The following is a 104,542-nucleotide window of genomic DNA, read 5'->3' as shown; positions in this document are numbered from 1 at the left end:
TAGGGCAAACGGGTCTAAATTAGACACTCAGTTTGCCCACGGTTAAAACCTTCATCAAATAATCTTCATCCCAGCCAGCTTTTAACCGTTTGCTTTTTATTCCAACTTTTGCTGTTTTCTCATTTTTCAGCATATTGAGTGCCGTTTTATTCATTGTTGCCATGTTTTCTGCCGCATTGCCACTTCTTAAGCGACACGAGTCTTCATCAAAGCTAATGTCTAACTGCCAGTGAAGCTTGTTCTCAACGAACCAATGAGAACGTATAGCACCTGCTATGTACTCGGCTTTAGGTGTTAGGTGGCTACTGATGTAGTAACGCCTTTCCATGCTTTTCTCTATTCCTTTTTGCTCTCTGATTGATTCCACAACAGCGATACTGTTTAAGCTTGACCATTTGCTATGACGTTCTCTCAGCCACTCCACATCTGAAGTCACCCAAACTTTTCTTTGTTCAATGCGACCATGGTCTTTGTCGATTTCCTCAAATACATCATGAGTAACACGATTGAATCCTGACTCCAATTCCGTGTCTAAAAACAGCTTAATGTCATCGAAAAATTCACCTTGGCTTCCTTTCAGCGCAAAAATGTAATTAGCTTGTTTTTCAACAATTTTATCTGCAATTTTAAATTGGCATCCCATTGCATCTGTCGTAATCGTTGCTCCCTCAATATCAAGCAGCTCTAACAGCTTAGGGATGGCCGTTATCTCATTACTCTTATCATCAACTCGCATTTGCCCTAAGCAGAGATTGTTCTTAACTGACCAAGCATTAACAATATGAATAGCCGCAACGCCGTTAACCTTATCAATTGTTCTTCGTAATGTTTTTCCATCCAAAGGAATGATATCTTCATTGAGTTCACAAAGATGCTTTACCCACTCAGTAAAGGCTGCATGGAAAGCTTTCGGAGATAAGCGGTTGAGAACATCATTAAAGGTATCATGACTGGGAATACCATGAGGCATATCTAAAAATGTTTCAAACCATTGCTTTTTCGATTTGCCATATTCTTCAATCGCATTAAAGTTATCGCAACCGCAAATGACAGCGCATAAAGTAATGGTAAGGATATTTACTAAAGGATGGTGTTGAGTGCGTTTTATGCGTGGGTCTGGAAGATTGGCAAAGTGCTGGCTAATAGTGGTAGTTTTCATGGTGTTTAACAGGCAAAGAATTATAAACCACGATCGATTCTGGTTGGCAAACGATCAAACTTAATTGCTTATTTTTGACCCGTTTGCCCTAGTACTACACTAATGGTTGGTCGTTTTGCTAAAAACAGCCTGAAAGAAATCGAGGTTGCGCAAAACCGTTTTTCTCAAGCAGGCGTTGAAGTCAAAGGATTTATTCTCAACGCAGTACAAAAACGTGCGACTAATGCATATGGCTATGGTTATTATGCTTACAGTTATGAAAGTGATAAATAATCGCTAGCTATCTGTAACTCAAATCAAACAGGTACAAGCTAACAACATCGAGTAACCGCTGTTAACTCATAGCTTGTACCTGCCATCTTATTGAATGCCCGAAACTTATTTCTCATTATCTGGTCTAAAATATACATTGTTAAAAATGTAACTAGGAGACCGTTATGAGAAACCTACTCATTGCTTCACTCACAGCAATATTGTTAGTTGGCTGTGCAACTGCAAACCGTGTTCCTGATTCTGAAAAGAATGTAGCCTATTCTGACTATGTTAAGCAGCAAAATATCAGTGAAATAAATAAAATACGCAGCTTTCGATATTCTGGCTGGAAAGAGCTTACTGAGCGATATCTCATCTTAACCGTCTCTCTAAACAAAGATTACCTAATCAAATTTAGAAGTAACTGCCAAGGTTTAGATTTTGCAAATAGCATCAAAATACAGCAGTTTACTGATCTTGTTTTCGATAAAATGGGTGACACTATTCAGCCTGTTGATGAAATGAGTTTGAAATGCTATGTCGATAGCATCTACCCTCTAAGCAAAGAGCAGTCTGATCACCTTGTTAATATTGGAAAATCTAAGCAAGATTAGCAAATAAGGAAACAGAATCATGGAACGATTATTTCTTGGCATTGGTAATTACGCTGTTTGCGTTCAAAAAGTGATGGTGAAATACTTTGGAAAACCAAACTAAAGTCTTCCAGTATTACTAGGCGCTGATGCAATTATTGGTATAAAATTTACCACTAGCTCTGTAATGGATGGCTCTATCGAACTTATGGTATTTGGTACTGCGGTAAAACTCAGAGCAGCATAAACTTTCTATACGGGCTGTTTTTAAAAGCGGGCTTATTTCACTCAAATAAGTAAGACAAAACTCACACACCATGCTCAAAAAATTGATTTAAACCTAAAAAACCACTATTAATCAACAATTAACATAATTTAATCCAGCTTGCGCAATCCTTACCCTGAGTTACATTTAATTTATCATTCAATTAACTATTACTCAACATGGCTATTTCTAAACCTCAATTTACAAGTATTAAAATTGATGAGCTTTATCGTGATACCGTCGACACTCTATCTCCTCACTGGAAGGAAGTCGCAACAGACTTAAAAGTACCTTCAGAGCTAATTCAGCATCTAGTATCGTCATCTGGTGAATCTGATAGAGACAAACTCCTTTGGGTTATCGACAATTGGGCTCAACCTGAATCACAACCTAACATAGAATTATTTCATACAGCAGTAAGAAATCAATCTGCATCCCTTGCTGAAAAAATGACTCCAAAAATCTTACTAGAAAAATATACTGTTAGAGATAGAGTAAAAGCGACTGATGAATTGGTGCAAATAGGTCATGATAAAAAGCAAGATTCAATAGATGACGATCCTTTCATTATGGCTAGTAAACGTAGTGATTTGATTCAATCATTTATAAATGCAGGGGTACCTGAAAGCCAAACCGAGGCACTATTAAATGCTGTAATATCTGCAGCAGATAACAAATTTAACGCAGAAGTGAATAATGCAATTAAATTAAAAGAGCCAGATGCAAAACACAGTTCAAGTGATACGCAACTGACTGTAGTTGGTAAAAGTTTTGATGAGTTATATCAGGATTTAATAACTTTAGGACTCACTGAGAATCAATCAAAACAAATCGTGCAAGAAATAATGGATGCCGGAAATAAAATAATTGAAGCAGCACTACCTAAAGAAGAGCAAAGCGAACAACCTTCTGACACTACACCGATCTCACATCCTGTTTCAGGCTATATGCCGAAAATAGTTAATAGGGTTGAATCATTTCGCCTGCCACAGGCAGTAGCTGAAGATGAGACAACTAAAGCATTCCCTTCCTTTGTTGGCAAAGCATCTTTCGTAGATTTGGTTCATATGCCAAAAGAAGAAATGAGGAAAATTGGATGTCTCATTTCCGAAAAATGGTTACATGTGGGGTTTAAATTCAATTTATCGAAAGACAAACTTATAGAAATTTCACTTAACACAGCCTTCGAGTTTGTTCCTAATCAAGCATGTGTAGAAAATATATTGTTAGAAATAAAAGATAATAACCCTTCAATGAGCCTTGCCCGCTTCACAAAATCGTTAGATGAATGTCTTCGAAGCGCTGATGTACCTTCCGATGTAAGAACTCAAGTTTATATGCACTATCGCAACATAGCTCAAAAACTATTTTGGTAATATACAAAATAATAAAAAAAAGCTGCAACTTATGCAGCTTTTTTATTTCCCCAAATTAGAGCATTTATTTTTTAGGCACTTTAGCTTTAGCTTCTACCTGCCAACTTCCGTCAATAAACTTAGCAATAAAGCCGCTGGCTTTACCATCGTCACGCTCACCAACCACATATTGCTCTTTGGTCTTACGACTGAACTTAACAACCGTCTTATTGCCTAAGTCGTCTTGCGTTGGAGCATCTGCAAGATAACGGTACTTAGGCCAAATTTGCTCTTTGATTTCAGCTAACTCAGACACTAATGGCGCACGAGTTTCTCGAGAACGAGGGAAGTTGCTTGCCGCTAAGAAAATCCCAGCTGCGCCATCACGCAGTACAAAATGAGCATCGGACTTAGTGCAAGGCAAATGCGGCATTTGGATTGGATCTTCTTTTGGCGGCGCCACTTCACCATTTTTAAGCAGTTTACGGGTATTTTTACAGGAATCTGAAGTACAACCAAAGTACTTACCAAAACGACCGTTTTTCAGCTCCATATCCTGACCACAGCGGTCACACTCGATGATTGGACCATCATAGCCTTTAAGCTTAAATTCACCCTTTTCTACGGCGTAGCCTTCACAACTTGGATTTTGACCACAGACGTGTAATTTACGCCCTTCATCAATTAAGTAGCTATCCATTGCAGTGCCGCAAAGCTTACAACGGTGCATCGCTCGTAACGCTTCAACTTCTGCGGTTTCATCGTTACTACTAATGGCTTCTTCACCCGGAGTCAGGTTCATCGTAGTCTTACAGCGTTCTTTAGGTGGTAGTGCATAACCTGAACAGCCCAAGAACACGCCTGTCGTTCCTGTACGAATTCCCATTGGGCGTTGGCAAGTTGGACACTCAATATCGGTAAGAACCATATGATTAGGCTTCATGCCGCCCTCTTCAGGTTCTTTTTCAGCATCTTCAATCTTGCCAGTGAAATCTTTATAAAAACCGTCTAACACAGATTTCCACTCTAATTCACCATGAGCCACATCATCGAGCGTTTGCTCCATGCCTGCGGTAAAGTCATAGCTCATTAAATCAGGGAAACTGCCTAACAAACGCTCACTGACGATCTCACCCATTTTTTCAGCGTAAAAGCGACGGTTTTCAACCTTCACATAGCCACGATCTTGAATGGTTGAAATAATTGTCGCGTAGGTTGATGGACGACCAATACCGCGCTTTTCAAGCTCTTTAACCAATGACGCTTCACTGAAACGCGCAGGTGGCTTGGTGAAGTGCTGATTAGGCTCAATAGCTTTAAGAGAAAGCGCATCGCCAACGGTTAGCATTGGCAGATCATTTTCTTCCTCGTTTTTCTTCTTAAGCGCTGGTTGAACACGAGTCCAACCGTCAAATTTTAGTGTGCGACCAGTAGCTTTTAATTCGTAATCGCCCGCTTGGACTTTAATTTTGGTTGCATCGTATTGCGCATTGGTCATCTGACACGCCACAAACTGACGCCAAATCAATTCATAAAGACGCTGGGCATCACGCTCCATATCATTTAAGAATGCCGCTTCAACCGATACATTTGAAGGTCGAATCGCTTCGTGAGCTTCTTGTGCGCCTTGTTTGCTACCATAACGAATGGGGTGCGAAGGCAAATATGCATCACCATATTCTTTGGCAATCATTTCACGAACACTATCCACCGCCTCTTTACTCAAGTTGGTAGAGTCAGTACGCATATAAGTAATGTGACCGGCTTCGTACAGACGCTGAGCCATCATCATGGTTTTCTTAACCCCAAAACCTAAACGCGTACTTGCGGCTTGCTGTAGGGTTGAAGTGATATAGGGTGCAGAAGGTTTGCTTTGAGTGCCTTTAACATCACGAGCACTTACAGAGATATTAGAAGCGGCTTGTACCGCATCAACGGCAACTTGTGCTTGAGCCTCGTTCTTAGGTTTAAAGGCTTCACCAAGGTGCTTAGCAACTTCAAGCTTAAAGGTTTCACCACCTGCGGTACTTAGTTTTGCAAAGACGTCCCAGTACTCTTCAGGGATAAAGGCTTTGATTTCAGCTTCTCTGTCGACCACAAGACGAACAGCAACAGATTGAACACGACCTGCTGATAAACCTCTCGCCACTTTTTTCCAAAGCAGAGGAGACACCATAAAACCAACCACGCGGTCTAGGAAACGACGCGCTTGCTGAGCATTAACCATGTTGGTATCAAGCTCTGAAGGCTTACTAAAAGCCTCTTGAATAGCAGATTTGGTGATTTCGTTAAACACGACACGTTGATAGCGAGATTCATCTCCACCAATGATTTGTTGTAAGTGCCAAGCAATGGCTTCTCCCTCTCTATCCAAATCCGTTGCGAGATAAACGCGATCGGCTTTGGCCGCTAGGGTTTGTAACTCATTGACAACTTTTTCTTTACCTTGGAGGATTTGATAATTTGCTTTCCAGCCATTTTCAGGGTCTACGCCCATTCTAGCCACTAAGGCTTTTTTATCTTTTTGTTTTTTGTATTTGGCTTTTTCTTCTGGCGACATCTTTCGTACTTCAGCGGCCGTTTTGCTTGCACCACTCGTTTTAGCCGATGAGGAAGTCGGTAGATCACGAATATGACCCACACTGGATTTGACCACAAAGTCTTTACCAAGATATTTATTAATCGTCTTGGCTTTAGCCGGTGATTCGACAATAACTAGCGATTTTCCCATAGTATGATTTACGCCAAAAATGCTGGTGAAGATAAAATTGGCTTCATATATAGAGGGTTATGCCATCAGTTTCAAGCAGATTCCACATATATATATGTTACCAACTCAATTTTTACTCGATTGTTGTTTATTTGTGAAAACAATCGAGCAGAGTTTGAACGGCAGCTTAAATCCGTTTCTTTTTTCATTAATATCCTAATTTTTGTCGAATGACAATATAATCAAATGGACCATAATCGAGAATTTATAAAAAAATATGAGTTACAGCAATGTGAATAACCCAGCATTTTATAACAAAACAGCATAAAAAACGGATGGCTAACTATCACATCTTACCTAAGACTTAACGACTAAGACGTTTATCATAAAAAAATCCACATCAGTCACTCTTGCCTTATCCATAAATACATTAATAGATATGCTTTTCAGTCAAATATTCAAGCAAACTGCCAGCCCAATATAAGTATTCCTCCTTTTTAGTCTTCAGTGTTTCGTTTGACATTTAGCCGTTCCAACCTATGATACCTCCCATTAAAAAGTAGCGATAATAAGAAGGATGCTCATGGCAATTGAAATGAATTTTGATGGTCTAGTAGGACCGACACATAACTATGCTGGGTTATCATTTGGTAACGTAGCTTCATTATCCAATGCAAACCAAGCATCAAATCCTAAAGCAGCAGCAAAGCAAGGATTACAAAAAGCCAAAGCCTTAACAGAGCTTGGGTTAACCCAAGGGATCTTAGCTCCTCAAGAACGCCCTTTTATCAGTCAATTAAAACAGCTTGGTTTCACTGGCAGTGAGGCCGATATTTTAAAACAAGCTTATGACTATTCGCCTACACTTTTGGCCGCTTATTCAAGTGCTTCTTGTATGTGGACAGCTAATGCCGCAACGATTTCACCCAGTGCAGATACCGCAGATAATAAGGTCCATATCACTCCGGCTAATTTAATTGAAAAATTACATAGAAGTATTGAGTTTGAGACGACTTCTCGTATCTTAAAATCGACCTTTGTCGATGAAAACGTATTTGCTCATCATGATGCATTGCCTGCTCACCCATTTTTTGGGGATGAAGGTGCGGCTAACCACACTCGTCTTTGCTCTGAATATGATTCAAAAGGTGTAGAACTATTTGTGTATGGTCGTGAGATGACCAACCCTCACAGAAGTTTCCCTAAGCACTTTCCTGCCAGACAAACTTTAGAAGCCTCTCAATCCATTGCTCGATTACATCAATTAACAACTGATAACACAGTTTTTATGCAGCAAAACCCAGATACCATCGATCAAGGTGTATTCCATAACGATGTGATTTCTGTCGGTAACCGCAATGTACTGTTTTATCACGAGCAAGCTTTTGTCGACACTGAACGTAAGTTTGATGAGATCAGACAAAAAATGGGAACAGAAGTCCACTTTATCAAAGTGCCTACCAGCGAAGCCTCTATTGAGGATGCCGTTTCCAGTTACTTGTTTAACACACAATTAGTATCTTTGTCTGACGGCATGGCCATTATTGCACCAAAAGAGTGTGAGCAAACACCTGCCGTTAAAGCGTACCTAGACAAGCTATTAACTTTGGATACACCAATCAAAGCCGTTCATTACTTTGACGTTAAACAAAGTATGCAAAATGGCGGTGGCCCAGCATGTTTGCGTCTAAGAGTCGCACTTCAACAACAAGAATTAGCTGGTGTTAACCCCAATACCATTTTAACCAATGAGCTCTACCAGAGCTTAGACGCTTGGATTGAGAAACATTACCGTGACAGCTTAACAATAAAAGACTTAGCTGACCCACAATTATTGGTTGAATGTCGCACAGCATTGGATGAATTAACCCAGATCATGAACTTGGGAAGTGTTTACGACTTCCAACGTTAATTGGTCATTTTTGCATATAGAAAAGGCGCTGATTTAGCGCCTTTTTTTCTATGAGCTAGCAATTCTAGCCATTATCTCTAACTTGTAGCCTAGCTACTGTTGGTGAGCCTTTTGGTGTTTTAACCGTAATCGATAATTGACCTACCGTTTTCTGGTTTCCAGAGGACTCTAGTCCAACGGTAAAGGAATAGAGCAATGGTCGATTAGAAATATTATTCCCAACTACAAACTCCCTCGCCCCGCTGATCTCTCCATTATCCGTTACCGCTGTAACAGTTGTTCCCATTGGCAATGTATTGTTGTTTTGATCAGAAACGAATACATACACTGTATGTGGTCTAGGATTTGCCACTAAGTCGATGTTAGTTGCTGGCGTAATATTATCGCCATCAATATTCACCAAGCGTACCATTGACTGGCTGCCAGACATTACAATCACCATATTACGATATACATTTAATTGTGATTGAAGATTGTCTACACCTGTTTGTGAACAAGCATCTTGAGAACCTGTTGCACATAACAACCCTGTATATAGGCCATCACCAGCATCACGGGTTTGATTAGTGTTATAATCGATAAATTCTTCTTTAATCGCACCTGCTGGAAGAGGAGACCCTCGATAAAGCCCATCTTCATTGTGATCGCTAAAGGCTTCACCAATATCAGAGAATGGCTCACCGCTGTCGTATAAGCCATTACCATTAAGATCTACAAAGCTTTCCTCTCCAATTGCCCAAGCGGTAATCGTAGCTCTCCCTGGTCTTGGCTCTGCAATCACTGAATTGGTGCCATTAATGTAACCTAATCTTGTTGAGCCGTGACAAGGTGGAGTCAAGTCACCATTAAATCCATTATTTGGGCAAACAACTGCAGTGGTCTGAAAAGGTCTTGGGTTCGTACTTTCCCACTTTAATTCACAAGTACCATTAGGCGAATCATCTTCATTGGTTTCAGTTGCACAAGAAGATGCAATCGTTCCCCCTTCAGATCTGAAATTAATCTTAGTACCTGCAGGCACTGGGTTATTGAAGTGATCGGCAGAACGAATTGTAACCGTAACCTCTTCACCGTCGATACTCCAAGCTTCTGGATTTAATACATCTCCAGCTAATGAAAAACTATCATTATCGGCAAGACCCGTTGAAACACTTAATTCATCAGAAATGTTTGAAATAACCGTATCAAGTCCTTGCCCACTACTGCCACTCCATTGCGCGTAAACTTTTACAGGCGTTGGAACAGAGCCCGACTTAACGGTCACTGATACTTCACCCTCACCATTTGTAAATGCTGTCGCGTATTTATTAGGTGACGTAAGATCCGCTGGAGCGTCGGGTAAGTTAGAACAGTCATCATAATGAGCTGCTAATGGCTGTGGACTTAAAGTCATCCCACCTACAGCGGTACTCAATTCAAAACAAACTAACTCTTGAGTCGCTGGTTGCCCTGCTTCATCAACTAACTTAAAGGTAACTACAGATGTTTCACTACGGCTACCAGCGCCCTGAATACCACCACTGCTCTTTATGGCCAGTTGTTTAGGAGTAGCTGAAACATATTGAATAGAACCAACTTTTCTTGACTCAGTTGTTAATGATAATGGTTCAGATGAGATACTCGCACCTTGTATAGATGCAGTTATAATATCCTCACCATCACAGCCTGTGCTGGTATAAGTGGTGAACGCACGCCCAGCATTGGTTACTACTGGAGAGTCAATCGTCGCTTTTTCCGCTGCTTTACAAGACGAGTTGAGTTCTACTGAATATGGTTGATCTGTTGCCACTGTTCCATCGGTATTCTCGACGAGTACCGCAAGTACCGTAGATGAACCTGCTGGTAAACTTCCTGTGCCTTGATGACGAGTCAATCTTAGTCTGATATCTGAACGCCCAACTTCAAAAGCTTTGCTTGAAGAAATATCCTTAACCGTAACCGTTAACTCACCTGCTCCAACTTTTTCACCTGAGAGTAAATCTAAAATTGCTTTACCATCATCATTAGTAAGTGCTGTCCCAGTTTCAGGGCTGATGGTTCCTAATGTCGACGTACCAGAAACAAGCACTTGTTTGATTGGCTGATTACTTCCTGAGTGTCGAACTGTAATTCCAACAATTGCAGGCTCTTTATTTGTTACGTTATTGGTTTCAGCACAAACTTCAAAGTTTTTGATGCTTCTATCCCAATTAGAAACACCATTACAATTATACAATTTGAAGCTAACAACTGGCCTTGCAGCGACTGGATCAATATCATCACCTGCGGTGGTAAAGCCAATCAGCACATTGCTGTCACCATAAGTTGCGGTAATTTCACCAGCACCTTCAATGCTACCTGCAGTTATGGTTATAGAAGCTCGACCATTTGCATCGGTTAAGGCCGTAGCTCTGTTTGGAATAAAATTACCTAATGTAGAAGAAAAACTTACCACTTTTCCTATTAATGGCTGAGAGTTTTCATCCGTGAGATTAACGATGACTTTACCGGGCTGCGCTTCAGATATGTGGCTTGTTTGCTGATCTGTATTATTGTTCACAAGCCCTATAGATAGCTTGTTAGTGTTTCCATCATTTTTCGGCGCATCACCAGCAACTTGGTAATTAAATTGTTCTGCTTTTTCCTTTGTGTCTAACTGGTATTTAGCTGTAATTGTCCCTGCACCAGCCTGAGTTCCAGTTAGAAGAGTGATAATAGCTTTGCCATCGCCATTTGTTAATGCAGTGCCTGTTGACGGATTAATATTTCCTTCCCCATCTAACTCAAATTTAATAATTTCATTTGAAATTGGCGCATTATTTTTTTGAAGGGTAGCAACGACTCGCCCTGGTTTGTCGAGAGAGATATTACGTAATTCATCACCTTGATTATCTTGAACTTGAAGATCTAAAGAAAAAAGCGAAATCAGGTGTACCATCGAAAAATTTTTGGTTATAGCTTTTGTTTGTGTTCCATCGACAATGGAAGCAGTTACTTGACCATCCCCTTCAAGAGTTTTCGCAGCAAGTTGAACTATCGCTACACCCTGTTCATTGGTTCTTTTCTTCCCTGTCTCGTTATTAAGGAAAGTTCCAATCTCAGAGGGCTCTATGGAAAACGAAACAAGCTCATCTTTAACAAGATTACCGGATGAGTCTTTAACCGTGACAGTCAATGTTGCAGGAGTGTCTTTGGTTATATCCTGGTTTGAAATATCCAACGAAATTGTCTTGACAGGCTGTGGAGTGCCACCACCGCCACCACCATTTGTCGGCTCATCTTTAAGATCACCTCCACCGCCACAAGCAAAAAGAAGAAATGAACTTAACAACGTAAGTATAAGTTTGTAACCTGACTTCATGTCAGACTCCCTGTCAATTCTATAAGAAGTACTTCCTAAAGATAAGCCAAACGCTACATTAGGACATTATTTATTAACCTTTAGATTACATTTTTTAATAAAAAATACCACCTCAGAATTGTGTATTTTTTGACACAGATTTCAATTTATAGCATTTCTTGGTAGCATCACCTCCATTATTTTTGACGCCTTAACAAATTTTTAAAATAAGGGGCTGAATTTTGACTCAATCAAAAAAACTTGGACTTACGTCTAAAATCTTAATCGGTATGGCGTTCGGTTTTCTTATCGGGTTTGCTTTGCGAACGGCCTTCCCTGAAAGCCAATGGGTAACTGATTATCTTACAAACGGATTATTTCACGTTATTGGCGCCATTTTCGTCAGTGCGCTGAAAATGCTTGTTGTTCCTCTTGTTTTAGTTTCACTCGTTTGTGGTACTTGCTCATTAAGCGATCCTAGTAGCTTAGGGCGCTTAGGTGGAAAAACGATTGCCTTTTATCTGACAACAACTGCAATTGCGATTTCATTAGCCATCTTTGCTGCGGTTATGATTCACCCAGGAAATGCATCTTTAGCCAGTGAAAATATGGAATTTGCAGCTAAAACAGCACCAAGCTTGAGCCAAGTATTAATTGATATGGTTCCAACCAACCCAATTAAAGCGATGACTGAAGGTAAGATGTTGCAGATCATTATCTTTGCCGTGGTCTTTGGTTTTGCGATTTCTCACTTAGGCGAGCGTGGAAAGCGTGTTGCAGCGTTATTCGAAGATCTCAATGAAGTGATCATGAAAGTGGTAACCTTGGTGATGCAGTTAGCACCGTATGGTGTTTTCGCACTGATAGCGAAATTAGCGCTTACGGTTGATGCGAGTGCTTTCAAGTCAGTACTCATGTATTTCCTAGTCGTATTAGGTGCTTTAATCGTTCATGGATTAGTTGTTTACCCTACTTTACTAAAGCTCCTTTCAGGACTAAACCCAATTATCTTCCTGAAAAAGCTTCGTGATGTTCAATTGTTTGCATTTAGCACTGCAAGTTCAAATGCAACCTTGCCAGTAACTGTTGAGACCGCAGAACATCGTATGGGGGTTAGCAACAAAATTGCCTCCTTTACTTTGCCATTAGGTGCCACCATCAATATGGATGGGACTGCGATTATGCAAGGTGTCGCAACTGTATTTATTGCTCAAGTATTTGGTATTGATTTAACACTTACTGACTATCTAACGGTCATATTAACTGCAACGCTTGCCTCAATTGGTACTGCAGGTGTTCCTGGTGTTGGTTTGATCATGTTAGCAATGGTACTTAATCAAGTAGGGCTTCCGGTTGAAGGTATTGCGTTAATCATTGGTGTTGACCGTTTACTTGATATGGTTCGTACTGCGGTTAACGTAACGGGTGATAGTGTTGTGACGTTGATTGTTGCAAAGTCGGAAGGTGAGTTCGACTCAGAAACCTTCCATAACCCTGAAGCAGGCAAGCTGAAAGGTAACCTGACTGACCAAGTTCAGTCTTAATCGTTATTTGCACACTCTGTGAGTAGGAAACTCTCCTACTCACAAAAAGCTTTTATTCATCCTCTTAGCTCTACCATCACCTTCTAGGGCGTGCCCTAATACTTTAAAAAGAAGCTCTCTTACTCGCTATATTTTTTGCCAAGAATCCATTTATATACCAATCTTTAATTTTGACTTTTCCTTAATCAATTTTTATTCACGATGAAATTTAAGTTTTGGGTAATTATTAGCACACCTTTGCTGTCAGTCATTTTTTATTACTTTTTGAGCACGTTAGGGTTACAACATCAAGCAACTATCGTGGCCGCTATTACTCTTCTTACATTGATATTGTGGGTGTCCAATGCACTTCCAATCCCAGTGACCGCCCTACTCCCCTTTATACTTTTTCCTATTTTTGACGTAATGGATCATAAGCAAGCTGCAAGTTTTATGGGTGATGATATTGTTTTGCTATTAATGGGTGCATTTATGCTTTCAAAGTCGCTGGAGAAAAGTGGTGCTCATGAAAAAATGGCTTTTTATATTCTAAAACTCGTTAATGTCCGTAGTTTTAGGGGACTCGTATTTGGAATTATGTCTGCAACGGCTTTTTTGAGCTTATGGATTTCGAATACTGCAGCCACACTGGTTATGCTTCCCATCACGTTAGCGATTTTGAACTCCTTAGATGAAAAAAAGTTCGACTCTGTATTACTCATTGCTGTTGCTTATGCTGCAAGTATTGGTGGCATAGGAACCATTATAGGCTCACCCACTAACATAATTTTTGATGGAATGTTTAAGCTACAAACGGGCGCTGAATTTAATTTTTTTGATTGGTTAAAAATAGGTCTACCAATCGTTCTTATTTCAATTCCAATTGGGGCTTATTGGCTTACAAAAAATATCAATAGGAATATAAAACCAAGTTTGAATTCAAATTCTGAATTGAGTAGAGCTGAAACACGTACTCTAATTGTCTTTAGCCTAACCATTTTTGCTTGGATAACAATTCATACTCCTTTCGGTGGCTGGAGTCAGTGGCTTGAGTTATTAAGCATGGGAGAAAGCTCAGTTGTCCTTTTTGCAGTCATCGCCATGTTTGTCATTTCTGACGGCGATGGTGGAAAGCTTATGGACTGGAAAACAGCAAAAGGTATCCCGTGGGACATTTTATTATTAATCGCTAGTGGCTTATGTATTGCTTACGCTTTTCATACTTCAGGACTTAGTCACTTCCTAGCGTTATGGTTGCATTCTTTAACTCATTTAAGTCCACTGGTAATGATTTTTGTCATTTGCCTTGCCATTACATTCTTTACTGAGATTGCCAGTAATACGGCTACTGCAACGCTTTTAATGCCAATAATGGCTTCAGCAGCCATTGCAACTGAGAGTAATCCAGAGTTACTAATGGCACCTGCCGCGATGGCAACAAGTACTGCATTTATGTTACCTGTTGGTACACCACCCAATGCGATTATCTTGGGCTCAGGAAGAGTCAAGATTAGAGATATGGTAAAAAATGGGATTGTATTTAGCCTTCTCGTATCATTCCTTATCGCTCTATTTTGTTTTTTACTGATATAAAAAAGCGCCCAATAATGAGCGCCAGTTCACTTAAAAAAGCAACTTACCTTTCCCAATAGGACTCTTCTAAGCTGTCTTCCCTTTCTGGTAAGGCTCTTGATAAACGAGGACTATGTTGCGCCAATACTTCAAACGCCACTCTGTTGGCGTATTTACAAATCTGGGAGAATGAGGAATAACATAAACCATTGGTATCATGCTTACTAGAACCCGGTACATTTTCTTTGTGATAAACATTCGCAGAAAGATCGTGCAGTAATGCAGCAAGCGCACCATCACCCGCACCATTAGTATTACGAATTTTCTCAGGCCCTCCCATGTATGGTGAGATGTGTGCAAATACTTTGATTGGTTTTTCACAATCTTGTTTACGCTTAGGGCGAGAGAACTCATAACGGTTAAATTCTGGAATAGCACCAGGCAGCAATGTATGGCGAGTTTCACGTTTTTCTGCATCCTCAGTATAACCACCAGTGTATAATCCTACTGGACCGGCTGTAGTCAACACCATATCACACCACTCAAGCGCCGCGTCACTTGCTAATAATGGATCCGCATGTCCAGTTAATGCTTCACCTTCATCTTCATTCATTGCAAGAATGGTGACATTCTCTTTAATGAAATCCTGCCACCATTTTGGATCTTCAGCGATTAAGAACTTTGTGCCCAACGTCAGTATTACTGGCACATCTGCTGCTTTGGCATATTCAATTGCAGCCATTGCAGATTCTGTCATTCTGTCTTCTTTACTGGCTCTCATAAGGTAAGCCGTCAAAACAAGCGCAGAACTGTTTTGGATCATTTCTTTATTAATGTACTCAGGGCTAAGCTTATCCATCACCCCTTTGCTGATGGCAAAGGTTCGCTCACCGCACTCTGAAATCAAAGTAAAGCATCTGCCCATTGAACCTTCTACAGGTTGCAGAAAATTAAGATCAACTTTTGAAGAGGTATCACATAAGTAACGATAAGAATAACTACCCACTTCGATGTTCTTACTCATCACGCCGAACAACACTGAACGGTCATCAGCTAAGATAGAGTAGTTATGAACCGTATTACCGATGGTTCCCCCAGCAAACTCGTCGCAGATCAAATCATGAGCTTTAAGCTCTTGATACAAGCGCTCCGCTTTTTCATCATCAATAAGAGTTGAGTTTCCTTTAGGCAACCCGTAACGTTTAATGAGTTCATCACCAACTTTAGCTTCAATATCAACCAAGGTTTGATCGATACCACAGATATAAGTTCGTACAGTATTAGCTTGATGATTTAGCTGTTTTAACAGTGGATCTCTTGTTGTAACAGGGAAGTAATGTTTGGATTTACGCTGACCGGGAAACTTCATAACGGGTTCTCTTATTCCTGCATCCCTGCAATGTATGTGATAGTTTGCTATCAATTTCGTGAAATTTGGCGGATTTTATCACATGAAAACTCTGTTTTGCTATTGGAGTAGCACTTTTCTAAATAACTGCTATGTTTGATGCTCGTTCATCTTTTCATTCACTACATCACTTTAAGTGTTTTTCTAATTGCACTGCTCTTAAATCTTCCGCAGTCATTTCTCTGTGATAAAATGGGAGGGTGATTCTTTTCCTTGTGGTGATCATGTTCCTGATAGTTTCTTTCCTGATTAACCCCCAGTTGTCATCATTTTCTCCCATTTTTATTTCAATAATATCCAATGCCTTTTCTTCCACAAAATCATTGTAATTAAGGCTGCACTCAACTCCATCCTCCAGCTGTTCATAAGTCGTACATGAAATATTATCAATATGCTGTAACAAAGCCGGTATTTTTTGCATCTCGACCACTTTTGTGTTTAATTCTTCTTCAATCTCAACTAGCCCCGATTCTTGGTATTCAACTTCAGGAAATTCACTCTTAATTTTCAACAATATTTCGTAAGCTACTTGAGGGTGCTCATCTTTATAGCTAATTAAAAGATGAATAAAGTCTCTCAAACTTCGCTCATCATTATTTATCGGATGGCCCTCAGGTGATGTATAACTGATCGGCACGACACGGCAGAGAGTATGTCCAAAAGGACATTGAGTACGGGAATTATTAAATTGGAGTTGCATAAATAGAGCTAGGGTCATTGTAAGCCCTAGATTTAGATCTTCTAGCTCTTCCCCCCCTTGCTCTTCATCTCTTTGCTCATCAGCTTGATGTAAGGCATGAAGGAAAAGGAAAAGTCTGGGGTCAACTGCGGGACTATTTCTTGCAGCTTCTGGTTGCCTTGTAGGTTGAGGCGGCAAAGACTCTCCAGCTCTATTGGTATCACCAACTGTTTGTTGCTGAGGGAATTGCCTGTAAGCAGACAAGCCAGCTCCACTTCTATCAGATTCTGTAATTGCACTACTAGAATCGACCTCAAAAGCTCGGTTATGTTCTAGTTCTGCTAACCTGATAGCTGTTCCGTTTGTGTCATCATTTAACCAATCTGATAAATATTTCTCCATTGAAGATCCAGCTGACTCCACAGGCAACTGTGAACTAATTAATTGTACCTGACTCCTATTGCCTCGTTGGGTAATTTGAAACTCCATCCCTTTACAGTAAAACGCTTGATTGGTTTTCTCTCTGCCTCTAATTCTTAGCGATTGTTGATACGCAGCAATTAGCTCATCTTTTGTGGGGATAATGGGATCGCTGATACTTGAGGGTAATTGATTAATCATCTCGCATAAAGCAACACATTGTTCTGAAGGGTGTTGTTGATGAAACGCTTCAAACACAGCAGCATTAGCCCTCACATTTGGATTGTTAAGAATACAATCGAATTTTTCAAGTAATGAGACATAAGCAGACTCTTGAAATTTATCATACCGGCTTGACTTTGATGGACGTAGCACTCTATCCAATATGCTGGGCTCGGATTCGAAGCCTTCAACAAAAGCTGCTAACCGAAACGAACCTGAGTCAGGTACTGATTTTATAATTAGGTGAGCATCACCCAGCTTAAAATCACTATGCGTATTATAAAGACCGCCATGGACAATATTGTGATAATACAAATTCTCAAGCTGTGCATTATCAAAAGGATGAGTTGACTCTGCTGGTGTTGCCATAAATAAAATAATTTGCAACTGTTTTCAGCATTATATCGTTTTGTAGAAGCCCTCCTAATTAAAGATTATTCATTGCAAGTTTAAAGCCTACCTCTTTTGTCACCAGAAAATCACCACTTTGAGGCATTACGCTTTAAGCCAACAGACAAGCTTCTTGTACCTATCGAAAAAGCTTCTCGTGTTCACCCTCGGCTTCTTGAATACTAATCGTAGCCTCTTGACTATTTAACCAATCGGATAAGACTATTACTAATTTTCCTACATCTACGTCTTCCTGCAGTGGTGAACTTATTAACTGGACTTGCTTATGTTTAACCTGCGGATAAATCCTAAAGTGGATACCCTTACAATAAAAATTTTGATTGGTTATTGCTTCACCTCTAAGCTTTACTGATTTCAAATACGCATCAACAAAATCATTTTTACTGGGACAAACTGAAAGAAAACAACTACTGGGAACAGTCGGATCTAATACACTACAGGGTAATCGATTAATCCATGAAGTCATAGCATAACATTCTAGTTTTGACTTCCTCTGATAAAGTAACTGAAAATGACTTGCATATGACCTTACATTTTCATGATTAATTATCCATTGAAATTGGTCACGTGTTTGCGCAGCTATAGTATTTAACGTCTTTTAGTCAGGCAGTGGTATGCCTAACCTTGTATCTGTAGCCACACTGCTAGCATCCGGTTTAACTCTTGCAACAAATACAGTAAAACGAGAATGATTAGAACCGCTTTCCTTACAAGGCTTGATACAAAATGTTACACCACCAAAACCTATAGAAGCATGTGTTTTATCAATACCTTTTAAAAAAATATTACAATAATACAAATGTTCAATATATGCGTCATCATGCTCTTTTGTGGAGTGTACTTGTACAGCCATAGAGATGACCCAACAAATTAAAAGAATGTTATTAATATTTTAGTAACTAGTTTTGGAACACCTAATTAAAAATGATTCATATCAAATTCAACTTAGATCAAAAAAGCCTGCGAATCTGCAGGCTTTTTAGTAATGTCACTTGGCAATTTATTTAAGTACTGTTGCCAGTTCAACACTTACATCTGAAACCGATTTAGTACCATCAAATTTGTGATATTCAGTTTTAGTTGTTTCAGCCACTTTGGTGTAGTAATCAACCAATGGCTTGGTTTGATCATGGTAAATGGTCAAACGCTTACGAACTGTCGCTTCTTCGTCATCAGGACGAATAACCAGCTCTTCACCCGTTATGTCATCTTTACCTTCTTGCTTCGGCGGATTGTAAACCACATGGTAAACACGACCTGAACCTGGGTGAACACGTCGTCCGCCCATACGCTTAACGATTTCTTCGTCAGGCACATCGATTTCGATAACGTAATCAACATCAATGCCATTTTCAGTCATAGCATCTGCTTGTGGAATTGTACGAGGGAAACCATCAAGCAAAAAACCCTTTGCACAGTCATCTTGAGCAATACGTTCTTTTACTAAACCAATGATTAAATCATCAGAAACCAGCTGACCAGCATCCATCACTTTTTTAGCTTCTAAGCCAAGTTCCGTTCCTGCTTTTATCGCAGCACGTAGCATGTCTCCAGTCGAAATCTGTGGAATACCATACTTTTCCATGATGAACTGAGCCTGCGTTCCCTTACCGGCACCTGGAGCGCCTAATAAAATAATGCGCATTGCAAGAATCCTCTTTCGCATTTATACCTGAAATGCAGGTATTTATTCAAAAATGAAGCCGCGATCTTCGCACATCTTTCATCATATGAGAAGAGCCTCGATTTATTCGTTATGGTTTAACCGCTCCGTTTTAGTACATAAGAGTATACAAATGCGAACAATAAGGAGTTACATTAATTCAAGGTTAAAAGAGTGAGCGAATATCAACCAGCATCGCTACCTTATCCTCTATTCCAACTAATGTTTTGGAGTAAACTTACCCATAGCTAGATGTGCAGGGTTCCTTTTCATGAAAAAGAATTAACTAATTCCAACCAATTAATTGTGTTAGTTTTTTTGTAATTATCTTTCTAACAAGGCGTAACTTTTATGTCTCTTGGCTCCAGATTTACCACTTCTGATACTTCACCATTTGCAGCCACCCCGCTAACAACTAATCTAATCTCTAGAGTTGCCGAACTCAATGAAACCTCAGAAGCACTAACTATTGGAGATACTGATTTTACTGTAAAGCAAGGTAAGTCAGGAAAATTTAAGGTCTATATGCAAGGGTTGCATCATAACGACATTCAAACAAAATCTGAAACGCCTTCTGCTTCACAACGGTTAAAGTTGAGATGGATTAGACATAGTCCAACTTATGCTTCTAACACCGTCTTAACTCGCCATAATAAAGACCCGCTGATTGCAGCAAGAGTAAAATTAAAAGAACTTGAAAATAAATTAAATTCAAATCATCAGGCCCTGATTAATAGCTGTCGACATGGTCAATTACACAGCGTTCAACGTCTAATAACACAAGGTGTCAACTTAAACATTACCGATCAATATGGTGGTTCTCCTCTATATTATGCATTACAGCAAGGACATATTGAACTCGCTAATACTTTGATGGAACATGGAGCACGCTTAACAGCAGATGAACAAAAGCAGGGAGTAGAACAAGCATTTTTTGACGCTATTGAGGCTAACCGCTTAAGTTCGATACAAGCTTTTGTACGAGCAGGTGCAAATGTTAATGCCAAGAACAATCTAGGGAATACTCCACTTGGATATGCGGTATGTTGTCAACGCCCCCAAATTGTTCGACTATTGCTCGCTAACGGAGCTGAGGTCAATGCACGAAACAATCAAACAACTACGCCGTTAAAATACGCGGTAAATAAAGGAGACCTAAAAATTGTTCGCTTATTACTAAGATCGGGAGCCAATCCGAACATACGAAACCAAAACGGAGTTTCACCACTGGCTAGCGCATCAAGACATGGTCACTTTGAAATAATGCAACTACTATTAAAAGCTAAAGCAGACCCTAACACCCAAGATGCGAGCGGTAAATCCCCTCTATACTACGCGATACAGAGCAACAACATTCCAGCTCTCGAATTATTAACTTCCAATGGTGCTTTCTGCAGTTCACATCGAGAACAACAAGCTATTGCCCCACACTTTATTAAAGCGATAAAGAACTATAAAAGCGACTTAGTTGAAATGTGTATAAAAGTGGGCGTTGATGTAAATGGAGTTAGAAATCAAGAAGAAACACCGCTGATAATTGCTGCAGGCTTGGGTTCTTCAGATGTGGTAAAGCAATTATTAGATGCGGGGGCAGTTGTTGATAAACAAGACAAACGAGGATTCACAGCGTTACAAATTGCGGCTAAAAATGGACAACTCGATATTGTAAAGCAATTACTTCTTGCCAAAGCAAACACTGATATTCAAACAAAAGATGGCTGGTCAGCTTTACACTATGCAGCACAAAACGGGCATTATCCTATCGTCATGAAACTCGTTCACTCCGGTGCTGAAGTTGACATCAGGAGTAAGGATGGCAAAACACTATTATTCATTGCTGCCAGCAATGGCCACATTGATATGGTCTCTCTCTTACTACATAATGCTGCTGCAGCAAATCAGAGTGATTGCCATGGCGTAACTCCATTAATGGCCGCTGCACAAAATGGTTGTTTAGCCACTTTTAATAGGTTATTAGGTGTAATAACCGTTAACCCTAATGATAGGGATAAAAACGGTTGGACTATTTTACATCATGCGGCATGTCATGGGCATTTTGATATTGTTACAGAGGCACTTAAAATAGTCAGCACCAAAAATCTAAAAGATACTCATGGGCTTACTCCTTTAGACCTTGCTAAAGCTAATGGGCATACAGAGATTGTGACATTATTAGCGGAAAAACTAAAAGACTGAAAGCAATGGGAAAAGGCATCAGCCAATTCCCTTTGATTTACAAGAATATTAATATAAAAGCGTATACAGTTGACGACGATATTGATTTGCCAGCGTGTTACCTTGGCCTATCGCAGTTAGGATTTCCATAAACACATGCTTAACATCACCATTTTGAGCCGACATGTCTTTTTTGAGCACAGTAAAGAGTAAATCCAGTGCTTCTTCATTACGATTCACTTGATGTAATGCTTTGGCTAAATTTGTTAGTACAACTAAATCTGTAGGAGTTGCTTCAAACGCTTGCTGAAGCTCTCTGATCTCTGGTGTATCTGCCGCATCTTTGGCTAAATCCAATTTCGCCATTAAGCTTTGATAGTAGCTGTCTTGATTGGCCAATCCGATACTTTCGAGCAAAGTTTCAGCTTGAGCCACTTCTCCCACAAGTAATGAGACATCAGCAAAAGCCAAAGCGACTTCCGCAACCTGTGAGTCTTGATAAGCGGCTTTTAATAATTCTAATGCTTGGCTCAATTCTTCTGCATTTCGCTCTTCTTTAGCCAAGATCTGCTTCGCTTGAGCTAGATTCAGTTGCCATTGAGCGGGTAAATGTTTTTCGAGTACCTCAAGGATTTCCAGACGAGCCTTAACACCCGCAAATCCATCAATCGGCTGACCTTTACTTAACAACAAGGTTGTCGGCAATGATTGAATTTGGAAGTACTGAGCTATCTCGATTTGAGTATCGCAATCTACGGTTGCCAAGATAAAACGGCTACTGTTTTCAACTGCAATATTTTGCATTTCCTGCTGAAATGCCAATGTTTCTTGTTGCTGCTGTGAGGTAAAGACCATCACAACTAAATGCTCTTTTGAGGCATCGACAACTTGTTGAATGTTTTCTTTAGTCAAGGCAATGATATTTGACATAGGACTTCCATATATACTCGTGATACCTGAAGATGCAGGATTTCAGCGAGAATTAATTGCCATTTAGGCAAGGCACTTATCCGTAGGAATAGTTATTCTATTTCAAGGTTAAGTAACGCAGCGTAAATGGCAATTAAACTCGCACTTCGTGGGCTTTTCAGCGTTGATTCTTCGTTGTTGTGAAAGCTTAAATTAGCCCGCTAGTTCTGCACTTTCACGCCTCGAATAATGCAACGCTGAACAAGCCCTGAAAGTTGCATCTTCAAGTATCACGAGTATAAACACTGCGAAAATTTTTAGACTGTAAAAATTAAGGCGGGAAGAACCCGCCTTAATTAATCGCAAACTATTTTAAGCTCGCCACCAACATTTGGTTCATTAATTTAATGAAATTAGACGGATCTGCTAGGCTGCCTTTTTCAGAAAGCTGAGCTTGTTGCAGTAACAAGTTAGCCCAATCAGCAAACGCTTCTTCGTCTTGTTCTTGATCTAAACGCTCCATTAATGGGTGTTGTGGGTTGATTTCAAACAACGGCTTAACTTCTGGTACTGCTTGACCAGCCGCTTCCATTAGTTTGATCATTTGAGATGACATTTCACCTTCACCAGTCACCACACAAGCAGGAGTGTCAGTTAGACGAGTTGTCACTTTCACATCACTTACTTTATCAGCAAGTACGTTTTTTACACGCTTAACTAGAGCTTCAGAGTCAGCCGCAAGCTTTTCAGCTGCTTCTTTTTCTTCTTTATCTTCTAAATCACCAAGCTCTAAGTCGCCTTGAGTTACAGAATGTAGCTTCTTCTCTTTAAATTCGTTTAAGTGATTTACTAGCCATTCATCGATGCGATCGTGCATTAAGATGACTTCAATACCCTTCTTACGAAGTAGTTCAAGGTGCGGACTGTGAGCCGCAGCCTCATAGCTATCAGCAACGATATAGTAAATCTTCTCTTGACCTTCTTTCATGCGCTCGATGTACTGCTCAAGCGATGTAGTAGGAGCAGATGAATCTTCGTTGGTAGAAGAGAAACGTAATAAACCTGCGATACGCTCTTTGTTAGCAAAGTCTTCAGCTGGACCTTCTTTCAACACTTGACCAAATTCAGCATAGAATTTCTGGTACTTCTCAGCATCATTTTTCGCCAGCTTTTCTAGCATACTCAATACACGCTTAGTGATACCACTGCGCATAGATTGAGTCACTTTGTTATCTTGTAAGATCTCACGAGATACGTTCAAAGGTAGATCGTTTGAGTCAATCAAACCTTTAACAAAACGTAGGTATGATGGCATGAATGACTCTGCATCATCCATAATAAACACACGTTGTACGAACAGTTTTAAACCTTGCTTAGCATCGCGGTTCCACAAATCCCAAGGTGCTTTTGATGGAATGTAAAGCAAGCTCGTGTATTCATGCTTACCTTCTACTCGATTGTGCGCCCACAATAGTGGATCGGTATAATCGTGTGAAACGTGCTTGTAGAATTCATTGTATTCATCATCAGAAATGTCTGATTTATTACGTGTCCAAAGCGCTGTGGCTTTGTTCATGCCTTTCCATTCACCTTCAGTCGCTTCGATTTTTTCACCGTCAGGACCTTCAGACTCAGGCTTGCCCTCTTCCCACATTTCAACAGGAATTGAGATATGATCTGAATATTTGGTGATAATCGACTTTAAACGCCAGTCATCCGCAAATTCTTTTTCTTCGTCACGTAAGAATAGAGTGATTTTAGTACCGCGACCTTTTTTAGTGATGTCTTCTACAGAAAACTCACCTTCACCTTCAGATTCCCATTTAACGCCTTCTTCAGCAGCGTGACCCGCAGCACGAGTTTCAACCGCTACTTTTTTAGCAACGATAAAGGCAGAGTAGAAACCAACACCGAATTGACCAATCAGTTGTGAATCTTTAGCGGCGTCACCAGATAAGTTAGAAAAGAATTCAGCTGTACCAGACTTGGCAATGGTACCTAAGTGCTCAATCACGCCGTCACGAGTCATACCGATACCATTATCTTCAATGGTAACTGTACCCGCTTCTTTATTCGCACTTACACGAACTCTTAATTCACCATCACCTTCGTATAAGGCATCGTTGGTTAAGGCGTTGTATCGAAGCTTGTCTGCTGCATCCGCAGCATTTGAAACTAATTCACGTAAGAAAATCTCTTTGTTTGAATACAAAGAATGGATCATCAATTGGAGTAACTGCTTAACTTCGGTTTGAAAACCATGAGTTTCTTGTTGTGCCATGAATAAAACCTTTATTAACTATTAATGGCGACTAAATGTCGCGTAAAACACTTCAATAATAAATAAATGGGGCATGGATTTGGGTTTTCAAGGGGAAAGTTAAAAAACCACAGATATTTCTTAAAATATGAATTCATACCTCACTGAAACAGCAATGAAATTTTCAGCAATACATAGATATATCAATACATTAAAAAAAAGTAACTTGATAAAAGTTTACTATGGTTGAGAATAATAACTAGGAGCTGGTTTCAGTGAGGTTTTAGTAATGAGCGTGAGTGGCAGTAAAAATTATGTTCCTCTTTTAACTTTTCAAAAAGAACTCGCAACTCAAGATAAACCATGGAAACAACAAACATGGGTTGGTTCAGTCAATAGTGCTTGCTCATCAACCTTCACAGTTCTCTATGCTGTTGAGTTCTATGGCAGTACAAATAGTCAATTTCAAGCCTTTGCTGTACAGCCACCACACAATCTCAAATACACTCTAAAGGATGATAAATACTCGTTATTGGATTACAAATTAACCTGCTTCAAGTTATCTAGCTGCGGCGAAGAAGTTATTAGTGTTCAAGATGCAAAGCAAGTCATAGAAAAGTTCATGCTCAAAAACTCGAGATTACTCTCTACAAGCTTTTCATCTAGCCAATAGAAAACAATATTGCTATTACCATCTCCTATATAGATACATTCCTTATAATTGCTTTCTTCCCGTAAATGACAAAGCCAAAGTAGTGCTATCCACATACTCAAGCTCTCCACCAACGGGAACACCGTGAGCAATTCGAGTCACTTTCACTTCATACCTTGCAGCTATGTCACCAATAAAGTGAGCGGTAGCATCACCTTCCACCGTTGGATTTGTTGCCAAAATCAGTTCGTTAACATCACCTGAAGCTAAATGTTGCTCTAGTAAATGCAGCCCTAATTCATCAGGCCCTACACCATCAAGTGGCGATAAATGCCCAAGTAACACAAAATAACGGCCTGAGAAATGCCCGCCTGACTCTACCGCTAATACATCTGCCGGTGTCTCTACCACACAAATGGTTTCTGAGTTACCACGCTTACTGCTGGCACAAATTGAACACTTTTCTTCTTCAGTAAAGGTACGACAGGACTGACAATGACCCACTTCTCGCATCGCTTTTGCCAATGTATCAGCTAAATGAGCACCTGATGAACGTTCGCGTTCTAATAATTGAAATGCCATACGTTGTGCGGATTTAGGGCCAACTCCGGGTAAGCAACGTAAAGACTGGATTAATTCATCAACAAGGGGGCTAAATTTCATTATTATTCCTAAGTGCTAAAGCCAACATCTATCGCTAGAAATCATTTTAACATTAAATTTTGATCACCATGATTCATTTTCAGCTCATCTTTCCTTAGCATAACTTTAACGGTCTTAAATTTGAGCATAACAAATGGCAAGTGTAACTGTAGATTCTGAAAGTTGCATAACCAATGTCACTCCCTTAAAAGTTGACAGACGCACTTTTGGCAGATGTTGTTTGCTTAAAAAAGAATTTGAGATAACGACTTCAGAACAACAAGGGCTAATATCAGTTAGAAGAATCAGGAAATTTGTGAGGGATGAAACCATTACTCCCTTAACTTTTTCAGGCACTCAATCACTCTGTAAACGGTACTTTGTCTCTTATTTAACTAAAAACTGCACACAACAAGAACAGTTAAAAACAATACTTAATGTCCCGGTTCTAGAGAGAGAAGGAGTATTAGAAGATCTTCCATCAGAGTTTAAGGAAAGCCTGATACCTGAACTTGCGAAAGAAATGTTAAGACAAGAACTAATAACCGATTTTAAAGTCCTAATTCCACGTTTAAGCCAAAAACAACTGGTTGACTGTTGGCCTCAAGCTAGCAATCAGCAATTACAAAATATATTGCTTGATACTTTAGTGCAGGTTATTGATGAGCAAGAGCAAATAACTACAGGAGATGGGGGGAGAACACTCTACTACGAACTTGGAAAAGAGCCATTGTCAGAAATTTGCTCTGTGGGCTTAAAGCGTCAATTAGCGATTAAGTTATTCAACAATAAACAATTGGGTTATGCTCGAATGCTTTTTAATAACGTTGATAAAGAAATGTGTAAAGCAGGTTTGCCTGCAAAAGTATTATTTAGATTAGTGAGCGTAAATGAACCTTCAGAACTTTACTGTTTTTTCAATTCTATTGATTATGAAAGTAAGTCTTCGATGGTGAATGAACTCCTTCCTAACAAGCGTCATTTATTAATAAAAGACATTTGTAACAATCAACCTCTCGAAGAATACAAAACCCTTCTCATTTTATTAATTCAGAACTGTACAATTGAAAATTTAAAAGGTTTAGTCCCTAACTTAACAGCCATAGGGATCTCAGCAATTTTATCAGTAATAGACTGCCCCAATAAACGAGCACAAATCATCCTTAGTCTTGATCATAGGCTAACAGAATTCTGTAGCTTAGCATCATCTGCTGAATATATCACTGAATTTAAAGAGCAGTTAAACAGCCAGCCAAATTTAAGTCAACAATGGCAACAACTTACTAAAAAATATCTTGATTGGTGTACTTCATAGTTCAACTGAGTCATGTTCATTGCTTACTGTTGATGAGCATCTAAATATTCTTGCGCCTGCTTTTTTCCCATATATTTACCTAAGGTTCGAACAGGCACACTCGTCAAATCAACCACAATCAAACCATCTAAAGCAAAATTAAATGCAGGGTCAACATTAAAGCAAACCAACTTACCGTTCATTCCTAAGTACTGCCTCAACAACACGGGTAACCCTAAACCTTGTTCAAGGCGACTCAATACTTTTGACAAAAGTGGCAATTTAGAAATTGAACTCAACATATCTGAACGCCAAAACTCTTGACCACTCGTTTCAAGCGGCGTTGTTGGTTTCACCAACTTAGCTTTTTCATCATCATAATAACTAACTGACATGACAGAAGCGATAAGTTGCCTTGCAACAGGACTATAGTCGTTACTAATGCTGACAGGGCCAAACAAATGCGTGTATTTGGGGTTTTGTTCCACAAAACTCGCAATCCCTTTCCACAATAAGAGTAACGAATGCATGTTGCGCTGATACTGTTTTGCCACCACTGAGCGCCCTAATTCAATTGATTGACCTAAACTTTCGATAAACGCTTCACCGTATTGGAATAAACTCGCAGAATAAAGAGCGTCGATTCCTCCTTGAGCAATAAGCTGATCAACCAAACCTAGTCGATAACAGCCAACTAAGTCTCGATTGCCTTTATGCCAAACAAAAAGCTGATGATAATTCTGATCAAATCGGTCTATATCACAACTTAAACCACTCCCTTCACCAACTTCCCTAAAGCTTTCTTCACGAATACGGCCAATTTCATGCATCATATTTGGGATCTCAAGTGAAGGTGCACAATAGACTTCGAATTCCCCTTGAGATAACAGCTTATAGTGTTCAATTGTTAACAGCTCGCTTTCTAACTTATCAACTGATACCGGAACAATAATCTGCTCTGCATCATTACCTTGTGGTATTGACTGTTGCTTATTGGCCACGCTTCCCATCAAATAAGTGTTTAAACGAAAGTATTGAGTCATATCTTCTTCTTTATCAAAATCTTTGATTTCGCTATAAACAATTGGGTTACCAATTGAAACAGAAATAGTCTCACCAGACTTATTAAGGAGTTCTCGTCCAAGCAGTGCTGTTCTAAGCAACGGGTGAATCCTCCCTAATTGATAAAACAGTTTGCTATTCAACCCATTGATAAAAATAGGGACAGTTGTTGCTTCTGCGTGTTTAACAAATTTAGCGACAGACTTGCTCCATTCTCTATCTGTAATTTTATTTTCACTAGCTTGCCACGAAGACACCTCCCCTGCAGGAAAGATAATCAACACTCCACCATCTTTTAAATGTTGGTTTGCCTCTTTTATGGCTCTACGATTGGTTTGCCTTGCTTGCTCACCACTAAAAACATTTACACCAATGAATAATTCATCCAGCTCTGGAATACGCTTTAGCAATTCGTTAGCGAGCACTTTGACATCTTTTCGTACTTTAGAAATTAATGAAGCGAGAATTATCCCTTCTATACCTCCAAACGGATGATTAGCAACTATTAAAACCGAACCTTCATTGGGAATATTATCAAGCGAGCCATGCTCGACTTTATATTGAGTACCAATTCTTGCTAATGCTTCATGCATAAACTCAAAGCTGTCTTTCTTCAGAGCAACTTGTTTATACAATAACTCCAGTGTTGAAAGGCCTGTCGCCCACTCAACAACCGATTCAGCGATCCCAAAGGGCGTTCTTCTTGGAAGCCTAAACGGGCTATCGATCATATTAAGTTCCTTTTATTATTTTTAGTGCCTTAACTAAGTTAAAAAACAAAGAATAAAGATGATTTAGGTACTTTAAAATCAGATGGTTGGGTTAGATAAGGTAAATAACCTCAGCTCTGCATAAGCCAACCTCTACAGTACAGCTACTTATGCGTATTTCTGTGTTAGAACAGCCCGTAATAGACCAGCTATTACGAACTGCTCTGCCTTGAACTACACAAAATTAGCAGCACTGTAGATAAAAGTTTAAGGTTTTTATAGTAAATCAAAATGTTATTGATTTCGTTATACAGAGCTGAGGTTAAATAGAATACCTAGCGATTGTAGACCACAGAGACACAAAACTATCTTCGATTAGCTATGTGTCTGTGTCCTAATACCAATTACTGTAATTGGTATAATATATAGAATTTTAATGCTATGACTGCAAAAGGTTGTTGGTGAAAGAGCCTTCAGTTTTAACATCCCGAACAAACAGAAACACGCTACAACACCATACAATACATGCCATACCAAATAGTAATCCGCCGTCATTGCCAATCACTTCTCCCATACTATTAAACTCTGGCATCACCACGCCTAACGGTGTAAATAAATGGAAGAAAATGGCTCCAGTCATAATACCAGCGCCCATCGCCGCCCCCAAGCCATGCAAGCGAGTGAAAAGCAAAATAGAAGCAACCAATTCAGCAAAACCAATTAAATATCCGCCATAAACGCCGAACCAATCAAAGCCCGACCACTTAGCTAAAGTTCCGAAAATATGTTCAGTTTCGTAAGAACCTGTAAATTTAAAAAACAAAGATTGAATAAACACAAATGCGATAAACGCAGATGGTATATGTTTTAGTGGAGTAAACTTCATGTTAAATATCCTTATTTCTTAATGAGTTTCGGCCAATTTTTGTCGGCAGTGGCAATGTGACCCGCACGATCTTTATCCCACTTTCGCTTTATGTCAGCGTCATAATTAAGATAAAGTTTGCCATTAACAATAGCCCACTGCTTAGGATCTCCTGAAGCGAAGTCATTATGAACTGCAACTGCCCATGCACAATAACCACCATATTGCGGCGCATAGGCCTCAGGACTTGCTTTAAACTTATCGAGATTAGCTTTAGAAGAAAAGTACCAATCAGCACCTTTGTACTCTGTCTGCCACTTACTGCTTCCTTTCACAGGCTTCCCTTCTGTAAAGTAAGCAACCGTGTCATAACCGCTCACGGCTTTATTACTAAATACTCCGGTATAAATCTCATCAGCTGCAAAGGAAGGAATGCTGAACAGTATGATGAGCAAGGCAAATATCTTTTTCATTTGAAAACTCCTGGTTCTACAATGTCACTTTTACAACAACTTAGGCTAGTACGAAGATCTACATTGCGATGATTATCGATCGATTGATAAGTCATCTCTTGCTTTGTAGAAGATGCAATAACCTGAGTAAAACTCACTGTACTCGCATCATTTCTGTCCATCAATGGAGAAAGATGCGGATAATGTTCGTCATGGGCTTTATGAAACAATCTTCCAACTTCATGTTTTGGCTTGGTTGATAACAATTGTTTAAACAGCTTCGACCTATAAGTGCACGCCATCTCAAAATGCATAGCTGCAGAGACAACCGGTGCACAAGCAAAAGAACGAATTAACTGTTCTCCATCCCAAGTCCAACGAACTACTTCATCACCAATATAGTCGGTGTCAAAAGAAACTAGGGTAAAAGGGGCAAACAAGCTTAAATCCATTTTTTTTATACGGTTATCAACTGATCTACTGGAATAACTGCTTGCTAACCGCTTGATAATAAGACCTCGGCTAGTTAATTCACCAATAGGAGTCTTGCCTTGATAATAGTTGAGCAAACAAACGGTAACACCATGTTCATTCGTAGAAATCCAACTTCCACCGCCAACTGGATCAAATGGCATTAAACATTGAACACCATCAATATCTATGCGTTGTGGTTCGAGTGCTGGCAACCGGGAACGCTGCTCGTCTCGATTAAAATAGACTTCGTAGTGATTATCTTCATGATAAAACCAAGATAATGTGCACATACCTATTGAGCCCTCTGATAAGTTGCCGTTGTTGGTGCGACACCAAAATAACTATCAGAATCAACACCACGTAATGACGCAGCGACTTTAGCCATAGCAAAATGGTGAGTAGCATGAAGCGTGGCAAACGTTAGCTCTCGCGCAAGACTAGAAATGACTTCCTCAACATGAGTTTGAGACAACAATACTTCGGTTTGAACGCTGACGGATTGACTCAATTCATCAGAAGTTAATTGGAGTGCCCACTCAATAAGATCACTGATTTCCTGTTTAACAACCTCTAAACTGCGTTCGACTATATGACCGCGACGACGAACGTTATAATCAATTTTCAAAGGGTTGAGCTTAATAGCATGAAACAAATCCAACCAATGACGAAAATGCTCTCCAATAGAGCTACTAAAATGAGGTTGAGGGATAAAGACATAGTCTTCCTGAGTGAGTGTATCTAAAAATTCACGCCCTTGATTCAGCGTTTCAATACACCCTATAACGGATTGAGAAGGGCTTGTCTGATCATTTGAAGCTAAGCGTATCCGTACGTCTTTCATTATTTTCGTCCTAAATAAAGCAATCAGTCAGTCATTGGATAGAGATGCGTTAACAGCTTTTCTTCCCTCCAAGCTTGCAGTAATGTTGTAAGGTTCGGTGTTTTATGACCTTGCTTTTTATATTTCGAACCAATCTGATAAAGTAATCGGTATTGCTTCAAAAGCGTCCTAAAAATATCACTCAAAGCAGTGTCACTATCCCAAATATGCGCAGCTTCACTGCTTGCACCATTGATTTCCAAAATATCAAAGCACTCACCATTCATTAGAGCTCGAATGTCTTGGAACTTAATATCAAGACGACCAAAATTAAAGCCTTCAAAATCTGCCAAAACATCATTTAACTTTTGCTCTAATGCTTGAGTGATAAACTGGTTACCATCACGAAAGATTGCACCAAAGGTATGGCTACCGGCAAATGCCAGCTGAAACTCTTCCCCTTCAGGAACAATAAAATCGAGTTGTTCTTTATGTCTTGGTAAATATAGATGCTTCAATTTACCGGCTCTCGGGCACTTTCCAATCAACTCTCTCAATGTAGATTTACCATCTCCTACCACTCGCGGAGAATACTTCAACGTCATAGAGATGATTTTTCCTTGTGATTCTCCAGGCTGCTTTACATAGAAAACTCCTGCTTCAGCACTATAATGAGACTTTTCCTGCAATAAAAAGCGACCAGATACGGGAAAGCTCTCAATATAGCTCCGTAATTGAGCATCTGAGTGAATCAACTTTACTCCCACCCCGCGACACCCAACATCAGGTTTCGCAACTAAGGGATAAGTCAACTCAACCCTTTCTAGTTGATCTGTAGCTTCACTTAATAACTCTTCAATATGGTGTTGAGTTTTAGTCAAAGTAATAAAAGGAAGAACCCACTCTTTGGTCTGTTTACCTGCTGAATTAAAAATATCATGCTTGGATTCACCCACCATACCGCTTAACTTAATGGCTGGATTGGCAATTAATGGCAATGCCCAATCACGATGAATTACGCTTAAAACAGCACTTTGTAATATAACAGGAGTGTAAAAAAACCATGTTGGAAAGAATTCAAACGGAGAGAGAGCCCGCCTAGGCTGATGAAGAACAGGCATTCCCGCGTTCACCATTCCCTGTGGAATCATTTCTACGTTAGCGAGTCGTGTCATCCGCGTACCTTAAATAGTGCTTTAGTAACTAATTTATTGAGCAACAGTATCAAGCATAGACCTATAGGAATAAGCAACCAACTGGTTTGGTTATCTTGAAACAACTGCGCATTGCCAAGCTGAAAGAAGGAGCCGAAAACAAGTATAGTCCATAGAGCAGTAGCCGTTAATACTACGATAAAAAACTTGATCTTGGGCACATCGAGAAATCCACTCAAAGTAAATCCTGCAGCTCTTAAACCCGGAATAAAACGGATAAAAAATAAGGTTAAGAATGCTTGTTTATGTAATTTACGACGCATACTTCGTGCATGATGGTATCGAAATAATCGATAACGAAGGAAACGAACTTTTTTTGCTGTTTTTCCAATGAAGTAAAGCCCAAAATCACCAGTACTAATACCAACAAAAATGGCCAAGAGCGCGGCATAAGTGGGCATAACCTGCTCAACAGCTAACGTCGCAGCAGTTACAATGGCCAAGTCTTCTAATAAGTAAGAGAATAAAACAATACCGAGAAATAAGGTTGTTAGTGACAGATTGTCTTGAAACAACCAAGCCTCAATTGTTGTCGCTAGATCTACTATAACTCCCTCCTAATTACCCTTACCCCAAAAAGACACGTAAATAACCTGTTCCCTATATAAGCAAACCTCTTCAGCAAAGCTACTTATGCGTATTTAAGCGTTAAAACAGCCCGAAATAGGCCGGCTAGTACGAACTGTTCTGCCTTGCACTACACAAAATTAGCCGCACTGTGAATTGAACTTAAATTTTTTCTATAAAAACAAGTTGTACTGAATTCTTTATACAGAGCTCAGGTTAAATAGCTACATTGATAAAGATAGAATAATCCTGAAGAATTTCATCAACAGAATAATAAAACACTGATTGTTTATTAAAACGGGAGCTTAGAACGTATATAAAACCACTCAAAAACTTTAGAGAGTATACTTTCAAGCTTTATAATATCGCATCATCTCTTCCCCCTAAGGTCACAGTTTGATCACTAAACTGTAACCATGAAATGAGGGTTGAGTAATTCTTCACGGTGATAATTCAATGCTTCACCATTGAGCTGTTTCACTTTTGCTCCTGCGCTTTCTGCTATGCAGTGACCAGCAGCGGTATCCCATATCATTGTCTGACCCAAGCGTGGGTAATATTGTGCATGCCCTTCTGCAACCAAACAAAACTTAAGTGAAGATCCAACTTCAACCATATTATGTTCTCCCAGTGTAGCCAAAAAATTTGCCATATTCGGGCTAGGGTGCGAGCGACTTCCCACAACCGTAGGCACGGTAGCCTGCCTGACTTTGATCTCTTCTCGCTCTTTCTTTGTCTGTAACCAAGCTTTTTTACTATCACCTAGCCAAGCTTTGTCTAGGGCCGGAGCATGAACAACCGCTAAACTTGGCCTACCATTTTCGATTAAGGCAATGTTAACCGTGAACTCACCATTCTTGCTAAGATATTCTTTGGTTCCATCCAAGGGGTCAACCAACCAATAGGAATCCCAATGCTGCCTTTCAGCCCACGGGACTTGAGCTGATTCTTCTGTAAGAATCGGGATATTTGGTGTTAAGGCAGACAAACGCTCAACAATAATCTTATTTGCAGCTAGGTCTGCCTCTGTGATCGGACTACTATCAGCCTTCTTTTCAACCAAAATATTGCTGTGGTAGCGTTCCATAATAGCTGTGCCTGCATCAATCGCAATATCATAAATTGATTCAAGTAACTTACTCACACAAAACTCCTTTATATACTCGTGATACCTGAAGATGCATCTTCAAGTATCACGAGTGTAAATGAATAATCTGACGTTCATTCAATGACAGTAAACACCGTTCAACCAACTCAAACACTGAAACACCTCCAGCTTGCAGATGGATTTCCGGCTGCTCGGGAACTTGATACTGTGAATCAATACCTGTGAATTGCTTAATTTCACCCGCTCGTGCTTTCTTATATAGCCCCTTGGGATCTCGTTTTTCACATTCAGCTAAAGGCGTATCAACGAAAACTTCCAGAAACTCCCCTTCAGGTAATAAATCTCTGACTAACTGTCGTTCGTAGCGATAAGGAGAAATAAAAGCACTAAGCACAATCAAACCGGCATCAGTCATCAGTTTAGCGACTTCCCCCACGCGACGAATATTCTCGCGGCGATCTTCCTTTGAAAAACCTAGATCCTGACACAGTCCATGCCTAACATTATCACCATCAAGTAAATAAGTATGATAACCCATTTCCGCCAATCTGGATTCTAATGCCCCTGCTACGGTTGATTTTCCAGCTCCACTCAAGCCCGTGAACCACATTACGCAAGGTTTTTGTTTTTTCTGACTGGCTCGAAAATTCTTATCTATATGGTGACTGTGCCATATAATATTTTCGTTATTTTGATGCTCTATATTCGGTGGCATAAGTAATTAATATCTCCAAATCTAAATGTGCGTTATTGCGTTATATAGAAGGAAAGAAAGGAAACAGATATGGGATTAGCAAGAGCACCACAGCCGAATACACCACTGACATCGGTAATCCCACACGGACGTAATCCCTAAGTTTGTAGTTCGCAACACTGTAAACCAGCAAATTAGTCTGATAGCCATACGGCGATAAAAAGCTCGCACTCACACCAAATAACAGTGCCATAATAAAGGGCATAGGATCGGCACCATAACTCAGCGCCAAACTATAAGTAATAGGAAACGATAACGCTGCTGCAGCATTGTTTGTGACCAACTCAGTCAACACCAAAGTCAATAAATAAGTTGCTACCAAGGCACCGTATATTCCCCAACCATCAAACGATGCCATTAGCATATTGCCCATTTGCTCAGACAATCCACTCGATATCATCAATTGAGCAAGCGACAAAGCCGAACCTACGATCACCACAATATCTAGAGGAAACCGACGTCGAATTTCTGTAAATGAAATAATACCCGTTGTCACTAAAACCAAGAGGTAAACGGCAAGCCCATTAATGATAGGTAAAATGTCGAGCAAAGCACCTGCAATAACAGCCGTAAATCCAGCCAATACAGCAAAGCTTTTTCTGCTATCGAGCCGGGCGCTTGAGTCTAGACCATTCATCAACACAAATTCACGATTTAGCCGCTGCTTTTTATCGTTAAATGTCTTACCCGGTACTACAACTAAAGTGTCACCCGCATGAAGTTCTATATTGCCAAGGCCACCAGCCAAACGCTCATGTCCACGGCGGATTGCAACCACCACGGCATCAAATCTCTCTCTAAATTGGACACTTTTTAATGTCTTACCACGTATATCCGCAGAGTGGCTTACGACCAATTCCAACATTGATTGACCATTTAAATGATGTTGCCCAAATAAGCGAAGTCCTTTAATTTCTTGTAAGCTGGCCACACTTTCCACATCCCCGCAAAACAACAAGGTATCTCCTGCAATTAATCGCGTATCCGGACATACGGGTGCCAACGTCTTACTATCTCGGATAACTTCGGCTAAGAAAAGACGGCGCAATGCACGTAAGCCGTTCTCTGCGACCGTCTTTCCTGCCAGAGGAGAACCGCCTTCAATTCGCGCCTCAAGAAAATAAGGCAAAACATCCTGACCATTACCGTCATAGACTGGCAACAGGTAACTAAGCGGGATCAGGATCATCAGTCCTATCATCAATACAGCCAAACCAATCACTGTCGGAGCAAAAAAATCCAGACTGGGCAAACCTGCATCTTCGACAAAACTGTTGATGATAAGGTTGGTTGACGTACCAATCAAAGTCAGGGTTCCACCTAAAATGGCCGTATAAGAAAGTGGAATCAATAGCCGTGACGGCGCATGGCGTTGGTTTCGCTTAATTGCACTAATTAATGACACCACCACGGCAGTATTATTAGTAAAGGAGGATAAAAGAGCGGTCGACAGCCCAAGCTTGGCTATTACGATTGATTGTCCGCCTTGTGAAATCTGACGTCCAACCCAACTTATCAAGCGGGTTTTCTCTAATGCAACGGAAACAAGGATCAGCAATACCAAAGTTAACAATGATGAATTGGTAAAGTTCCCAGCAAGCGTTGGCAATTCAATCATCCCAGCCTGAAAGCCGACAAACGCAGCACCAGCAAACAGGTAGGCCGGCTTGATCCGTGTAGTCAACAAACAGGTTATAATCACTATTAACATGACAAGAACTGTGCCTTGTTCCCAGTTCATTCGCTTATCCCAATAACTTGCTGAGGTCTTTTGAATCCCAGTGTGGGAAGTGCTTACGGATAAGAGTATTGAGCTCAATTTCAAATCCACTGTAGTGGTTGGTATGTTTCTGATCCCTCAATGCCTCGCGTACCATCCCAGCCCCAACCGTCACATTGGTCATACGATCAATCAAAATAAAGCCCCCGGTATCGGTACAGTCTTGATACGTATCTACAGCAATAGCTTCATTAAGCGCCAATTCACATAATCCGATACCATTAAGTGGCAAATGGTCAACCTCGAATGTGTCTAAGTTATTGATATCAAGTTGATGTCGTATAGCTTCCACTGAGCCAACTGTCTTCTTACCTGCGACTTTAATATCATAGTGAAGTCCTATTTCTAGAGGTGCTTCAGCCATCCAGACAATATCAGCCAATAAATGATTGCTTAATGGCACTTCATCGCTCTGTGCCACTAGCGTATCGCCGCGGCTGATGTCTATTTCATCTTGCAACGTCAGGGTCACAGCTTGACCTGAATAGGCTTGTTCCAAATCACCGTCAAAGGTCACGATACGGGTAACCGTGGAGCTTTTCCCAGAAGGCAGAGCTCTGACGACATTACCAACTTTCACTATTCCAGAAGCCACCGTTCCAGCAAAACCACGGAAGTCTAAATTAGGACGATTGACATACTGAACAGGAAAACGAAATGCGCCGCTATTTTTTCCCAACCCTATTTCGATGTGTTCCAAAATAGAAAGCAATGGCTTGCCACCATACCACTGGGTATGCTGGCTAGTCTCAACCACATTATCCCCGTCTAGCGCCGATACTGGCACTAAGGTAATTTCAACCTGAGGATTCAGCTTTTTAGCAAACACCAAATATTCATTACGAATTGCCTCAAATCGTGCCTGTCCAAAGTCCACTAAATCCATCTTATTAACTGCAACAACAAAATGCCTGATCCCAAGCAGGCTAGCAATGTACGAATGGCGACGAGTCTGATCTAGCACACCTTTGCGAGCATCAATTAGGATCACCGCTACATCACAAGTTGACGCACCGGTTGCCATATTTCGAGTATACTGCTCATGACCCGGCGTATCAGCAATAATGAATTTACGGTGCTTGGTGGAGAAATACCGGTAAGCTACATCAATTGTTATCCCCTGCTCTCGCTCTGCTTGCAGACCATCGACCAAGAGTGCCAAATCAGGTTTGTCACCTGTAGTACCAATTCTTTGGCTGTCAGCATGAATGGCCGCAAGCTGATCTTCGTAGATCTGCTGAGAATCTTGTAGCAACCTACCAATCAGAGTACTTTTTCCATCATCTACTGAGCCGCAGGTGAGAAATCTAAGTAAAGATTTGTTCTGGTGCTGTTCTAAGTAGGCTTCGATACCTAGGTCTGACACTTGTTGTTCAATTGCGCTGTTCATTAGCCTCTCCCTAGAAGTACCCTTGGCGTTTTTTCATTTCCATCGAACCAGATTGGTCATGGTCAATTGCCCTGCCCTGTCGTTCACTCGAAGTTGCAACCAACATTTCCTCGATAATGCCTTGCAGCGTATTAGCCTCAGATTCAACGGCTCCAGTTAATGGATAGCATCCCAAAGTACGAAAACGAACACTCTTGTGCTCAATTTCCTCTCCCGGCAACAGCTCCATGCGATCGTCATCGACCATGATCTGCATGCCGTCACGATTAACCACCGGACGAACCTCAGACAAATAGAGCGGCACAATTTCTATCCCTTCTAAATAGATATATTGCCAGATATCCAACTCAGTCCAGTTCGACAAAGGGAATACACGAATACTTTCGCCCTTATTGATTTGTCCGTTATAAGTTTTCCACAGCTCTGGACGCTGGTTTTTCGGATCCCAAGTATGATTCTTGTCTCGAAAGGAATAGATTCGCTCCTTAGCACGAGATTTTTCCTCGTCACGACGGGCACCGCCGAACGCCGCATCAAAACCGTATTTATTCAACGCTTGCTTAAGACCTTGAGTTTTCATGATGTCTGTATGCTTAGACGAACCATGAGTAAATGGGTTAACCCCCATAGCCAAACCTTCTGGATTTTTATGTACCAGTAAGTCAAAGCCATACTTTTTTGCGATACGATCGCGAAACTCAATCATTTCACGAAACTTCCAATTGGTATCAACATGAAGAAGTGGAAATGGAATCTTACCCGGATAGAATGCCTTACGGGCTAGGTGCAACATCACCGATGAATCTTTTCCGATGGAATACATCATCACTGGATTATCAAACTCGGCAGCCACTTCACGAATAATATGAATACTCTCCGCCTCCAACTGCTTGAGGAGGGTTAAACGTTTGGGGTCCATCTCTATCTCCATGCTATTCTCTATAACTTTCCTATGCTAGCTTCACAACAGCTGAAAGCTGCTGGTGCTTTTCCTGCTGTCCAAACCAATGCAGTTTTTCTGATAAATTCACAACTTCTCCTACCACTATCAGTGCAGGAGAAACCGCATGCTCAGCTAATTGAGCCAGCTCATTAAGCTGACCTTTCAATACTTTTTGAGATTTCTGAGTACCTCGCTCGATGATCGCCACTGGCGTTTCTGTCGAGCGGCCATGGAAGATCAGTTGTTTTTGTATATGGCTGGCTTTCATCAGTCCCATATAGATGATCAATGTTTGCTTTTCGCGAGCCAATGTCGCCCAATCGAGTTGATCTGCACCTAGTTTAAGGTGTCCGGTAATGAACATCGCACTCTGGGCATAATCACGATGAGTTAGAGGGATACCTGCATAAGCAGTCGCCCCCGCTGCTGCGGTGATACCCGGAACTTCCTGAAAGGAAATACCCGCTTCAAATAGGACTTCCAATTCTTCGCCACCACGGCCAAAAACAAACGGATCCCCACCTTTAAGACGAACAACCCGCTTACCTTGCTTAGCGTAATGCACCAACAAACGGTTCGTTTCTTCTTGCGGCAGACTGTGAAATCTCGCTTTCTTGCCGACGCTAACGAGTTCAGCATCGTGACGAACCAATTCCATCACCTCACCTGAAACTAGATTGTCATAGAGCACCACATCGGCCTGCTGCATCAACTGCAACGCCCGCAATGTCAGTAACCCAACATCCCCCGATCCAGCTCCAATCAATGCGACCTGTCCTTGCGGCTCAACATTACGGGACAAAGATTGCAACTCCTGCTCAGCCTCAGTGCTTCTTCCTGCAGCCACCAGTTCAGAAAAAAGGCCGTTAAAAGCTTGCTCCCAGAAGTAACGTCGACCTGCCAACGTTTTAACGGTTTTAGCCAACTTCGTACGAAAACGCCCAGCTATCTCAGCCATTTTTCCAATATGCTGAGGCAACATGGCCTCAAGTTTCTCGCGAATTAACCGAGCAAGAACCGGCGCTCGACCGGAAGAGGAAATCGCCACAATGATGGGAGAACGATCAACGATAGAAGGAACAATAAAGCTGCAACGCTTAGTATCATCAACAACATTCACCAACACCTGACGCTGGTTGGCAGATTGATAAACAAGCGCATTAACCGTCTTACTATCAGTGGCGGCAATAGCCAAAAAAATCCCATCCAAATTGGCAGGGGAAAACTCTTGGGACAGCAAGGAGATCTCATCAGCCTGCAAGGCTTGTTTAAACTCCTCATTAACTTCGCACGCAATGACACGAACTTCCGCGCCCGCCTTTAACAACATCCGCGCTTTACGCCATGCCACTTCGCCTCCACCCACTACTAAGCAAGGTCGGTGTTTCAAATCTGCAAAAATGGGTAAGTAGTCCATTTAAAAATCCTTAAATCCCCGAGCCATCATATTCGCCGTCATTTTCATGGAGGCCACACTCGCGCTTGAGTCCGAAAAAACGAGTGTCTTCCTCCTTCATACCTTGCTCCCACTTGCGGGTAGTATGGGTATCACCAACTGACAAATAGCCCTTTTCCCAGAGAGGGTGGTAAGGCAGCTCATGAGTGCTTAGATACTGATGAACCTTTTTGTTACTCCAATCAATCAGTGGCAGGAACTTAAACAAGCCATTCTGAACAGCCAAGATCGGTAAGGTCGCACGCGATTCTGACTGTTCACGCCGCAAGCCAGAGAACCAAGTTCCAACATTCAACTCATCTAACGCCCGCCTCATCGGCTCTACCTTATTAAGGCGGTTATACGTCTTTAATCCCTCTACGCCTTTATCCCATAACTTGCCAAAGCGTGCTTCCTGCCATGCTGGCGACGATTCAGCACGATAGACACGCAGATCCAGCGACAATCGTGCAGTTAAGTTATCGATAAACTGATAAGTTTCTGGGAACAGATAGCCGGTATCGGTCAAAATTATCGGAATATCTGGTTTTATCTGGGTAGCCATATGAAGCATGACAGCCGATTGGATCCCAAAGCTGGATGCCAGCGCAAACTCACCATGTAGATTATCCAGTGCCCAGCGGATGCGTTCTTCTGCAGATAGCGCTTCCAACTCAGTATTAATTTCGGCCAATTGGAGGATCTGTTCCTCTTTATTCTGTTGTCGCAGTTCAGACAATTCGAAATTGGGCATAGAAATCCCTTTTAGATACTAGAACTGGCTCAATGATTTCGGCGCGGATGGTAAAGTCACCAAAATCTTCCCCTGACTCACGCTCAACAGCCCAACGACCAACTAACAAATCAATCTCTTCCGTAATTTGTGCTACCGTGATGTTTTCGCGGTACATCTTAGGTATTCGTGTTCCACTACGGTTACCACCAATGTGCAGGTTATATCGCCCCGGTGCTTTACCCACCAAACCAATCTCGGCCAACATCGCTCTTCCACAACCATTAGGACAGCCAGTGACACGCAAGATTATGTTTTCATCCTGACCTAAGCCATGTTTGCCCAAAACTCTTTCTACATCTGTGACGAACTCAGGTAAAAACCGCTCTGCTTCAGCCATGGCAAGTGGACAAGTTGGAAAGGAAACACATGCCATTGAATTTTTTCGCTGTTCACTGACGCGGTTATCGAGTAAGCCATACTCACGCGCGATGTTTTCGATTTGTTTTTTATCTTTCGCATCTACGCCCGCCACAATCAGATTTTGGTTGGCGGTCATCCTAAAATCACCCTTATGAACTTTTGCTATTTCAGCAACACCCGTTTTAAGTGGCTTGCCGAGATAATCCAACAAACGACCGTTTTCGATAAACAGAGTCAGGTGATGCTTACCATCAATGCCTTCGACCCAACCAAATCGATCACCTCTTCCTGTAAACTCATAAGGGCGACTCTGAGTAAACACAATTCCAGCCCGTTTTTCGACTTCAGCTTTAAAGACGTCAACTCCGACACGATCTAACGTGTACTTGGTTTTAGCGTTTTTCCGGTTAGAACGGTTGCCCCAATCTCGTTGAGTCGTTACTACTGCGGCAGCTATATCAAGAGTATTCTCCAAAGGTATAAATCCAAAATCATCAGCTTTGCGCGGATATGTGGACTTATCACCGTGGGTCATCGCCAAGCCACCGCCAACCAAAACATTGAAGCCCACCAGCTTTCCTTGCTCGGCAATCGCAACGAAGTTAAGATCATTCGCGTGCACATCAACATCATTTTGTGGTGGGAGCACCACGGTTGTTTTGAACTTTCGAGGAAGATAAGTATTACCTAAAATCGGCTCTTCATCTGTGGTCTCCAGCTTCTCGCCATCGAGCCAGATCTCGGCATAAGCTCTGGTTTTTAGCAGCAGGTGCTCGCTGATCTTTTTCGCCCATTCATAGGCTTCCTGATGCAGCTCCGACTCTACTGGATTAGATGTGCACAATACATTGCGGTTCACATCCCCTGCGGTGGCGATAGAATCAATTCCTATTTGATTCAACGTCTGATGCATTAGCTTGATATTGGGCTTTAAAACACCATGAAACTGAAATGTCTGGCGGGTAGTTAAACGAATACTGCCATATAATGAGTGCTCTTCTGCAAATTTATCTATCGCCAACCACTGTGTCGGGGTAATGATTCCCCCCGGCATCCGCGCACGCAGCATGACATTGTGTATAGGCTCAAGCTTTTGTTTGGCTCTCTCTGCACGAACATCACGATCATCTTGCTGATACATACCGTGAAAGCGAATAAGTTGAAAGTTATCCGCAGAAAAACCACCAGTCATGCGGTCAGCTAAGCCGTCGACAATAGTGCCACGCAAGAAGTTACTTTCACGCTTCATGCGTTCATTATCTGATAATTTTTTTTCACTCATTAGTACACGTCCCTTTGATAACGTTTGTTCTTGCGAAGATCGTTCAAATACTGCTCCGCCTGTTCACGGTTTTGTTGACCCTGTAGCTCAACAACTGTAATAAGGGCTTCGTGGACATCTTTCGCCATATGGTTTGCATCGCCGCAAACGTAAACATGTGCCCCTTCCTGTAACCACTGCCATACTTGCTCACCCTGTTCTAAAATTCGGTGTTGAACATAGAGCTTTTCCGGTTGATCACGGCTAAACGCCACATCCATCTGAGTAAGCACTCCAGATTTGAGGAACTTCTGCCATTCAACTTGATAGAGGAAATCTTCGGTAAATGTTCTGTCACCAAAGAATAACCAGTTCTGACTGAGCGCATCTCGGTTATCCCGTTCTTGAACAAAAGCGCGAAACGGTGCAATACCAGTGCCGGGGCCAATCATGATCACAGGGGTACTATCATCAGCGGGTAACTTGAAATTACTATTAGGCTCTACAAAGACTTTCACCTCTCCACCTTCCTCAAGGCGACGGGAAAGATAACCGGATGCCCCGCCTTGTCGAATATCATCGCCATACTCGTACTCTACAGCCCCTACAGTCAGGTGAACTTCTTCACCCACTTCTTCCTGACTGGAAGCAATTGAATATAGACGTGGAGTCAGCCTGCGTAGCAAACCGATAAGCTGCTCTGGCGTAAGTTTAGTTTTATCTTCAGCCAGCACATCAACCACCTGATGCTCACCAGCATAACGGCGCAGCTTGTCTTTATCTTCTAGTAACTTGGCGAGCTTTTTACTTCCAGTAAGCTCTATAAATCGAGTTACCAGTTGAGGATTAGCGGCGGTAATTTCAAATTTGCTGATCAACGCCTGTTTCAGCGATAAATGCTCTCCGTCCACCTCAACAATCTCAGAACCATCCAGGCCGACATGTGTGGTGACAACATCGGCTAAAGCAGGATCATTTTCATACCAAACGCCCAGAGCGTCACCCGGTTGATAACTCAAATTAGAGCCCTGTAGATCAATTTCAATATGACGGACGTCCTTGCTGGAATGACAACCTGTAATTTTCTGATTAGTCAGTAAGGTTGCCGAATATGGATTTTGCTTAGTATAAGCAGATACCACGGGGGACTCGTGGTTAAGCGGAAGCTGTACCTCATTGGCATCATCAGTTGATAAGGTTTGCTTAACTTTACCCAAAGCCTGTTGTCGCCATTCGGCGGCCGGTACATCGTAATCAACATCACAATCCAATCGCGGCAGCATTGGTACGGCACCGAGTTTTGAGAGGTAGTTATCAAAATCTTTAGCTGTCTGACAGAAAAACTCGTAACTGGAATCACCCAGGCCAATCACCGCATATTTCAGCTTCGACAACTTCGGAGCTTTCTTTGATTGCAAAAACTCATGCAATGCAATGGCATCATCTGGTGCTTCTCCCTAACCATGGGTGGAAGCAACAATAATGACATGGCTTTCCTTCGACAAATTCTTACCTTTGTAATCCCCAGCGGCAAAACATTCCACGACCACACCTGTGGCAATCGCCTCTTCTTTCAGAGTTTCGGCAACGCCCTTAGCATTACCTGTTTGGGAGGCATAAATGATAGTGAGTTTACTTGCGGGTTGATCAGCCATAGCAGCTTGTTGTTCTATCTGTTGCTGCCCCGTTAGTTGAGGTTGACTTAAACCCCATAAATACCCGCTTAGCCACACCATCTGCTGTGACGTTAATTCAGCGGTTGCCTGCCGCAGTTTACGGATCTGCTGATCCGTGAGAGGACTGGCTATAGCCGATATTTCCTTGAGTGACATGGCACGACGTTCCTTATACAGTATGACGTGCCAGATTAACGGCCTAGATAAATATTCAAAAATAATAGATAAGTATATTTTATAACTTTTAGTAAGGTTAAAAGTTGTGCTGATTAAGGGTTGACCTGCGGAACTTATAATTTGAACACAATGAAAACCAGACTGGTTGCGTTTGTTCTTGTCAACTAAGTCAGGCCTTATGTCTAATACCGTTCGTACCAATTAACTATGTCTTAGTTAAAGCCTTAGCTTTGCAACTACATCGTTGCAATTCCTTACCATAGCTAAGGCTATGATTCGTCATTGCGCCTTGTATTTCCTTCGCTAATGCTTCCCTATAACACAGTTAATTGATGTGAACGGTATAAGATAAAAAAAAGCGCCCAAAGGCGCTATTTTAAAGGGCTTGAATTTAAAACGGCATTTTCATGCCCGGAGGCATCTGCATACCACCTGTTACTTCTGCCATTTTAGCTTTTTGATTTTCTTCTACTCGGCGAGCCGCATCGTTACATGCTGCAGCAATCAAATCTTCAAGCATTTCTTTATCGTCATCTTCAAGTAGGCTTGGATCAATTTCTACTTTACGAACGTTGTGGTTACCTGTCATGGTTACTTTTACAAGACCAGCCCCAGCTTCACCCGTCATTTCCATGCGAGCAATTTCTTCCTGCATCTTGGCCATTTTGTCTTGCATCATTTGGGCTTGCTTCATTAAGTTGCCCATTCCACCTTTTCCAAACATACAATTCTTCTCTAAGGTCTGTTTACATATTGTCGCCAATGTTACTTAATTTTTGGCACTATTAAAATCTAATTTGGCTATGCTTGCAGTTTTTGCAAGCATTTTTTCTCGTGGAAAACCTAAACTATCGATGTTTAAGCTTGCTCCCATATGTTGTTTTAACCAAGAAACATGCTGATCATCATTAAGTAGTTGCTCTGTTTCATCTAACAATGAACGATGAAAGCGCTTTCGGATTTCCAGCGGTGTTTCTTTGGTATCATCAACACCAATTTGAACATCTAATGAAATACTTTGCTCTAAATACTTTTCTAACTCAGTCTTCAGCTGCTCAATAGCTCCTGGGGCTGCTAAGTGTTTCTGATCAGGTTTCAGCAATAGCTGTAGTTGCTCAGCAAATTGAACACAGACAGAGTTCACTGCTAGCTGTCTGATTCGTCCACCTAGTTCTAGTAGCGACATTAGCTTGTACCAATATAAATCGGTTGAATCACCTTCAACCTCTGTTTGTGGTAACTGTGATTTTTCAACAACTTCAGTAGCTTCGTGGTTAGTTTGCTGTACTTGCTCAGCTGAAGCAGGCTTTGATGCTGCTTCAGCCGTTGCAACAGAAGATTTTTCTCCCTCTGGCGACTCAACAACTGGCTCTTCCCAAGGGGGCGTATCTTTTGGCGCTTCTGCTTTTACTGCATCAACTTCTTTGGAGCTATTATTTGGTTTTTCTTTAGTATCACTTACAGGTTTCCTCTCCACAGACAAACTGCGTTTGCTTCGAGGTTCAGCCTTTTTTGCAGGAGCGTCCTCATCACCTTGCTCAGACTCTAAATCAAACAATAAAGCATCACGAGACTGTAAAATTTGATCTAGAGGATCATCGCTTGAAGATTTTACGGCACTCTCTATTGGAGTTTGATCAGGTGTTGATACCATTTCAGTTTGCATTCGTTCAGCAACAACAGACGGCTCTGGCATTTGCGTAACGCTATCATTTAGCTGAGGCTCTGCATTTAGCATGTCTCCGTTATTAGTTGCAATATCACCCGCTGGAGTATCAACCATTTGAGGCTGATAACCTTGGCTCTCAGCTTGACTCATTAACAAAGCTTGCTCAGCTTCTAGCTCATCAACTTCAGTGTTAGCTTTCACTTCAACTTGTGATGGTTGAGGAGCAACAGCCTGCTCTACTTGCGTTTGTACGGGCTCAGCTACAACTTCTGGAACATTTATCTTAACAGGCTCTGATACTGGTGCTTGTTCTGATGGTTTTGATTCCCACTTTGTTACAGGCGCTTGCGGCACAAAGGCGATAGCTCTAAGCAGTGCCATTTCTAATCCAGATTTTGGATCGGGCGCATAAGGTAATTCTTTGCGCCCTGAAAGTAAGATTTGATAATAAAGCTGTACTTGCTCTGGCGACAATTGCTCAGCAAAAGCTTTGATTTGCTCAGCGTACATGGACAGCTGTGAAGCGGCTGGAGCAAACTGAGTCAGCGTGATTTGATGCAACAATTCCAATAAACTTCTGAGGACTTCTTCTGGCTCTGCGCCAAAGCTGATCACTTTCGCGGTTTCTGTCATCAATTCATTTACGTCGGCATGACATAATGCTTGAAGTAAACCAATAACATGACGTTCATCTATGCTTCCAAGCATGGTTTGAACTTGCTTGAGCATAACTTCACCACCACCGAAAGCAATAGCTTGATCGGTTAAACTCAATGCATCACGCATACTGCCATTCGCGGCTTTAGCCAATAATGTTAACGCTTCTTGCTCATGTTTGAGCTGTTCTTGCTCAAGCACATATTTTAGCTGATTGCCAATATCTTCTTGGGTCAAACTTTTCAGGTTAAACTGCAAACAACGAGATAATACCGTGATAGGTAATTTTTGAGGGTCGGTGGTCGCTAATAAGAACTTCACGTGCTCAGGCGGCTCTTCTAGCGTTTTTAGTAGCGCATTAAAACTGCTACGAGAAAGCATGTGAACTTCATCAATGAGATAAACTTTATAACGACCTCGGGTTGGTCGATATTGAACATTATCTAAAATTTCACGAGTATCATCGACTTTGGTTCTTGAAGCGGCATCCACTTCAATCAAATCCACAAATCGACCTTGAGCGATTTCAATACAGCTGTCGCACTGTCCACATGGCGTTGCCGTTACACCTGTTTCACAGTTTAAGCCTTTAGCAAATAAGCGAGCTAAACTGGTTTTACCTACACCGCGAGTTCCAGTAAATAAATAGGCATGGTGAAGACGTTGTTGGGTAAGCGCATTAACTAAAGCATGTAGCACATGAGCTTGGCCCACGACTTGCTCGAATGTGGCAGGGCGCCATTTTCTGGCTAACACCTGATATGACATGTATCTCCCTACTTGTCCCCATTTTGGGACAAATCCTCTGGTTTACGGTTTGTAGCAAGATAACATGCTATTAATACGTAAACCAGAGCCCTTCAGTCCTTTGAACGTTTTTCGATGATTTACTCGCCGTCGAAATCACACAATTTGTATATATCTAAATCTAGTGCTTCTAAACGTTGCTCGCCACCAAGATCTGGTAGTGAAATAACAAACGCAGCGTGTTTAGCTTCACCACCTAATTGGCGGATAAGTTTAACAGTAGCTTCAATTGTGCCACCTGTCGCTAATAAGTCATCGATCACCAATACTTTGTCACCTTCAACAATTGCATCAGTGTGAATTTCTAACGTATCAGTACCATACTCAAGCTCGTAATCTTGAGAGATTGTCGTTCTAGGCAATTTACCTGGTTTACGAACAGGAACAAAACCAATGCCAAGCTCTAAAGCCAATGGCGCACCAAATAAGAAGCCACGAGCTTCTGTACCCACAACCTTGGTAAAGCCCATTGATTTGTATTTCTCTACCAATAAGGCAATGGTAGCCTGATACGCTTTTGCGTCTTCAAGTAGACTGGTTACATCACGGAACATGATGCCTGCTTTAGGGTAATCAGGAATGGTTTTAATGCTTTGCTTTATATAGGCTAGGGTTTCAGTAGTCATAGCAAACTTCACTTAAATTCTCTTTTTGGTTGTTTCTAAGAAACAAAATAAAAAAGCCCTATGCAACTATCTTATTATTTCAGCTTTTAGCAGAATAAGATTTTGAACAGGGCCTCAATTGCCGACAAATGTTAGTGTGGATTGATTGTTATTGCAACTCACTGAGAAAAAAATTGCATGGGATTGCTCACAAAATGAGTGATATTCACCTACTTATCGATCTGGTTCTTTAGGTAACGTCGGCAAACACCATAAGTAGATTAATAAGACACTAGCCATAATAAACAACATGCCTTTTACCCAAACGATAGGAACAATGATAATACTCACCATAAAACTAATTGCTGATAACACCATCGCTCGCTTTTTTAAGCTTCTTCTTAAGCCCTTATGTCGTTGCCAATCAGCAATAGCCTCTTTAAACCAAGGGTGGTTCAGCAACCAGCTATGTAATCTTTGACTTGAACGAGCAAAGCAATATAAAGCAAGTAGAATAAATGGCACTGTGGGCAACAAGGGTAAGAAAATTCCTAAAATACCTAATCCCACTGACAACAGCCCTACTGCTGCGTATAGTCCACGTTTTATCACTGTACTTCCTTTTCTAGTAAATCGACCAACCTATGTGTTTAGTCATTGATTCTAGTGCTGCGCCACCAGCTAACGAGTTTCCTGCATCATTTAAGGCAGGCGACCAAACGCAAATAGAGAACTGCCCCGGAACAATAGCAATAATGCCACCACCTACGCCGCTTTTACCAGGTAATCCCACTTTATAGGCAAAACTGCCTGCTTCGTCATACATACCACTTGTAGCTAAAAGAGAGTTAACCTGTCGTGTTTGGTTCTTGGTAAGCACCTGTTTTTTCTTAATGTTACTGTATCCACGATTAGCTAAAAAGTTAATTGCCTTTGCTAAATCAACACAAGACATAGTAATGGCACAATTACAAAAATAACTGTAAAGCACACTTTCAACATCGTTGTTAAAATTCCCGTAGGACTGCATAAGGTAAGCCATAGATGCATTTCTGGCTTTATGTTCAAACTCTGAATCTGCAACCACTTTATCAATTTGAATGTTTGGATTTCCTGAAAGCTTTTTTACAAACTCTCTGACTGCAATACGAGGGGAGGCAAAGTGTGATTGATTGACATCAGACACCACTAGCGCGCCAGCGTTGATAAAGGGGTTTTTCGGTATTCCATGCTCATATTCAAGCTGCACTATGGAGTTAAAAGGCAATCCCGATGGTTCACGACCAATTCTCGTCCATAACTCCTCCCCCTTCAATTCAAGGGCAAGAATCAGATTAAAAACTTTAGAAATACTTTGGATTGAGAATGGCTTATGAGCATCACCTAAAGTGTATATCTCTCCATCATTGCTACAAATTGCTATCCCAAACTGGTTGGAATCAACGGCGCCAAGTGCAGGAATATAATCAGCCACTTTCCCTTGGCCAATCAAAGGGGAAATGTCTTTATAAATTTTTTGGAGTAGAGAATCCATATTCGAGTAATACTAGCTCTCGACCTAACAACATATTTTAAATTCTATTGTATTTACGTTTATACGGCTAGAAATGATGGTAACAGACGTTCAAAATACGAAATTGACTAGGTGAAAGACGTTTAATTTTCCCATAAAAAAACTCATGCCGAGGCATGAGTTTTTTGTATCTAATAGAGTGTTTATAATACGCCTGTTAGCTTCAACCAAGTGAGTGATGCTGGCAATGTAGGTAACAACAACACACATAAAAAACCGATGAAATGAAAAACGGTAAATGGGTCTTTAAACGGCTCGTTACTGCTCATAATACTTCCTAGAATTACTTTTATTTTTTGATCTAGATCAAATTTTGCTGCATTCTACCTTCTTAAACCAAGACTAAAAACCCACAGTTTATAGGGTTATCTACAAAAATTTTATTTAGAACGTTAACTCACAAGCTTTATTGAGTCATAACAATTTCTTTTTCAACCATTTGCGTTAAAAGCTGCAAGCATCCTTGTTGGATATTTTCTTTTTCCATTTGCGGATAAACTCCAGCTAACCAAGCTACAAGTTCATCATAATTGGTCGTTTCGGCTTGCTCAATATACGACAACACTTGAGCAGTTAGCGGCGTTAAGCTTAAAAACCTTACTTCTTCTTGCTTATCGCGAAAAACACAAAAGAATGCTGGAACTTCTAACGGTTCTGACGGTTGATAATCTTCATCAATATGCTGCACATCATAAGAATATTGAGCAATTCGAGCAAAATCTGACAAACATAATGGCTTTTCAGTGATATCATCTACCGACAAAGGCTCAAGGTTGCGTCTACTTTGAGCGATAGAGACAACCAACTCCAACCATTCATAATGTGCTAGCTCGAGCATAAATGCAGGATCAGTATCTTTTGTTTGATACCGCGTCTGCAAAAAAACTAAAAACTCTTCCGCGATTTCAGCAAAGATTGGGGTATGACAATCGTGATTAATGAAAAAGTCACGGACAATTACATTCCAATCTTCTTCTTCGTAAAGCGATTTTAAAACTGGGAATCCACTGCTAACGAAGTTATGAACATTATTAAAAAACAGTTCGCTATATACCTTCATCCGTTTTTCTGTCATGCCCGCAGGTAAAGGGCGAGAGGGATCACGAATGAATGCCATAAACTCATTTTGCACATCAATAAACTGCATTATGCACTCCTTTTTTGCTCTGCAGTTAACTGCTGTATTGTGTGGATCTGATCTAACTCTTTTAGCAATGTCTCAGTGGAAGGGATATTAAAATCACGTTCTAATAATGTTGGATGAATACCATGGATTTCATAGCAATCTTTGAGCAATTGCCACACAGGTTGAATGACATCAGCACCATGTGTATCAACAATAAGATCAACATCTTCAACATAATGACCAGCCACATGCAAATAGGCAATGCGTTCGGTTGGCATATTCTTTAAAAATGTTTTCGCATCATAGCCATGATTTACAGAATTAACGTATATGTTATTCACATCAAGTAGCAACTTACAATCTGCTTCATTCAACACGGCATTAACAAATTCAAGCTCTGACATTTCTGAGCCAGGGGCCGCGTAATAAGAAACATTTTCTAAAATAAACGGACGCTCAGTAATATCTTCGACTTGCTTAATGCGTGATGCAACATGCTTTACAGCTTCTTCAGTAAAAGGAATTGGCATTAAGTCGTACATATGCCCTGTTCCAGAGCAATAGCTTAGGTGCTCTGAATAGATATCGATATTGTGAAGATCTAAGAAATGTTTTACGTTTTGAACAAACTGGGTATCCAAAGGTGCAGGACTGCCAATAGATAACGATAAGCCATGGCAATAAAAAGTATGCTTTTCTGTTAGCTCACGAAATTGACGACCAAACATGCCTCCCATCGTCATCCAGTTTTCAGGTGCAACTTCAAAAAAATTAATTTGCTCTGGGACAGCTTCACAAAACTCGTCGAGCATCTCTCGTCGAAGTCCTAATCCCACTAAATTCTGATTTTGTATAGACATCATTTTTTCCTTAGCACTATTTTGAATAGCTCGCATTCAGAATAATACTGACTGAGAAAAATAAGGCCAGCAAATGCCGGCCTTAGGTAAAATTAGCAGAAGTAAATAGATTACTTAGAACCGCACTTGCCTTCGCCACATTTACCTTCGTGTGATTTTTTAGCTTTACCGCCGCATTTGCCTTCACCACACTTACCTTCGTGTGATTTCTTAGCTTTGCCGCCGCACTTGCCTTCGCCACACTTACCTTCGTGTGCTTTCTTAGCTTTGCCACCACATTTGCCTTCGCCACACTTACCTTCGTGTGATTTCTTAGCTTTGCCACCGCATTTGCCTTCGCCACACTTACCTTCGTGTGATTTCTTAGCGTCGCCGCCGCACTTGCCTTCACCACATTTACCCTCGTGGTTTTTCTTTTCAGCTTTGCCACCGCACTTACCTTCACCACATTTGCCTTCGTCAGGAGCAACTAGCTGATAACCTTGTTGAAGCTCTTCAAAACCGAAAGTTCCAGCTTGTCCAGCTTGAACCGCAAAAGCAGAACCCATTACAACAGTACCTAGCGCAGCTGCAACTGCAGTCTTTTTAACAGAACTCATATACCTTCCCTCTCTTAATGAAATTTTAAAATTGTCGATACCAAGCGGTAACATTGTTAACTTGCCTTATATGACCCGCAGACTATCAATAGTATTTCATTTTAATTACTAATTTTTTTCAAGCGGCCATTTTTTAGCCTAAATGACATACGAAAAATTTCAATAATTTATGATTGTAACTACGGCTTCATGTTTTTGGCGGATCACTACTTCAATTAAAACCTCTACCTCAAAACATAAACAAAAGGTACAATTCTGACCTTTTCCGCTTGTAGTAAATGTTTAAGGCAACCTAGTGAGAGTTATTTTGGCCCCGATGGAAGGGGTGGTAGACGATTTGATGCGAGACATTTTGTCTGCGATAAATCCCTACGACCTCATGGTAACTGAATTTGTTCGTGTTGTAGATCAATTATTACCCGAAAAAGTGTTCACAAAGTTATGCCCAGAGCTATTAAATGGCGGGTACACCACCTCAGGCACCCCTGTAAAAATACAGTTACTTGGGCAAAACCCTGAAGCTTTAGCAAAAAATGCATTAAGAGCTATTGAATTAGGCTCCCATGGAGTTGACATTAACTTCGGTTGCCCAGCAAAAATAGTTAACCGCAATAAAGGTGGTGCTGTTTTATTAAATGAACCAAATTTAGTCCATGATATTGTGAAGGCTGTACGTCAGGCTGTTCCCGAGCAGCACCCTGTCACTGCAAAAATTCGTTTAGGCTTTGAAGATAAAAGCCAATACATGGAAAACTCACTTGCAATTTATGAAGCTGGTGCCAACGAGCTTGCCGTTCATGCCAGAAGTAAAGTGGATGGCTACAAGCCACCTGCTTATTGGGAGTATATTGCAGATATCAATCAAAAGCTGCCAATACCTGTAATAGCGAATGGCGAAATTTGGAACAAACAAGATGCATTACGCTGTATGGAACAAACTGGGTGCAGCGATGTAATGGTAGGACGAGGAGCAATATCTTTGCCCAATCTGGCAGAAGAAATTAAAACCGATAACCCTGCATACTCTTGGCCGCAAGCACTAGAGTTAATGTTGAAATACAGTGAAAAGGAGCTTGAAGGTCGCAAATCCTGCTATTATCCTTCTCGTATCAAACAGTGGTTCAGTTACTTAAATCGTCAGTATCCTGAAGCCAAAGAACTTTTCCGTACTTTACGAATATTTAAAACCACTGAAGAAATTATCCAAGCATTGGAATACGCAAAGCATGAACAAACGTCAAAAAATCAATAAAAAAATCGCCAAACGCGCAAAAGCCAAATTAAATAAGGTTAAGTGCGGTGGCGACAATAATACAAAAAAGCCTCGTTACATTTCTAAGGCTGAACGAGCTAAACTCGAAGCTGAACAACAAGCTGAAATTTCGGTCGCTAGCGACGGCAATCCGATTGAGCAGGAGGCGTAACGCCTTCCTCTTCATTTAGCTGCCCCATTTGAGTACAAGTAGACGATAATGGGTTGTTAGCTGAACTCGTCATTACTTCAGTGTCATCTTCTTCCACTGCTTCTTTTCTTTCGACAGTATTAATATGTCGATAAGCTACCCAGACTGCAATCAGAGCGAAGATGGCACCACCAATAACTTGCCCGATAAGTACACCACCAATTCCCCAAAGTTTCGCGCCAACATAAACAAACGGAATTGTGCCTATAGTTGCTTTACCAATATTGAAAAAGGTGGAATATTTAGGCTTTCCTAAGTTGTTAAAAGAAGCATTTGCGACAAATAAAGCGCCATTAAATACAAAACCGACAGCAATAAAAGTACAGAAGAAACTGACTAATTCAGCACTATTACCGCCAAGTTTAAAGCCAACTATCACATAATCTTGTAATAAAAATACTAATACCGATACAGCAAGGATATACAAAAAGCTAAACTGCAACGCGTTGGTCAATGCTTGTCTTACTCGACCAAATTGTTTTGCACCATAATTTTGCCCGACAATTGGCCCAATAGCACCTGATAGAGCAAAGATCATTCCAAATGCGACTGGCACAATTCGCCCAACTACTGCCCAACCAGCAACATAAGCATCACCAAATTCAGCTACCGCTTTAGTCACATAACCGTTTCCTATTGGGGTAGCCACATTCGTCAGCATAGCAGGCCCCGCTATAGCAAAAATGGGGGAAAAGTCAGCTTTCAACTCTGGAAGAGTGAGCTTAGTACCAAGCTGGTGCTTAATAAAAACACCACGAAAAGAAATCACTAACACAGCGATTCTCGCCAAAACAGAAGCGATCGCAGCACCTTCAATTCCCATTCCTAGCCCAAAAATAAAAATAGGATCGAATACTGCGTTAACAAAGCCACCAGCAATGGTAGACATCATAGAAAGTTTGGCATCGCCAACCGCACGAAGTGCTGCACCCAGCGCCATAGCTAAACAGATTATTGGCATTGAGGGGATTAAAATATATAAGTAGCTTTCAGCAAGCTCTGCTGTACGGCCTTTAGCACCTATGAGAGAGACTAAATCAGGGATCAACAGCGTAACAATCACAGTTAGAATCAAACTGGTGATAACAGTAATGGCTGATGCACTCATCATTAGCCGTTTTGCATCATCTTTGCGTTTTGCCCCCAAAGCTTTTGAAACTGTTGCCCCCATAGCTATCGCCAAGCCAATACCAATAGAGGTCGTAAAAAAAGTAATGGTACCCGCGTAGCCTACAGCCGCGGCTAACTCTTGCTCTCCTAATAAACTTAAAAAATAAATATCTAATAAATCGACTAAAAAGAGCGTCGAAATACCGATTGTGGCTGTGGACGTCATCACCCAGATATGGCGCATGATTGAACCTTCCACAAACTTCGCTTGTGACATTTTATGCCCTCTAAATCTCTTGCAGTTCAGCACCACAGTGATAACAGTAATGCGCTTTGGATTCATGACCCGTCGTAGAGCAGTTACTACAACTTCGTAAATCTCTATGTTTGCCTATTTCTTGAGAAATCTCAGCCGTCAAAATACCTGTAGGAATTGCAATAATGGAGTACCCCAACAGCATAGTAAATGCAGCAATGGTTTTTCCTAAATAAGTATGTGGCGTAATATCACCATAACCCACTGTAGTAATGGTCACGACCGTCCAATAGATTGATGTAGGAATTGAAGTAAAGCCATTTTCAGGCCCTTCTACTTCATACATAATTGCACCTAAGACCAAAATAATCAGACTTACCGAAAAGAAAAATACAAAGATTTTACGAGAAGATTGCAGCATTGCTCTAAGTAAAAGATTACCTTCACTTAAATAGCGAATCAGCTTCAAGACTCTAAACACTCGAAATAAGCGAAGTACTCTTATGACTAAAGTAAAACTGGCACCAGGGAAAATCAGCATCAAATAGCTAGGTAAAATAGAAAGTAAATCCACCACACCATAGAAACTGCGGAAATAGGACCATCGATTAGCACTGCTATAAATGCGTAAACCATACTCTATGGTAAAAAGAATCGTAAAGCTCCATTCAAGAATACTTAACACTTCACCATATTGTTGATGAATTGAATTAATCGTATCCAACAACAGTAACGATACGCTTGCCACAATGCTGATGATTAAGGCAATATCGAATGCTCTACCAGCGAATGTATCAGTACCAAAAATCACTCTACGAAGAAGAAGCTGAAAAGGTGTGCCATCTGGCTGTGTTTTTTCCATTTTTTACATGACGTATATTTAAGTAATTAAATAATAATACCACCTAAAGGTTTTTTTGATTGAAGTTCGTTTGTTTTCTAATGGTTTTATAGCTCTAGACAACCAAAATATTAGGGGTTTCTCCAATTATCACTTTTATCTGCACGACCTTTATCCCCCTTAGGCCACGCTCCATAATATTGATACTTTTGCTGTTGTTTTGCTACACGTACAGTGGGTAAAATTTTTCCTTCATCCAGAGGTTGAGCATTTACTGCGTTTCTATACTGGGGAGGCCTGTAAGGCCCTTTTGAGACAAAGGCCTTTTCACTTTTCGAGTCAACTACAGCACCATTGCTGTAATAGATCACTACCGAATTTGCGTTTTGCTCATGAAACCCCTTATACGCATGAGCAACTGGCGCTTCACCTTGTTGAGAGAGTGCTCTTGTATCCCCCGACAATGAACTATCTACTTGATAACTTTTCTGATTCAAATCAACACTAAGACCTTCTTGCTGATTGGCACCATCACGACAACTTGAGATGCTGCTGTCCGAGCCTTGTGTATTTACGACTGGTTGTCCGGCCACATTAACCTCGTATAAATAAGCGAAATAGAGATTCATTGTGAGACAGTTGTATTATTCAATTAAAAGTACTTTTTGGAATATAATATTGTACGCCCAAATTTTAGTGATTCTTAAATGCCAGCAATACCCAAAAAAGTAAAAAACATTCTTGATGAGCAATGGTTAATATTCTCAAAAAAGATTCAACAACTTGAAAAAGAATTATCTCTTTCTGCCTTAAGTTTAGAGTGTGATCACGCCGCGATTCGCGTTAACTCAACGCTTCTTGCAGATCAGTTCCGAGCATTTTTAGAATTGAGAGGGACAGTCATTTCAGAAAATATCATCAATGGAAGACCCATTTTGATATTTAAATTAACTCAGCCATTGATTCTTAATGGCAAGGAAGTACCTTGCATTGAGCTACCTTATCCCAATGATAAAATATATCCAGAAGAGGGGTGGGAGCATGTAGAGTTTGTTGTTCCTAGCCATGCAAAGAGCTGTGACCAATTAACTGAAGATGTATTATCCGTCATCCCACAATTAGCACCACACATAAACGGTCAAACCGGAGTTAAGGTCAAACTCAGTAGCCCTTGTGGTGAACATGAACGCTTAGCCAATCCAACTATTGCGTTAAAAAAAGATAACATTTGTATTAAGTTGCATCCTCACTCAATTCAAGACATTATCTTAAGCGAATCCTCTGAAATATAGCAGCATAGCGCCCTGTCGGCAAATTAACCTTTAAAACCGAGGGTTTCTGATTACCGTTTATTATCTAGTATTTTCAAGGTTTTTACATTATTCTTATTTTAACGGGTACCCACTGGGGTACCCTTAAATATTTTACTGTTTAAAGTTCAGGTACCCAAGGTTTAGGATTGGTTATGGCGTTTTATCGAGTTGAAAAGCGTATTAGGGCTGATGGCTCACCCAGATATCGGTGTGCGGTTAGGGTTAAAAACAAAGGTAAGATTGTATTTAACGAAAGTCGTACATTTATCAAAAAGGCGGCGGCTGAAGCTTGGGGAAAGAAACGTTCTCAAGAATTAACTCAACATGGTGTTAAAGCTGTCTGCAGTCAAATTTCTTTATCTGAATTACTTGATAAATATCTTAATGACAACCAAATCCACCTTGGCGATACCAAGCGTTATGTTTTGACCAAGCTTAAAGAGTCTGAATTAGCAACACTGTCGATTACTGACATTAAAGCTCATCATGTTGTTACCTATGCGAAAAATAGGTGTGCAACTGGTGTTAAAGGCTCAACGGTAATGCAACAACTGTCATACTTGAAATGGTGCATGCGATTGGCTAAACCGAATTTTGGTTATGAAGTCAGTGATGAATGTGTCAATGAAGCAAAAATTGCACTGTATGATCAAAGAGTTATTTTTAAAGCTGAAAAACGCAGCCGCAGACCAACTGATAATGAATTGGAGAAAATAAAAGCTCGATTGGTTGAAAGGCAATCCTACAAATGCGGCAAGATCCCTTTTATTGATATCTTAGACTTTTCAATTTTAAGTTGTATGCGGATTGGAGAAGTTTGTTCGATACGTTGGGAAGATGTTGACAAAAAACAAAAAGCGGTGATGGTTCGTGATAGAAAAGATCCACGTAAAAAGATAGGCAACCACATGATGGTGCCGTTAATTGGTGGGGCTTGGGAAATTATCCAGAAACAACCCAAGACGGATGAAAGGATATTTCCTTTCAATAAACGTTCCGTAAGTAAAGGATTTCAAGACGCAAGGACAGAATTAGGAATTAAAGATCTGAGGTACCACGATTTAAGAAGAGAAGGCGCAAGCCGGTTATTAGAAAAAGGCTATGCCATTGATGAAGTGGCACAAGTGACAGGCCATAAAAACATTAATACACTCTGGCAAATTTACACTGATTTATTCCCGAATCGATTACAAGACAAAGAAAACCAAACAGCCAGTTAAACTGGCTGAGTATTGGTGGCCGCAATGGTGGATTGTAATTTAGCAACGGCTAAATCAGCCTTTAGCTGAGCCATATCATTCACAATCTGACCTAATGCGGCATTTTCTGCGGTAACAACCAAGTTTGTGGTGTAAATACCTGCGCCAGATGGTAAGCGATATTTACTCACGATTTCTGAGCCATCATTTTTGATTAAGCGGTACCAAATATCTGTGTCACCTCTACTTGATGATTGATATCGGAAGCTTAACCCACTGGCTAATGTATTAGTGCCGTTATCTGCATCGGCTTGAGTAGCATGAACGCTAATGGTATCAAACCCAGCTGGTACAGTAACACTGATTGAGCTATCGCCATTACTGTCTTGAATCGTGCCGCTTACCGTTGCACCATTTTGCAGTGTCACAGTGCCAGTGGTTTTAATGCTGCCTGTAAATATGCTGGCTTTAATGGTGATGGTGTTACCAGAAATAGCAAAAGCATTACTCGCTGTGGCGTTGATAACAATATTCAAACTTCCAGCATCAATGGTGGAGTCTTGTTTTGCTACCGTAGGTTGTGAATCATTATCAGCCCAGTTCTTTTTCACTCGATCGTAAAACTTTGCTGAGTTCTCAATGGTAGTGTATGCCGCCACAGCTGCTTGGTCGCTTTCAGTGATCATGGCATCGGGCACCATCACAAAACGAGAGAACTGAGCCACTGAATAATCAGGGTTTAACGCTCCGATTGGTGAAGATAAGTTAAATACATCAGTTTCGCCAAAACCTGCAGGAGCCTCATGTAGATAAGAGCGTACTTCTAATTTATTTTCAACATCTCGAATTGAATAACTACTGCCGCCGCCCGGGCTTTGGTGATCATTGCCGTTGGTATCTGAAAATTTATCCAACATAAACAAAGCTGGCCGTGATTCATTTGAGCCATTACTTCTGTTTTTACTGTCAAATGTACCGGTTAACTTGCCTTGATTATCGGTTTTGTATCGCCCACGAACTGAGGTATTAGATTGAAAATTATCACGATAAATTACCGTTACGTTTTCAACGGGATTGCCAGAATCACGATCCATAAACTGATAAGCAATGCTGATTCCTTCATAATAACGATTATTTTGTGCTTGTAGCCTTAACTTGGTGTTATCAAACGAAGGATCATTATTCCAGTGCCACACATGGTTATTGCCACCATTACCAGAACCCACCCACGCATGAGCCGTTTGAATATTCTTTACGGCAAAGCCAAGGAAATCTAGCCGTGGCGTTTCCCAGTTTAAATAACCGAAGTTTGCACCATCAATGGTAATACCTGCTGCAATAGAAGGTGCGCCAAATATTTCCCAAACATTGATACCACGAAAAACGGCATTTTGAATAATGCAGTTACGCTGGCTATAACAAAACATATTCTTAGTGCCACCGCTTTCAATCACGCTGCTATTCGATACTTCTGAAATGTGCATGTTTTTACGGATGGATAACGGCGCGATTAATACTGTTGAGTTATCGATAACTCTTAATCGGCTGTTGTCGTTTTGTCGTGCACCATAGGTAAAACAACTGGCATCATCAGCATTGTTGGGCGTATCCGCATCAATTTTGATTTGTGAATTTTTGATAGTGATACCAGGTAACCCCGTTGCTTTTAATTGGCTCGATGGACCATCTAAAATAACAGTTTCGCCATCAATGGTGGCGTTCGCTGATAACTGAGCATTAGTAATACGCTTAACGCCATTGTCATCGGTGGCGGTAATTCCTGTAATTGACATAATAAGCCCTAGCTGTATGAAAGAGTTAAACGATCAGCCCATGCGCCAGTAGCTTGGGTTCGTTGTGTTGGATTGGCTTTTGAATAGCGGTTGATTTTAAACACGCTGTTGGCATCAGTGCCGCCATAGAAAATGAAGTCAGAATGATTAAGGTCGGTTTCAGTGATGGTTAAAAAACTACTGCCACCACCGCCACCTGTACCCGAATCGCCCTTATCGCCTTTTTCACCTTTCAGTGATGCAAGGAAATCCGCTTGGGTTCCTGAGTTACCCGCATCTAACCAAATTTGATAAGCGCTTTTGCCGTCATCGCCATCGTTGCCGTTTGTGCCATTAGCACCGTTTTGACCATCGTTACCACGATCACCTTTATCGCCCTTATCACCTTTTGCACCATCTTGGCCTGCGGCACCATCAACGCCACGTTGACCTTTTAACGATGCAATAAAGTCAGCTTCTGAACCTGAGTTACCTGCATCTAACCAAATCTGATAAGCGCTTTTGCCGTCATCACCATCAATGCCGTTAGTACCATTTTGACCATCGTTACCGCGATCACCCTTATCGCCCTTGTCACCTTTTACACCATCTTGGCCTGCGGCACCAACAAGAGAAAGCAACCATTGAGAAAGTGAACCAGAATAACCACTGTCAACCGCTAATTGATAAGCGCTTTTGCCATCAGTGCCGTTAACACCATTTGAACCATCGTTACCGCGATCACCTTTATCCCCCTTGTCACCTTTAGCACCGTCTTGGCCTGCTGCTCCGACAAGAGAAAGCAACCATTGAGAAAGTGAACCAGAATAACCATTATCAACAGCTAGTTGATAAGCGTTTTTACCGTCAGTGCCATCAGTGCCATTTTGACCATCGTTACCACGATCACCCTTATCGCCCTTTTCAGGAGTAGGAAAGGGTTCACCAGAGGTGATCAGCTGACCATCACTAAAAGTAAACTGCAGTTTTAGATCGACAGTGAGCCCAATTTGAGTAATAGAACGACCATCACCTGTTGGGATATTAACCTCAATGGTTTGAACCACTAACGGCTGAGATAACTTTGTTGGCTCTAATGCTTTGGGTGAGTCATTTAATCGAGTCACTAATTCCATGTAGTATGGCTCCGAGTGATTTCAAAATGCACATCTAGGATTGGATAGGCGGTTTCGCCATTAAACAGAAACAAATCCGCGACTACTTCTTTTACATCGTTAAATTTCAGGCTGCGTAAGCTGGATAAATCAATCTCGTAATTATGATCACCTGAAGCATTCAATAACTTAATGCCCTCTTCATGGGTTAGGGTGGTTAACAACTGGCGAGTAGATTCAACACGAAATTCCATTTTAGCGGTATAAGGCGTTAAATCTTGCAGTTCATCAGAGTTCGGCTTCAACACTTTACCTTTAACACGCCAGCGCTCACCCGCTTTGAGTTTTGTCTCTACAACGGGTATTTCGGTATATTCTAAATCCATGATTAAACCTCGATATCTGAATGGGGTAAATCTGGGGCAGTGCCTAATACTCGACCATCTTGCACATAAATATGACTGTTCACTGAGCCTGAGCCAATCACTCTCACACCATGACCGCTAGGCGAAACGGCTGAGACTGTGCCGTCACTGTGCGACTGAGTGACTTTTAATATTTGTCTTTGTGAACCCAAAGATTGTTTTAATTGTTGAAGCATATTGAGATCCTACTCTAGTGGCTCAATGGCATTAACGGTTTGCGATACCGTAATGGCGGCATTGTCACCAATGCGCACATCGATGTTGACGCTGTTAATAGTGGCTTTAAACGTGCGACCATCTAACGCCACACCTAACAACATACCGCTTTTTAATGGTGGTAAATCATTCATAATAGGAACGGTAATGGAGTGATTACGCTTACGGCCTGTTTCAGCAATGGCATGAGTACCCGCTAATTGTGCAGCTGAGTTATGCACAATCAAAGGCTGATTAATATCAGCGGCAGGCACATCACCAGCACTGCCAGTGCGTTTTACTTTTGCACTAACGCCAAACTGCTCACCACGAACCCAACAAGCATTACACAGTTTATTGATTTGTTCGGTTTCAGAATGATTCGTGATCACCGACTCATGCAAGCTCACATCAACGGTGGCATCGTTAAAATTCCAAGGTGTTGTTGGGAATTTTGGTAACACTTTAATGGTGCGCTTTTCATCATCACATTCCAGCATGCATCCTAGCTGCCCTGCCATTTGATTAACGGCTTCAATAGGTGACACTTGGCTTAAACTTAATGCACCGGCTGGAATGGTAAAATCATTAATCGCTGACACATCAGCTGACCAGCCACTGTTTTGTAAAATGTCACTGACTGCGCCTGCAAAACTGCGGTCTACCGTGTTGTTGTAACTAATGGGTCGTTGATGCGGTAACGCTAACTCAGCGACACGGCTGCGGCCTGTAGCTGAATGCCTTGTTTGGTTAAAGCTGCGGCTAACACTGCATTGCTCACAAAAAGCAAAAAACTCATAGCCGTTGATGGTGAGTTTTAGCAATTGATTTTCAGCGTTTTTTGCGTCTAATTGGCTGCTGAAATCGGCACGAATGGACCACGCATATTGCCCACGAGCATGAGACAGCGACACACCGCTTAATACAATGACTTTGTTGTCAGATACCCGAACGCATTCAAGTGTCGGCTGCATTAGGTAGCTCCTTCTAATTTGTGGCTCGATTGGTAACTTAAAATCAATCGGTGGTAATACTGGGTTAGAGTCGATTAAGCCGCCGCCATCATCGAAGTAACAATAATTTGGTGATGGTGTGAACCTAAGTTGAATCGGGCTTGGGCTGGTTGCAAATGGCTCTTTAAATTCCAGTTTTACTTTGCCGTCTACAGGTGGACGGTATTTGGTAGAACAGATCCAACGGCTGGCATGAGGTCCCCAGTTAATGTCATGGTCATTAGTGCGATACTCAAACGAGTTATAACGGCTTACGATTATTTGATTAAGCTTGTTACCCAGTATCCAATTCACTTGGTCTGTGTGTTCAAGATATTCTGAATTCACCACCCAATCAGATTGCAATGTTTTTTCCAGTACCTGACCTTTTACCCAATCCACTTTAGTTTGTGAATACTCAATATTTCCCCTAATCCAAACCACTTTGATTTGATTATGAGTAAGGGCGATTAACGACCAAATAGAATCGATTGAGTTATTGAGCAATTCGCCTTTATGCCAAGCACTGGCGACTTGCTGCTTAATTGACTTTGCAGAATTCCAATTAAACTCAACTTGCTGGCCGATAGCATCAGAACCACTTTGCACTGTGGTTTGTTCTTCTATGGCTGTAGTACTTGTCCAAAGCGTCCCGACCTCGATACCAATTGAGCCATCTTTAATGGGAGGTTCAGGTTGAGGAACACTGCCACCAAACCGAAGTTGTAGTGGGTAAGTGTAATCTGCTAATGGTGTAGTGAATGTAAGCTGGACTGTCATTACTCGTTCGCATCAAATAAAGTAGCTTCAACATTATCCGCAGCAGCAATATTAAACTCGCCTGAATCATCAAACATTAATACACATAGCTTGTCGGTTTTAGCGTATTTTTCAGGGACAACGACTGGCAGGTAGTGTTTGGTTGCTCCATGGTAAATAAGTTGAGATGTTTTTCTATCTAGAACCCAGTAACGTTCAGACTTTTGGTCTAAATCTAACTCCAACGTTCCACGGTAAATAGGTTCATTTAATGATGCTAACTTTGTTAAAAATGAATCTTTCTGTAGAAGGTTTACGACTCCTTCAGTATAAGTATTACCAACTCCTACAACGAATAAACCTGTCGCTGTATCGTTGACGTTTTTATAATAGACTTGAATGAATGCGACATCTTCTCTGGGGATGTAAGTAATTTCAGTCATGGGAGCAGCATCACTGACACTAAAATTACCATACCACCGCTTGCTACCGTCTCTTAGTATTTCTATTGTCCTTGCTCTTGTGGAGGTTCCACCAACGGGTTTTATTGTTATTTTTTCAAAAAATCTAACTGGTATAGGTAGTGATGTTTTAGTCCCTGCTGCCTGATGGTACGTTATACTACCTTCAGAGAAAAAGCCCTCAGGTGATACATTGCCTGTAAATAGATTAGACATCCCACTCCCCCAACTTTATTAGCATTAGGGAGCCATTATTCTTATCAGGGTTTCTTAATAAGAAATAACTTCCGCCGATCATATTAATAGTGGCAGGCCACAGTAACTCTTTATCAAATACAAACTCAGATAAAAACAATCCTGGAAACTCACCGCGAAACCAAGGAGCTTTCAAACTTTGTTTTGATTCCGTGTTATCAGAATCAACTTCATTATCCTTAGCTACTACAGGTAAGGAATGCAATATTGTTGTCTTTGATAAGGGATCTGTAGAAAATACTTCCTTTGCTCTGTTGATAACAGAATATTTTATGAGTTTAACACCGTCAGTTTGTGGCAATAATAGTTCGATACCAGATAGCTCAGAAGAAGTAGCATCTTGTAAATAGTTAATACTCCCATGCCATTTTGTACCATCTGTGCCAGTTGGATATAATGGTGTTTTCGATATAAAGTGAGAAACACAAATAAATCGACCTACATCTCCATTTAGTGAAGTTTTTAAGTCACCACAATATAATCCAGCTAAAGGCTTTATGATTGCATTGCTATATTTATCAAGGTAATCACCAAAAAAGTAAAAACCCACAGCAGTACCAATCAATATCCACTTATCAGTATCATATTGATTGTTTTTCTTAATGACCCTAAACCCCTGCTTATTCCCAGCAAGAAGTAAATCATCAAAGCTTGTCATACTCATGGCTGCTTGGCACTCAACGCCTTGATCGTCATCGGTTGCATTTCGGCCTTTAAATATGCCATAGCTACCACTGCCGCCTTTTGTGGTGTCATTACGAAAGGCTATTTTTGGGGCTGCGCCAGTCTCTTCAAAGGCGACTGTCCAACCTAAAGGCTGTTTGTCTCCATAGCCTTCCACCAAGCATTTTTTTAACACATTGAGTACTTCTGAAGTGTTGCCGCTTAAAATTTGTGGAGCCTGATCATCATCCCAACGATATACGGTTACTGGTAATGGCATGTTTTTCTCCTTAAGATTCGTTTCCGCGAAATGCGATGATGGCTTTGTCATCGTCCACTTGGCTGTGGCCTGCTTGGGTGGTGCGCAGTGCCATTATTGGCTGAGCTGAAGCCACAGTATTAAATCGAACCGCTTCACCAGCATTCCAGCCGCCACCGAATGCGCCCTTTCTGATAATAAAGAAGGGCTTATTGGTTAATGGGTTGACTGGGGCGAAGTCGTTAACTGTGTCACCCGTTGCTACTTGACCAATGCGCTCACCGACACAACGGAATGCAGTGGCTGAGGTGAAGATTAATACCCACTCTTCGTTTACAGCGGTTTCGTTGTCTACTTCGATTGGGAAACTCACCACGTTTAAATTAGCGGTGGCGGGTGCGCCATCTTTGTCCCAATTGTTGTTCCAAGCCGTCATATCTCGCACTTTGCCGACACGAGCCTGTAAATCGCCAATCACTTGCACACTGGACACATCACTGTTAGCTGGATATTCACGGCTTAGGTTACTGGCAAGGGTTAATGTGTTGCTACCCACTTGAGTCACTAACGCCAGTTCGCCAAGGGTATCGGTTAATACAAAGGGGGCAGTAAAGTCGGCAAAAGTGCTTTTGATAATGACTTTGTTGTTATCAAGGTCAACTTGAAAGTGCTGGTTATCTACCGTCCATAAGCTTTTGCCTGTTGAGTCGGTGATATCGACAAACCTTGCACCATCTCGAATGGTGAGTTCTTGGTTAACCTGTGGGTTGCTTACCACTTGGTTTTGGCTGTGCTGAATAGAAACTGTTTCCCATGCGGCGAATATGGGTACTTGCCCACCGTTGGGAATACGCAGTGGGTTTAAGCCGTATAATTCAGCAGGCGGCAACAGTCTCACGCTTTCTGATATGTCGTAGCGTAAAGTGGTTAGGTCAACGGCTGCACCAAAGGTTAACGAAACTAGGCCGTTTTCAATGGTGCCATTGACATTGGTACCCGTAATCACACCAGCGGCATTGGCACTGGCCGACAGTAATACATCAGCGGTGGTACTCACTCGCACATAAAAGGTATCTAAAATCGGGTTACGTACACTGAGCGCGAATTCGACTGAGTTCTCTGTTTGTACGGTTTTGTTTTCGATTAGGGCAAGCCATTCAATCGCTGAATTGCTGATTTCGCCCGTTTCGTAATTGATGGTTGCTCGTTCCACTTGTCTCAAATTATCAAACGAATATAACTTTCCATCTCTTTCAAGTAGGTTTTGTGTGCCGAATTTAGCTTTTATCGTACCGCGCGTTATTTTTTTGTTAGCTGGGAAGTTGCCATCTTTTTGATAGACGCTATAACGAGATGATGAAACATATTCTAAAGAAATAAAGCCTTCAGGCGGTGGGCTGCTATAAGTTACAACAACCGAAGAACCCGATAAACGAATGGTTGGGCGCAAATAACCTTTTACCTGCGGGGCAAGACTTACGCCGACTTCAATCTCACTGGTAAGAAGATCATCAATGTTAAAGATATAAGTCGAACTGTTATTAGTTGCCTGTTTTATCGTTCTACGAGTAACATAGGAGGTATCGCCATTTTCGTTTTCAAGAGTGATAGCGTTATCTGTGCTCTCCGATACGGTATTAACGGCAGGTAATAAATCACCTTTTGTATTTTTGACTTTTAATACCTTACCGCTAGCTTTTTCGGTTAACTTACTGACACCATGAAACTTAAGCTTATCGGGCTGGCTGTTTACATAGCGCAATTTAGTGCAACGGTCGTCACCATTAATGGTAACATCAGCATCTGGCGTTTTAAAAGGAACGGGAGGTGTAAAGGTGACGGAGCCATCACGCGCACCAACATTATTGTCTGATGTTAATTGAGCATAATGAGTAAACCGTGGGTATTCCCCGTCTTCATTGCCGCTGTATTCAACAGAGATAGCAATGATAGCACCTTTTTCAAGGCGCACATTGTTGTAATAATCACGGTTATTGAAAGAATAAACGGTTTGTAAAAACGAGCGAGAAAACGAATCTTGACCAGCCACAAAGCCTGCTAAGCCTTCACGTAATAACTGACCAGCGGTTACTGATGATTCTAAAATCTCTTTCATTTCTGGTAATCGGTCAGCATCATTCAGCTTGTCGGATTCAACCAGCATTAACGACACTAATGGATCATTCGGTGCGCGACTGATAAAAGTATGGGCATCGAGCAAGGTTGAGGTGTCTTGTGTATCCAGTGCAGGGTAACACTTGGCAAAATCAATGGCTGATTGCGCGTGGTCGATGTCTGAAATCGCAGGAAATAGCTCATTCAACTTACCCGATTGCACAACATTACGAGTACGCTGACCGCCTGCTTCATCGTTAGAGCCTAACTGCTCTGGTTTAAAAATCTTTAAGTTGTATCTTGTGATGGTCATGTTCAGTCTCTACTTGTTGCCGTCACTCCTGCGTAGGCAGGAGACTAGCGACTTCATTGTTTCGTCAAAAGACGCTGGATACCTGCCTTCGCAGGTATGACGTAAATATTGCAGGTATGACGAATAAGTTATACCGTTAGAAATCTTAGGGTGACGTTGGTTTTCATCTCAAAGCCGCCCACTTGGTCAAAGGGATCTTCACCGGTTACTGCTGGTCCTTGTGTGTGATCCCAAATAACAGATAGGGTTTGCCCTTCGACTTGTAAATCAAATTCAGTTAGCTTGGTTTTGCTGTGGGTTTTTAAGGCGTTGAAATCATCTTTATCCATGCCACTATCTTTAGTGCCTAAAATGACTTTTCGACCGTGATTGATCACCGTTTGCTGAATATGGGGCGCACCATTTAATGAGCGAGTCACATTGGCGGCCACAACGGGTTCGCTGTCCCGATTTAACCAAAGCAACTGCTGCATTTCTGGTTTGATGGTATCGATTACCGTATCTGACACATCACCCTCCTACTGATTTTTGACGTTCAATTTCTTGTAATAGCTCTTGCAAGATGCTGTTTTTGGTTTCTAACTGAAAACGCTGATTCCCTACAACAAGGGTTAATTCTGCTCGTTGTACTGGCGCACTTGAAACAGCTCTAGGTGGTTGATTGATTGTATTGGGGTTACGTGGAGTAAGTTGAACTTTCTGCTGACGTTCTCGCTCTTGATCACGCTTTACTTGTTGCTGCTGACGTTGTTTTTGTTGCTGTTGGTCTTGAGCTTGTTGCCTTTCTAATTCGTCTTTACGGTACTCGTAGATTTTCTTTAAATTTGACTCCGCTCTTTTTAAATCAGCAATGAGGTTTTTATCACCTGTCACCTTAGCGGCTTCGAGTTTAGCGCGAAGCGATGCAAGCTCTTGCTCATATCTTCTTCTTTCAATATCGGCTTGGCGACCTTCAAACTCGTCTAATTCATCTTGAATAGAAGAAACAGTCTCTTTTGCACTCTGCTTCAACTCATTCATTTTATTTTTAGCAGCATCAATAGCATTCGTTAAACGGCTTAGATCTTGATTGTTTAAGATGCTGAAACTTTTAGACGCTTGTTCTGCCCTTTCTATCATTCGAACATTGACATAATCTACGTCTTCAAGATCATTGATAATACCGACCATGCTTTTTTGTTGCTGTAGATACAATCGCTCGGCTTTACCTGCGGCAACTTGCCATTGTCTCGCCATTCTTGAAATAGCAGAGGTGCGAGGGTCTTGTGCTTTTTGAAAGAAATACTCGATGCGTTTATTGACGTTTTTTAACTTTTCATCAAGTTCCTCAACTTGGCTTTTTGCTTTGTAATTGAAAAAGTCATTATTGATGATACTTCTAAAGTATTGTTTCGCTTTTTCACCATATTTCGCAACACGATTGGTGACGTTCTGCAGATAACCAGTAAAGGCAGTCGCAACAGCTTGAACGTTAGCCTGAGTTTCTAAGGCGCTTCTTTTGATGACATCATTGTTCTTTTTAACTTTTACGCCAAGCTTGCCATACTCTTTACCGACCTTTCCGACACTATCTTTTATTTTGTCGTTGTTGTCAGCTTGTCCTTTTTGAACTTCCTTTAACTTAAGCGTTTTTTCAATAATTTGTGACAAGCTTGCCGATAGCTTTAAATTAGCCGCTTCTTCAAATAACTTCTTATCTACGGCTTCATCTGTAGCTGCTGCTACTTGTACCTGCAATTCAGCGTATTTTAAGAACGCTTCATTGAATTGCTCTTGTGTAATTAAATTTTGTTCTAACGCTTGTTTTGCTTTTGTATAGGTATCTTTAGCTGCACTTGCTTGCTCTTTAAGAACACTAATAGTTTTAATGCCCGCCTTTTCCATTGCCAACTCAAGTGCTTTGGCTTCGGATTTTTGAGCGCTCATTGCATCTGTAACAGTTTGAGATGCTTTTTTAATTGACTCTGATGTAGAGTTTGTGGCTTTTTTAATGCGTTGGCTACTGCGTTCACTTTCACCGGCAATCACTTGCCAAGCTTTGCGAATGTCTTCGCCATCTTGTTGAACTTGCTGTTTGTACCCTTCTGAAATGGCTTTTAGCGCACCGACCTGATACTCCATCTTCTTGGCGAGTTCGTCAGCGCCAATCAAGTTTAAAAACTTGGTATAGACTTCACCCATTTTGGCAAACGCAGCGGTGACAACACCTGCCACGGTAGATATTCCAGCGGTGATGCCATTCCAAGCAATGCGAATTGAAGCCGATGTTATACTCAGGGCTTTAGTAAAGGCGGTGATGTTTTCAAGCGTACCTTTTAACGATTCGCCACCGTCTTTGATGATAGCGGAAAAGAAATCACTGATATCTTGTGCGGCTTGTTTGATTTTGCCGTTCTGGTTAAGTTCATCAAACTTGGCGTTTAACTCCTTTAACGCTTCAATAGCAACATCTAGCGCACCTGATTCAGCAATCTTCTCTTGAAAATCTTGCCATTTATTGATGAGTACATTGACTTGACCAGATAAACGGTCAAGGCTTTTTGACGCTTGGCCTTTAGCCTGCCGCCCCATTTCATCAAATAACAATTTAATCGTTTCACGACCTAGCTGACCTTGCTCAGATAACTTTTGCAGTTGAACAACGTTTTTACCTGTAACTTTTTCAAGCAAATCCCAAACAGGTACGCCACGATCAACCAATTGCAAGATTTCTTCACCTTGCAGCTTTTGTTTTGCCCATGCTTGACCGACAGCAAGAATGATCCCTTCGAGCTTTTCCTGACTGCCGCCTAACTTAGTGTTGTAATCCACTAACGATTGTAATGAGCCTTGCATGGGATCAAGACCAAACGCTTTTAACCGAACAAAGGCTTCTTTAATAGTGTCGAGCTTTGAGCCTGTATCATTGGCGAATTCTTTAATCCAAGCGGTAGCCCGTTCACCCTCAGCAATTGACCCCATAGCGGCGGTCATTTGCTCGCGGAAGGCGCGCATTTGGTCGCCAACCGTAAGCACACCTTTTAAACTTTCCCAAAGGCGATCAACCCCAATGTAAGCCCCTGCCATTGCCAACAATGACGAAGTGGCCGAACCAATAGAGCCGTTAAAATCTTTGGCTGATTTGCTGGATTGAGACAACAAGCGATTATGACGAGCGAGTTTTTTATTTACACCCGTTAATGCCGATTCACCAGCGGCTTGTTGTTGTTTTAATTCACGGCTGGCATCAGCCAATTTGCCTGTATCAAACCCAGCTTTGGTGATTTGGTCAGTATAGGTTTTTAGCTTGGATTTATTGCGGTTGATGCTATTACCAAGCTTGGTTAATTCACTGCTGGCCGTTTTGCTTTTAAGCCCTAGTTCGGCTTTGGCTTTCGCTGCTTTATCAACGGCAACATTACTTTCAACCAAAACACGACGTTGCTTGTCTAGCTCTAACGCAAATTGACGAGTGTTGTTTTCGGCTTTGGCTTGGGCAGCGGTTAAGCCTTGCAGATCGGTTTTCGCTTTAGCAAGGGCTTGAGTTTGTGCTTTGCTGGCTTTACCGCCTTTTTCTTGCTCCGCACTTAAACGGGCAATGGCCTGTTCTGCTTGCTTGATTTCGGTTTCGTAACCAGACAACGCGGTTTGAGCTTGCTTGTATTCTTTCTCGATGCCATCAACGGACGCATTGGCTTTCTTTTGCGCAGTTTCTAGGGCTTTGAGATCTTTAGCGGCTTGACGTTGTTCGCTGCGTAATTTATCCAGGGCAACGGAATTATCAAGAAAGGCTTTTTCACTTTTGGTGATGGTGCGGCTTAACTCATCAAACGAGTTAACCGCTTTGTCGAGGTCGCCCAGTTCTTCTAGGCGTTCATTGAGGGTTTCACTTTCGTTTGCCAGTTGTGCCAATGCCTTTTCAGACTTTTTGGCTACCGATGAAAATAAGTCTCGGCCTTTAATGATGAAATTAACAACTTGATCTTTAAACGCCATGGTTCACCTTTAACAAGCACAGGAAAGCAAAATAAAAAGCCCACTGGTTAGAGTGGGCTTGGTTTTTTAAGTCACTGGATTCCCGCCTACGCGGGAATGACAAACTTATAAAACAGGAATAACAATATTGATCAAGTTATTGTGCCGCGCTACGGACAAAGAACTTAGACTTGCCAGCGGCAACAATGCTTTGATCGGCTAACACGCCACCTTCAACATCAAAGGCACCGAAGTCATCACCAATTAAGTCAAGGCCAGAGGTTGGGCTCGGCTTCCACTTAAAGAGTTTAAGTGTCCAACGTTTGCCGGTTGCATCGTTGATACCGTCAATCACCACACGCACTTCTTTACCTGATTCAGATAACGCTTGCAGTGCACTACCTGCAACAGATTTGTAAGAAACTTTAACCTTAGCGCCATCAGCAATACCGCCAGTGCTTAACACACGAATACCAGCTGAGCTCAGTACATAATCAGTGTTTTCAACAAAAGGAGTCGTTGAACCTGACTCTGGCTTAACCGTCACGGTTTGAGCAATGTCAATCATTTTGGCCGTTTCAACCAAAATACCGTGTTTAGTGGTGATAACTTCATCGGTTACTGTGTCCTGAGTTAAGGTTTCTACCTTACCGCGCAAAGCTAACGCCAAGTTTTCGTTTGAGAAGTCGCTTAAGGTCATGGACAACTTAACCGAATTCACCTTAGTTACTTCTGCCACATTACCACCACCACCACGATAGTTAGGTTGTGCTTTGGTTTCTTGTTCAATTTCGATGTTAACGCTTGATGCGTTGCCAACATCACGACCATCGACATAGACAATGCCGTTGCCGATGTAACTCTCGGTTACTGTTTCGCTCATATTCTTTCTCCGAATGAATGAGTATTTTGGATTTCAAGGGTTAACACCGCTAAGCCATGAGTTTCATGACTTTCCGGCATGATGAATTTGCACACATCAACTTCTTTGAATTTGAGGATTTTGTGTTCATCTAGCTGTAACCAGCTGGGGATTAAATTTCTGGTTTCGTCTTTGTAAAAACGCTCTCTGATATCACGAACAACATTGATTAACTCCGCTGTTGGGGTATCGGTCTTATTGACAGCGATGCCAGCAACTATTTGTAATCTGATGGTTTCAAAGCTGAGTTCTTTACCGCTATTGGCTTTTTCATCACTGGTATCTGGTTGAATGAAAATAAACCGATGCGCAGTTGTTCCTTGCTGATAAAAGCCCTCTTTTACCTTGAAGTCTTTAATGCCTTTCAGGCGATCAATGATGTTTTGGATCATGATTAACCTAATCCTTTTCGGTACTTATCACGCAAGTGACGAATGATTTTGGGTTCGATTTCTTCACGCAAGTAACCAAAGCTCGCGGAAACCGATGGACCATATAATGACTTTTGACCTCTTAGGCTTCTCCAAGAGTTATCCCCTTTTTTACGGGAGAAAATCAGCTGGTTACCGTTACGACCAAGCACAGTAAAGGCACCACGAAACAACACAGGTTTATTTCGAGTGACGGCTATCTTGTAGCCGCTGTTGCGTTTCCTTGAGATTTGTTGAGCTTTAGAATGATTAAAGCGAGTTAAGGTACTGGGACGATAACGGGCAAAGATACGACCTTCGAAGCTTTTAGGGTTAAAACTTAAGCCAAAGTTTTGCTCAACATAAGAACGGGACTTAAAACCATATTGATTAAAAATGGCATCAATTGCTAACTTTTCACCGTACTCTGCGGCTGACTTTACCGCTTGAGTAATCGCAGGGGCTTGAGCTTTGCGCATGCGCTGCAGTTCTTGTTGAACTTGAGCGAGTCCCTTTTTCTCTAAATAGCCCACAGCTACACCTCAACATACATAAAGCTGACGCTGTGAGCATCGGCGCTAAACACCTCAGTGAGCTTATACATCGTTCCATCAATCAAAAATCTATCGTCTGATTGAATGCTACCCTCACTTTTGATGAACTCTGCCACCGTATAAGGCGAAGTGACATATTCAACGCTGCGATCACGCGTCGAGGGCGCAATGTTAACGGTGCGGTCAAACTCTTTTCCCTCAACAGGGTAAAACACACAAGGCCGACCATGCTTTTTAATAGCTTGCTCAATCTTGTGGTTTCGCCTTGCTGAAAGGTCAAAGTTTAAGTTAAGCATTGATCTTAACTTCAACCTCTTCAACACCATTGCCAGCCGCTTCCCAAGCATAACCGGCTAACGTGTTACCGCTGTCAGTTGTTGTAATGTTACCGTCTGACTTAAGGTACACTTTTGCACCTTGGGTAATATCATCAGCCGCCACTTTAGGCAGTTTATACACGCCATCAGTGTGGCCAACACCAGGTACATTAGCGGAAAAGTCACCCACTGACACAGCAATGACACTACCAAGGGCAATCGCATCACCGCTTTTTGTTGCCGCACTGCGGCTAAAGCTGATGGTGTCACCAGCCTGAACATAATTTTTCATGCTTCTATTCCTATGTTTAAGGATTTGAATTCAGATAACAAAAAAGGCACCCGATTGAGTGCCTTTGATTGTATTTGGCTGGATTATTTACCAGTAGACTTCACTAAACCACGGAAATCTAGTGCTGCAACACCTGCGTCCATACGGACCTTGGTTGATACACCATCAACATTGAACCCTTCTTGCTGCTCAATGTATGGCGTATCGATACCATCAAGGTATGCCACTTCGATAGTGTCAGTTCCTTGAGCTGCTGACAAGTAGTAGGCATCTTTAGCTGCTTTAAGTCTTGCTTCAGAAATCACCGTGGCGAAGTCTTGAACAGGGTTGTAAATTCCGCTGTTCGCATCCGCCCCTTTGACAGAAGATGACTTAATGATTTGCGTTGCTAAGCGCTTTTTACTTGGGTGACAGATTAGGAACTCAGGCATGATATTAAGATCTCGACCATCTTCACCATGCCCTGTTTGAGTTTCCATTAACTCAGCCGCGATACCATAGTTTTCAACACTATGTTCACCTGATGTCAGGTTATTATGGTCTGCATGGAACAATGGTTTACCATCTACCCATTTTGCATTACCAGTTAAAAGCTCATAAACAAGATCTGCAATGGTTGCTTTCGCTGCGGCACCCATTTTCATAGGGATATCTTTCAGCATATTGAGGTCATCATTAATGATGGCCTGACGAGTAATAGAGAACAACTTACCGTATGACGCTAGGGTAATGTTTGCGCCATGATCTCCAATTGTTCCGTAAGTGTACTCTGCACCTTCAGGAACTTCTGGTAAAGATGAGAATTCACCTAAACCAACTCGACGCGTTGGTTTAAAGTCACTTAGCTCACCTTTTTTAGTCCACAACTCAAAGGTTTCATTTGCCTTTTCCCATCCCATCAATACCGATTTGTTTGCCACATCTAACAAGATTTGACCGAAATCAGAAGATGAATGAGTAAATGCCTTACCGACCATTTCCATCTTATTCATGCCATGGCTAGAAATACCACGCTCAGTTAATGAAGCTCTAGCCATTTCCATTAGGTTAAAGCTACTAAACTGGTTGTCTTTTTCAGCTTTCTGGTGACCAGCACGCGTTAATAAATGAGCGCGGATAGAATCACCGACTAAGTTGCCGTTACCAGCATGAATGATGGTGCTTTGTGGTTGTGATGCTGCAGGGGCTGCACCTTCACCTAACTTAGCTAAGATCTTATCTTTCGCTGCGGCTGCATCAATATCAGCATTCGCAATACATTCGTTTTTAAGTTCGGTTAAGTTGTCGAACCCTTTAAACGCAGCGTTGATGCCATCAATGCGCTGTTTGTTTGCCGCTGCAATTTGCTCATGCGTTGGTTGAACCGTTGCTGCAGGAGCTGCAGGTGCTGGTTGTGGATCTGCAACGTTACCTTGAGGGTTAGCTGCAGGCGGATTGTTTACAGGCGCATTACCTTGCGGTGCAAACAGATTTTTCAGTGCTTCAGGCATATTTTCAAAGTCCTTCAGTCGTTTTGAGTTAAGTGCCGCAGCCATTTGCAGCGGTTCGGAAAGAGTATCGGCAAAGCCTTTTTCAACGGCTTCGCTACCTGTTAGCCATGTTTCCTCGGCTAATAGGCTTTGTAATTCGGTTTCGTCCATGCCCGTTTTGGTTTGGTAAGCACTGATCAGTGTGCTTTCCACCTTATCTAGCAAGTCAGCGTATTTACGCATTTCATCAGCATCACCAATGGTGCCGCCCCATGGTTTATGCACCATCATCATGGCGTTGGCTGGCATGATGACTTCATCAAAGGCCATGGCAATCACCGATGCCATTGATGCGGCTAGGCCGTCAATGTGACAAACCTTATGCGCTGGGTGACCTTTTAACAGGTTGTAAATCGCCATACCTTCAAACACATCACCACCTGGGGAATGAATACGGGCGGTGATTTGGGTAACTTTGCCAAGATTGCTGAGTTCACGAGCAAACTGTTGGGCACTGATGCCCCAACCGCCGATTTCGTCATAAATCATTAGCTCAACGTTGCCACCTTGGTTTTTAAGCTGGTACCAGCTTTTTTTAGGGGCTGATTCGTTGTTAATGCTGGCTTGAGGTGAAAACAACATGCCACTGGCACACGCCACCGCTAATAAGCTTTTCTTACTCATTCGAGTCTCCATTTTGTAATTCGGGGTCGTTTTGTGTGACCAGCCCGTTTTCGCGGTTGTAATCTACTTCGCGCTTACGCTGCTTTTTCACTTCATTCGGGTTTTTGCCACGCGCTCTTATCCACTCTGTTTCCGATGCTGCATTGCCTTTAATTTGGCGTTCCCATGATTTGGATTCTTTATCAGGGTCAATCCATGGCATAGTTGGACCAAAGTAAACGGCATCGAATAAGGTATCGATGTCGAGTTCTGGCGGTAAAATTAACGGGTTAATTTTGTTGAGTTGTTCCATTTGCAACCATTTACGGAATACAGGACGCACCCAACCAGCGGTAAACCATTGCTGCATAATTTGGTTTGATTCATCTTGCTCAACCAACTCTTGGCGTTGGCTTGAATAGCTGCCGTTGTAATCACGCGCAATGGGTGAGTAACCTGTGCGGCTACCTGCGGAAACGGCTTTTAATTGCCCTTGGCGAAATTCGGTTAAGTGGGTGTTTGGTCGTTTGCTTTCTACCGTGTCAATGTCTTCACCCGGTTGTAATGTGGTAGTCATGCCCGGCTGAAAATTAATGCTGGTATCGTCTGAACCTTCTTTTGCTTGCCAATCATCAGCTCCACCTCTACGAATAACAAAGGCTAAGGCGGCACTGATACGAGCGGCCACTCGTTCTGACTCTTCATATTCTTTAATATCTGCAAGGCGAGTGATGATGCCGTGAAATAAGCTAATGCCCCGTAATTGGTGCAAGCGTTTAAACACACCAAGATGGAGCATGTTTTCAGCGCGGATTTTCTTGGTTTTATGACGAAACCCCACCACATCGGCAGGATGATCCAGTAACACATGGTAATGCGTCACTTGTCGCCAAGCGTTCGTTTCTAATCCTTGACGAATACCTTTTGAGGGCTCGTTGAGTTCAAAAGGGATAAAGTCAGGCTCTAACGCTTCAATACTGTATGGCGTACCTTGTGGGTTCGGGTGTTTGAATTTAGCAATGCGCCCCATGACATGCTGACCAAAGCCCTCACCATCACGTAATGCGGTGCGTAACACTAGGCGCTCTAATTCAGGGCGAGTGTAACGGCCTGTTACCTCTGGGTTTAGTGACCAATTAGCAAAACGGCGTTGAATGTCGTTAGCTAAGTTACTCAGTATTTCGCCATTATGGTCTTTGGGCTGTGGCTCAATGACAATGCCATTGGCACCTACGATTCGAGCTTCAAGGTGATCAAGTATGCCAATGCTGATATCGTGATTTTCATCTAACCAACGGGCTTGTTCACGTAGGCTCTTACCTGCGGCAAATACCGCTTGATTTGCGCCACGGCTTTCACGATTGGCTTTATGGGTTCGGCTTTTCTTTGCGGCTTCATAACCTTTTATAGTTTCGTAGCCGTTACGTGCGACTTCTCGCTTTAATGCCCATGAAGGTGAAATAAAAGCAATTGCGTTATTAAGTAAGCTCATGGATCACCTAGTTAAAATGTGGCTAAGCTAAAACCTGAATTTTTTGATTGAGTGGCGGCTAGTTTTCGTTCCCACTCGATTCGGCCTTTACGAATTTCGGGTAAATCCTCACTGGTCATTTTCTTACCGTTAACCTCGGTGGTTTTACCTGCCAACACGTCAATTTCAGCTTGCAGGTAAACCTCAAGCATTTTTTTCTTTTGTTCAGTTGTGAGCATTTATAACCAGCCTTCGTTACTGACGTTGTTGAGCCATTGGTTTGATGGTTTGGGTTGTACTGTTTGAGCCTGCTTGGGGGTTGGCTCGTTGTTGTTTTCGGGTTCGCTTACTTGCAATTGGGTTGTTGGTAGCTGCTTGGTTAGCTGCTCAAGATCAACACCAAAACGTTGCTGTGCAATGTGAAGCGCAGCAACGGCATAGACAAAACAATCTAAGGCTTCGTTTCTGCGTTTTTGGTTATCCCAGCGGTATACAGTGCGACCATTACGGGTAACGGGTATTTTCCGCTCTGATGTCAGCTGTTGCAGTTCTTCGTCATCACAAATGTCACTATTAAGTGGCAAATGCACTGCTCCCGATTTACGCACATTGACATCAGGCTCGATGCGAAACATCGACATGATCAACTCTTTGGCGTTATCGGTACCGACTTCAGTTAAATAAACTCTGGCCCTGTTTTTCTTTTTCGGGAAATTGGCGATAGGTTTGCCGTAAACAGGTGCACCACGAATCGGTATCACTTTCATCACACCCAATTTACGAGACATGCTGTAAACCGTGTCAGTGTAGTGACCACCGGAATCCCAACAGGTTAAGCCGACATTCATGATGATGCCGTCTACTCTGGTGTAACTTTTACTTAGCCGTTCTGCGACCTTTGACAGTAAAATCTCATTGGCTGGATCACCATTGAGAATAAACCTATCAATCAGCGCACATTCTTTACCTGCGCCCCAGCCCCATATCCGTCCTTCGTAGCGGTCATCTTGGGTATCTACGCCAGCGGTGAGATAGACCACCCATTCAGGAATGTCGGCCTGATACATTTCTTTGCGTCTGCCAAGCTCTTCCCAATCAAGCTTTTCACCTGTGTCATCGTCCCAAGGTTGTCCCAATTTGGTGTTAACAAAGGTTTGCAGCTTTTCGCGATCATCTTTGGCTTTGTAAAACTCACCGGCTAACTTATGCCATGAGTTAAGCGGGTTATACCCTGACCAAATATGAATACTGACGCTTTCAGGCGTTGGACATGGTTGACCATCTTTATCAAAGAACTCAATAAAAGAGGTTTTCTTATCACCCACTGAGGTATACATACCTGTGTGAGCGCAGATCCATTTGGCATCGGGATGCCAACCCATGTCATCTAATTCATTGTTTTGAATTAAGCAGCCGTTATGCTCACAGGCATATTCAGCGGTTTTGGGGTCATTGTTGATCCACTTAATGCCAAAGGGCTCATCTTTACCGCCCCACTTTAGGGTTTGCAGTTCTCCGCAATGTGGGCAAGGTAAGTGCAGTTCAAAGTAATGAGAACTGTCATTACAAGCTTTTTCTATTTGGCAGCTGCCTAGGTTCTTTGGGGTTGAACCTCGTATTGATTTCGGAAACACCGAAAGCTCGATACGGGTATCACCCAATGAGGTGGCGTTACCCTCGCGCTCGATGGATTCATCAAACGCGGCTAATTCGTCATAGATAACATCATCGGTGGATATTTCACGGTAGTTTGCGGCCGCTGTACCACCACGCACCATTAAGGTTTTACCGTTGGTGAAGACTTTATCTTCTAAGGTGTTATCTTTGTGCTTTTTGCCCATCCAAGGAGCAAGCTTGCGCCAAATAGGCATGTCACGTATGGCGGTTTCGACATGCTTTTTCATAAAGCTTTTGGCTGCGCCATCTTTGGGTTGATAGATCAACACATTGCGCTTTTTATGCTCGACTTTATAACCGCCGTTTGCCATGAGCATTTTGGTGTAACCCACACGCGCGGATTTTTTACAGTTAAAAATCCTTATTTGGTCGTTACCCATGGCATTAAGGATGCCGACCTGAAAAAACAAACTTTCCCACCGTCCCTCTGAATACGATGATTCTGAGGACATATAGAAATGCGAGTCGGCATACTCTGCACAGGTCAATACGGGTGGTCGATAAAAACCACGCAGCCCTGCTTGAATGGCGGCTTTTAAATTACTGATCTGCGCTGGCGAGATATTCATCTAATAAGCTCTCAACGCTTTCAGCCAGTTCCGACACCACATTCATACTTTTAATGACTTCACTTTTGATGAAATCAAGCATGTATTCTTCTAGCTGTGGATATTTCCGCTTAAGTCTTAGCGGTATTTGGTCAAGTTGTGGCGCAACTTGAGCCGCCATTTTAGACAGCACAAAGGTGTTGAAACTGACATCAACCACCTCTTTTCGTTCTTTTTCGTTTTTTAGCTCTTGCCCATCGGCTTGCGCTTTGGTTAGGCGAAACCGTTGGTAATCTATGGTTAATTCTTTGTCAGGATCTTCACCTTCCATCGGTTTGTGCTTGTCGCGTTCATTGCCAACACGATTCGCCACCACATCAGCCACACTGTATAAAGATTGACGGCCTTGTTTTTTGTATGGCTTAACGCCCCATTTATCAAAAGCCGTGGTACTGATGGCTAAACTTTTACACAGATCCGTTTTGTTAAGCAGTAGAGGTTCGCTCTGTTCTGTCTTAACTCGCGGCATGTGTTAACTCTGTTCGAATTGCTCCAATTCGGCTTGTTTGAGTTGTTTCTCAAGTTCGTGGAGCTCGATTTCTCGTTTGTTTTGTTTGGCTTTGTATACCCAATTAATGATAAAGGTACCGATAGCTGACAAGATACCGATGGCTAACGCCGCTTCATTCACTGACAAAAAACCACCTGCTGCGGTGATACCGCTTGCGCTGTATGCTGTTGTTGTTATGCCTTTTTGCACACTTGGATCATTGAGCATTCGTTTTGCTCTCCCGCCAGTTTTTGAGTCTTTGCCAATCGGCATTACATTTTTCAAGTTCACTGACCAACTCTATGCCATAACTGAGTAAATCAGCATTGCTGAATGGTAAGCTAACTGGAACGGGGGGAATTCGGCACTGGCTGATCATCTCTTCGGGAGCCAATACAGTTTGAATTTCTTTTTTGATTACCGTTCGCACAATTGGCGGCTTGCTTGAGCAAGCGCAAAGCATCATCAGGCACATCAGCAACAGACCAAGCGCGAACGGTTTCATTTTGGGAAGTCCTCAGTTTTGCAATCAGTCTATTTTGCTGATTGAGCGTGCTTTGTATTCGGTGTTTTTCAGCTTGGTTTTGCAGATTCAATTTAGATATGCGCTTTCCTTCCGCAATCAGCTGTTGCTTTTCATGTTCTATCAATTCGTAATCATGGGTTAACTTATCTAAATCACTTTGAAGCACATGCTTTTCGACCGTCAAGGTTTGCACTTCTGCGGTTTTGGCTTCTAATGCGGATTTGGTGACGGTTAAGGACAAACCTAAACCAACTAAAACAATAATTAAGGCGGCAATCACATATACGTGAAAGGTACCCGTTGCGCTAAAGAGTCGCTGAAACATGGTTTAAATCCCTCATACACAGTTTTCGTTCGTTTTCTCGCCTGATGATCAGGCCATTTAATTTGATACCACTGGCATACACCCAACGGGGCAATTCGTTACAAGCACCAACACGATCATCGTTATGTAATTTTTTTCGAAGTGTTGAGTCTCTGAAATTACCGCTGCCAACGTTGTAAATAAAACTCAAGTAAGCCGCATGCTCACCTTTGGACAATTCAACGCCTTTGGTAAGATTTAATAATTCTTGATTGAAGCTTTCGAGATCATTGGCAAGTTGAGATAAACATTCTTGCTCTGAAAAGAATTGCCCATGCTGCAGTTCGTCACCCGTATGACCATAGCAACTGGTGAGTATTCCAATCGGGTCCACATAAACACCTGGAACATAACCTTCGTGATCGGCAATAAAACCACCACTGACCGCAACAATGGCAGAGAAACCGATCGCCGCTAATTTTTGTGATAGCTTCATTCGTTCCCTCTATAAAATTAATGGCCTTAGCGCGGCCAACGATCAGATCACCCACAAGGAGGAAAGGGCTCTGATTGCTGCGGTTATTAGTGTGTTTCTACGTCTTAGGCAGATTGGTATCCTAAGCCACACCATCCCCCACCATCAGCTAGGGTCTCTAGGATTGCTGCTACGCTTTTTAATACGATAACTGCGCCAGAGTCATTTCAAACTCAACGCCGTTTTGATATACGATTTCAAGATCAAGTTTCTCAGCCAGTGTTTTTTCACTTCTGGCTCCTTTGGATTGCTCCCAACCGTCAAGCAGATAAATCTCGTCAGCGCATTGAAGCATAGACAAGCAAATTTGCATGTATTCAGGTTCGGTTAACCCAATAGGAAGTGAAGCAGGGTTGAGAATAATGATATTGTCACTGCGAAGAAACTCGGCAGCGGCATGAAAAATAAAACGGTTGTTCCCCTCAATGCCCGACATTGGACCTGCAATATAGATTTTCTTTTTTCTCATATTACGTCCAAAAAAAATCCCTCACTTGGAGGGCAGAACATGGGAGATACAATGTATTTCAACTGTAGCTAATTAAAGACTATTTTCGTCTTTAAAAATACGTTAAAAAAAGGGTAAAAAAGGGGCGTTTTATTCCCTTTTGTCAAATTTCATAAAATTATTAACACTTAACTGTTAATTTTTCCATGAATTCAACAGGGTAAACAAACTCATTTCGATAAATTTAAAATATAGCCATGAAAGTTGGTGTATTCAGATAGGGAAAATACGTTGAAAAAATTGAGGGTTGCTTTTTTCGTTTTTTTGTCAAAAATAATATTTTTGTTTTCGGCTGGGGTAGGTATTGATCACATTGAGCGAGAAAAGGCTGAGTTATTTTCCAATAACAACAACTCAACCTCAAAAATTTTCGTAAAAAGTGAACCTCCGCGCCTCTCCGCCCCCGCAATGAAGGCGGCTAAAAGTACCTTTTTAGTTTAAATGGTAATGGCTCAATGCGACTGAAACTGTAGTAACGCCTATTGTTTAACAGTCTATCAAATGCTTCTTTACTGGTTTCATCAAGCGTCATTGATATCTTAATTGGTTTGGGCGTTCGAAAGGCTTGCGCTTTTTCTTTGGCTATACCCATACTGATACCTTTACACTCACCTATTTCAATACCACCTATCACCAAGGTGGCGTTTGATGCTTCAATCTTCATTGCTATCAATCTCTATTCTGCAAAAAGGATAGCCTGACATCTCTTCTTCCTTCTCTTTGGCTTTCGAATAGCTCATGGGGTTACTGATGTATTTACAATTTTCTACTGAACCATGCTCACTGTCTTCATACTTACCAGCGACGACGATATAGATATCATTATTAACCTTTGACTCACTGCAGTATTTATTTCCTAAGTCGAAGTCATCACCACACTTGATACATTTTTCAATATAATCATCCCATTCATGCCAAGCTTCTGATTTAATTCCCATTACTATCACCCTCAATCAATACCGCCTTGGCTTCAATAAAGCCTGCAGTCATCATCTCAGCGGCTTCTTTTGAATTCTCTATCACACTATCCGCACAGACTCTTAGGATTTTGTCGCATTGCTCAGCCGTAAGTTTTATTGTGACCTTGCCTTGTTTATTACTGAATTCAGCAGAACCAATCATCTTGCCTTCATCTTTACCAAAGCTTCTTCGAGTTAGCCTTAAGTCTTGTAGTAACATATCAATCACCTTTTACCGTTCCGATAAAGCCTAAGCGTTTTCTTAACATTTCATTTTCAGATACAGGCTTCGCAATTTGAAAGACTCTACGCTTACTCTCATTAGCTTTAAGTTCTTTAGCCATATTTTTCATGTCAGATTCAACACTTTCACACGCTTTTAAGTATCTTTTTTCAATGTAATCATGGGTAAAATAAACCTCTCTGTGTTGTGGGAAATCAAAGCGGATATTGGATTCAGCAACGAAACGAACAGTGATATCCAATTCCCTTTCAACACATAGCTGTTGAAAACGTCTTCGATTCCATCGGGCTTCTTCTTCTGAACTACAAATAACAAGATCACCATCTTGCAAAGCATTTAACATTGCCGTTGTGCGCCCTGTTCTAGCTTGACCCAAGAACAACATCTTCAAGCCAGCAGCAACCAATGACCCGATTTTATAAATATCCATCTTACTCTCCTAGTAGTGCCAGCTCGGCACGCTTTAACCAAAATAAAAACGACTTCTTTTCTTTAAACAAACCTTGCCAATGACCGCCACATTGATATTGAACACGGATGGCCTTACGACAATCAACACTTAAACGATTCACCAGGCGATCAACCGCTTGCACTTCTCTTGGCATTTCATGCTCGAAGGTATTACCACCATTGTGCATAATGGGTTCTTTCAAACGGTCACACGCAGAACGGGACGGGAAGCCCTGCCCAAACTCACGCTTAAGACTGTAATTTCCCCACAGTCTTAACTCTGAACGTAGTTTTTTAATGGTCCTGAATTCAGGATGCATACACCGTCACCTCATTAATCTTTTCAACTGGCAAACGAAACACATCATCACAGATAGCAACCAACGCATCGTAAGGCACTGCGGTTTCGCCTTTCTCCCATTTTCGGTAAGTCTTTACATGAACGCCGTAACTATCAGCCACATCTTGCTGAGTAATACCTCGGATCCTGCGTCCAATTTTCAACAAATCACATCCACGACTTGCCATAAATTACCTCTTCAAAAACCCCAAAATCATCAAATTGCATCCTCTTATAAGAATGATGCGGTAAATCTCACAGCCAACCAGACGCAGCAATACTTAGCCCTTGCTCAATATTTCCAGTTGATCTAGGCAATATCTCGGACGCAACAGAAGAAAATCCATTGTCGATTAAATAAGAATGGTATTGCTCTAAAGCGTTGCTCATGCCTTTATCAAGCGTTGATTTCACATAAGTGCGAAGTAACACAGGCAACGAATGATTTACCAAACGCTCACCCACAACGGTATCAATCCCTAAATCAGCAATAATGGTTCGAAATAAAATACGGAGATCATGACTGGTGAAATGCTTAAAGCGGATGTTATTACTCCACTCTTGCGCTGTTCTTTCAGATACCACACCACGCTTTGACGCAAACAAATAAGCACGCTTGCCCACATGCTTAAGTTGCCAACGCTTATAAAACTTCAATAACAACTTGGCTGAATCAGTCAAAGGAATACGGTGCTCTTCAGTATTTTTAGAATTGCTCGAAGGGATCACCCAAATATCATGAGAAATATGCTCCCAACGAGTTAAACGAGTTTCATTGATTCTGGTACCAAACATAAGCATAAGCACAAACATCATTCGAACTGGCATACGTTCATTCGACAAAGTTGAAAACAGTTCAGACAAATCCGTTTCAAACAAATGCGTATCTTTAGGCTTAACCTTGACTGAATCCTTAGCCATAAAACCCGCAATAGGATCTTGCTCAATCACACGTTTCTTAGCCGCAAAAGCGAAGGCCGTTTTGAATATTTGAACCACATTCAACACATAGCTCGGTTGAAACCCCTCTTTCAGCATGGGTTCAATCAATTGCTCATCAATCAACGAGAAATTAAGATCAGATAAAACCACCTTACCCATTCGATCAGACAATTGGCTGTTAATGGCCGACTTCACATTACTGCGCCACTTATCACTGAAAGAAGAGTTATTATTCATGCGCTCCATATACCAACACAGCACATCATTCACGGTAAAGCACTGCCCCGCTACCATGGAATCACCCAACCTTTTAACCAACATCGATGGCAAATCAGCCGCCAATGTTTTCAAACACAAGCTTGGGAACTGCCCCAACTTCTCCCACTCAGTACGGCCTTTAACATTCAGTACCAAATGAACCGAAGCTTTAGAACGTTTCGCTACTGCACGCAGTCTTAATTCAGGATAACGAAGATCACGAAACTCACGCTCAGATTGCTCAGCTAACCAACGCTTAACACTGGTCGAATTCAACTTACCAACAAACACACCCGACATTAACGCACCAACCTATATTCCCAAGCATTTGACTTAGCACGCACACGACTCTGTTTGTGCATTCCTTCAAGCTCACGCCAACGAGCAGAAATAGACGCTTCACCGCTGAATAAATTAAACTCCATCTGTAACCGATGTTGAATCTCATTAAGAGTTAAAAACTTACCCTCAGATAACACCTGAATTAACGCTTGTTTAACCGTCATTTTCACAGGCTTACGCACAACACAATTTGAAACAGTCTGAACACTCATGCTCTTGCTCCTAAATTTAATTGCTTACGAATATCACTGATCTTTGAAAGGGCTTTTTTCTTCGGTGTTGGCACACTCACTTTGCTGGGTAACGCCTTGGGCAGTTCCACATCAAACTGCTCACCATTAATAAAACGCTTAACCAGCATCGAATAATTGCGGCTGAACACCTGACGAACTTCATGTTCCTTGCCGCGAGAAAACAACCAACCGCCCGTTTCTCTCACTGCCAGTAACACCAACTGATGTGACCAAGTATGTTTTTCACTTCGGTAATAATTTTTAAGCGCTTCCTGATACGCTTCGTCATCACTCGGCAAACCAGCCGCTTCCACCAAAGACAACTTGCACCACTTAGCAAACTGCAACGGTGACGGCCAAAACTGACGGTCTCCCTTATCCATTCTCGCCCGTTGCAAACCTAATTTAATTTGCTCGATGCTACTCACACCTTGAGCCGCCAACGTCTTAAGCCACTCAGCTTTATGTGTCGCAAGGGCTTCATCCTTGGGTCTGCCAACCGGAAACAACACCGTTAACTTGTCAAAAATGCTATCCACAATCGACTTATCCATTTCAGACACACTGCTTGGTGCTTTTGCATTAGGCTCTGAACCAACCACCGCTTTTGAAGCCATCAGCTCCTGCAAGCTTTGCGTTTTATTGATTCCATTCATCATGCTAACGGGTCCTCTTCATCAAACACTTTTTCAGTCCAATCAGCTGTTGGCTGAGCTTGAACCAGCCCAGAATTCACCACCCACTCAAACTTGAATGCCGACCAACCACGCTCAGCACACAAACCAATACACCAGTCAACCGTCAAACCATGCTCAGCAGCTTGATGAAATTGATTAGCCATTCGGTCAATAGCGGTTTGAGTCAACGGGGCTTTTTTCGCTTTACGCACCTCAAGCCAATCTTTCAAAATTGGATCACTAGGTGGGCAAGGCCAAGAAGAAAAATTTAACGCGCCTTTTTTTGTTTTATTTTTTTTAGATTCATTGACTGGTTCAAAAGAAACTGATTCTGGGTGAAGCTCTTTCACTAGGGGTAGTGAAGCATTTTCACTAGGGGGTGAAATAGGATCACTAGGGGGTGAAATATTTTCACTAGGTCTTTTATTAAAAGTCAGGTGAAAAATATTGGTCGAATTGCCCTTTTCACCCTTGCGATATTCACGGCGAATTAATCCATCTTCTTCCAGTTTCTTAACATGCGTCATCACACTGCGCTTTGACGTTTCGCAATGGTCAGCAATATGTTGATAAGACGGCCAGCACTCGCCATGGTCATTGGCTTGATCTGCAAGCTTCAGCAACACAAGTTTCCGTAAAGGATTACCAACATTGATTTTCATGGCTTTCACCATCAAGTCCATGCTCATAACCAGCCACCTTGTAATTGTTTGACGTAATTAAAAAAATTCACTAACATGGTTCTTGCCTCCTTTCATTGGCATTAAGCCCACTTCACTCTCCAAAGATTCAGTGGGCTTTCTTATGCCTAAAATTCACTAACAAAATTACTAATGGATTAGACATGACTACACACTCAACCAACTTGACTTACACTGCTTCAACCCCCAAGGATCTAGAACTTCGCAAACAGAATGCTGATAACTTGGCAAAACTTGCTTTGGAACTGGACCTATTTGGTGATGAACTTGCACTGAAAGAAGGTTATTTAGCGTTGTCTGGTGTTCAGGCCGTGCGCTTTTGGCTTTGCAGCACATTTCATTACACCCCTGCTCAGGTTTTTGACATGAACCTAACCCATGTAAAATTTCTATTGACTGAAGAAATGCACGGTTGGACTCCACCAATTTAATCTCGGCATCAATCTCATTTAACAGCGCTTCATTTTTCAGTAATTGCGCTGTTAACAACTTTTTCCTAATGGTCAAAGCAGTCAATTCACTATGACGATTCAAAAACTCATCGTTATCCAATAACTCTTTAAGTAGTACTGAGTTAAAAATTGATTTAGTTGGCATCCTTTTCACTCCCTAACAAAATTACTAACGTATTAGACATGACTACACTCACAGCAACCATTAAACGTATCGAACGCAATAACACACTCATCACCGCCATTAGCGAAGAAGGCGAAATTGTTAAATTCGATTTGATTTCTGGTGAAGTAGGAATAAATCATAAAATCACCGGATCCCTAGACGAGCACGGAGACCAAGAGGTAACCAACCAAACAACAAAACAAACGCTCGACGTTTATATGCAGCAATGCCTGTAAGCTTTTGCAGGCGCTTTATATCTTTGGTTAAATAAAGCTCATCCCTAAAAAACAAATGGTCGCGATTGAACAACTGCTTTGGTGATAACAATTCGTCAGCGGAATAGCTTTCTAATGGTCTTTTTGATGTAAAGCTCATCAAAATCCCAGTCAATCGAGATAATGTAAGTCGGTAATACGCAACTGGAAGTAGCGGCGGACGGTCATAACACCACTTGTCAAAAAGTATTCTGTGTTTTGGCCGTTTAATCATTTGCGTTAGCAGCTCCATAGCCTCAAAAAAAGCGCGATTAGAAAGCTGAATCTTTAATCCAAGAATCTTTCTCGGTGCATTCCAAGATTCACATTTCAAAGTCAGCGCCTCAATCAACTTTATCCGCACACGATTTGCATCAGGGTTAACCTGCTGCAAAAGAAAAGCGTCCTGCTCTAAAAGCTTTTTTAGCGCTTCAGTATCAAAAACTGAATTACTGTTTAAATCCCTATCCATCCTTTTCCTCTCCAGGTAACCGACAGCCCGCGTCATACAACAGTGCACAAATTCCCATTACAGAATGCGTTGGGCACTGCAGCCCCACTTTCGTCATTTTTAAAATATGTTCATGGCGTTGTTCACGAACGTCATCAGGCAACATCTTTTCAGCCATCGCCACAAACACTTCATGTTCTTCGGGTGTTTCGGTAGGTATCACACCCGAAGTCGCATAATCGGTATTAACGGCCATGTTTCATAAACTCCCGTTTTTTGTGATCATCACGGCAATCGGCATCACAAAAGCGCAAATCACCTTCAATCGGCTCAAAGCAGTTCAAACACTTACCTGTAGCGGGTAATAATTCGGTAGTTCGATTACTCAATTGCGCGTTCAACATCACTTCATTGATGGCGTTAGCATCATCCACTTGATCAGCCATGCGCCACCTCATCAGAAAAAAGCGGATTCAACTTTGATTTGGGAATGCCAGTGATTCTAGAAAACTCAGGAACACGCCTAGGGGGGACTTCATTTTTTTTAATCCAAACACTCACGCATTGCTGTGTCAGATTCATTTGCTTAGCAATATGCGTATAACTCAAAGTATTTGGTATCAATTTCGCCAAATTTAAACAATCACCCATACTATATAAATTCCAATTTTTTTTAGGATTCCAATTTATAATACACGAATATCTCAATTTGACAAAAAATAATTGTGATGCAACAATGAATGCTCATGGTTAACATAAAGATATGGAAGATAAAATTTTGATTGGACAGCGCATAAAGCAAGCGCGGAATAGATTAGGGTTGAGCCAAGAAGATCTTGGGAAAGAACTTGGTTTAAGCTCACAATCGATTCAATCTTGGGAAAAAGGACGATCTAGCCCGAGAGGACCGCGCTTACCTAAATTGGCTGCTGCATTACAAACTACACCACAATATCTTATTTTTGGTACTGGTCAGGACAGTAATGAAGGTTATGAAGATATTGTTGAATTCATCACTTCTGAGGGTTTTCAAGCACAAACAAGTGTTGCACTTAATAAAGCCTTAGCCGCCGCAGTTCGTATGAGGTGGATCAGCTTTGGTCGAGATGTCACGGCCAACACGATTATTGATATGTTTCAGTTGAACATATTGGAAGAATATGGTATCGATCCAGATGTTATCGAACAAAGTAATAAAAAGGTAAATTCTTAATATTTACCTTTTTTGGTTTCTATCTTGAGTTATTTCTTTTTTTAAATCTTGATAAAACAAGTCTGCCAGCATTTCAATATTCATATCTTTCCGTATCGTTAACCAGTTTAGTTCTTCAGCGTTTAATATTATTTTCTTAAATGAAGATTTTGAAAGGGCTTCAATTTCTGGTGTCGTTTTACATTGTTCAACTTGTTGGATCTCACCAAACTGCAACCAGCTTGCAGACACATTTAATGAGTTAGCTAAATCGACCAACCTATGGTTTCGTGGTGTGGTTTTTCCTGACTCCCATTGCTGAACAGACTGAAACACCACCCCCAACATTTTACCAAGCTGCTCTTGACTGTATCCAAGGGCTATTCTTGCGGTCTTTATTCTTTGTCCAATTGATTCATTCAAACTGATCTCCCTAACGTTTCCCTGTTTACCCTAGGATATAGCCATTAAATAACAGCTATATCCTAGGGTAAATCAATGGGTATGATTGAGCTAGCTTTTTATTGAATACGAAGAGATAGAGCTGACGGAAGATGTTTGCTGTTGCTCTAATCGTTTTAAATAATTCCTGATTAACTTGTCTTCTTCTTTTTGAAGTTTCACAACATCAATATTAACTTGGTTGGGATCACCCTCTCTGAGATCATAGTGCTTAAGTGCAACTCGAATAAATGCAGCACCAAACTCACAATCTAAGTTAGCCTTATTGTCTATTCGGGTGTTAACCGATTTGATTTCCTTACTGGTTGCCCTTATCGCAATAAAAAAAAGAATAACCATTCCCAACAAAAAGATAGCGTACATATAACCTCCTTATTATACCTTTGACAATTTTACCGTCTTAAAGAAACTGGATACGAGCAAAATGATGATCACCACATTCAATGCTGGGATCATGTTTTGATAAAACACACTCAACCAGTCATAACCCAGTTGACGGTCAAGTAATCGAATAACTTGAATTCCGGCTTGAAATTGTAATATTTTCATTACGTGTTCAGCCGCCAATCCGATTTGAACCTCTAATTTTTCATGCATTTTATACGTCATCCATACCGTGATCAGGCACAACGCCATAAAACCAAGGTAATAGATAGTTCGTCCAAAATCTACGTTGATGGGAGAAACATGATCAATCACAAATGGCTTATAAATCAAACCTATTGACTGAATAGAAAGAAAAGCGAGGGTGGCAATAAACCCAGACTCCAATTGTTTCCAAAAAATGATATGGAATACGGCTACAAATAAAGCCGAAAACGCAACACAATGCCCAATATAATCCAATAATTCTCTTGAGTGATAAATGTAGCTCATATTCATCCCTAATATGCTAGGCCGCTCAATAGCGGCCTAATGTATTACTTATTTTGGCGGCTCAACTCCATCGCCGTTATCTCTTTGGTTTTCTACTTGAGGTGGTTCCACACCATCCCCCGTATCCTCTTGAAGCTCAGCTTCATCACAATATGGTAGCGTTTTTTCTGAAACAGATTGTTTTTCTGACATTCTAGACTCCATTCGTCACATATAACTGATTTGCACATAATAAACGCATTCACTGTATAAATGAACAGTTATTTAGGTATCTACTCTAAAATACAGCAAAAACGTCTTTTGAATGTAAATAATACGTTTTTTTTTTAATTATTTCCAACTTTTTGTTGATATTCCATTTATTTTTTGCCATATTTAACACAACTTTTTTTTGTTAACCCTGAAAATAATTGAGAAAGGATTGGAAAATGAGCGCTAAACGGATTTATCTCAAATCAAAACAACTGGCGGAAACTCAACTATTACTCAGCATTCGCTTTGCTTGCTTAATGGCACGCCAACTTGAGCACCCAATGCAGTGCAAAAAAGTCATGGAACGCATAGCCCAGCTTAACCAATACCTACATTACACCCAGCCGAGCCAGCCTTTTTTTGACGCCTATTGTCGCAAAGCTGGAATGCTCGGCACTGAATTCGTCTTGGGCGTTTGCCCTACCCATAACAAAGTGGCGGTGTGCAAACTGTCACAACTGAGTCAGCAACAACAGCACACACTCACGCAGTAAGGAGTCTGTTATGAACTTAGCCTTTGCCTTAATGGCACAATTTGGAAAACCCGTGGTTCGTCTTGAAGAGATTTGTGACGAATACCTTGGCATGAGCAAAGCCGTAGCCACGCAACACGCCAAAGCCGGAACCTTAAGTATCCCCGTTTATCGTGCCACCGACAGCAACAAAGCCCCGTGGTTGGTCAATCTTTCTGACTTAGCCCAATGCTTTGAGCAAAAACGAGACGAAGCCGCCAGTGACATGGTGGCCTAGGATGGCGGCATGAATTACTTAACCCCAGGACTGGAATCACAGCCGCGCATGCTGTTGCTGCTGGAGCTTACCAAAATCGAAGAGCCGGTAAAAAGCGCGGTCATCGACCACTACAGCAAAGGGTTTGATGACAAAATCACCTGCTTAAAACACAACATCCAAGAGCCAGCGCTATCCAGAGCCAAAAAACGCTTGGAACAGGTCGCCAGTAAAGTAGAAGCCATTAAGGAACACGATTGGCAAAACCTTAACACTTAACTGTTAAGACAAGGAGCACGATATGGACTATCACTTAACCTTTCGAGAGCCACACCCCACCCATCCAGAGTTGATGGTTGACCGCTACAAACGCCAACAGGCAGAAAGTGCCGAGCAAGCTTTTAAACAACAATTCCCAGATGTTGAGTATGAGCGCTTACCCGTGGGCGCGGTGTCGTATTCGTCCAAAGCCGTGTGTGTCGATGCCCACCCAATTGAACGCCATACTTTTTTGATCAAGGACTGACCATGACCGCCTATGCTCAATCACTCATTCGCTATGTGATGGCCAACAGCGACAAAAGCCGCGCTCAAGCCATCACCTATTTGAACACCTTTTGTCATCCCAGCTGGAGAACGCGAGATGAATAAAGCCGAACTCAAACACCGCCACCCAGAAGCCACGGCCAAAGAGCTGAGCGTGCTGTGGGTGTACCTCAATAACAACAACATTCAAGACACCCGACGCGAAGTCAAAATGAGTTATCCCAAGGTATCGGCCATCTTGCACAAATACGGGGCGATCCGCAGTCAAGCCCAAGCAAGGCAACTGGGGCATAACAATCGAGGTAAGGCCATGAGCGAACTCGACAAAGCCATTGCCAGTGAAGCTCGATATGGTTTTTTAGTACATGGTTTTATGGATAAATGGCTCAAAACCAAAGCCTTACCCACTTCGGCCTAGTGCCACCGCTCTTTAACAATGTGGTTTTTACTGGAAGCGCAGTTTCCGTGGAATGCTTAATTTTAGAACGCCCGTTCACCAATAATTAAGCATTCAACTCTTACTATGTCGGTTTATTCGCTTTTGAAAGGAATATGCTTACATGGCCTTACCCGCTTTTGTGGAATCAAAAGACATTCGCTGGATCATCAAAGTAATTCAGAAGATAAATCAATTCTCTGAGCGTGATACCTGCTTGATCACCTTCTTCTTTGCTTCAGCCCTTACAACACTTGAGATAAACCGCATTCAGATAAAAGACGTTCTGTATAAAAATGGTGAAGTAAGAAAGAAGTTTGAAGTTAAAGGCGAAATGTCACGAACTGCGTATATCACCAAGCGTATGAAGCCAGCCCTTAAAACTTACCTTGATTGGAGAGCTAAACATAAACTCTGTCTTGGCAACAATCCTGATCAATACCTTGGCTTAGACCCTGACGAATGCGTATTTCTCACTAAAGATGCTCACCCGTTCTCAATCGTTCACAAGAAAACCTTACAAGGTAATGATACTTATAGCTGTGATGCTTTGAATCGCCATATTAAGAAATTGCTAAAAGATGGCGGTATCGAGGAACCAAGTATATTAAGTGGGCGCAGAACTTACGCTATTAACTTGCAGAGAAAAGGTTTTGATGTATCTCATATTCACGCAATGCTAGGCAATAAGACTGTTGAAACAACGCAAAAATTGCTCTCTACCGATCCTATTAATATGGCATGGATTGCTGAACAAGCTTTCTAATATTTTTACTAATTATTCTCTAATAAATTAGAAATGCCGTTGACACAACTAATATATTAGATTAATATTAGTACCAAGTTAACAACAACAAGGAAAAAGATGGAGAAAGACGAGTTAGACAATAGGAAAACGGAGTTGGAAATCAAAAAACTTGAACAGGAAATTGAAATCCAACGCCGAGGCGAGGCAAGAGAATACATCAAGTTAGGATTGCAAGCTCTTGGAATACTCGCAGCACTAATCATAGCATGGACTAAGTTACCCCTCTAGGGGTAACTTCTTCAACAAAGAGAGGCCAGAATGGAATTACGATTTAAAGACTATAGACCCGCTTTGATTGCGGTTGGTGCAGGTTTGCTAGGTGCATTAGCTCTGTATTGGGTATTCGGCTAATGAGTGATGTGCAAATCATAAAGCATGGCGGTGCTCCCGCCTTTGCTGTTGTGCCTTATGAGCTTTGGTTATCTATGACTCAAAGCCAAGCCAGTCACGCAGATATACCGCAAGCGATTATCGAATTAAAGCACAAACATAATTGCAGCTTAATTTCAGCGTGGCGACGTTCTAAGCGCATTTCTCAAGTTAAATTAGCTGAGGCTGTGGGTGTTACTCAGTCAGCCATTGCACAGGCTGAGAAAGTGGGAAATCAACCGCAAGCGGGTACATTAGAAAAGATTGCTGAGGCGTTAGGCGTAACGGTTGATCAACTCAAAGAGTAGCAATTGTTACTCTTTTTCTTTTAACACCTTAGCCGCTTTTTCATTAGCGGCTTGGCGCATAAATTCACTAGCTGAACAGCCGCTTGCTTTAGCGGCTTTTTTCCACGCTTCTTTCTCAGATTCTAAACATCTGACTTCTTGTTTTTTACTCAACTTGACCTCCTGATGTGGTCGGCCAACGGGATTCTTTTCTTTGCTCATTTAGATATTTTCTGTCATGACAAAAAATAAGTCAAATTGATTGCATTTTGAACTTAGTTAAATATAATTATTGTCATGACAATAATTATTTAGAAACGGAAAATTTTTAAGGAAATCAAAATGATTAAAGGTTTAAAAGAAATAGCTGCAATGGCTACGGCTTTAGTGCTCAGCCGCAAAGGTGATGTTGCTACTGAAGACGGCGATTTTGCTACCGTGGGTACAGATGAAATCATTCACTTAGACATCACAATTGCTAAAGCATTCGATTTAGACAGTGATGATGTTAACGACAGTGATGTTCCCAAAATAATGACTATTCTCAGCAGCCTCGGCAATGAGCAAGTTTTAATGTCTCGTGACAATCCAGCAGGGTTCAAGCTTGAAGAACTCACAAGAAAGCTACGTTATGAAATTGAGGAGAAGACTAGAAATATCTCTAATGACGAACGAATACAAGCTAAAACGGTTGTGAACAACAATTCACAAATAATTGGTTTACTACACCAGATTGAAGCGATTCAACGTCAATCCTTTGTTTTGATGGAGCAGATTGCACCCGATGAAGGCGCATTGGGTAAGCCTAGAATTGGTAAATAATTTTAATTTTGGTTCCCTCATTGGTGAGGGTGCCAAATCGTAACGGAAAATTGCTGAAACTTCAAAGGAGTAAAAATGCACTGTAAACATGGCTTAATTTTATATGGCGCTTACTGCATCAAATGCAAACGTAGCTTTGAGTCAGATGGCGTTGTTTGCTCTGAAGGTCAATTAAAAGTCGGTGACAAGATTAAGGTAATCGGTAAAAGCACCAGTGATGATCAGGTAAACACGGTTAAAGAAGTTTTAGAAGTAGATGGCCGTGAAGAAATTGTCATCAACAAAACTCGGAACTACTACTTCATAACTCAAATGCTGATTACTGGTCAGTCTTGGGCGAAGCAAGTTCAAGTTATTAACGATGAACCGGAAAATCGCCACATATTAAGGAGATAACAATGGCTAAAGAAATAGTATTCGAAAAAGGAAAGAATCCGCAAGGTTTTACGAACTTGCTGATTAATGGCTCTGTGTTTGCAACAACTGGTGATGAAGAGTTGGTTGATGCAATCATCAAGCTGAAAGAAGAGCGTGATTATTTTAAAAATCATTGCGCTGAATTAGCCGATGATTTTATTCCAAAAGGTTGATTTTGCTTGTGCCATTCATCGAGTGGCATTTACAAAATTAATTAACTCGGAAAATTTTGATATGAAAGCAACACTTTGTATGGGAATGGTCAACATTGATTCAGATAAAATTGCTTACGCAAATATCAAAGATATGTATAAACATGGCAACGGTTCAGGCTTACAACTAGATAGATATGTTACTGACGAGCAAAGAGACAAAATACATTCTCTTTGTTGTTCAATTGCTGAAAAGATGTATGAACTTGAAGCCGAATTAAACAACCAATAACTAACGGAAAATTTTTGATATGGCTAGTTATTTTTACTGCGCTGAAGCAAGAGATTCAGAAGCGATATATAGCGGAGTTATTGACGTTGATAATTTAGGTGACGAAGGTTTAACTAGCGACATTTACACAATTGTCAGAGACAAGATAATTGAAAGCGCTGTAAAAGCAGGTTTAGAAAAACGTGCTTTTTCTAATAAGGATTCGTGGGTTATCACGTGTTTTAACAAAGTTTAATTAACGGAAAATAGCCAACTATCCGGAATTTCCGGATAGTTAACACATAAAGTCCGGAGCTCCACATATAAGGAAAAATCAATAATGTCAGGGCAATATTTTTTATTCGGTGACATCGAGACAGGCGGCTTAAACGGTCGCTTGGATAATGGTCGGCTAGGTATGGAGTATTATCCTATTTTTGAGCTGGCTTTCATTGTAACCGATGAGCATCTTAATCAAATTGGCTTACCTCTTGTTATTCCAATTCAGCAAACAAACAATCAAATTAATAAATCTGACCAGTGGGCAATCACCACACACACTCAAAGTGGTTTGCTTGATAAGGTTCGTAATTCAACGACTACGTTACATTCAGCAGAAAAGGAAGTGATCGAGTATTTAAAATCACTCGGCATTAAACCCTACGATAGAAAAACTCGCACTGGTGCCGTGTTCGCTGGTAACTCTATCATGTTTGATAGAAGTTTTATTATGTGCCAAATGCCAGAGCTGCATAATTACTTACACTATCGTCAGTTAGATATATCAGCCTTGGCAGTAGCGGCCAGAGCGTTTAACCCTGAGTTAGAGAAAAGAGCTATTGCTCATAAAACCTATTCACATGAAGCCTTGCCAGATATTCAAGAGTCCATTGATGAGCTAAGACTGTATAAACGCTATTTGGCACCTGAAACCCACTTTGAAAAGATGTTTTGGGATCAACGTGACACGGCTAACGAACTCAAGCGCAAAGTGATGATGCTTGAAGAAGAAAATCTGATATTGAGAAAGCAGCTAAAACAATCCACGGAAAATTTAAGAGGCTCAGAATGACTATTGAAGCGCCAGCTCTAATAGAGCTACAAACAAAAATCCATCAACAAAACAAAGATATGGGATGGTGGGACAACCCTCGCCCTTTCCATACCTTTGTGTGCCTTTTTCATTCTGAGCTGTCAGAAGCAATGGAAGGTGATCGCAAGAACTTAATGGATGACCACTTACCAGAATATGAAATGTTTTGGGTAGAGGTGGCTGATTTTGCTATCCGTTGTCTTGATTGGTTAGGTAGCAAAAATTATGAGAAATATGATTTTTATATTTTTGAGCGCCTAAGTTCAAAAATCGAATTTCTTTCTCAAATGCACTATCAAGTTTCAACAGCTTTGAATTTATCAAAAGACCCTTACTTCCACGACAAAGAAAATCTACCTAAATCGATTGCTTATGCTGTCTCCGCTTGCTTTGACTTTGCCAATGTTCACCAGTTCGACTTGCTCAAAGTCATAAATGAAAAAGTCGCTTACAACGCTCAAAGAGCTGATCATAAGCGTGAGAATCGTGCCGCTGAAAACGGCAAAAAATATTAACCAATAACTAACCGGAAAATAGCGGGTACTGACACTGTATGTTAACCAGCTCCACATTTAACACCTGAGCTTAACGCATAAGCTCCACATATAAGGAAATCAAATGAAAGACCAACACAAGCATATCAAAGGTTATCGTGACCTGTCAGAAGATGAAATTAACTTGATGAATCGAATTAAAGAGCATCAAGAAGAAACCAGAAAGATTGTTGAAATCTTGAAAAGCATGAGAACGGAGCAACAAAAGACTCCTTCTTCTGAAGATGTGGCTTTATCAGCTGAGCAACTGAGCGAATCTCAACGCTGTTTGGCTCTGGCAAAAACCAACTTGCAGCAAGGCGGTATGTGGTTAGTTCGTGCAGTAGCGCTGCCAGATTCATTCTAATAATGTTTGTTTGTGGCTCTCGCTGAGAGTCATTTGCAAAGATTATTAACATGGAAATGGCTGATGAAAATCAAACTAAATAGAAAGCTAGGCAAAACTAAAGCAAAAATATTTGCCTTAACCAGCTTGAGCATTAAAAACATGACGTGGTTGTTTTTGGGTTTACTGGTAGGCACTCAACTAATGATGGCCGGAGTTGAATTATTGGTATGGGGAGAAACCTTTCAGCATTGGGGAGATTCGATTTCCTTTATCGTAATAGCTTCAGCTTATTTCTATTACAGCAACGCCTTGGGTGAGTTCTTGCTTGATTTACATCTAAATGCAGAAGTTGAATATTAAGAGGTTTTGATGAAAGAACTACGGGAGCAATTAGTAAAAATCATTGGTGAGACTGAACTCAATGGTGGTAATAGTGAAATCGTTAAGCTCTCAAAGACGGTTAACTACCTCGCCATGCAATTTGATATGTTAGCGCGTGATTTGGATAGAGCTGAAGATGACACCAGTGGCACAGAGAACGCCACCAAGATTTTGAATCATGCCGCTGAGATGTTAAGCGAAAAACAATCCACGGAAACGTAGAAAGGACGGATATGAGTTTTTTTAAAGGTAAAAAAAAGCACTGGATCATCGTATTACATAAATACCATGTGGGATCTAAAGATTTTAAGGATGAGTTGTTGATGGATGCGACTGAAAATGAAGCAAAGGGGTACGCCTTAATTAAAGCCCAAGAATGGCAAGGAACAGGAGTTCATACGGTATCAGGGTTTGCCGTTGAGTTACCCGATGTGGTTCAAGTCGTACATCAACCACAACTAAACAGCCCCTCAACATAACGTTGCAGGGGCTTTTTTATTGCCGGGATAATTGAATTAAATTATTGATTTCTGCCTGGTAAATTTTGACTTCACTATCCGCTTTCTGTATTACGGCATTCATTTCACTGGCAATGCCATCATCACGCACCGCCCCCGCTAAGTTATTTCTCGAATAACGTTGAGAGACTTTTAACGATAATAATTTGCGGTCCCTGTCTTTAAACACCGCTTTGATTTTTCGCTTTAGCTCATCAATACGGCGCTCTGTATTTTCATTCGACACATATTTAGCAACGGCTTGTTTCTGTTGCTGCAGTTTACTGGTGGGCGTATGCGCCACATTCTGAACCGTCACGGTGATCGGTTTTTCATCCACTGAACACGGCTTATCGGTATAGGTCTTTACGCCATCAATATCACACAAATAAACTTCTGAATAACAAGGCACAGATAAAAGACAAGCCGTTAAAATTAAAATCCTTTTCATTGGACAACCCTCCTCTTTTGATTCTACTATATGATCATATTATCAAATCGGTTTCAATACCAAAAAACAACGGGTACCCAATAGGAACCCAATAGAAATAAATAATGTCATTTATCAGTATGTTACAAAACAACATAACCCACACTCAATTCAAGACATTATTGATAGCGAACAAGAACATTAATTGTTTTTCAAATGTTGAGAGGGTGACGATGAAGCACGTAAAGCATGAAGCGCAACTCCTAAAAAAAGCATTAGAAGTCGGCGAAGGCTACGCCGCCAAACGAGGTTTTAAGCCTTTAGATTCCTGTATTTCAGACAAATATAAAGTGGAATGTATTTATCGCCTGCTGGTAGAAGATAAACTCATCCAAGCCCTAGCCAAAGACAAAGAAGACGGCCCAAATATGAAGCACAAACTCGTACTTTGGATCAAACGCCAACTTCCAGACGATCACCCCTTGTTAAATTAAAACCTTAAGGGCATGAACCTTCGAGTTTGATTCATGCCCCTTCTTGAACTCTCGAATATCTAGACCTAACAAATTTGACCCCTACCAAAAGAACATAACACTACCAATTAAAATATCATCACCATATTTATATCAATAATCACACAAATAACAGCATTTATCGCCACAACATACAAAAAGAATATATTATTCCAAAAACATATATAAATTATTCAATGTTCTTTAAAGGCTGATATCACTACAACTACACAATAAAGCCTTAAATTGCATACAAAATACAAACCTATCGAAAACAACTAAAAATATTTTAAATTCAAAAACATAAACACCAACCAACCCAAAAACCTCAAATTTAACAAATATTTTACAAATGCTGTTTTTGCTCGTAATTTGCTCAAGTTTTTTAGTTTTACATCTAATTCATAAAAACAATAATTCCAAAACTAGGACTACAACAATGAAAAACATTAGCAAGAAACCGTTGGTAACAGGGTTATCAACACTCGCGATGCTTATATCTACAAATATTTTCGCAAATGGGGAGTTTTCTAAAGAAGTCGAACAGTGGCAAAAGTCACCTTTGCCTAAGCGTTATATTGTTAAATTCAACACTTCAAATACATTAAGTAATGATCAACAGGATGATTCGTTTAATGAATCATTTTTAACCGCTGCTGAGCGCTTTAGTCATAAACGAGTGATGAACAGTGTTCAAGCTAATGATATGCGTCAAATAGGGCAAACTCGTAGTTACACTGCCAAACTTAATGCTGCTGCTATTCGTGAATTAGAAAGCAACCCAAATGTGGCCTTTGTTGAAGAAGATGTACCACGTCGATTATTATCAGAATTTACACCTTGGGGTCAGGCTGCTGTTGGTGCGACACAATTAAGTGATGGTGAAACAGGCAACCGTACCATCTGTATTATCGATTCAGGTTATGACAATGACCACGAAGATCTCAGTGGCAATAACGTAGAAGGAACTAATGATTCAGGTACAGGAAACTGGTTTGATCCCGGTGCTAACAATGCCCATGGCACTCACGTTGCTGGTACCATAGCAGCGATAAATAATGACACAGGCGTTGTTGGTGTGATGCCTAACCAAAATGTTAATATTCATGTCATAAAAGTATTCAATTCAGGTGGTTGGGGCTATTCATCTGACTTAGTCAGCGCCGTGAACACTTGTGTTAGCAACAACGCCAATATTGTTACCATGAGCCTAGGTGGTCCGAGTGCAAGCACAACTGAACGAAACGCCCTAGCTTCTATATCAAATAATGGCGTGTTATTAATTGCGGCAGCAGGTAACGCTGGCAATAACACACATAGTTACCCTGCTTCATACGACTCCGTCATGTCAGTAGCTGCAGTTGATAGTAATAAACAGCATGCGGCATTTTCACAGTTTACCAATCAAGTTGAAATTTCTGGCCCGGGTGAAGCTATTTTATCAACCGTAACCATGGGTGAAGGCCGCCTTGCAGACATCACCATAGGCACCGAATCCTACTATGAAAATGGCGTTGTGCCTCATAACCGCCTAATTCGCTCTGGTACTGGTCATGCTGCGTCTGGGATTAATGGTTCAGTAACAGGTGAGCTTGCTGAGTGTTCTGTTTCTGGTACTTCATTTAACTGTGGCAGCATGACAAATAAAGTGTGTTTGGTTGAACGTGTTGGTAATCAAAGCAGTGGTAACTACCCAGATATTAATGCCGTAAAAGCCTGTGAGGATGCTGGAGCAGCTGCAACCATCGTATACAGTAATACTGCGTTGCCCGGCTTACAAAACCCATTCCTACTTGATTCAGATGCCGTATTAAATAATGTTTCTGTATCTGTGGATAGAGCAACAGGTCTTACACTAAAAGGTAAAACAGGCCAAACCGTTACCGTTAAAAACACCAATAACGAAAACTACGCCTATTACAATGGTACTTCCATGGCTACGCCACACGTATCAGGTGTTGCAGCTTTGGTTTGGAGCTACCACCCTCAGTGTACAGCAGAACAAATCCGTAATGCCTTAAAAGCAACGGCTGAGGATTTGGATGTTTCAGGACGTGATGACAAAACGGGTTTTGGTTTAGTTAACGCTGCGGCTGCTAAAGCATATCTTGATAATTCATGCACAGGAACTACACCACCAACTGGTGGTAATGAGCTTGAAAACGGAGTCGCTAAAACAAATCTATCAGGTGCATCAAATGAAGAGCTAAGATACACCATGAATGTTCCTGCTGGCGCTACTGACTTAAGCTTTGCGATGAGTGGTGGTTCTGGTGATGCCGACTTATATGTCCGCTTTGGCAATGAGCCAACAACTGGAACTTTTGATTGTCGACCGTATAGAAATGGCAACACGGAAACGTGTTCAATTTCAAATGTTCAAGCTGGGACTTATCATGTCATGGTAAGAGGTTACACTAACTTCTCTGGCGTGAGTTTAGTTGGTCGATACACAGAGCAAAGTGGCGGCACACCTTCAACTTATACTAACACGACAGACTATGCGATCCCTGATAACAACGCAGGTGGTGTTGAAAGCCCAATCGCAGTAAGTCGTAGCGGTGATTCAGGTACCGTTTCAGTTACAGTGGATATCACTCACACCTATATTGGTGATTTACAGGTGGAATTACACGCTCCTAACGGAACTGTAAGAGTATTACATGATAATACCGGTGGAAGTGCAAATGACATCCAACAAACCTACTCTGTGAATATGTCAGGCGTTGAATCTTCTGGAACGTGGAAGTTAAAGGTTGTTGATAGTGCTCGTAGAGATACAGGCACAATCAGAGGATGGCAACTGAGCTTCCAATAAGCCTATTTAACCTCAGCTCTGTATAACGAAATCAATAACATAATGATTTACAATACAAACCTTAAATTTTTATCTACAGTGCTGCTAATTTTGTGTAGTTCAAGGCAGAACTGTTCGTAATAGCCAGCCAATTACGGGCTGTTCTAACACAGAAATGCGCATAAGTAGCTGTGCTTTAGAGGTTGGCTTATGCAGAGATGAGGTTATTTATATTCTCCCTGTCCAACCAACGTAAAGGACTATCGTCAGATAGTCCTTTTTTCTGGAAAAAAGGAAAATATATACAAAACATTAATCAAAAAACTTAAAATTTCCGTAACTATTCAGCCTGCTGAACAAAAATATCTGGCAAATGCCCACTGAACAACAAGTTCAGCGCTGTTGAAGCTGTTATATTTTGCTTTCTGCAACTCGAAACGTAACTGCGTATGGCACAGAAGTTTTCAGCACCTTCTATGCTCCTAAAGCAACCTGATATTTTCTGATGAACTTTGGTCATC

General features: G+C 41.4%; 118 protein-coding genes and 3 pseudogenes. 37 read left to right on the top strand and 84 right to left on the bottom strand.

Going from position 1 to position 104,542, the window contains the following annotated elements; all coding sequences use genetic code 11:
* Window positions 1-19: 19 nt before the first annotated feature.
* Complete coding sequence (locus D5018_RS04270; protein ID WP_121837762.1) at window positions 20-1,159, bottom strand: ISAs1 family transposase; 1,140 nt, start codon at window positions 1,157-1,159, stop codon at window positions 20-22.
* Between the two features lie 102 nt (window positions 1,160-1,261).
* On the opposite strand from D5018_RS04270, the gene D5018_RS04265 reads away from it, so the two are divergent.
* The 4 genes and pseudogenes from D5018_RS04265 (at window position 1,262) to D5018_RS04250 (ending at window position 3,645) form a co-directional block, all read left to right on the top strand.
* Window positions 1,262-1,432, top strand: coding sequence for a hypothetical protein (locus tag D5018_RS04265; RefSeq protein ID WP_243637377.1), 171 nt, complete (start codon window positions 1,262-1,264; stop codon window positions 1,430-1,432).
* A gap of 164 nt (window positions 1,433-1,596) precedes the next feature.
* Window positions 1,597-2,025, top strand: coding sequence for a DUF6491 family protein (locus D5018_RS04260; protein ID WP_121837761.1), 429 nt, complete (start codon window positions 1,597-1,599; stop codon window positions 2,023-2,025).
* 121 nt (window positions 2,026-2,146) lie between these two features.
* Window positions 2,147-2,251: pseudogene (locus tag D5018_RS04255) on the top strand (heavy metal-binding domain-containing protein); the annotation flags it as partial.
* A gap of 197 nt (window positions 2,252-2,448) precedes the next feature.
* Window positions 2,449-3,645, top strand: a complete 1,197-nt coding sequence (locus D5018_RS04250) for a hypothetical protein (protein WP_121837760.1) — start codon at window positions 2,449-2,451, stop codon at window positions 3,643-3,645.
* Between the two features lie 64 nt (window positions 3,646-3,709).
* Here the strand turns inward: D5018_RS04250 and topA are convergent, their stop codons facing one another.
* Window positions 3,710-6,355 carry a type I DNA topoisomerase gene (topA, locus tag D5018_RS04245; RefSeq protein ID WP_121837759.1) on the bottom strand — a complete coding sequence of 882 codons (2,646 nt, stop codon included), beginning with the start codon at window positions 6,353-6,355 and terminating at the stop codon, window positions 3,710-3,712.
* A gap of 562 nt (window positions 6,356-6,917) precedes the next feature.
* Here topA and astB point away from each other — a divergent pair.
* Window positions 6,918-8,246 (top strand): N-succinylarginine dihydrolase, encoded by a 1,329-nt coding sequence (gene astB, locus D5018_RS04235; protein WP_121837757.1) that lies wholly within the window; start codon window positions 6,918-6,920, stop codon window positions 8,244-8,246.
* A gap of 64 nt (window positions 8,247-8,310) precedes the next feature.
* Here the strand turns inward: astB and D5018_RS04230 are convergent, their stop codons facing one another.
* A complete protein-coding gene (locus D5018_RS04230) occupies window positions 8,311-11,586 on the bottom strand; it encodes an invasin (protein ID WP_121837756.1) in 3,276 nt (1,091 codons plus the stop codon).
* A 221-nt stretch (window positions 11,587-11,807) separates the two neighbouring features.
* Here D5018_RS04230 and D5018_RS04225 point away from each other — a divergent pair, with 221 nt between their 5' ends.
* Window positions 11,808-13,109: a dicarboxylate/amino acid:cation symporter gene (locus D5018_RS04225; RefSeq protein WP_416351526.1), complete on the top strand. Its 1,302-nt coding sequence runs from the start codon at window positions 11,808-11,810 to the stop codon at window positions 13,107-13,109.
* 201 nt (window positions 13,110-13,310) lie between these two features.
* On the top strand, window positions 13,311-14,681 hold the full coding sequence (locus D5018_RS04220) for an SLC13 family permease (RefSeq protein ID WP_121837754.1): 1,371 nt from the start codon (window positions 13,311-13,313) through the stop codon (window positions 14,679-14,681).
* A gap of 43 nt (window positions 14,682-14,724) precedes the next feature.
* On the opposite strand, the gene D5018_RS04215 is transcribed toward D5018_RS04220, so the two are convergent.
* From D5018_RS04215 to adk, 5 genes are all read right to left on the bottom strand, one after another.
* A complete protein-coding gene (locus D5018_RS04215; RefSeq protein WP_121837753.1) occupies window positions 14,725-16,029 on the bottom strand; it encodes an inosine/guanosine kinase in 1,305 nt (434 codons plus the stop codon).
* Window positions 16,030-16,195: 166 nt separating this feature from the next.
* Entirely contained in the window at window positions 16,196-17,758 is a 1,563-nt protein-coding gene (locus tag D5018_RS04210) for a hypothetical protein (protein ID WP_133309231.1), read from the bottom strand.
* Window positions 17,759-17,918: 160 nt separating this feature from the next.
* A complete protein-coding gene (locus D5018_RS04205; RefSeq protein WP_121837751.1) occupies window positions 17,919-18,266 on the bottom strand; it encodes a hypothetical protein in 348 nt (115 codons plus the stop codon).
* A 132-nt stretch (window positions 18,267-18,398) separates the two neighbouring features.
* Window positions 18,399-18,653 (bottom strand): hypothetical protein, encoded by a 255-nt coding sequence (locus D5018_RS04200; protein ID WP_121837750.1) that lies wholly within the window; start codon window positions 18,651-18,653, stop codon window positions 18,399-18,401.
* Between the two features lie 147 nt (window positions 18,654-18,800).
* On the bottom strand, window positions 18,801-19,445 hold the full coding sequence (gene adk, locus D5018_RS04195; protein ID WP_121837749.1) for an adenylate kinase: 645 nt from the start codon (window positions 19,443-19,445) through the stop codon (window positions 18,801-18,803).
* A gap of 369 nt (window positions 19,446-19,814) precedes the next feature.
* Here adk and D5018_RS04190 point away from each other — a divergent pair, with 369 nt between their 5' ends.
* Window positions 19,815-21,659: an ankyrin repeat domain-containing protein gene (locus D5018_RS04190; RefSeq protein ID WP_121837748.1), complete on the top strand. Its 1,845-nt coding sequence runs from the start codon at window positions 19,815-19,817 to the stop codon at window positions 21,657-21,659.
* 48 nt (window positions 21,660-21,707) lie between these two features.
* Here D5018_RS04190 and D5018_RS04185 read toward each other — a convergent pair whose 3' ends face one another.
* Together D5018_RS04185 and htpG are read right to left on the bottom strand one after the other, a co-directional pair.
* Window positions 21,708-22,568, bottom strand: a complete 861-nt coding sequence (locus D5018_RS04185) for a tetratricopeptide repeat protein (protein WP_121837747.1) — start codon at window positions 22,566-22,568, stop codon at window positions 21,708-21,710.
* Window positions 22,569-22,914: 346 nt separating this feature from the next.
* Window positions 22,915-24,828, bottom strand: a complete 1,914-nt coding sequence (gene htpG / locus D5018_RS04180; protein ID WP_121837746.1) for a molecular chaperone HtpG — start codon at window positions 24,826-24,828, stop codon at window positions 22,915-22,917.
* Between the two features lie 268 nt (window positions 24,829-25,096).
* On the opposite strand from htpG, the gene D5018_RS04175 reads away from it, so the two are divergent.
* Window positions 25,097-25,480, top strand: a complete 384-nt coding sequence (locus tag D5018_RS04175; protein ID WP_121837745.1) for a hypothetical protein — start codon at window positions 25,097-25,099, stop codon at window positions 25,478-25,480.
* A gap of 42 nt (window positions 25,481-25,522) precedes the next feature.
* On the opposite strand, the gene recR is transcribed toward D5018_RS04175, so the two are convergent.
* Window positions 25,523-26,122: a recombination mediator RecR gene (recR, locus tag D5018_RS04170; protein WP_121837744.1), complete on the bottom strand. Its 600-nt coding sequence runs from the start codon at window positions 26,120-26,122 to the stop codon at window positions 25,523-25,525.
* Between the two features lie 133 nt (window positions 26,123-26,255).
* Here recR and D5018_RS04165 point away from each other — a divergent pair, with 133 nt between their 5' ends.
* Window positions 26,256-27,416 carry a hypothetical protein gene (locus D5018_RS04165; protein ID WP_121837743.1) on the top strand — a complete coding sequence of 387 codons (1,161 nt, stop codon included), beginning with the start codon at window positions 26,256-26,258 and terminating at the stop codon, window positions 27,414-27,416.
* Window positions 27,417-27,439: 23 nt separating this feature from the next.
* On the opposite strand, the gene D5018_RS04160 is transcribed toward D5018_RS04165, so the two are convergent.
* The 25 genes and pseudogenes from D5018_RS04160 to D5018_RS04045 form a co-directional block, all read right to left on the bottom strand.
* On the bottom strand, window positions 27,440-29,188 hold the full coding sequence (locus tag D5018_RS04160) for a lysophospholipid acyltransferase family protein (RefSeq protein WP_121837742.1): 1,749 nt from the start codon (window positions 29,186-29,188) through the stop codon (window positions 27,440-27,442).
* A gap of 418 nt (window positions 29,189-29,606) precedes the next feature.
* Window positions 29,607-30,053 carry a hypothetical protein gene (locus D5018_RS04155; RefSeq protein ID WP_121837741.1) on the bottom strand — a complete coding sequence of 149 codons (447 nt, stop codon included), beginning with the start codon at window positions 30,051-30,053 and terminating at the stop codon, window positions 29,607-29,609.
* Between the two features lie 11 nt (window positions 30,054-30,064).
* Entirely contained in the window at window positions 30,065-30,505 is a 441-nt protein-coding gene (locus D5018_RS04150) for a YHS domain-containing (seleno)protein (RefSeq protein ID WP_121837740.1), read from the bottom strand.
* Window positions 30,502-31,248 (bottom strand): NRDE family protein, encoded by a 747-nt coding sequence (locus D5018_RS04145; RefSeq protein ID WP_121837739.1) that lies wholly within the window; start codon window positions 31,246-31,248, stop codon window positions 30,502-30,504. Before D5018_RS04145 ends, D5018_RS04150 begins: the two co-directional genes overlap by 4 nt.
* 2 nt (window positions 31,249-31,250) lie before the next feature.
* On the bottom strand, window positions 31,251-31,799 hold the full coding sequence (locus tag D5018_RS04140; protein ID WP_121837738.1) for a hypothetical protein: 549 nt from the start codon (window positions 31,797-31,799) through the stop codon (window positions 31,251-31,253).
* A 23-nt stretch (window positions 31,800-31,822) separates the two neighbouring features.
* Window positions 31,823-32,953 (bottom strand): D-alanine--D-alanine ligase, encoded by a 1,131-nt coding sequence (locus D5018_RS04135; protein ID WP_121837737.1) that lies wholly within the window; start codon window positions 32,951-32,953, stop codon window positions 31,823-31,825.
* The gene (locus D5018_RS04130) at window positions 32,950-33,507 is read right to left on the bottom strand and encodes a DedA family protein (protein ID WP_207819215.1); all 558 of its coding nucleotides are present in this window, start codon (window positions 33,505-33,507) and stop codon (window positions 32,950-32,952) included. Before D5018_RS04130 ends, D5018_RS04135 begins: the two co-directional genes overlap by 4 nt.
* 455 nt (window positions 33,508-33,962) lie before the next feature.
* On the bottom strand, window positions 33,963-34,703 hold the full coding sequence (gene cysQ, locus D5018_RS04125) for a 3'(2'),5'-bisphosphate nucleotidase CysQ (protein WP_121837735.1): 741 nt from the start codon (window positions 34,701-34,703) through the stop codon (window positions 33,963-33,965).
* Between the two features lie 49 nt (window positions 34,704-34,752).
* The gene (cysC, locus tag D5018_RS04120) at window positions 34,753-35,382 is read right to left on the bottom strand and encodes an adenylyl-sulfate kinase (protein ID WP_121837734.1); all 630 of its coding nucleotides are present in this window, start codon (window positions 35,380-35,382) and stop codon (window positions 34,753-34,755) included.
* Window positions 35,383-35,422: 40 nt separating this feature from the next.
* Complete coding sequence (locus D5018_RS04115) at window positions 35,423-37,162, bottom strand: SLC13 family permease (RefSeq protein ID WP_121837733.1); 1,740 nt, start codon at window positions 37,160-37,162, stop codon at window positions 35,423-35,425.
* A gap of 4 nt (window positions 37,163-37,166) precedes the next feature.
* On the bottom strand, window positions 37,167-38,591 hold the full coding sequence (gene cysN, locus D5018_RS04110) for a sulfate adenylyltransferase subunit CysN (RefSeq protein ID WP_121837732.1): 1,425 nt from the start codon (window positions 38,589-38,591) through the stop codon (window positions 37,167-37,169).
* A 10-nt stretch (window positions 38,592-38,601) separates the two neighbouring features.
* Window positions 38,602-39,510: a sulfate adenylyltransferase subunit CysD gene (gene cysD, locus D5018_RS04105; protein WP_121837731.1), complete on the bottom strand. Its 909-nt coding sequence runs from the start codon at window positions 39,508-39,510 to the stop codon at window positions 38,602-38,604.
* Between the two features lie 31 nt (window positions 39,511-39,541).
* Window positions 39,542-40,951: a siroheme synthase CysG gene (gene cysG / locus D5018_RS04100; protein WP_121837730.1), complete on the bottom strand. Its 1,410-nt coding sequence runs from the start codon at window positions 40,949-40,951 to the stop codon at window positions 39,542-39,544.
* A gap of 10 nt (window positions 40,952-40,961) precedes the next feature.
* A complete protein-coding gene (locus D5018_RS04095) occupies window positions 40,962-41,723 on the bottom strand; it encodes a phosphoadenylyl-sulfate reductase (RefSeq protein WP_121837729.1) in 762 nt (253 codons plus the stop codon).
* The gene (gene cysI / locus D5018_RS04090; RefSeq protein WP_121837728.1) at window positions 41,701-43,407 is read right to left on the bottom strand and encodes an assimilatory sulfite reductase (NADPH) hemoprotein subunit; all 1,707 of its coding nucleotides are present in this window, start codon (window positions 43,405-43,407) and stop codon (window positions 41,701-41,703) included. Before cysI ends, D5018_RS04095 begins: the two co-directional genes overlap by 23 nt.
* Window positions 43,407-45,218: pseudogene (locus D5018_RS04085) on the bottom strand (assimilatory sulfite reductase (NADPH) flavoprotein subunit). Before D5018_RS04085 ends, cysI begins: the two are co-directional and overlap by 1 nt.
* Before the next feature lie 412 nt (window positions 45,219-45,630).
* Window positions 45,631-45,963 (bottom strand): YbaB/EbfC family nucleoid-associated protein, encoded by a 333-nt coding sequence (locus D5018_RS04080; RefSeq protein WP_121837727.1) that lies wholly within the window; start codon window positions 45,961-45,963, stop codon window positions 45,631-45,633.
* A gap of 45 nt (window positions 45,964-46,008) precedes the next feature.
* Window positions 46,009-48,333: a DNA polymerase III subunit gamma/tau gene (gene dnaX, locus D5018_RS04075; protein WP_121837726.1), complete on the bottom strand. Its 2,325-nt coding sequence runs from the start codon at window positions 48,331-48,333 to the stop codon at window positions 46,009-46,011.
* Window positions 48,334-48,452: 119 nt separating this feature from the next.
* Window positions 48,453-48,998: an adenine phosphoribosyltransferase gene (apt, locus tag D5018_RS04070; protein WP_121837769.1), complete on the bottom strand. Its 546-nt coding sequence runs from the start codon at window positions 48,996-48,998 to the stop codon at window positions 48,453-48,455.
* Window positions 48,999-49,211: 213 nt separating this feature from the next.
* The gene (locus D5018_RS04065; protein WP_121837725.1) at window positions 49,212-49,589 is read right to left on the bottom strand and encodes a YbaN family protein; all 378 of its coding nucleotides are present in this window, start codon (window positions 49,587-49,589) and stop codon (window positions 49,212-49,214) included.
* A 13-nt stretch (window positions 49,590-49,602) separates the two neighbouring features.
* The gene (glsB, locus tag D5018_RS04060) at window positions 49,603-50,511 is read right to left on the bottom strand and encodes a glutaminase B (protein ID WP_121837724.1); all 909 of its coding nucleotides are present in this window, start codon (window positions 50,509-50,511) and stop codon (window positions 49,603-49,605) included.
* A 182-nt stretch (window positions 50,512-50,693) separates the two neighbouring features.
* Window positions 50,694-50,819, bottom strand: a complete 126-nt coding sequence (locus D5018_RS22235; protein ID WP_279386876.1) for a hypothetical protein — start codon at window positions 50,817-50,819, stop codon at window positions 50,694-50,696.
* Between the two features lie 137 nt (window positions 50,820-50,956).
* Window positions 50,957-51,697 carry an HvfC family RiPP maturation protein gene (locus D5018_RS04055; RefSeq protein WP_121837723.1) on the bottom strand — a complete coding sequence of 247 codons (741 nt, stop codon included), beginning with the start codon at window positions 51,695-51,697 and terminating at the stop codon, window positions 50,957-50,959.
* Window positions 51,697-52,536, bottom strand: coding sequence for an HvfB family MNIO-type RiPP peptide maturase (locus tag D5018_RS04050; RefSeq protein ID WP_121837722.1), 840 nt, complete (start codon window positions 52,534-52,536; stop codon window positions 51,697-51,699). Before D5018_RS04050 ends, D5018_RS04055 begins: the two co-directional genes overlap by 1 nt.
* Window positions 52,537-52,646: 110 nt before the next feature.
* Window positions 52,647-53,135: an HvfA family oxazolone/thioamide-modified RiPP metallophore gene (locus D5018_RS04045; RefSeq protein ID WP_121837768.1), complete on the bottom strand. Its 489-nt coding sequence runs from the start codon at window positions 53,133-53,135 to the stop codon at window positions 52,647-52,649.
* A 295-nt stretch (window positions 53,136-53,430) separates the two neighbouring features.
* Between D5018_RS04045 and D5018_RS04040 the strand changes: the two genes are divergently transcribed.
* Together D5018_RS04040 and D5018_RS04035 are read left to right on the top strand one after the other, a co-directional pair.
* Window positions 53,431-54,387, top strand: a complete 957-nt coding sequence (locus D5018_RS04040; RefSeq protein ID WP_121837721.1) for a tRNA-dihydrouridine synthase — start codon at window positions 53,431-53,433, stop codon at window positions 54,385-54,387.
* On the top strand, window positions 54,362-54,559 hold the full coding sequence (locus tag D5018_RS04035) for a DUF2986 domain-containing protein (protein WP_121837720.1): 198 nt from the start codon (window positions 54,362-54,364) through the stop codon (window positions 54,557-54,559). Before D5018_RS04040 ends, D5018_RS04035 begins: the two co-directional genes overlap by 26 nt.
* On the opposite strand, the gene D5018_RS04030 is transcribed toward D5018_RS04035, so the two are convergent.
* The 3 genes from D5018_RS04030 to D5018_RS04020 form a co-directional block, all read right to left on the bottom strand.
* The gene (locus D5018_RS04030) at window positions 54,525-55,985 is read right to left on the bottom strand and encodes an MATE family efflux transporter (RefSeq protein ID WP_121837719.1); all 1,461 of its coding nucleotides are present in this window, start codon (window positions 55,983-55,985) and stop codon (window positions 54,525-54,527) included. The two genes, D5018_RS04035 and D5018_RS04030, sit on opposite strands and share 35 nt — an antisense overlap.
* Before the next feature lie 10 nt (window positions 55,986-55,995).
* Window positions 55,996-56,826 carry an ion transporter gene (locus D5018_RS04025; protein WP_121837718.1) on the bottom strand — a complete coding sequence of 277 codons (831 nt, stop codon included), beginning with the start codon at window positions 56,824-56,826 and terminating at the stop codon, window positions 55,996-55,998.
* A 110-nt stretch (window positions 56,827-56,936) separates the two neighbouring features.
* On the bottom strand, window positions 56,937-57,398 hold the full coding sequence (locus D5018_RS04020) for a hypothetical protein (RefSeq protein WP_133309230.1): 462 nt from the start codon (window positions 57,396-57,398) through the stop codon (window positions 56,937-56,939).
* Window positions 57,399-57,512: 114 nt separating this feature from the next.
* Between D5018_RS04020 and D5018_RS04015 the strand changes: the two genes are divergently transcribed.
* The gene (locus D5018_RS04015) at window positions 57,513-58,097 is read left to right on the top strand and encodes a VOC family protein (RefSeq protein ID WP_121837716.1); all 585 of its coding nucleotides are present in this window, start codon (window positions 57,513-57,515) and stop codon (window positions 58,095-58,097) included.
* Between the two features lie 173 nt (window positions 58,098-58,270).
* Window positions 58,271-59,338, top strand: coding sequence for a tyrosine-type recombinase/integrase (locus D5018_RS04010; protein ID WP_121837715.1), 1,068 nt, complete (start codon window positions 58,271-58,273; stop codon window positions 59,336-59,338).
* On the opposite strand, the gene D5018_RS04005 is transcribed toward D5018_RS04010, so the two are convergent.
* The 38 genes from D5018_RS04005 to D5018_RS03820 all read right to left on the bottom strand — a co-directional run bounded on the left by D5018_RS04005 (window position 59,335) and on the right by D5018_RS03820 (window position 90,256).
* Entirely contained in the window at window positions 59,335-61,110 is a 1,776-nt protein-coding gene (locus D5018_RS04005; RefSeq protein WP_121837714.1) for a hypothetical protein, read from the bottom strand. The two genes, D5018_RS04010 and D5018_RS04005, sit on opposite strands and share 4 nt — an antisense overlap.
* Window positions 61,111-61,118: 8 nt before the next feature.
* On the bottom strand, window positions 61,119-62,225 hold the full coding sequence (locus D5018_RS04000) for a collagen-like domain-containing protein (RefSeq protein WP_121837713.1): 1,107 nt from the start codon (window positions 62,223-62,225) through the stop codon (window positions 61,119-61,121).
* On the bottom strand, window positions 62,216-62,590 hold the full coding sequence (locus D5018_RS03995; protein ID WP_121837712.1) for a hypothetical protein: 375 nt from the start codon (window positions 62,588-62,590) through the stop codon (window positions 62,216-62,218). Before D5018_RS03995 ends, D5018_RS04000 begins: the two co-directional genes overlap by 10 nt.
* Window positions 62,591-62,592: 2 nt before the next feature.
* On the bottom strand, window positions 62,593-62,805 hold the full coding sequence (locus D5018_RS03990) for a hypothetical protein (RefSeq protein ID WP_121837711.1): 213 nt from the start codon (window positions 62,803-62,805) through the stop codon (window positions 62,593-62,595).
* 9 nt (window positions 62,806-62,814) lie between these two features.
* Window positions 62,815-64,596: a hypothetical protein gene (locus D5018_RS03985; protein WP_121837710.1), complete on the bottom strand. Its 1,782-nt coding sequence runs from the start codon at window positions 64,594-64,596 to the stop codon at window positions 62,815-62,817.
* Entirely contained in the window at window positions 64,596-65,252 is a 657-nt protein-coding gene (locus tag D5018_RS03980; protein ID WP_121837709.1) for a hypothetical protein, read from the bottom strand. The genes D5018_RS03985 and D5018_RS03980 overlap by 1 nt, the downstream gene beginning before the upstream one ends.
* The gene (locus tag D5018_RS03975) at window positions 65,245-66,234 is read right to left on the bottom strand and encodes a hypothetical protein (RefSeq protein ID WP_121837708.1); all 990 of its coding nucleotides are present in this window, start codon (window positions 66,232-66,234) and stop codon (window positions 65,245-65,247) included. Before D5018_RS03975 ends, D5018_RS03980 begins: the two co-directional genes overlap by 8 nt.
* 10 nt (window positions 66,235-66,244) lie before the next feature.
* Window positions 66,245-68,641, bottom strand: coding sequence for a hypothetical protein (locus D5018_RS03970; RefSeq protein WP_121837707.1), 2,397 nt, complete (start codon window positions 68,639-68,641; stop codon window positions 66,245-66,247).
* Between the two features lie 128 nt (window positions 68,642-68,769).
* Complete coding sequence (locus D5018_RS03965) at window positions 68,770-69,150, bottom strand: hypothetical protein (protein WP_243637375.1); 381 nt, start codon at window positions 69,148-69,150, stop codon at window positions 68,770-68,772.
* 1 nt (window position 69,151) lies between these two features.
* On the bottom strand, window positions 69,152-72,616 hold the full coding sequence (locus D5018_RS03960; RefSeq protein ID WP_121837706.1) for a tape measure protein: 3,465 nt from the start codon (window positions 72,614-72,616) through the stop codon (window positions 69,152-69,154).
* A gap of 136 nt (window positions 72,617-72,752) precedes the next feature.
* Complete coding sequence (locus tag D5018_RS03955; protein ID WP_121837705.1) at window positions 72,753-73,478, bottom strand: phage tail tube protein; 726 nt, start codon at window positions 73,476-73,478, stop codon at window positions 72,753-72,755.
* The gene (locus tag D5018_RS03950) at window positions 73,475-73,909 is read right to left on the bottom strand and encodes a hypothetical protein (protein WP_121837704.1); all 435 of its coding nucleotides are present in this window, start codon (window positions 73,907-73,909) and stop codon (window positions 73,475-73,477) included. The genes D5018_RS03955 and D5018_RS03950 overlap by 4 nt, the downstream gene beginning before the upstream one ends.
* A 2-nt stretch (window positions 73,910-73,911) precedes the next feature.
* The gene (locus D5018_RS03945) at window positions 73,912-74,460 is read right to left on the bottom strand and encodes a hypothetical protein (protein ID WP_121837703.1); all 549 of its coding nucleotides are present in this window, start codon (window positions 74,458-74,460) and stop codon (window positions 73,912-73,914) included.
* 2 nt (window positions 74,461-74,462) lie between these two features.
* Window positions 74,463-74,777, bottom strand: a complete 315-nt coding sequence (locus D5018_RS03940; protein ID WP_121837700.1) for a hypothetical protein — start codon at window positions 74,775-74,777, stop codon at window positions 74,463-74,465.
* Window positions 74,770-75,090, bottom strand: coding sequence for a DUF2190 family protein (locus tag D5018_RS03935; protein WP_121837698.1), 321 nt, complete (start codon window positions 75,088-75,090; stop codon window positions 74,770-74,772). Before D5018_RS03935 ends, D5018_RS03940 begins: the two co-directional genes overlap by 8 nt.
* A gap of 83 nt (window positions 75,091-75,173) precedes the next feature.
* Window positions 75,174-77,243: a ClpP-like prohead protease/major capsid protein fusion protein gene (locus D5018_RS03930; protein WP_243637374.1), complete on the bottom strand. Its 2,070-nt coding sequence runs from the start codon at window positions 77,241-77,243 to the stop codon at window positions 75,174-75,176.
* The gene (locus D5018_RS03925; protein WP_121837696.1) at window positions 77,236-78,714 is read right to left on the bottom strand and encodes a phage portal protein; all 1,479 of its coding nucleotides are present in this window, start codon (window positions 78,712-78,714) and stop codon (window positions 77,236-77,238) included. Before D5018_RS03925 ends, D5018_RS03930 begins: the two co-directional genes overlap by 8 nt.
* An 11-nt stretch (window positions 78,715-78,725) precedes the next feature.
* Window positions 78,726-78,932: a hypothetical protein gene (locus tag D5018_RS03920; RefSeq protein WP_121837694.1), complete on the bottom strand. Its 207-nt coding sequence runs from the start codon at window positions 78,930-78,932 to the stop codon at window positions 78,726-78,728.
* A complete protein-coding gene (locus tag D5018_RS03915; protein WP_121837692.1) occupies window positions 78,933-80,939 on the bottom strand; it encodes a phage terminase large subunit family protein in 2,007 nt (668 codons plus the stop codon).
* Window positions 80,911-81,447, bottom strand: coding sequence for a terminase small subunit (locus tag D5018_RS03910; RefSeq protein ID WP_121837690.1), 537 nt, complete (start codon window positions 81,445-81,447; stop codon window positions 80,911-80,913). Before D5018_RS03910 ends, D5018_RS03915 begins: the two co-directional genes overlap by 29 nt.
* A gap of 3 nt (window positions 81,448-81,450) precedes the next feature.
* Complete coding sequence (locus D5018_RS03905) at window positions 81,451-81,759, bottom strand: holin (RefSeq protein ID WP_207819212.1); 309 nt, start codon at window positions 81,757-81,759, stop codon at window positions 81,451-81,453.
* The gene (gene lysC / locus D5018_RS22365; protein WP_416351527.1) at window positions 81,686-81,931 is read right to left on the bottom strand and encodes an Rz1-like lysis system protein LysC; all 246 of its coding nucleotides are present in this window, start codon (window positions 81,929-81,931) and stop codon (window positions 81,686-81,688) included. Before lysC ends, D5018_RS03905 begins: the two co-directional genes overlap by 74 nt.
* Window positions 81,932-82,299: 368 nt before the next feature.
* A complete protein-coding gene (locus tag D5018_RS03895; protein ID WP_121837687.1) occupies window positions 82,300-82,794 on the bottom strand; it encodes a lysozyme in 495 nt (164 codons plus the stop codon).
* A gap of 178 nt (window positions 82,795-82,972) precedes the next feature.
* Window positions 82,973-83,302: a DUF4406 domain-containing protein gene (locus tag D5018_RS03890; protein WP_121837685.1), complete on the bottom strand. Its 330-nt coding sequence runs from the start codon at window positions 83,300-83,302 to the stop codon at window positions 82,973-82,975.
* A gap of 457 nt (window positions 83,303-83,759) precedes the next feature.
* On the bottom strand, window positions 83,760-84,005 hold the full coding sequence (locus D5018_RS03885) for a hypothetical protein (protein ID WP_121837684.1): 246 nt from the start codon (window positions 84,003-84,005) through the stop codon (window positions 83,760-83,762).
* Window positions 83,995-84,279, bottom strand: coding sequence for a hypothetical protein (locus D5018_RS03880; protein WP_121837683.1), 285 nt, complete (start codon window positions 84,277-84,279; stop codon window positions 83,995-83,997). The genes D5018_RS03885 and D5018_RS03880 overlap by 11 nt, the downstream gene beginning before the upstream one ends.
* A complete protein-coding gene (locus D5018_RS03875; protein WP_121837681.1) occupies window positions 84,269-84,520 on the bottom strand; it encodes a hypothetical protein in 252 nt (83 codons plus the stop codon). Before D5018_RS03875 ends, D5018_RS03880 begins: the two co-directional genes overlap by 11 nt.
* A 1-nt stretch (window position 84,521) precedes the next feature.
* Window positions 84,522-84,974, bottom strand: coding sequence for a hypothetical protein (locus D5018_RS03870; RefSeq protein ID WP_121837680.1), 453 nt, complete (start codon window positions 84,972-84,974; stop codon window positions 84,522-84,524).
* 1 nt (window position 84,975) lies between these two features.
* Window positions 84,976-85,314, bottom strand: a complete 339-nt coding sequence (locus D5018_RS03865; protein ID WP_121837678.1) for a hypothetical protein — start codon at window positions 85,312-85,314, stop codon at window positions 84,976-84,978.
* On the bottom strand, window positions 85,304-85,522 hold the full coding sequence (locus D5018_RS03860) for a helix-turn-helix domain-containing protein (protein ID WP_121837677.1): 219 nt from the start codon (window positions 85,520-85,522) through the stop codon (window positions 85,304-85,306). The genes D5018_RS03865 and D5018_RS03860 overlap by 11 nt, the downstream gene beginning before the upstream one ends.
* A gap of 67 nt (window positions 85,523-85,589) precedes the next feature.
* On the bottom strand, window positions 85,590-86,834 hold the full coding sequence (locus D5018_RS03855; RefSeq protein WP_121837675.1) for a tyrosine-type recombinase/integrase: 1,245 nt from the start codon (window positions 86,832-86,834) through the stop codon (window positions 85,590-85,592).
* A complete protein-coding gene (locus tag D5018_RS03850; RefSeq protein ID WP_121837674.1) occupies window positions 86,834-87,088 on the bottom strand; it encodes a hypothetical protein in 255 nt (84 codons plus the stop codon). The genes D5018_RS03855 and D5018_RS03850 overlap by 1 nt, the downstream gene beginning before the upstream one ends.
* On the bottom strand, window positions 87,085-87,768 hold the full coding sequence (locus D5018_RS03845; protein ID WP_121837673.1) for a replication protein P: 684 nt from the start codon (window positions 87,766-87,768) through the stop codon (window positions 87,085-87,087). The genes D5018_RS03850 and D5018_RS03845 overlap by 4 nt, the downstream gene beginning before the upstream one ends.
* Entirely contained in the window at window positions 87,765-88,475 is a 711-nt protein-coding gene (locus tag D5018_RS03840) for a helix-turn-helix domain-containing protein (protein WP_121837672.1), read from the bottom strand. Before D5018_RS03840 ends, D5018_RS03845 begins: the two co-directional genes overlap by 4 nt.
* A 159-nt stretch (window positions 88,476-88,634) precedes the next feature.
* Complete coding sequence (locus tag D5018_RS03835; RefSeq protein ID WP_121837671.1) at window positions 88,635-89,084, bottom strand: hypothetical protein; 450 nt, start codon at window positions 89,082-89,084, stop codon at window positions 88,635-88,637.
* Between the two features lie 165 nt (window positions 89,085-89,249).
* Window positions 89,250-89,831, bottom strand: a complete 582-nt coding sequence (locus D5018_RS03830; protein WP_121837669.1) for a hypothetical protein — start codon at window positions 89,829-89,831, stop codon at window positions 89,250-89,252.
* Window positions 89,824-90,066, bottom strand: a complete 243-nt coding sequence (locus D5018_RS03825) for a hypothetical protein (RefSeq protein WP_121837667.1) — start codon at window positions 90,064-90,066, stop codon at window positions 89,824-89,826. Before D5018_RS03825 ends, D5018_RS03830 begins: the two co-directional genes overlap by 8 nt.
* Window positions 90,056-90,256 (bottom strand): hypothetical protein, encoded by a 201-nt coding sequence (locus D5018_RS03820; protein ID WP_121837666.1) that lies wholly within the window; start codon window positions 90,254-90,256, stop codon window positions 90,056-90,058. Before D5018_RS03820 ends, D5018_RS03825 begins: the two co-directional genes overlap by 11 nt.
* A gap of 317 nt (window positions 90,257-90,573) precedes the next feature.
* Between D5018_RS03820 and D5018_RS03810 the strand changes: the two genes are divergently transcribed.
* Window positions 90,574-91,023 (top strand): helix-turn-helix domain-containing protein, encoded by a 450-nt coding sequence (locus D5018_RS03810; RefSeq protein WP_121837663.1) that lies wholly within the window; start codon window positions 90,574-90,576, stop codon window positions 91,021-91,023.
* Window positions 91,024-91,026: 3 nt separating this feature from the next.
* Here the strand turns inward: D5018_RS03810 and D5018_RS03805 are convergent, their stop codons facing one another.
* The 4 genes from D5018_RS03805 to D5018_RS21620 all read right to left on the bottom strand — a co-directional run bounded on the left by D5018_RS03805 (window position 91,027) and on the right by D5018_RS21620 (window position 92,532).
* On the bottom strand, window positions 91,027-91,425 hold the full coding sequence (locus D5018_RS03805; RefSeq protein ID WP_165904991.1) for a helix-turn-helix domain-containing protein: 399 nt from the start codon (window positions 91,423-91,425) through the stop codon (window positions 91,027-91,029).
* Window positions 91,426-91,515: 90 nt separating this feature from the next.
* Complete coding sequence (locus D5018_RS03800; RefSeq protein ID WP_121837661.1) at window positions 91,516-91,827, bottom strand: hypothetical protein; 312 nt, start codon at window positions 91,825-91,827, stop codon at window positions 91,516-91,518.
* Between the two features lie 12 nt (window positions 91,828-91,839).
* A complete protein-coding gene (locus D5018_RS03795; RefSeq protein ID WP_121837660.1) occupies window positions 91,840-92,340 on the bottom strand; it encodes a hypothetical protein in 501 nt (166 codons plus the stop codon).
* Window positions 92,341-92,388: 48 nt separating this feature from the next.
* Entirely contained in the window at window positions 92,389-92,532 is a 144-nt protein-coding gene (locus D5018_RS21620; protein WP_165904990.1) for a hypothetical protein, read from the bottom strand.
* 236 nt (window positions 92,533-92,768) lie between these two features.
* Between D5018_RS21620 and D5018_RS03790 the strand changes: the two genes are divergently transcribed.
* The 9 genes from D5018_RS03790 to D5018_RS03760 all read left to right on the top strand — a co-directional run bounded on the left by D5018_RS03790 (window position 92,769) and on the right by D5018_RS03760 (window position 95,788).
* Window positions 92,769-93,086 (top strand): hypothetical protein, encoded by a 318-nt coding sequence (locus tag D5018_RS03790; protein ID WP_121837659.1) that lies wholly within the window; start codon window positions 92,769-92,771, stop codon window positions 93,084-93,086.
* Window positions 93,087-93,096: 10 nt separating this feature from the next.
* Window positions 93,097-93,342, top strand: a complete 246-nt coding sequence (locus D5018_RS03785) for a pyocin activator PrtN family protein (RefSeq protein WP_121837658.1) — start codon at window positions 93,097-93,099, stop codon at window positions 93,340-93,342.
* A 9-nt stretch (window positions 93,343-93,351) separates the two neighbouring features.
* Window positions 93,352-93,600: a hypothetical protein gene (locus tag D5018_RS03780; RefSeq protein ID WP_121837657.1), complete on the top strand. Its 249-nt coding sequence runs from the start codon at window positions 93,352-93,354 to the stop codon at window positions 93,598-93,600.
* 22 nt (window positions 93,601-93,622) lie between these two features.
* On the top strand, window positions 93,623-93,847 hold the full coding sequence (locus tag D5018_RS03775; RefSeq protein WP_121837656.1) for a hypothetical protein: 225 nt from the start codon (window positions 93,623-93,625) through the stop codon (window positions 93,845-93,847).
* 2 nt (window positions 93,848-93,849) lie between these two features.
* Entirely contained in the window at window positions 93,850-93,972 is a 123-nt protein-coding gene (locus D5018_RS22230) for a hypothetical protein (protein ID WP_279386875.1), read from the top strand.
* A complete protein-coding gene (locus tag D5018_RS03770; RefSeq protein WP_121837655.1) occupies window positions 93,965-94,285 on the top strand; it encodes a hypothetical protein in 321 nt (106 codons plus the stop codon). The genes D5018_RS22230 and D5018_RS03770 overlap by 8 nt, the downstream gene beginning before the upstream one ends.
* 142 nt (window positions 94,286-94,427) lie before the next feature.
* On the top strand, window positions 94,428-95,069 hold the full coding sequence (locus D5018_RS03765) for a site-specific integrase (protein WP_121837654.1): 642 nt from the start codon (window positions 94,428-94,430) through the stop codon (window positions 95,067-95,069).
* A gap of 99 nt (window positions 95,070-95,168) precedes the next feature.
* The gene (locus D5018_RS21615) at window positions 95,169-95,339 is read left to right on the top strand and encodes a hypothetical protein (RefSeq protein ID WP_165904989.1); all 171 of its coding nucleotides are present in this window, start codon (window positions 95,169-95,171) and stop codon (window positions 95,337-95,339) included.
* Between the two features lie 122 nt (window positions 95,340-95,461).
* A complete protein-coding gene (locus tag D5018_RS03760; RefSeq protein WP_121837653.1) occupies window positions 95,462-95,788 on the top strand; it encodes a helix-turn-helix domain-containing protein in 327 nt (108 codons plus the stop codon).
* Window positions 95,789-95,794: 6 nt separating this feature from the next.
* Here the strand turns inward: D5018_RS03760 and D5018_RS03755 are convergent, their stop codons facing one another.
* The gene (locus tag D5018_RS03755; protein WP_207819211.1) at window positions 95,795-95,941 is read right to left on the bottom strand and encodes a plasmid mobilization protein; all 147 of its coding nucleotides are present in this window, start codon (window positions 95,939-95,941) and stop codon (window positions 95,795-95,797) included.
* Between the two features lie 168 nt (window positions 95,942-96,109).
* On the opposite strand from D5018_RS03755, the gene D5018_RS21610 reads away from it, so the two are divergent.
* From D5018_RS21610 to D5018_RS03700, 11 genes are all read left to right on the top strand, one after another.
* Window positions 96,110-96,589: a hypothetical protein gene (locus D5018_RS21610; RefSeq protein ID WP_165904988.1), complete on the top strand. Its 480-nt coding sequence runs from the start codon at window positions 96,110-96,112 to the stop codon at window positions 96,587-96,589.
* Window positions 96,590-96,664: 75 nt separating this feature from the next.
* Window positions 96,665-96,985: an SH3 domain-containing protein gene (locus D5018_RS03745; protein ID WP_121837651.1), complete on the top strand. Its 321-nt coding sequence runs from the start codon at window positions 96,665-96,667 to the stop codon at window positions 96,983-96,985.
* Window positions 96,986-96,987: 2 nt separating this feature from the next.
* Window positions 96,988-97,179: a hypothetical protein gene (locus tag D5018_RS03740; RefSeq protein ID WP_121837650.1), complete on the top strand. Its 192-nt coding sequence runs from the start codon at window positions 96,988-96,990 to the stop codon at window positions 97,177-97,179.
* A 61-nt stretch (window positions 97,180-97,240) separates the two neighbouring features.
* Window positions 97,241-97,450 carry a hypothetical protein gene (locus D5018_RS03735; protein WP_133309229.1) on the top strand — a complete coding sequence of 70 codons (210 nt, stop codon included), beginning with the start codon at window positions 97,241-97,243 and terminating at the stop codon, window positions 97,448-97,450.
* Between the two features lie 19 nt (window positions 97,451-97,469).
* A complete protein-coding gene (locus D5018_RS03730) occupies window positions 97,470-97,685 on the top strand; it encodes a hypothetical protein (protein ID WP_121837648.1) in 216 nt (71 codons plus the stop codon).
* A gap of 84 nt (window positions 97,686-97,769) precedes the next feature.
* Complete coding sequence (gene orn, locus D5018_RS03725; RefSeq protein WP_121837647.1) at window positions 97,770-98,501, top strand: oligoribonuclease; 732 nt, start codon at window positions 97,770-97,772, stop codon at window positions 98,499-98,501.
* Window positions 98,498-99,037 carry a nucleoside triphosphate pyrophosphohydrolase family protein gene (locus D5018_RS03720; protein WP_121837646.1) on the top strand — a complete coding sequence of 180 codons (540 nt, stop codon included), beginning with the start codon at window positions 98,498-98,500 and terminating at the stop codon, window positions 99,035-99,037. Before orn ends, D5018_RS03720 begins: the two co-directional genes overlap by 4 nt.
* 103 nt (window positions 99,038-99,140) lie before the next feature.
* A complete protein-coding gene (locus D5018_RS03715; protein WP_121837645.1) occupies window positions 99,141-99,422 on the top strand; it encodes an Acb2/Tad1 domain-containing protein in 282 nt (93 codons plus the stop codon).
* A 63-nt stretch (window positions 99,423-99,485) separates the two neighbouring features.
* On the top strand, window positions 99,486-99,764 hold the full coding sequence (locus D5018_RS03710) for a hypothetical protein (protein WP_121837644.1): 279 nt from the start codon (window positions 99,486-99,488) through the stop codon (window positions 99,762-99,764).
* 9 nt (window positions 99,765-99,773) lie between these two features.
* Window positions 99,774-100,007, top strand: a complete 234-nt coding sequence (locus D5018_RS03705; protein ID WP_121837643.1) for a hypothetical protein — start codon at window positions 99,774-99,776, stop codon at window positions 100,005-100,007.
* A gap of 11 nt (window positions 100,008-100,018) precedes the next feature.
* On the top strand, window positions 100,019-100,264 hold the full coding sequence (locus D5018_RS03700; protein ID WP_121837642.1) for a hypothetical protein: 246 nt from the start codon (window positions 100,019-100,021) through the stop codon (window positions 100,262-100,264).
* Window positions 100,265-100,280: 16 nt separating this feature from the next.
* On the opposite strand, the gene D5018_RS03695 is transcribed toward D5018_RS03700, so the two are convergent.
* Window positions 100,281-100,733, bottom strand: a complete 453-nt coding sequence (locus D5018_RS03695; RefSeq protein ID WP_121837641.1) for a DUF4124 domain-containing protein — start codon at window positions 100,731-100,733, stop codon at window positions 100,281-100,283.
* 212 nt (window positions 100,734-100,945) lie between these two features.
* On the opposite strand from D5018_RS03695, the gene D5018_RS03690 reads away from it, so the two are divergent.
* Both D5018_RS03690 and D5018_RS03685 read left to right on the top strand, forming a co-directional pair.
* Window positions 100,946-101,206 (top strand): DUF5062 family protein, encoded by a 261-nt coding sequence (locus D5018_RS03690; protein ID WP_121837763.1) that lies wholly within the window; start codon window positions 100,946-100,948, stop codon window positions 101,204-101,206.
* A 457-nt stretch (window positions 101,207-101,663) separates the two neighbouring features.
* Window positions 101,664-104,042, top strand: a complete 2,379-nt coding sequence (locus tag D5018_RS03685) for a S8 family serine peptidase (RefSeq protein WP_121837640.1) — start codon at window positions 101,664-101,666, stop codon at window positions 104,040-104,042.
* 319 nt (window positions 104,043-104,361) lie between these two features.
* Here the strand turns inward: D5018_RS03685 and D5018_RS21955 are convergent.
* Window positions 104,362-104,542 (bottom strand): annotated as a pseudogene (locus D5018_RS21955) (IS66 family transposase); the annotation flags it as partial.

This window comes from Parashewanella curva (assembly GCF_003675895.1).
In the GTDB taxonomy this organism is placed as follows: Bacteria; Pseudomonadota; Gammaproteobacteria; order Enterobacterales; family Shewanellaceae; genus Parashewanella; species Parashewanella curva.
Note: the sequence above shows the minus strand (reverse complement) of the source record. Positions and strands in the feature narration are given on the sequence as shown.

Excerpts from the sequence above, each read along its gene's own strand:
- D5018_RS04270 (WP_121837762.1), bottom strand. The coding sequence starts at position 1,159 with ATGAAAACTACCACTATTAGCCAGCACTTTGCCAATCTTCCAGACCCA.
- D5018_RS04265 (WP_243637377.1), top strand. The coding sequence starts at position 1,262 with ATGGTTGGTCGTTTTGCTAAAAACAGCCTGAAAGAAATCGAGGTTGCG.
- D5018_RS04260 (WP_121837761.1), top strand. The coding sequence starts at position 1,597 with ATGAGAAACCTACTCATTGCTTCACTCACAGCAATATTGTTAGTTGGC.
- D5018_RS04250 (WP_121837760.1), top strand. The coding sequence starts at position 2,449 with ATGGCTATTTCTAAACCTCAATTTACAAGTATTAAAATTGATGAGCTT.
- topA (WP_121837759.1), bottom strand. The coding sequence starts at position 6,355 with ATGGGAAAATCGCTAGTTATTGTCGAATCACCGGCTAAAGCCAAGACG.
- astB (WP_121837757.1), top strand. The coding sequence starts at position 6,918 with ATGGCAATTGAAATGAATTTTGATGGTCTAGTAGGACCGACACATAAC.
- D5018_RS04230 (WP_121837756.1), bottom strand. The coding sequence starts at position 11,586 with ATGAAGTCAGGTTACAAACTTATACTTACGTTGTTAAGTTCATTTCTT.
- D5018_RS04220 (WP_121837754.1), top strand. The coding sequence starts at position 13,311 with ATGAAATTTAAGTTTTGGGTAATTATTAGCACACCTTTGCTGTCAGTC.
- D5018_RS04215 (WP_121837753.1), bottom strand. The coding sequence starts at position 16,029 with ATGAAGTTTCCCGGTCAGCGTAAATCCAAACATTACTTCCCTGTTACA.
- D5018_RS04210 (WP_133309231.1), bottom strand. The coding sequence starts at position 17,758 with ATGGCAACACCAGCAGAGTCAACTCATCCTTTTGATAATGCACAGCTT.
- D5018_RS04205 (WP_121837751.1), bottom strand. The coding sequence starts at position 18,266 with ATGACTTCATGGATTAATCGATTACCCTGTAGTGTATTAGATCCGACT.
- D5018_RS04200 (WP_121837750.1), bottom strand. The coding sequence starts at position 18,653 with ATGGCTGTACAAGTACACTCCACAAAAGAGCATGATGACGCATATATT.
- adk (WP_121837749.1), bottom strand. The coding sequence starts at position 19,445 with ATGCGCATTATTTTATTAGGCGCTCCAGGTGCCGGTAAGGGAACGCAG.
- D5018_RS04190 (WP_121837748.1), top strand. The coding sequence starts at position 19,815 with ATGTCTCTTGGCTCCAGATTTACCACTTCTGATACTTCACCATTTGCA.
- D5018_RS04185 (WP_121837747.1), bottom strand. The coding sequence starts at position 22,568 with ATGTCAAATATCATTGCCTTGACTAAAGAAAACATTCAACAAGTTGTC.
- htpG (WP_121837746.1), bottom strand. The coding sequence starts at position 24,828 with ATGGCACAACAAGAAACTCATGGTTTTCAAACCGAAGTTAAGCAGTTA.
- D5018_RS04175 (WP_121837745.1), top strand. The coding sequence starts at position 25,097 with ATGAGCGTGAGTGGCAGTAAAAATTATGTTCCTCTTTTAACTTTTCAA.
- recR (WP_121837744.1), bottom strand. The coding sequence starts at position 26,122 with ATGAAATTTAGCCCCCTTGTTGATGAATTAATCCAGTCTTTACGTTGC.
- D5018_RS04165 (WP_121837743.1), top strand. The coding sequence starts at position 26,256 with ATGGCAAGTGTAACTGTAGATTCTGAAAGTTGCATAACCAATGTCACT.
- D5018_RS04160 (WP_121837742.1), bottom strand. The coding sequence starts at position 29,188 with ATGATCGATAGCCCGTTTAGGCTTCCAAGAAGAACGCCCTTTGGGATC.
- D5018_RS04155 (WP_121837741.1), bottom strand. The coding sequence starts at position 30,053 with ATGAAGTTTACTCCACTAAAACATATACCATCTGCGTTTATCGCATTT.
- D5018_RS04150 (WP_121837740.1), bottom strand. The coding sequence starts at position 30,505 with ATGAAAAAGATATTTGCCTTGCTCATCATACTGTTCAGCATTCCTTCC.
- D5018_RS04145 (WP_121837739.1), bottom strand. The coding sequence starts at position 31,248 with ATGTGCACATTATCTTGGTTTTATCATGAAGATAATCACTACGAAGTC.
- D5018_RS04140 (WP_121837738.1), bottom strand. The coding sequence starts at position 31,799 with ATGAAAGACGTACGGATACGCTTAGCTTCAAATGATCAGACAAGCCCT.
- D5018_RS04135 (WP_121837737.1), bottom strand. The coding sequence starts at position 32,953 with ATGACACGACTCGCTAACGTAGAAATGATTCCACAGGGAATGGTGAAC.
- cysC (WP_121837734.1), bottom strand. The coding sequence starts at position 35,382 with ATGCCACCGAATATAGAGCATCAAAATAACGAAAATATTATATGGCAC.
- D5018_RS04115 (WP_121837733.1), bottom strand. The coding sequence starts at position 37,162 with ATGAACTGGGAACAAGGCACAGTTCTTGTCATGTTAATAGTGATTATA.
- cysN (WP_121837732.1), bottom strand. The coding sequence starts at position 38,591 with ATGAACAGCGCAATTGAACAACAAGTGTCAGACCTAGGTATCGAAGCC.
- cysD (WP_121837731.1), bottom strand. The coding sequence starts at position 39,510 with ATGGACCCCAAACGTTTAACCCTCCTCAAGCAGTTGGAGGCGGAGAGT.
- cysG (WP_121837730.1), bottom strand. The coding sequence starts at position 40,951 with ATGGACTACTTACCCATTTTTGCAGATTTGAAACACCGACCTTGCTTA.
- D5018_RS04095 (WP_121837729.1), bottom strand. The coding sequence starts at position 41,723 with ATGCCCAATTTCGAATTGTCTGAACTGCGACAACAGAATAAAGAGGAA.
- cysI (WP_121837728.1), bottom strand. The coding sequence starts at position 43,407 with ATGAGTGAAAAAAAATTATCAGATAATGAACGCATGAAGCGTGAAAGT.
- D5018_RS04080 (WP_121837727.1), bottom strand. The coding sequence starts at position 45,963 with ATGTTTGGAAAAGGTGGAATGGGCAACTTAATGAAGCAAGCCCAAATG.
- dnaX (WP_121837726.1), bottom strand. The coding sequence starts at position 48,333 with ATGTCATATCAGGTGTTAGCCAGAAAATGGCGCCCTGCCACATTCGAG.
- apt (WP_121837769.1), bottom strand. The coding sequence starts at position 48,998 with ATGACTACTGAAACCCTAGCCTATATAAAGCAAAGCATTAAAACCATT.
- glsB (WP_121837724.1), bottom strand. The coding sequence starts at position 50,511 with ATGGATTCTCTACTCCAAAAAATTTATAAAGACATTTCCCCTTTGATT.
- D5018_RS22235 (WP_279386876.1), bottom strand. The coding sequence starts at position 50,819 with ATGAGCAGTAACGAGCCGTTTAAAGACCCATTTACCGTTTTTCATTTC.
- D5018_RS04055 (WP_121837723.1), bottom strand. The coding sequence starts at position 51,697 with ATGCAGTTTATTGATGTGCAAAATGAGTTTATGGCATTCATTCGTGAT.
- D5018_RS04050 (WP_121837722.1), bottom strand. The coding sequence starts at position 52,536 with ATGTCTATACAAAATCAGAATTTAGTGGGATTAGGACTTCGACGAGAG.
- D5018_RS04045 (WP_121837768.1), bottom strand. The coding sequence starts at position 53,135 with ATGAGTTCTGTTAAAAAGACTGCAGTTGCAGCTGCGCTAGGTACTGTT.
- D5018_RS04035 (WP_121837720.1), top strand. The coding sequence starts at position 54,362 with ATGAACAAACGTCAAAAAATCAATAAAAAAATCGCCAAACGCGCAAAA.
- D5018_RS04030 (WP_121837719.1), bottom strand. The coding sequence starts at position 55,985 with ATGTCACAAGCGAAGTTTGTGGAAGGTTCAATCATGCGCCATATCTGG.
- D5018_RS04025 (WP_121837718.1), bottom strand. The coding sequence starts at position 56,826 with ATGGAAAAAACACAGCCAGATGGCACACCTTTTCAGCTTCTTCTTCGT.
- D5018_RS04015 (WP_121837716.1), top strand. The coding sequence starts at position 57,513 with ATGCCAGCAATACCCAAAAAAGTAAAAAACATTCTTGATGAGCAATGG.
- D5018_RS04010 (WP_121837715.1), top strand. The coding sequence starts at position 58,271 with ATGGCGTTTTATCGAGTTGAAAAGCGTATTAGGGCTGATGGCTCACCC.
- D5018_RS04005 (WP_121837714.1), bottom strand. The coding sequence starts at position 61,110 with ATGTCAATTACAGGAATTACCGCCACCGATGACAATGGCGTTAAGCGT.
- D5018_RS04000 (WP_121837713.1), bottom strand. The coding sequence starts at position 62,225 with ATGGAATTAGTGACTCGATTAAATGACTCACCCAAAGCATTAGAGCCA.
- D5018_RS03995 (WP_121837712.1), bottom strand. The coding sequence starts at position 62,590 with ATGGATTTAGAATATACCGAAATACCCGTTGTAGAGACAAAACTCAAA.
- D5018_RS03990 (WP_121837711.1), bottom strand. The coding sequence starts at position 62,805 with ATGCTTCAACAATTAAAACAATCTTTGGGTTCACAAAGACAAATATTA.
- D5018_RS03985 (WP_121837710.1), bottom strand. The coding sequence starts at position 64,596 with ATGACAGTCCAGCTTACATTCACTACACCATTAGCAGATTACACTTAC.
- D5018_RS03980 (WP_121837709.1), bottom strand. The coding sequence starts at position 65,252 with ATGTCTAATCTATTTACAGGCAATGTATCACCTGAGGGCTTTTTCTCT.
- D5018_RS03975 (WP_121837708.1), bottom strand. The coding sequence starts at position 66,234 with ATGCCATTACCAGTAACCGTATATCGTTGGGATGATGATCAGGCTCCA.
- D5018_RS03970 (WP_121837707.1), bottom strand. The coding sequence starts at position 68,641 with ATGACCATCACAAGATACAACTTAAAGATTTTTAAACCAGAGCAGTTA.
- D5018_RS03960 (WP_121837706.1), bottom strand. The coding sequence starts at position 72,616 with ATGGCGTTTAAAGATCAAGTTGTTAATTTCATCATTAAAGGCCGAGAC.
- D5018_RS03955 (WP_121837705.1), bottom strand. The coding sequence starts at position 73,478 with ATGAGCGAAACAGTAACCGAGAGTTACATCGGCAACGGCATTGTCTAT.
- D5018_RS03950 (WP_121837704.1), bottom strand. The coding sequence starts at position 73,909 with ATGATCCAAAACATCATTGATCGCCTGAAAGGCATTAAAGACTTCAAG.
- D5018_RS03940 (WP_121837700.1), bottom strand. The coding sequence starts at position 74,777 with ATGCTTAACTTAAACTTTGACCTTTCAGCAAGGCGAAACCACAAGATT.
- D5018_RS03935 (WP_121837698.1), bottom strand. The coding sequence starts at position 75,090 with ATGAAAAATTATGTTCAGGCTGGTGACACCATCAGCTTTAGCCGCAGT.
- D5018_RS03930 (WP_243637374.1), bottom strand. The coding sequence starts at position 77,243 with ATGAGTAAGAAAAGCTTATTAGCGGTGGCGTGTGCCAGTGGCATGTTG.
- D5018_RS03925 (WP_121837696.1), bottom strand. The coding sequence starts at position 78,714 with ATGAGCTTACTTAATAACGCAATTGCTTTTATTTCACCTTCATGGGCA.
- D5018_RS03920 (WP_121837694.1), bottom strand. The coding sequence starts at position 78,932 with ATGCTCACAACTGAACAAAAGAAAAAAATGCTTGAGGTTTACCTGCAA.
- D5018_RS03915 (WP_121837692.1), bottom strand. The coding sequence starts at position 80,939 with ATGAATATCTCGCCAGCGCAGATCAGTAATTTAAAAGCCGCCATTCAA.
- D5018_RS03910 (WP_121837690.1), bottom strand. The coding sequence starts at position 81,447 with ATGCCGCGAGTTAAGACAGAACAGAGCGAACCTCTACTGCTTAACAAA.
- lysC (WP_416351527.1), bottom strand. The coding sequence starts at position 81,931 with ATGCTTTGCGCTTGCTCAAGCAAGCCGCCAATTGTGCGAACGGTAATC.
- D5018_RS03895 (WP_121837687.1), bottom strand. The coding sequence starts at position 82,794 with ATGAAGCTATCACAAAAATTAGCGGCGATCGGTTTCTCTGCCATTGTT.
- D5018_RS03890 (WP_121837685.1), bottom strand. The coding sequence starts at position 83,302 with ATGAGAAAAAAGAAAATCTATATTGCAGGTCCAATGTCGGGCATTGAG.
- D5018_RS03885 (WP_121837684.1), bottom strand. The coding sequence starts at position 84,005 with ATGAAGATTGAAGCATCAAACGCCACCTTGGTGATAGGTGGTATTGAA.
- D5018_RS03880 (WP_121837683.1), bottom strand. The coding sequence starts at position 84,279 with ATGGGAATTAAATCAGAAGCTTGGCATGAATGGGATGATTATATTGAA.
- D5018_RS03875 (WP_121837681.1), bottom strand. The coding sequence starts at position 84,520 with ATGTTACTACAAGACTTAAGGCTAACTCGAAGAAGCTTTGGTAAAGAT.
- D5018_RS03870 (WP_121837680.1), bottom strand. The coding sequence starts at position 84,974 with ATGGATATTTATAAAATCGGGTCATTGGTTGCTGCTGGCTTGAAGATG.
- D5018_RS03865 (WP_121837678.1), bottom strand. The coding sequence starts at position 85,314 with ATGCATCCTGAATTCAGGACCATTAAAAAACTACGTTCAGAGTTAAGA.
- D5018_RS03860 (WP_121837677.1), bottom strand. The coding sequence starts at position 85,522 with ATGGCAAGTCGTGGATGTGATTTGTTGAAAATTGGACGCAGGATCCGA.
- D5018_RS03855 (WP_121837675.1), bottom strand. The coding sequence starts at position 86,834 with ATGTCGGGTGTGTTTGTTGGTAAGTTGAATTCGACCAGTGTTAAGCGT.
- D5018_RS03850 (WP_121837674.1), bottom strand. The coding sequence starts at position 87,088 with ATGAGTGTTCAGACTGTTTCAAATTGTGTTGTGCGTAAGCCTGTGAAA.
- D5018_RS03845 (WP_121837673.1), bottom strand. The coding sequence starts at position 87,768 with ATGATGAATGGAATCAATAAAACGCAAAGCTTGCAGGAGCTGATGGCT.
- D5018_RS03840 (WP_121837672.1), bottom strand. The coding sequence starts at position 88,475 with ATGAGCATGGACTTGATGGTGAAAGCCATGAAAATCAATGTTGGTAAT.
- D5018_RS03835 (WP_121837671.1), bottom strand. The coding sequence starts at position 89,084 with ATGCCAACTAAATCAATTTTTAACTCAGTACTACTTAAAGAGTTATTG.
- D5018_RS03830 (WP_121837669.1), bottom strand. The coding sequence starts at position 89,831 with ATGGATAGGGATTTAAACAGTAATTCAGTTTTTGATACTGAAGCGCTA.
- D5018_RS03825 (WP_121837667.1), bottom strand. The coding sequence starts at position 90,066 with ATGGCCGTTAATACCGATTATGCGACTTCGGGTGTGATACCTACCGAA.
- D5018_RS03820 (WP_121837666.1), bottom strand. The coding sequence starts at position 90,256 with ATGGCTGATCAAGTGGATGATGCTAACGCCATCAATGAAGTGATGTTG.
- D5018_RS03810 (WP_121837663.1), top strand. The coding sequence starts at position 90,574 with ATGGAAGATAAAATTTTGATTGGACAGCGCATAAAGCAAGCGCGGAAT.
- D5018_RS03800 (WP_121837661.1), bottom strand. The coding sequence starts at position 91,827 with ATGTACGCTATCTTTTTGTTGGGAATGGTTATTCTTTTTTTTATTGCG.
- D5018_RS03795 (WP_121837660.1), bottom strand. The coding sequence starts at position 92,340 with ATGAGCTACATTTATCACTCAAGAGAATTATTGGATTATATTGGGCAT.
- D5018_RS21620 (WP_165904990.1), bottom strand. The coding sequence starts at position 92,532 with ATGTCAGAAAAACAATCTGTTTCAGAAAAAACGCTACCATATTGTGAT.
- D5018_RS03790 (WP_121837659.1), top strand. The coding sequence starts at position 92,769 with ATGAGCGCTAAACGGATTTATCTCAAATCAAAACAACTGGCGGAAACT.
- D5018_RS03785 (WP_121837658.1), top strand. The coding sequence starts at position 93,097 with ATGAACTTAGCCTTTGCCTTAATGGCACAATTTGGAAAACCCGTGGTT.
- D5018_RS03780 (WP_121837657.1), top strand. The coding sequence starts at position 93,352 with ATGAATTACTTAACCCCAGGACTGGAATCACAGCCGCGCATGCTGTTG.
- D5018_RS03775 (WP_121837656.1), top strand. The coding sequence starts at position 93,623 with ATGGACTATCACTTAACCTTTCGAGAGCCACACCCCACCCATCCAGAG.
- D5018_RS22230 (WP_279386875.1), top strand. The coding sequence starts at position 93,850 with ATGACCGCCTATGCTCAATCACTCATTCGCTATGTGATGGCCAACAGC.
- D5018_RS03770 (WP_121837655.1), top strand. The coding sequence starts at position 93,965 with ATGAATAAAGCCGAACTCAAACACCGCCACCCAGAAGCCACGGCCAAA.
- D5018_RS03765 (WP_121837654.1), top strand. The coding sequence starts at position 94,428 with ATGGCCTTACCCGCTTTTGTGGAATCAAAAGACATTCGCTGGATCATC.
- D5018_RS21615 (WP_165904989.1), top strand. The coding sequence starts at position 95,169 with ATGGAGAAAGACGAGTTAGACAATAGGAAAACGGAGTTGGAAATCAAA.
- D5018_RS03760 (WP_121837653.1), top strand. The coding sequence starts at position 95,462 with ATGAGTGATGTGCAAATCATAAAGCATGGCGGTGCTCCCGCCTTTGCT.
- D5018_RS21610 (WP_165904988.1), top strand. The coding sequence starts at position 96,110 with ATGATTAAAGGTTTAAAAGAAATAGCTGCAATGGCTACGGCTTTAGTG.
- D5018_RS03745 (WP_121837651.1), top strand. The coding sequence starts at position 96,665 with ATGCACTGTAAACATGGCTTAATTTTATATGGCGCTTACTGCATCAAA.
- D5018_RS03740 (WP_121837650.1), top strand. The coding sequence starts at position 96,988 with ATGGCTAAAGAAATAGTATTCGAAAAAGGAAAGAATCCGCAAGGTTTT.
- D5018_RS03735 (WP_133309229.1), top strand. The coding sequence starts at position 97,241 with ATGAAAGCAACACTTTGTATGGGAATGGTCAACATTGATTCAGATAAA.
- D5018_RS03730 (WP_121837648.1), top strand. The coding sequence starts at position 97,470 with ATGGCTAGTTATTTTTACTGCGCTGAAGCAAGAGATTCAGAAGCGATA.
- orn (WP_121837647.1), top strand. The coding sequence starts at position 97,770 with ATGTCAGGGCAATATTTTTTATTCGGTGACATCGAGACAGGCGGCTTA.
- D5018_RS03720 (WP_121837646.1), top strand. The coding sequence starts at position 98,498 with ATGACTATTGAAGCGCCAGCTCTAATAGAGCTACAAACAAAAATCCAT.
- D5018_RS03715 (WP_121837645.1), top strand. The coding sequence starts at position 99,141 with ATGAAAGACCAACACAAGCATATCAAAGGTTATCGTGACCTGTCAGAA.
- D5018_RS03710 (WP_121837644.1), top strand. The coding sequence starts at position 99,486 with ATGAAAATCAAACTAAATAGAAAGCTAGGCAAAACTAAAGCAAAAATA.
- D5018_RS03705 (WP_121837643.1), top strand. The coding sequence starts at position 99,774 with ATGAAAGAACTACGGGAGCAATTAGTAAAAATCATTGGTGAGACTGAA.
- D5018_RS03700 (WP_121837642.1), top strand. The coding sequence starts at position 100,019 with ATGAGTTTTTTTAAAGGTAAAAAAAAGCACTGGATCATCGTATTACAT.
- D5018_RS03695 (WP_121837641.1), bottom strand. The coding sequence starts at position 100,733 with ATGAAAAGGATTTTAATTTTAACGGCTTGTCTTTTATCTGTGCCTTGT.
- D5018_RS03690 (WP_121837763.1), top strand. The coding sequence starts at position 100,946 with ATGAAGCACGTAAAGCATGAAGCGCAACTCCTAAAAAAAGCATTAGAA.
- D5018_RS03685 (WP_121837640.1), top strand. The coding sequence starts at position 101,664 with ATGAAAAACATTAGCAAGAAACCGTTGGTAACAGGGTTATCAACACTC.